This is a genomic window from Duganella dendranthematis (assembly GCF_012849375.1).
GTDB classification, from domain to species: Bacteria; Pseudomonadota; Gammaproteobacteria; order Burkholderiales; family Burkholderiaceae_D; genus Rugamonas; species Rugamonas dendranthematis.
The window spans coordinates 5,427,541-5,542,883 of record NZ_CP051684.1 but is presented as its reverse complement, the minus strand read 5'-3'; the positions used below and the strand labels follow the sequence as shown (position 1 = coordinate 5,542,883).

General features: G+C 61.9%; 94 protein-coding genes, 4 tRNA genes and 3 pseudogenes (2 of these 101 only partly in view). 50 read left to right on the top strand and 51 right to left on the bottom strand.

Annotation, left to right across the window (positions count from 1 at the left end; genetic code table 11):
* On the bottom strand, positions 1 to 564 hold the start of the coding sequence (locus tag HH213_RS25360; protein ID WP_169114093.1) for a 3-hydroxyacyl-CoA dehydrogenase NAD-binding domain-containing protein. Its footprint begins 1,518 nt before the window's first position; 564 of the gene's 2,082 nt are visible here — the first part of the coding sequence; the start codon lies at positions 562 to 564; its stop codon lies beyond the left edge, outside the window.
* 324 nt (positions 565 to 888) lie between these two features.
* On the opposite strand from HH213_RS25360, the gene HH213_RS25355 reads away from it, so the two are divergent.
* The 8 genes and pseudogenes from HH213_RS25355 (at position 889) to HH213_RS25325 (ending at position 8,196) form a co-directional block, all read left to right on the top strand.
* A complete protein-coding gene (locus HH213_RS25355) occupies positions 889 to 2,586 on the top strand; it encodes a methyl-accepting chemotaxis protein (protein WP_169114092.1) in 1,698 nt (565 codons plus the stop codon).
* 2 nt (positions 2,587 to 2,588) lie between these two features.
* Entirely contained in the window at positions 2,589 to 3,404 is an 816-nt protein-coding gene (locus tag HH213_RS25350; RefSeq protein ID WP_169114091.1) for a CheR family methyltransferase, read from the top strand.
* Between the two features lie 9 nt (positions 3,405 to 3,413).
* Complete coding sequence (locus HH213_RS25345) at positions 3,414 to 3,983, top strand: chemotaxis protein CheD (protein ID WP_229263151.1); 570 nt, start codon at positions 3,414 to 3,416, stop codon at positions 3,981 to 3,983.
* A pseudogene (locus HH213_RS30720) lies at positions 3,976 to 4,863 on the top strand (chemotaxis protein CheW); the annotation flags it as partial. The gene HH213_RS25345 and the pseudogene HH213_RS30720, both read left to right, overlap by 8 nt.
* A gap of 201 nt (positions 4,864 to 5,064) precedes the next feature.
* A complete protein-coding gene (locus tag HH213_RS30715; protein WP_371875719.1) occupies positions 5,065 to 5,499 on the top strand; it encodes a chemotaxis protein CheW in 435 nt (144 codons plus the stop codon).
* Between the two features lie 50 nt (positions 5,500 to 5,549).
* Positions 5,550 to 6,242 carry a DUF4197 domain-containing protein gene (locus HH213_RS25335; RefSeq protein WP_110847837.1) on the top strand — a complete coding sequence of 231 codons (693 nt, stop codon included), beginning with the start codon at positions 5,550 to 5,552 and terminating at the stop codon, positions 6,240 to 6,242.
* A gap of 103 nt (positions 6,243 to 6,345) precedes the next feature.
* Positions 6,346 to 6,789 carry a MarR family winged helix-turn-helix transcriptional regulator gene (locus tag HH213_RS25330; protein WP_169114089.1) on the top strand — a complete coding sequence of 148 codons (444 nt, stop codon included), beginning with the start codon at positions 6,346 to 6,348 and terminating at the stop codon, positions 6,787 to 6,789.
* Positions 6,790 to 8,196 (top strand): MDR family MFS transporter, encoded by a 1,407-nt coding sequence (locus HH213_RS25325; protein ID WP_169114088.1) that lies wholly within the window; start codon positions 6,790 to 6,792, stop codon positions 8,194 to 8,196.
* A 69-nt stretch (positions 8,197 to 8,265) separates the two neighbouring features.
* Here HH213_RS25325 and HH213_RS30600 read toward each other — a convergent pair whose 3' ends face one another.
* Both HH213_RS30600 and HH213_RS25315 read right to left on the bottom strand, forming a co-directional pair.
* Positions 8,266 to 9,879 (bottom strand): methyl-accepting chemotaxis protein, encoded by a 1,614-nt coding sequence (locus HH213_RS30600; protein WP_169114087.1) that lies wholly within the window; start codon positions 9,877 to 9,879, stop codon positions 8,266 to 8,268.
* Between the two features lie 201 nt (positions 9,880 to 10,080).
* Positions 10,081 to 11,727, bottom strand: a complete 1,647-nt coding sequence (locus HH213_RS25315) for a 3-(methylthio)propionyl-CoA ligase (protein ID WP_169114086.1) — start codon at positions 11,725 to 11,727, stop codon at positions 10,081 to 10,083.
* Positions 11,728 to 11,842: 115 nt separating this feature from the next.
* Between HH213_RS25315 and HH213_RS25310 the strand changes: the two are divergent.
* The 8 genes and pseudogenes from HH213_RS25310 to HH213_RS30315 all read left to right on the top strand — a co-directional run bounded on the left by HH213_RS25310 (position 11,843) and on the right by HH213_RS30315 (position 16,874).
* Positions 11,843 to 13,313: pseudogene (locus HH213_RS25310) on the top strand (protein adenylyltransferase SelO).
* A 14-nt stretch (positions 13,314 to 13,327) separates the two neighbouring features.
* Positions 13,328 to 13,726 (top strand): peptide-methionine (R)-S-oxide reductase MsrB, encoded by a 399-nt coding sequence (gene msrB, locus HH213_RS25305; protein ID WP_110847832.1) that lies wholly within the window; start codon positions 13,328 to 13,330, stop codon positions 13,724 to 13,726.
* Positions 13,727 to 13,735: 9 nt separating this feature from the next.
* Entirely contained in the window at positions 13,736 to 14,365 is a 630-nt protein-coding gene (locus HH213_RS25300; protein ID WP_169114085.1) for a septation protein A, read from the top strand.
* Positions 14,362 to 14,643, top strand: coding sequence for a BolA family protein (locus HH213_RS25295; RefSeq protein WP_110847830.1), 282 nt, complete (start codon positions 14,362 to 14,364; stop codon positions 14,641 to 14,643). Before HH213_RS25300 ends, HH213_RS25295 begins: the two co-directional genes overlap by 4 nt.
* 73 nt (positions 14,644 to 14,716) lie before the next feature.
* The gene (locus HH213_RS25290; RefSeq protein ID WP_169114084.1) at positions 14,717 to 15,493 is read left to right on the top strand and encodes a peptidylprolyl isomerase; all 777 of its coding nucleotides are present in this window, start codon (positions 14,717 to 14,719) and stop codon (positions 15,491 to 15,493) included.
* Between the two features lie 92 nt (positions 15,494 to 15,585).
* Positions 15,586 to 16,362: a foldase protein PrsA gene (locus HH213_RS25285; protein WP_161053356.1), complete on the top strand. Its 777-nt coding sequence runs from the start codon at positions 15,586 to 15,588 to the stop codon at positions 16,360 to 16,362.
* A gap of 92 nt (positions 16,363 to 16,454) precedes the next feature.
* The gene (locus HH213_RS30320; protein ID WP_308494514.1) at positions 16,455 to 16,703 is read left to right on the top strand and encodes a DNA alkylation repair protein; all 249 of its coding nucleotides are present in this window, start codon (positions 16,455 to 16,457) and stop codon (positions 16,701 to 16,703) included.
* An 18-nt stretch (positions 16,704 to 16,721) separates the two neighbouring features.
* Positions 16,722 to 16,874, top strand: coding sequence for a DNA alkylation repair protein (locus HH213_RS30315; protein ID WP_229263150.1), 153 nt, complete (start codon positions 16,722 to 16,724; stop codon positions 16,872 to 16,874).
* A 4-nt stretch (positions 16,875 to 16,878) separates the two neighbouring features.
* On the opposite strand, the gene purL is transcribed toward HH213_RS30315, so the two are convergent.
* The gene (gene purL, locus HH213_RS25275; RefSeq protein ID WP_169114083.1) at positions 16,879 to 20,946 is read right to left on the bottom strand and encodes a phosphoribosylformylglycinamidine synthase; all 4,068 of its coding nucleotides are present in this window, start codon (positions 20,944 to 20,946) and stop codon (positions 16,879 to 16,881) included.
* Positions 20,947 to 21,172: 226 nt separating this feature from the next.
* On the opposite strand from purL, the gene HH213_RS25270 reads away from it, so the two are divergent.
* Positions 21,173 to 22,813: a tetratricopeptide repeat-containing response regulator gene (locus HH213_RS25270; protein ID WP_169114082.1), complete on the top strand. Its 1,641-nt coding sequence runs from the start codon at positions 21,173 to 21,175 to the stop codon at positions 22,811 to 22,813.
* 36 nt (positions 22,814 to 22,849) lie between these two features.
* Here the strand turns inward: HH213_RS25270 and HH213_RS25265 are convergent, their stop codons facing one another.
* Entirely contained in the window at positions 22,850 to 23,857 is a 1,008-nt protein-coding gene (locus HH213_RS25265) for a TraB/GumN family protein (RefSeq protein WP_169114081.1), read from the bottom strand.
* Positions 23,858 to 24,107: 250 nt separating this feature from the next.
* Positions 24,108 to 27,719 carry a hydantoinase B/oxoprolinase family protein gene (locus tag HH213_RS25260; protein WP_169114080.1) on the bottom strand — a complete coding sequence of 1,204 codons (3,612 nt, stop codon included), beginning with the start codon at positions 27,717 to 27,719 and terminating at the stop codon, positions 24,108 to 24,110.
* An 85-nt stretch (positions 27,720 to 27,804) separates the two neighbouring features.
* On the opposite strand from HH213_RS25260, the gene HH213_RS25255 reads away from it, so the two are divergent.
* Positions 27,805 to 29,316 carry an NAD(P)H-hydrate dehydratase gene (locus HH213_RS25255; protein WP_169114079.1) on the top strand — a complete coding sequence of 504 codons (1,512 nt, stop codon included), beginning with the start codon at positions 27,805 to 27,807 and terminating at the stop codon, positions 29,314 to 29,316.
* Here the strand turns inward: HH213_RS25255 and HH213_RS25250 are convergent.
* Both HH213_RS25250 and HH213_RS25245 read right to left on the bottom strand, forming a co-directional pair.
* Positions 29,313 to 30,797, bottom strand: coding sequence for a S41 family peptidase (locus HH213_RS25250; protein WP_169114078.1), 1,485 nt, complete (start codon positions 30,795 to 30,797; stop codon positions 29,313 to 29,315). The genes HH213_RS25255 and HH213_RS25250 overlap by 4 nt on opposite strands.
* The gene (locus tag HH213_RS25245) at positions 30,797 to 31,510 is read right to left on the bottom strand and encodes an ABC transporter ATP-binding protein (RefSeq protein ID WP_110847821.1); all 714 of its coding nucleotides are present in this window, start codon (positions 31,508 to 31,510) and stop codon (positions 30,797 to 30,799) included. The genes HH213_RS25250 and HH213_RS25245 overlap by 1 nt, the downstream gene beginning before the upstream one ends.
* A 145-nt stretch (positions 31,511 to 31,655) precedes the next feature.
* Between HH213_RS25245 and HH213_RS25240 the strand changes: the two genes are divergently transcribed.
* Both HH213_RS25240 and mnmH read left to right on the top strand, forming a co-directional pair.
* Positions 31,656 to 32,180, top strand: coding sequence for an arylesterase (locus HH213_RS25240; RefSeq protein ID WP_229257985.1), 525 nt, complete (start codon positions 31,656 to 31,658; stop codon positions 32,178 to 32,180).
* On the top strand, positions 32,177 to 33,238 hold the full coding sequence (gene mnmH, locus HH213_RS25235) for a tRNA 2-selenouridine(34) synthase MnmH (protein ID WP_169114077.1): 1,062 nt from the start codon (positions 32,177 to 32,179) through the stop codon (positions 33,236 to 33,238). Before HH213_RS25240 ends, mnmH begins: the two co-directional genes overlap by 4 nt.
* Here the strand turns inward: mnmH and yddG are convergent.
* The 3 genes from yddG to HH213_RS25225 are packed head-to-tail and all read right to left on the bottom strand — an operon-like array spanning position 33,225 to position 36,139.
* Positions 33,225 to 34,055, bottom strand: a complete 831-nt coding sequence (yddG, locus tag HH213_RS25230) for an aromatic amino acid DMT transporter YddG (RefSeq protein WP_229263149.1) — start codon at positions 34,053 to 34,055, stop codon at positions 33,225 to 33,227. The genes mnmH and yddG overlap by 14 nt on opposite strands.
* Positions 34,055 to 34,192, bottom strand: a complete 138-nt coding sequence (locus HH213_RS30310; protein ID WP_229263148.1) for a hypothetical protein — start codon at positions 34,190 to 34,192, stop codon at positions 34,055 to 34,057. Before HH213_RS30310 ends, yddG begins: the two co-directional genes overlap by 1 nt.
* A gap of 36 nt (positions 34,193 to 34,228) precedes the next feature.
* Positions 34,229 to 36,139 (bottom strand): SurA N-terminal domain-containing protein, encoded by a 1,911-nt coding sequence (locus HH213_RS25225; RefSeq protein ID WP_169114076.1) that lies wholly within the window; start codon positions 36,137 to 36,139, stop codon positions 34,229 to 34,231.
* 267 nt (positions 36,140 to 36,406) lie between these two features.
* Between HH213_RS25225 and HH213_RS25220 the strand changes: the two genes are divergently transcribed.
* A complete protein-coding gene (locus tag HH213_RS25220; protein WP_169114075.1) occupies positions 36,407 to 37,345 on the top strand; it encodes a hypothetical protein in 939 nt (312 codons plus the stop codon).
* 13 nt (positions 37,346 to 37,358) lie between these two features.
* On the opposite strand, the gene HH213_RS25215 is transcribed toward HH213_RS25220, so the two are convergent.
* The 12 genes from HH213_RS25215 to HH213_RS25160 all read right to left on the bottom strand — a co-directional run bounded on the left by HH213_RS25215 (position 37,359) and on the right by HH213_RS25160 (position 49,542).
* Positions 37,359 to 37,967, bottom strand: coding sequence for a hypothetical protein (locus tag HH213_RS25215; protein WP_169114074.1), 609 nt, complete (start codon positions 37,965 to 37,967; stop codon positions 37,359 to 37,361).
* A 156-nt stretch (positions 37,968 to 38,123) separates the two neighbouring features.
* A tRNA-Asp gene (locus HH213_RS25210) sits at positions 38,124 to 38,200 on the bottom strand.
* Positions 38,201 to 38,230: 30 nt separating this feature from the next.
* Positions 38,231 to 38,307: transfer RNA gene (locus HH213_RS25205), tRNA-Asp, on the bottom strand.
* A 70-nt stretch (positions 38,308 to 38,377) separates the two neighbouring features.
* Positions 38,378 to 38,453: transfer RNA gene (locus HH213_RS25200), tRNA-Val, on the bottom strand.
* Positions 38,454 to 38,502: 49 nt separating this feature from the next.
* Positions 38,503 to 38,775: a non-specific DNA-binding protein Hbs gene (hbs, locus tag HH213_RS25195; protein ID WP_070266615.1), complete on the bottom strand. Its 273-nt coding sequence runs from the start codon at positions 38,773 to 38,775 to the stop codon at positions 38,503 to 38,505.
* Positions 38,776 to 38,955: 180 nt separating this feature from the next.
* Positions 38,956 to 41,367, bottom strand: coding sequence for an endopeptidase La (gene lon, locus HH213_RS25190; protein WP_110847815.1), 2,412 nt, complete (start codon positions 41,365 to 41,367; stop codon positions 38,956 to 38,958).
* A 263-nt stretch (positions 41,368 to 41,630) separates the two neighbouring features.
* A complete protein-coding gene (clpX, locus tag HH213_RS25185; protein ID WP_110847814.1) occupies positions 41,631 to 42,899 on the bottom strand; it encodes an ATP-dependent Clp protease ATP-binding subunit ClpX in 1,269 nt (422 codons plus the stop codon).
* Positions 42,900 to 43,059: 160 nt separating this feature from the next.
* Entirely contained in the window at positions 43,060 to 43,677 is a 618-nt protein-coding gene (gene clpP, locus HH213_RS25180) for an ATP-dependent Clp endopeptidase proteolytic subunit ClpP (protein WP_371875684.1), read from the bottom strand.
* 76 nt (positions 43,678 to 43,753) lie between these two features.
* Entirely contained in the window at positions 43,754 to 45,094 is a 1,341-nt protein-coding gene (gene tig / locus HH213_RS25175; protein ID WP_110848084.1) for a trigger factor, read from the bottom strand.
* A gap of 32 nt (positions 45,095 to 45,126) precedes the next feature.
* A tRNA-Leu gene (locus tag HH213_RS25170) sits at positions 45,127 to 45,213 on the bottom strand.
* Between the two features lie 160 nt (positions 45,214 to 45,373).
* On the bottom strand, positions 45,374 to 48,475 hold the full coding sequence (locus tag HH213_RS25165; RefSeq protein WP_169114073.1) for an efflux RND transporter permease subunit: 3,102 nt from the start codon (positions 48,473 to 48,475) through the stop codon (positions 45,374 to 45,376).
* Positions 48,472 to 49,542: an efflux RND transporter periplasmic adaptor subunit gene (locus tag HH213_RS25160; protein WP_169115387.1), complete on the bottom strand. Its 1,071-nt coding sequence runs from the start codon at positions 49,540 to 49,542 to the stop codon at positions 48,472 to 48,474. Before HH213_RS25160 ends, HH213_RS25165 begins: the two co-directional genes overlap by 4 nt.
* 184 nt (positions 49,543 to 49,726) lie before the next feature.
* Between HH213_RS25160 and hpnC the strand changes: the two genes are divergently transcribed.
* Complete coding sequence (gene hpnC, locus HH213_RS25155) at positions 49,727 to 50,569, top strand: squalene synthase HpnC (RefSeq protein WP_169114072.1); 843 nt, start codon at positions 49,727 to 49,729, stop codon at positions 50,567 to 50,569.
* Between the two features lie 66 nt (positions 50,570 to 50,635).
* On the opposite strand, the gene HH213_RS25150 is transcribed toward hpnC, so the two are convergent.
* Positions 50,636 to 50,962 carry a hypothetical protein gene (locus HH213_RS25150; RefSeq protein ID WP_110847810.1) on the bottom strand — a complete coding sequence of 109 codons (327 nt, stop codon included), beginning with the start codon at positions 50,960 to 50,962 and terminating at the stop codon, positions 50,636 to 50,638.
* A gap of 203 nt (positions 50,963 to 51,165) precedes the next feature.
* On the opposite strand from HH213_RS25150, the gene hpnD reads away from it, so the two are divergent.
* The 4 genes from hpnD (at position 51,166) to HH213_RS25130 (ending at position 55,195) form a co-directional block, all read left to right on the top strand.
* Complete coding sequence (gene hpnD, locus HH213_RS25145; protein WP_110847809.1) at positions 51,166 to 51,999, top strand: presqualene diphosphate synthase HpnD; 834 nt, start codon at positions 51,166 to 51,168, stop codon at positions 51,997 to 51,999.
* Positions 51,986 to 53,443: a hydroxysqualene dehydroxylase HpnE gene (hpnE, locus tag HH213_RS25140; protein WP_371875718.1), complete on the top strand. Its 1,458-nt coding sequence runs from the start codon at positions 51,986 to 51,988 to the stop codon at positions 53,441 to 53,443. Before hpnD ends, hpnE begins: the two co-directional genes overlap by 14 nt.
* A gap of 140 nt (positions 53,444 to 53,583) precedes the next feature.
* Complete coding sequence (locus HH213_RS25135) at positions 53,584 to 54,378, top strand: DUF1700 domain-containing protein (RefSeq protein ID WP_169114071.1); 795 nt, start codon at positions 53,584 to 53,586, stop codon at positions 54,376 to 54,378.
* Positions 54,379 to 54,388: 10 nt separating this feature from the next.
* Complete coding sequence (locus HH213_RS25130) at positions 54,389 to 55,195, top strand: head GIN domain-containing protein (RefSeq protein ID WP_110847807.1); 807 nt, start codon at positions 54,389 to 54,391, stop codon at positions 55,193 to 55,195.
* Here HH213_RS25130 and HH213_RS25125 read toward each other — a convergent pair.
* Positions 55,182 to 56,450: a TIGR03862 family flavoprotein gene (locus HH213_RS25125; protein ID WP_169114070.1), complete on the bottom strand. Its 1,269-nt coding sequence runs from the start codon at positions 56,448 to 56,450 to the stop codon at positions 55,182 to 55,184. The genes HH213_RS25130 and HH213_RS25125 overlap by 14 nt on opposite strands.
* Before the next feature lie 32 nt (positions 56,451 to 56,482).
* On the opposite strand from HH213_RS25125, the gene HH213_RS25120 reads away from it, so the two are divergent.
* Positions 56,483 to 56,725, top strand: a complete 243-nt coding sequence (locus HH213_RS25120; protein ID WP_110847805.1) for a hypothetical protein — start codon at positions 56,483 to 56,485, stop codon at positions 56,723 to 56,725.
* On the opposite strand, the gene moaD is transcribed toward HH213_RS25120, so the two are convergent.
* From moaD to thrC, 3 genes are read right to left on the bottom strand one after another with little or no spacing between them, the layout of a single operon-like run.
* Positions 56,722 to 56,976 carry a molybdopterin converting factor subunit 1 gene (gene moaD, locus HH213_RS25115; protein ID WP_110847804.1) on the bottom strand — a complete coding sequence of 85 codons (255 nt, stop codon included), beginning with the start codon at positions 56,974 to 56,976 and terminating at the stop codon, positions 56,722 to 56,724. The two genes, HH213_RS25120 and moaD, sit on opposite strands and share 4 nt — an antisense overlap.
* A gap of 8 nt (positions 56,977 to 56,984) precedes the next feature.
* Positions 56,985 to 58,202, bottom strand: coding sequence for a molybdopterin molybdotransferase MoeA (locus HH213_RS25110; RefSeq protein WP_169114069.1), 1,218 nt, complete (start codon positions 58,200 to 58,202; stop codon positions 56,985 to 56,987).
* Positions 58,202 to 59,680, bottom strand: a complete 1,479-nt coding sequence (gene thrC / locus HH213_RS25105) for a threonine synthase (RefSeq protein ID WP_110847802.1) — start codon at positions 59,678 to 59,680, stop codon at positions 58,202 to 58,204. Before thrC ends, HH213_RS25110 begins: the two co-directional genes overlap by 1 nt.
* A gap of 181 nt (positions 59,681 to 59,861) precedes the next feature.
* Here thrC and HH213_RS25100 point away from each other — a divergent pair, with 181 nt between their 5' ends.
* The gene (locus HH213_RS25100; protein ID WP_169114068.1) at positions 59,862 to 62,591 is read left to right on the top strand and encodes a putative bifunctional diguanylate cyclase/phosphodiesterase; all 2,730 of its coding nucleotides are present in this window, start codon (positions 59,862 to 59,864) and stop codon (positions 62,589 to 62,591) included.
* On the opposite strand, the gene HH213_RS25095 is transcribed toward HH213_RS25100, so the two are convergent.
* On the bottom strand, positions 62,588 to 64,519 hold the full coding sequence (locus HH213_RS25095; protein ID WP_217363465.1) for a cytochrome c/FTR1 family iron permease: 1,932 nt from the start codon (positions 64,517 to 64,519) through the stop codon (positions 62,588 to 62,590). The two genes, HH213_RS25100 and HH213_RS25095, sit on opposite strands and share 4 nt — an antisense overlap.
* A gap of 98 nt (positions 64,520 to 64,617) precedes the next feature.
* Here HH213_RS25095 and HH213_RS25090 point away from each other — a divergent pair, with 98 nt between their 5' ends.
* Positions 64,618 to 64,998, top strand: a complete 381-nt coding sequence (locus HH213_RS25090) for a BlaI/MecI/CopY family transcriptional regulator (protein ID WP_217363464.1) — start codon at positions 64,618 to 64,620, stop codon at positions 64,996 to 64,998.
* Positions 64,988 to 66,199 carry a M56 family metallopeptidase gene (locus HH213_RS25085; RefSeq protein ID WP_169114067.1) on the top strand — a complete coding sequence of 404 codons (1,212 nt, stop codon included), beginning with the start codon at positions 64,988 to 64,990 and terminating at the stop codon, positions 66,197 to 66,199. Before HH213_RS25090 ends, HH213_RS25085 begins: the two co-directional genes overlap by 11 nt.
* Here HH213_RS25085 and HH213_RS25080 read toward each other — a convergent pair.
* Genes HH213_RS25080 through kbl form a run of 3 tightly spaced genes read right to left on the bottom strand, consistent with a single transcriptional unit; the run spans position 66,180 to position 69,749 of the window.
* Entirely contained in the window at positions 66,180 to 67,553 is a 1,374-nt protein-coding gene (locus tag HH213_RS25080) for an L-serine ammonia-lyase (protein ID WP_169114066.1), read from the bottom strand. The two genes, HH213_RS25085 and HH213_RS25080, sit on opposite strands and share 20 nt — an antisense overlap.
* Positions 67,553 to 68,521, bottom strand: coding sequence for an NAD-dependent epimerase/dehydratase family protein (locus tag HH213_RS25075; protein WP_169114065.1), 969 nt, complete (start codon positions 68,519 to 68,521; stop codon positions 67,553 to 67,555). The genes HH213_RS25080 and HH213_RS25075 overlap by 1 nt, the downstream gene beginning before the upstream one ends.
* A 25-nt stretch (positions 68,522 to 68,546) precedes the next feature.
* Entirely contained in the window at positions 68,547 to 69,749 is a 1,203-nt protein-coding gene (gene kbl / locus HH213_RS25070; protein WP_169114064.1) for a glycine C-acetyltransferase, read from the bottom strand.
* A gap of 115 nt (positions 69,750 to 69,864) precedes the next feature.
* Here kbl and HH213_RS25065 point away from each other — a divergent pair, with 115 nt between their 5' ends.
* Positions 69,865 to 70,440, top strand: a complete 576-nt coding sequence (locus tag HH213_RS25065; RefSeq protein WP_110847796.1) for a helix-turn-helix domain-containing protein — start codon at positions 69,865 to 69,867, stop codon at positions 70,438 to 70,440.
* Positions 70,441 to 70,443: 3 nt separating this feature from the next.
* On the opposite strand, the gene HH213_RS25060 is transcribed toward HH213_RS25065, so the two are convergent.
* The 5 genes from HH213_RS25060 to HH213_RS25040 form a co-directional block, all read right to left on the bottom strand.
* Positions 70,444 to 71,646, bottom strand: coding sequence for an ammonium transporter (locus tag HH213_RS25060; protein ID WP_169114063.1), 1,203 nt, complete (start codon positions 71,644 to 71,646; stop codon positions 70,444 to 70,446).
* 174 nt (positions 71,647 to 71,820) lie between these two features.
* Positions 71,821 to 73,986 carry a prolyl oligopeptidase family serine peptidase gene (locus HH213_RS25055; RefSeq protein ID WP_174864432.1) on the bottom strand — a complete coding sequence of 722 codons (2,166 nt, stop codon included), beginning with the start codon at positions 73,984 to 73,986 and terminating at the stop codon, positions 71,821 to 71,823.
* Positions 73,987 to 74,033: 47 nt separating this feature from the next.
* Positions 74,034 to 75,107, bottom strand: a complete 1,074-nt coding sequence (locus tag HH213_RS25050; protein WP_169114062.1) for a DUF5694 domain-containing protein — start codon at positions 75,105 to 75,107, stop codon at positions 74,034 to 74,036.
* A 103-nt stretch (positions 75,108 to 75,210) separates the two neighbouring features.
* A complete protein-coding gene (locus HH213_RS25045) occupies positions 75,211 to 77,631 on the bottom strand; it encodes a putative bifunctional diguanylate cyclase/phosphodiesterase (RefSeq protein ID WP_110847793.1) in 2,421 nt (806 codons plus the stop codon).
* A 16-nt stretch (positions 77,632 to 77,647) separates the two neighbouring features.
* The gene (locus HH213_RS25040; protein ID WP_169114061.1) at positions 77,648 to 78,265 is read right to left on the bottom strand and encodes a methylamine utilization protein; all 618 of its coding nucleotides are present in this window, start codon (positions 78,263 to 78,265) and stop codon (positions 77,648 to 77,650) included.
* A gap of 208 nt (positions 78,266 to 78,473) precedes the next feature.
* Between HH213_RS25040 and HH213_RS25035 the strand changes: the two are divergent.
* A pseudogene (locus HH213_RS25035) lies at positions 78,474 to 79,673 on the top strand (EAL domain-containing protein); the annotation flags it as partial.
* Between the two features lie 27 nt (positions 79,674 to 79,700).
* Here the strand turns inward: HH213_RS25035 and HH213_RS25030 are convergent.
* The 3 genes from HH213_RS25030 to HH213_RS25020 all read right to left on the bottom strand — a co-directional run bounded on the left by HH213_RS25030 (position 79,701) and on the right by HH213_RS25020 (position 83,060).
* The gene (locus HH213_RS25030; protein WP_169114060.1) at positions 79,701 to 81,104 is read right to left on the bottom strand and encodes a tetratricopeptide repeat protein; all 1,404 of its coding nucleotides are present in this window, start codon (positions 81,102 to 81,104) and stop codon (positions 79,701 to 79,703) included.
* Between the two features lie 75 nt (positions 81,105 to 81,179).
* Positions 81,180 to 81,803 (bottom strand): 3'-5' exonuclease, encoded by a 624-nt coding sequence (locus tag HH213_RS25025; RefSeq protein ID WP_169114059.1) that lies wholly within the window; start codon positions 81,801 to 81,803, stop codon positions 81,180 to 81,182.
* Positions 81,804 to 81,806: 3 nt separating this feature from the next.
* A complete protein-coding gene (locus HH213_RS25020; RefSeq protein WP_169114058.1) occupies positions 81,807 to 83,060 on the bottom strand; it encodes an Hsp70 family protein in 1,254 nt (417 codons plus the stop codon).
* Positions 83,061 to 83,250: 190 nt separating this feature from the next.
* Between HH213_RS25020 and HH213_RS25015 the strand changes: the two genes are divergently transcribed.
* From HH213_RS25015 to HH213_RS24990, 6 genes are all read left to right on the top strand, one after another.
* Positions 83,251 to 84,384, top strand: coding sequence for a LacI family DNA-binding transcriptional regulator (locus HH213_RS25015; RefSeq protein ID WP_110847788.1), 1,134 nt, complete (start codon positions 83,251 to 83,253; stop codon positions 84,382 to 84,384).
* A gap of 3 nt (positions 84,385 to 84,387) precedes the next feature.
* Complete coding sequence (locus tag HH213_RS25010; protein WP_169114057.1) at positions 84,388 to 86,562, top strand: ATP-dependent helicase; 2,175 nt, start codon at positions 84,388 to 84,390, stop codon at positions 86,560 to 86,562.
* A 121-nt stretch (positions 86,563 to 86,683) separates the two neighbouring features.
* A complete protein-coding gene (locus tag HH213_RS25005) occupies positions 86,684 to 87,214 on the top strand; it encodes an OmpA family protein (RefSeq protein ID WP_169114056.1) in 531 nt (176 codons plus the stop codon).
* Positions 87,215 to 87,345: 131 nt separating this feature from the next.
* Complete coding sequence (locus tag HH213_RS25000; protein ID WP_169114055.1) at positions 87,346 to 88,785, top strand: catalase; 1,440 nt, start codon at positions 87,346 to 87,348, stop codon at positions 88,783 to 88,785.
* Between the two features lie 73 nt (positions 88,786 to 88,858).
* Positions 88,859 to 89,521 (top strand): DUF3142 domain-containing protein, encoded by a 663-nt coding sequence (locus tag HH213_RS24995; protein ID WP_229263147.1) that lies wholly within the window; start codon positions 88,859 to 88,861, stop codon positions 89,519 to 89,521.
* On the top strand, positions 89,518 to 91,860 hold the full coding sequence (locus tag HH213_RS24990; RefSeq protein ID WP_169114053.1) for a hypothetical protein: 2,343 nt from the start codon (positions 89,518 to 89,520) through the stop codon (positions 91,858 to 91,860). The genes HH213_RS24995 and HH213_RS24990 overlap by 4 nt, the downstream gene beginning before the upstream one ends.
* Positions 91,861 to 91,863: 3 nt before the next feature.
* Here the strand turns inward: HH213_RS24990 and HH213_RS24985 are convergent, their stop codons facing one another.
* Complete coding sequence (locus HH213_RS24985) at positions 91,864 to 93,300, bottom strand: SulP family inorganic anion transporter (RefSeq protein ID WP_169114052.1); 1,437 nt, start codon at positions 93,298 to 93,300, stop codon at positions 91,864 to 91,866.
* A gap of 126 nt (positions 93,301 to 93,426) precedes the next feature.
* On the opposite strand from HH213_RS24985, the gene HH213_RS24980 reads away from it, so the two are divergent.
* Positions 93,427 to 93,696 carry a hypothetical protein gene (locus HH213_RS24980; protein WP_229263146.1) on the top strand — a complete coding sequence of 90 codons (270 nt, stop codon included), beginning with the start codon at positions 93,427 to 93,429 and terminating at the stop codon, positions 93,694 to 93,696.
* A 12-nt stretch (positions 93,697 to 93,708) separates the two neighbouring features.
* Here HH213_RS24980 and HH213_RS24975 read toward each other — a convergent pair whose 3' ends face one another.
* Positions 93,709 to 94,458 (bottom strand): Crp/Fnr family transcriptional regulator, encoded by a 750-nt coding sequence (locus HH213_RS24975; RefSeq protein ID WP_110847780.1) that lies wholly within the window; start codon positions 94,456 to 94,458, stop codon positions 93,709 to 93,711.
* A gap of 253 nt (positions 94,459 to 94,711) precedes the next feature.
* Positions 94,712 to 96,790 (bottom strand): TonB-dependent receptor family protein, encoded by a 2,079-nt coding sequence (locus HH213_RS24970; protein ID WP_169114051.1) that lies wholly within the window; start codon positions 96,788 to 96,790, stop codon positions 94,712 to 94,714.
* 92 nt (positions 96,791 to 96,882) lie between these two features.
* Here HH213_RS24970 and HH213_RS24965 point away from each other — a divergent pair, with 92 nt between their 5' ends.
* The 6 genes from HH213_RS24965 (at position 96,883) to HH213_RS24940 (ending at position 103,657) form a co-directional block, all read left to right on the top strand.
* Positions 96,883 to 97,242 carry a DUF2946 domain-containing protein gene (locus HH213_RS24965; RefSeq protein ID WP_169114050.1) on the top strand — a complete coding sequence of 120 codons (360 nt, stop codon included), beginning with the start codon at positions 96,883 to 96,885 and terminating at the stop codon, positions 97,240 to 97,242.
* 76 nt (positions 97,243 to 97,318) lie between these two features.
* Positions 97,319 to 99,595, top strand: coding sequence for a TonB-dependent receptor (locus tag HH213_RS24960; protein ID WP_169114049.1), 2,277 nt, complete (start codon positions 97,319 to 97,321; stop codon positions 99,593 to 99,595).
* Between the two features lie 103 nt (positions 99,596 to 99,698).
* Entirely contained in the window at positions 99,699 to 100,880 is a 1,182-nt protein-coding gene (gene hmpA, locus HH213_RS24955) for an NO-inducible flavohemoprotein (RefSeq protein WP_169114048.1), read from the top strand.
* Positions 100,881 to 100,974: 94 nt separating this feature from the next.
* Positions 100,975 to 101,961 carry an aliphatic sulfonate ABC transporter substrate-binding protein gene (locus HH213_RS24950; protein ID WP_169114047.1) on the top strand — a complete coding sequence of 329 codons (987 nt, stop codon included), beginning with the start codon at positions 100,975 to 100,977 and terminating at the stop codon, positions 101,959 to 101,961.
* Positions 101,962 to 101,972: 11 nt separating this feature from the next.
* A complete protein-coding gene (locus HH213_RS24945) occupies positions 101,973 to 102,953 on the top strand; it encodes an ABC transporter permease (RefSeq protein ID WP_169114046.1) in 981 nt (326 codons plus the stop codon).
* Positions 102,950 to 103,657, top strand: coding sequence for an ABC transporter ATP-binding protein (locus HH213_RS24940; protein ID WP_169114045.1), 708 nt, complete (start codon positions 102,950 to 102,952; stop codon positions 103,655 to 103,657). The genes HH213_RS24945 and HH213_RS24940 overlap by 4 nt, the downstream gene beginning before the upstream one ends.
* Positions 103,658 to 103,661: 4 nt before the next feature.
* On the opposite strand, the gene HH213_RS24935 is transcribed toward HH213_RS24940, so the two are convergent.
* Entirely contained in the window at positions 103,662 to 105,638 is a 1,977-nt protein-coding gene (locus tag HH213_RS24935; RefSeq protein WP_169114044.1) for a TonB-dependent receptor, read from the bottom strand.
* A 99-nt stretch (positions 105,639 to 105,737) separates the two neighbouring features.
* The gene (locus tag HH213_RS24930) at positions 105,738 to 106,079 is read right to left on the bottom strand and encodes a hypothetical protein (protein ID WP_169114043.1); all 342 of its coding nucleotides are present in this window, start codon (positions 106,077 to 106,079) and stop codon (positions 105,738 to 105,740) included.
* A gap of 44 nt (positions 106,080 to 106,123) precedes the next feature.
* Here HH213_RS24930 and HH213_RS24925 point away from each other — a divergent pair, with 44 nt between their 5' ends.
* From HH213_RS24925 to HH213_RS24915, 3 genes are all read left to right on the top strand, one after another.
* Positions 106,124 to 106,552 carry a Fur family transcriptional regulator gene (locus tag HH213_RS24925; RefSeq protein WP_169114042.1) on the top strand — a complete coding sequence of 143 codons (429 nt, stop codon included), beginning with the start codon at positions 106,124 to 106,126 and terminating at the stop codon, positions 106,550 to 106,552.
* 89 nt (positions 106,553 to 106,641) lie between these two features.
* Complete coding sequence (locus HH213_RS24920) at positions 106,642 to 107,790, top strand: GTP-binding protein (RefSeq protein WP_169114041.1); 1,149 nt, start codon at positions 106,642 to 106,644, stop codon at positions 107,788 to 107,790.
* 17 nt (positions 107,791 to 107,807) lie between these two features.
* Entirely contained in the window at positions 107,808 to 108,938 is a 1,131-nt protein-coding gene (locus HH213_RS24915; protein ID WP_169114040.1) for an esterase-like activity of phytase family protein, read from the top strand.
* Here the strand turns inward: HH213_RS24915 and HH213_RS24910 are convergent.
* Complete coding sequence (locus HH213_RS24910) at positions 108,843 to 110,177, bottom strand: RecQ family ATP-dependent DNA helicase (protein ID WP_169114039.1); 1,335 nt, start codon at positions 110,175 to 110,177, stop codon at positions 108,843 to 108,845. The two genes, HH213_RS24915 and HH213_RS24910, sit on opposite strands and share 96 nt — an antisense overlap.
* 143 nt (positions 110,178 to 110,320) lie before the next feature.
* Between HH213_RS24910 and HH213_RS24905 the strand changes: the two genes are divergently transcribed.
* Positions 110,321 to 110,593, top strand: a complete 273-nt coding sequence (locus HH213_RS24905; RefSeq protein ID WP_229263145.1) for a PilZ domain-containing protein — start codon at positions 110,321 to 110,323, stop codon at positions 110,591 to 110,593.
* On the opposite strand, the gene HH213_RS24900 is transcribed toward HH213_RS24905, so the two are convergent.
* From HH213_RS24900 to HH213_RS24880, 5 genes are all read right to left on the bottom strand, one after another.
* On the bottom strand, positions 110,594 to 111,997 hold the full coding sequence (locus tag HH213_RS24900; RefSeq protein ID WP_169114038.1) for a PA domain-containing protein: 1,404 nt from the start codon (positions 111,995 to 111,997) through the stop codon (positions 110,594 to 110,596).
* On the bottom strand, positions 111,994 to 113,037 hold the full coding sequence (locus tag HH213_RS24895; RefSeq protein WP_169114037.1) for a choice-of-anchor J family PEP-CTERM protein: 1,044 nt from the start codon (positions 113,035 to 113,037) through the stop codon (positions 111,994 to 111,996). Before HH213_RS24895 ends, HH213_RS24900 begins: the two co-directional genes overlap by 4 nt.
* Before the next feature lie 96 nt (positions 113,038 to 113,133).
* Complete coding sequence (locus HH213_RS24890; RefSeq protein ID WP_146235939.1) at positions 113,134 to 113,511, bottom strand: hypothetical protein; 378 nt, start codon at positions 113,509 to 113,511, stop codon at positions 113,134 to 113,136.
* Positions 113,483 to 114,091: a DUF6036 family nucleotidyltransferase gene (locus HH213_RS24885; protein ID WP_110847762.1), complete on the bottom strand. Its 609-nt coding sequence runs from the start codon at positions 114,089 to 114,091 to the stop codon at positions 113,483 to 113,485. The genes HH213_RS24890 and HH213_RS24885 overlap by 29 nt, the downstream gene beginning before the upstream one ends.
* Positions 114,092 to 114,173: 82 nt before the next feature.
* On the bottom strand, positions 114,174 to 114,563 hold the full coding sequence (locus HH213_RS24880; protein ID WP_169114036.1) for an OsmC family protein: 390 nt from the start codon (positions 114,561 to 114,563) through the stop codon (positions 114,174 to 114,176).
* Positions 114,564 to 114,680: 117 nt separating this feature from the next.
* On the opposite strand from HH213_RS24880, the gene HH213_RS24875 reads away from it, so the two are divergent.
* Positions 114,681 to 115,343, top strand: partial view of an outer membrane beta-barrel family protein gene (locus tag HH213_RS24875; RefSeq protein WP_169114035.1) — the 5' end (the start) only. Its footprint extends 1,605 nt past the window's final position; the window shows 663 of its 2,268 coding nt (coding positions 1-663); the start codon lies at positions 114,681 to 114,683; its stop codon lies off the right edge, out of view.

Here is a 115,343-nt window from a genome sequence, read left to right as displayed (position 1 = left end):
TTTTTCGGCAAACGCCACGGCCGAGGTCAAGAGGTCGGCATCGGCGGCGAAGATTTCGTCGAACAGCGCCGGCAGTTTTTCCGACAGCACCGGGTTGCCGGAGACGATCATGTTCAGTGCCGGCTCCAGGCCGAGCACGCGCGGCAGGCGCTGGGTGCCGCCGGCGCCCGGCAGCAGGCCCAGCTTCACTTCCGGCAGCGCGATCTGCGCGCCGGGCAACGCCACGCGGTAGTGGCAGCCGAGCGAGAGCTCCAGGCCGCCACCCATGCAGACGGTGTGGATGGCCGCCACCACCGGCTTGGTCGAGCTTTCGGCGGTGGCGATAAAAGTGTGCAGACTCGGTTCGGCCAGCGCTTGCGGCGTGTTGAACTCCTTGATGTCGGCGCCGCCCGAGAAGGCCTTGCCGGCGCCGGTGATGACGATCGCCTTGACCGCATCATCGGCCAGCGCGCGCTGGATGCCGTTGACGGCGGCGGTGCGGGTCACCAGGCCCATGCCGTTGACCGGCGGATTGTTCAGCGTAATGACGGCCACTGCGCCGTGCACTTGGTATTCAGCAGTCATGTCTCTTCCTTATGATTTTAGTAGGGTGGGCTACCTGATAACTATACCGCATAAAAAGAACGACCGTATTATTATTTTCAGGGGTTTTGCATGCGTAGAGGAAACTTTGTAACGCAGTGAAGCGGCCCCGTCTTTGTTGCTTCAAAGGGACAATTTACCCTGCTTATCCAGTGCTCAGCTTGCTTCGATTTTAATTAGACGAAATAATAAACCAAAGCCGCATATTCCCCGCCCCCGAATATCATATTAATTCTCACCAAATATCACGATTAATAATACCAATGATATTTGGGCATTTATTTTATATATTGGATAGGGATTTCCATGAACGCACCGAGCCAGATCATCAACGTCCAGGATATTGAATTGCAAGCTATTCACGCGGCACTGAACCGGGTGCAGGCGGTGATTGAATTCGACCTGGAAGGCAAGATCCTGCACGCCAACGACAACTTCCTGCGCGTGCTCGGCTACTCGCTGGACGAGGTCCAGGGTCGCCATCACTCGATGTTCTGCGAACCGGACTTTGCCGCCAGCCCTGTCTACAAACAGTTCTGGGCCAAGCTCGGCGCCGGCGAATACGAACACGGCGAATACAAGCGCCTGGCCAAGGGCGGCCGTGAAATCTGGATCAACGCCTCGTACAATCCGATCATGGACGCCGACGGCAAGCCGTACAAAGTGATCAAGTTCGCAACCGACATCACCGACAACCGCATGCGCAACGCCGAGTACGAAGGCAAGGTCAGCGCCATCGGCAAGGCGCAGGCGGTAATCGAGTTCGACATGAGCGGCCATGTGCTGGCCGCCAACGAAAACTTCCTCGACGTCATGGGTTACTTCCTTGATGATATTAAGGGCGAGCATCACCGGATGTTCTGCGATCCCGAATATGCGGCGAGTGCCGAATATAAGCGCTTCTGGCAAAAACTGAATCGTGGCGAGTTTGACAGTGGTCGCTATAAACGAATTGGCAATAATAAGAAAACGGTATGGATTCAGGCCACCTATAATCCGATTCTGGATTTAAATGGCAAGCCATACAAAATAGTTAAATATGCAAGCGATATCACCACCCAGGTCGCGCTGGAGGAATCTGTCGCCGCCAAGGCCAAGTCGGACGGCGAGAAAATCGCCCGCCTGCTGGACTCGGTCGAGCATGCGGCCAACGGCGACCTGACCAGCAAAGTGCTGGTGGAAGGCGACGAACCGCTGGACCTGCTGGCCGGCGGCATCAGCAAGATGATCGCCGACTTGCGTAAAGTCATCAGTGATGTGGTGATGTCGGCCAGCGGCCTGGCCGACGCATCCACCACCATTTCGGAGCGCAGCAATGGCGTGGCGGTCGGCACCCAGGCGCTGGGCGCCACCGTGGAGGAAATGAACGCCTCCATCGACGGTCTGACCAGTTCGATCAACATCATCGCCGGCAACACCACCGACGCCGACACCATGGCCAAGCAGACGCAGCACGAGGCGGAAATCGGCGCCAAGGCAGTGGCCAAGTCGATCGAGGCGATGGACCTGATCAACCGCTCGTCGGAAGACATCGGCGAAATCGTCAAAGTCATCAGCGACATCGCCAACCAGACCAATATGCTGGCCTTCAACGCCGCCATCGAGGCGGCGCGCGCGGGCGAACATGGCCTGGGCTTCTCCGTGGTGGCCGACGAGGTGCGCAAGCTGGCCGAGCGCTCATCGCAGGCGACCAAGGAAATTTCCAAGCTGATTAACGAGTCGGTCAAGCGGGTCTCGGCCGGCAGCGAGATTTCGCGCCAGGCCAGCGACGCCTTCGACAAGATCCTCAGCGGGGTGCACCGCACCACCGAGGCGATTTCCGACATTTCCAAGGCCACCAACGAGCAGCTGCTGACCGCGCGCGAAGTCAGCACCGCGGTGCAGTACATCGCCGAGGAGGCCGAGAAATCGGCCGCCGCCTGCGACAGCATCGCCCGCTCGACGGAAGGCTTGAACCAGCGCGCAGGCGATCTGAATAAAACGGTTTCCGGCTTCCTGGTGTAACCATGGAAGCCACCGGCTTTAGCCCTGCGACGCTGAGCGCGCTGATCGCGCTGGTGCGCAAGCACACCGGCATCGCCATGACCGAGCGCAAGAGCGTGCTGCTGGAGCGGCGCCTGCGCCCGCGCGTGCAGGCGCTTAACCTGGGCAGTTACCAGGCGTATCTGGACAAGGTGGAACAGGACCGCGCCGAGGTACCGCACTTTATCGATCTGGTGACCACCAACGACACGCTGTTCTTCCGCACGCCGCAAGTGTGGGATTACGTCGAGAAGGAATTCCTGCCGCAGTGGTGGGCCGCGCATCCGGGCAAGCGCCTGAAGGTGTGGTCCGCAGCCTCGTCCAGCGGCGAGGAACTGTATTCGATGGCGATTCTGTGCGAGGAATTCGCCGCGGCCAATGCCGGCTTCGGTTACCAGATCCATGCGACCGATATTTCGCAGCAGATTCTGGCGCTGGCGCGCGACGGCCAGTACACCGGCCGCTCGGTCGAGCGCATCCAGTCCACCCATCCGGACTGGGTCAAAAAGTATTTCCGCCCAAGCGCCAACGGCTTGCGGGTAGTCGATGCACTGAAAAAAAACGTGGAGTTGGCCCAACATAACCTGCTGACTCCTTTGAAGCCCGCCAAACAGTTTGACTTGGTGTTCCTGCGCAATGTCCTGATTTATTTCGATCAGGAACAGCAGCAGACCATCCTCCAGCAAGCGCGTTTGAGTATGGCATCCCACGCAATCATGATTGTGGGCGAATCCGAATCGATCACTGGCCTCAACACCGCCTACCAGTTCGACCGGCCGATGATTTATCGAATGGAATAGGCGGTCAACATGCAAGCACTCTTCAACACTCCCGTACAACGGCCTGCGGCTGGCGCCGCGATGCCGTGGGCGATTCCGGAACGGGCAGACGACGGCCGGCGCGCACCGCTGCAAGTGGCCATGGGCCAATTGAAACTGGGCGCCCGCACCGATCAGTTGCAAGCGCTGCTGGGTTCCTGCGTTGGCATCGCGCTGATCTGGAAGAAACGCGGCCAGTGCGCGCTGGCGCACTGCCTGCTGCCGGAATGCCCGCAGATGGCCGACGAGTTTGGCGCGCGCTACGTCAACCAGGCCGTGCCATCGCTGCTGCGCCTGCTGGGCGCCAGCGAGGAGGACTTCGCCGATATCGAAGTGGTGATCGCCGGCGGCGCCACCATGCTGAACAGCTGCTCCAGCCGCTTGCAGATCGGCCAGCAAAACGCCGATGCGGCGCGCAAGCATCTGCGCAAGTTTGGATTGAACGTCAGCTATTGCCGCATCGGCGGCAAGTGCGGCCGCACGCTGACCATCGATTGCGCCACCTGCACCTACGCCGTGCAGGAAATCGTCACCAATTGCTCCGGAGCCACGCATGCCTGATGCCTCGGCGGTTACCTGTACTGAATTGTTTGGCTCCTTCGTGCTTGGCGGCGATGAGTTCGCCCTGCCCGCCAGTTGCTTCCGCGAGGTGGTCAACTACCCGGACAAGGTGTCGGCGCTGCCGCTGTCGCCGAAATTCCTGGAAGGTGTGTTCACCTTGCGCGGCAGCGTGATCCCGGTGGTCAACCTGGGCCGGGTGTTCGATCCAAGCGCGCGTGGTGCGCTGCCGACCGACAAGATCGCCATCCTCGATTACGAAGGCGTATTAATCGGCATCCTGTTCGACGCCACCGGCGAAATCCTGCGCGTGCGGCCAGAACAGCGCAGCCGGCTGGCTTACACCGATGGCGAACAGCACGGCGTGGTGGCTGGCACCATCCTGCTCGACCACGGTGCGCGGCTGGTGCAGATCCTCGATCCCGATACGCTGATCCACATCGAAAACGTGCCGCAGGTGCGCGCCATCCAGTGCGCCGACAAGGAAACCCGGCGCCACCACGGCGAACGGCGCCAGTGCGTCAGCTTCCGCGCCGGCCCGTCGTCGTTTGCGTTCGAGATGGCGGCCATCCAGGAAATTATCCGTGTGCCGGAATTGCAGGCGTCGGTGCTGAACAGCGCGCTGTGTCTGGGCCGCATCAACTTCCGTGGCGCGCCGGTGGCGGTGGTGGATTTCGCCACGCTGCTGAATGCCGCGCCGACCCGCGCGCAGGCCGACGCCGCGGCCGCCACCACTGACCAGCGCATCATCGTGGCCCGCATCGACGACGCCACCATCGGCTTCCTGGTCGACTCGGTCGACAACATCATCAATTTCTACAGCGAAGAAGTGATGCCGATTCCGCTGCTGAGCAAGGCGCGCGCCGGCATGTTCGGCGGCTGCCTGTCGCGGCCGCAGCTGGGCGATATCTTCTTCCTCGATCACCGGCAGATTTTCTCCAGCAACGAGATCAAGGAGATGCGCACCGGCCACGCCAACCTGTATCCCAAGGATGAGGAGTTGCTGGCCAAGAACGACCGGCGGGATGCGCGCCGCAGCCAGCGTCAGGTCTACATCACCTTTGCGCTGGAAAACAGCTACGCGGTGGAAATCAAGCAGGTGCGCGAGATTATCGACCTCAGCGTGGGTGAGCTGACCCGGCCGCCCGGCCTGCCCGGCTTTATGCGCGGCATGCTGAACCTGCGGCAGCAGATGGTCAGCGTGATCGACCTGCGCAGCCTGTACCAGATGGCGCCGCTGGAAGACAGTGGGCTGGCGAAGATCCTGGTGGTGGAGCGCGGCGACGAATGTTACGGCCTGATGGTGGACGCGGTGGAAAACATCATGACCATCGAGGACAGCCACCGTTTCGGCGCCCCCAAGATGATGCGCAACGCCAGCGCGCAAGGCGATCCGCGTAGCGAAATGGACGAAGTGATCGACATCGGCGAAGGCGATGCGCGCCGCACGCTGAGCGTGTTCCAGTGCGACCGTCTGCTGGAACGGCTGGCGCGCGAAATCCCGGCGCTGGCGGCGTGAGTGCTGGAGGAGTACAGTAGCAGTATTGCCAACTCACAGCGTTACTGACCATGTGTATATCCCGCCGTACGATCGCCCTGTTGATTCCGATGAGCCTGCTGGCCGCCAGCGCGTATGCGATCTCGCTGTCCGACCTCAGCAACCAGGATGCATCCAGCGGCCTGAAGGCGGCGCTGGAGACCGGCTCGAACGCCGCCGTCAGCAAGCTGGGCGCGGAAGGTGGCTTCCTCGACAACGCCAAGGTGCGCATCCCGCTGCCCAAGATCCTGGAGCAGGCGCGGCCGATCCTGAAGATGACCGGCAAGGGCCAGCAACTGGACGACCTGGTGGTGCAGATGAACCGCGCTGCCGAATCCGCCGTGCCGATGGCCAAGCCGCTGCTGATCGACGCCGTCAAGTCGATGTCCATCAGCGACGCCAAGAACATCCTGACCGGCGGCGACACTTCCGTTACCGATTTCTTCCGCGCCAAGACGCAGGACAAGCTGGCGGTGCAATTTCTGCCGGTGGTGAAGAAAGTCACCGACCGCTCCGGCGTCGCCACCAAGTACAACGCCGCCATGAGCCTGGCGCCGAAGATGGGCATGCTGGCCAAGGACCAGGCCACCGTCGAGGGCTACGTCACCCAGCGCGCGCTGGATGGCCTGTACACCATGATCGCTGAGGAAGAAAAAGCCATCCGCGCCGACCCGCTCGGCACCGGCAGCAAGCTGATCGGCAAAGTGTTCGGCGCCCTCAAGTAAGTTGCCTCCTCCCCTCAGCCCGGTTACCCGGGCTTTTTTTTCGCCTTGAATTTGCCGGCGGCTCGGACTAACATAGATAGGTAGCCTACCTATCTATTTAACCATGAGCCCAGACCTGTCCCCGCAAGCAATCGCCCTGGCCGACGAGTTGCGCACCGCCCTGCACCACGTATTCCGCCGCTTGCGCCAGGAGAGCGACAACGATCCGTCCGGGCTGACCTTGCAGCAGAAAATGCTGATTTCCACCATCAGCCGCCAGCCGGGCATCGGCGTGGCCGAGCTGGCGCGGCAGGAAAAGCTGCGCGGGCCGACCATGAGTGGCCACATCAAGGCGCTGGAAGCGCTCAACCTGGTCAGGCGCGACGCCCCGGATCCGGACGATCGCCGCCGCAGCGGCCTGCTGCTGACCGAGCACGGCACGGCGTTGTTGACGGAAATCCGCGCCCGGCGGCTCGACTGGCTGGCGCGGCGGCTGTCGCAGCTGCCGCCGGAAGGCGCGGCCGCACTGCGCAATGCCCTGGTGTACCTGAATGAAATCGGCGAATAAATGAATACCTCCATCCGTAAAATCTATTTCGGCCTGGTCACCATGATCAGCCTGGCGGCGCTCGACCAGAGCATCGTCGCCACCGCGCTGCCGCGCATCGTGTCCGAGCTGGGTGGCGTGGCCCACCTGTCGTGGGTGGTCACCGCCTACGTGCTGGCATCCACCGCCACCATGCCGCTGTACGGCAAGCTGAGCGACCAATATGGCCGCAGGCCGCTGCTGTACACCGCCATCATTACCTTCCTGGTCGGCTCGGCGCTGTGCGGGCTGGCGCAGAACATGGCCGAACTGATCGCCTTCCGCGCCATTCAGGGTCTGGGCGCGGGCGGCTTCATGCCGCTGGCGCAGATCGTCATCGGCGACCTGGTGCCGCCGGCCGAGCGCGGCAAGCGCCAGGGCAGCATCGCCGCCGTGTATGCGCTGACCAGCGTGCTGGGTCCGGTGCTGGGCGGGCTGCTGACCGACTGGCTGTCGTGGCATTGGATTTTCTACGTCAACCTGCCGATTGGCGCGGTGGCGCTGTACCTGATCGCCAAATCGATGCCGCACGATAAGCCGCACAATGCACACAAGATCGATTATCTCGGCTCCGTACTGCTGACCGGCGCTATTACGGCGGCGCTGCTGGTGCTGGCGCTGGGCGGCACAGAATGGCCGTGGAAAGGCCAGCAGGTCCGCTGGCTGGGTGCGCTCGCGGTGCTGCTGGCCGTGGTGTTGGTGTGGCATGTGCGGCGCGTGCCGGAGCCGGTGCTGCCGCCGGACCTGTTCGACAATCGGGTGTTCAACGTCGCCAGCGTGGTGCTGGCGCTGACCTTCGTCGGCATGATGGGTTCCAGCGTGTTCTTTCCGCTGCTGTTCCAGTTGGTGATGGGAGTGTCGCCGGCCAGCTCGGGTCTGCTGACCATGCCGATGATGGTGGGTCTTGTGATCTCGTCCGCGCTGGGCGGCCGCGTGCTGGCCAAGTCCGGCCGCTACAAACCGGCGCAGGTGGTCGGCCTGACGCTGGCCACGCTGTCGTTCGGCGTGCTGGCCTGGGGTATTGCCGCCTCGGCGGGCTACGCGGTCCTGGAGCCGGCTATCTTCGTGCTGGGCATGGGCCTCGGCCTGGTGATGCCGAATATGACAATGGCGGTGCAGAACGCCCTGCCCGCTGCGCGACGCGGTGTCGGCACGGCGATGCTGGGCTTTTTCCGCTCGTTGGGCGGGTTGATCGGCGTAACGGGTTCCGGCGCGATCCTGGCGCAGCAGCTGCACGGCCAGGCGGCCAATGCGGCCAACGCCGCGCTCTACCGTCACGCCATCGGCCAGATCTTCGGCGTCGGCACCGTGATGGTGGGATTAGGACTGCTGATGCTCGCCTTCCTGCCGGAAGTACCGCTGGCGACGACGACCACCGTCAAGCGCTAGCATGTCGCTCCCGCGCACGCGGGAGTCCGTGCCGAATATGGGCTCCCGCCTGCGCGGGAGCGACGTATGTTACTGGCCCAGCGCCAGTGCCGGACTGCGCAAGGCCGGACGGTTGCCGCCGCCGAGACGCTGCGTGGTGTTGGTGTCCAGCTTGAAGGTGCTGACCATCTCTTCCAGCTGCGCCGCCTGCTCCTGCATCGCGTTGGCTGCTGCTGCCGCCTCTTCCACCAGCGCCGCATTCTGCTGCGTCACTTCGTCCATCGACACGATGGCCTGGTTGATCTGGTTGATGCCTTCGCTTTGCTCTTCGCCGGCGACCATGATCTCGGTCATGATGCTGGTCACGCGCTCCACGCTGCTGACGATGTCATTCATCGTGGCGCCGGCCCTATCGACCAGCTGATTACCAGCATCAACCTGCGACACCGACTCCGTAATCAGTTCCTTGATTTCCTTGGCTGCCGCAGCCGAACGCTGCGCCAGATTACGCACTTCAGTCGCCACCACTGCGAAACCACGGCCTTGTTCGCCGGCACGGGCCGCTTCCACCGCTGCATTCAGCGCCAGGATGTTGGTCTGGAAGGCGATGCCATCGATCACGCCAATAATGTCGGCAATCTTACGCGACGAGGTGTTGATGTTGCCCATGGTGTCCACCACCTGCGACACCAACTGGCCGCCCTTGCCTGCCACGTCCTGCGCGCTCAGCGCCAGTTGATTGGCTTGACGGGCGTTGTCGGCGTTCTGACGCACGGTCGAGGTCAGTTCTTCCAGCGACGATGCGGTTTCTTCCAGTGCGGCGGCCTGGTTCTCGGTGCGGCGCGACAGGTCCAGATTGCCCGAAGCGATTTCCGCGCTGGCGGTGGCAATCGCGCTGCTGCCGGTGCGGATGCTGCTGACGGTGCTGGACATCTGGTCCTGCATTTTGGTCAGGCCCTTCATCAGCTTGCCCATTTCATCGTTACGCGAGACGTCGATCTGGTTCGACAAATTGCCGGCGGCGATCTGGTCGAAGTGGCCCAGTGCGTGTTCCAGCGGACGCAGGATGGCGCTCAGCAGGCGGATGGCCGAGAAGATGATCAGCGCCGCGCCGAATACCAGCGCCACGGTGTAGCCCTTGGTAAAGGTCGAGAAGAAGGACTGGCTGTCGTCATAGTGGTGCTTGGCCGAAGTCAGCTGGTAGTCTTCCAGCTTGACTGAGGCGGCATCAAAAATGCCGAACTGGGCCGAAAGGGTTTTCATCGACAGATTTTCGATTTTGTCGGCGTCCTTGGCGCGCAGCGCGGTGATCAGGGCGACCAGTTCGGCGCGGTACAGCGTGCGCTTGGCGTTCAGGTCGTTGGCCAGCACTTTCTCTTCATCGCCCAACGGCAGCGCCAGATAGCCTTTCCACGATTTGTCAGAATCGTTGAGGAAGCCCTCGGCGCGCGACAGGGTTTTTTCGAGGTCCGGCGCCTCCGGATGGAACACGCCGCGATCGATGACAAAACGCGAGCGGTTGAGGAAATTCTTGGCGTTGCCCAGTGCGATGGTCGAAGCCATCTGATTCGAATACACGTCCTTCAGGGCGAAGTTGACGGTATTCATGCCGAAGATGCTGAGGACACCGAGCACCAGCATCAAGATACCGATGACGGACATGGTCGCGATCAGGCGCGTGCGAATGGTTATGCTATTGAACATATCGTTTTCTCGTCTGTAGAATGGACCGGGAGCGTGTCGAATAGATAACCTATCGCCTGCGGAGTGCTGTGCTGGAGTGCGCGCCTGGGTTGGCCGGGGCGGCCTTAAAAGTGCCGTAGGGCAATAATGTAATAGCTTTGACCGTTAGGAGTCAAACTATTTATTTATGAACTTAACCCAGTTTCATGCACGCAAGCAGATTCAGGAGGTCGGTAGCCGATAATCTCGGAATTGTTCGCGCAGCTTGTTCTTCTGGATTTTGCCGGTCCCGCCGACTGGCAAGGCGTCGGCAAAGACCACATCATCCGGCAGCCACCACTTGGCCACCTTGCCATCGAAATGGGCCAGCAGCTGCTCGCGGCTCACTTCCTGCCCCGGCCGCCGCACCACCACCAGCAGCGGCCGCTCGTCCCATTTTGGATGGAATACGCCGATGCAGGCAGCCTGCATCACCGCCGGGTGCGACATGGCGATGTTTTCCAGGTCGATCGTGCCGATCCACTCGCCGCCGGACTTGATGACGTCCTTGGCGCGGTCGGTGATCTGCATGAAGCCGTCCGGGTCGATGGTGGCGACATCGCCGGTCGGGAACCAGCCGTCTTGCAGCACATCGCCGCCTTCGTGCTTGAAATAGCTGGCGATGATCCACGGCCCTTTCACCAGCAAGTCGCCGGCGCTGACGCCGTCCCATGGCAATTCCGCGCCCAGCTCGTCGACAATTTTCATGTCGACGCCGTAGATGGCGTGGCCCTGCTTCTGCAGGATCTTGCGTTGCTCCTCTTTCGGCAGCGCCATGTGCCTGGACAGCAGCCCGCCGGTCGTGCCCAGCGGCGACATCTCGGTCATGCCCCAGCCGTGGATGACTTCCACGCCAAACTCGTCGATCAGCGTATTCATCATGGCCGGCGGACAGGCCGAGCCGCCGATCACGGTGCGGCGGAAGGTGGAAAACTTCAGCTGATGCTGCAGGCAATAGTTGATCAGGCCCAGCCAGACGGTCGGCACGCCGGCCGAGAACGTCACCTTTTCGCTTTCCATCAACTCATAGACGGATTTGCCGTCCAGCGCCGGGCCGGGGAACACCATTTTCGCGCCCGACAGCGGCACCGAATACGGCAGGCCCCAGGCGTTGACGTGGAACATCGGCACCACCGGCATTACCGCGTCGCGCGACGACACGTTGAGCACGTTCGGCAAGGCCGAGGCGTAGGCGTGCAGCACGGTCGAGCGGTGCGAATACAGCGCACCTTTCGGATTGCCGGTGGTGCCGGAGGTGTAGCACAGCGTCGCGGCGGCGTTTTCGTCGAACACCGGCCAGCTGTAGTCGCCGGATTGCGCGGCCAGCAGGTCTTCGTAGCACAGCAGGTTGGGAATCTTGCTCTCGTCCGGCATGCGGTCGGCCGCACCCAGCAAAATCCAGCCCTTGACGGTCTTGCAGTGCGGCGCGATGGCCTCGACCAGCGGCAGGAAGCAGAAATCGAACAGCAGGTACTGGTCTTCCGCGTGGTTGCAGATGTAGGCCAGCTGTTCCGGATGCAGGCGCGGGTTGATGGTGTGCAGCACGGCGCCGCTGCCGGACACGGCGTAGTACGCTTCCAGGTGACGGTAGCCGTTCCACGCCAGCGTCGCCACGCGCTCGCCCATGCGCACGCCCAGGTGTTGCAGCGCCTGCGCCAGTTGCTTGGCGCGCCGCTGGCAGTCGCGGAATGTGTAGCGGTGCAGGTCGCCTTCGACGCGCTGCGAGACGATTTCGCTATTGGCGTAGTGGCGGGCGGCAAAGTCGATGATGGTGGAAATCAGCAACGGCTGGTCCATCATCTGTCCCATCAGAGGTACTTGTGATTGCATGCATGTCTCCTATATATGAGAAAGAGTGTCGAATGCGCGCCTGAACAGCGTCAACGGTTTTCGATGCTGCACTGCCGCATTCGCTCGCTGCGGTAAAATCCGAAGCTTAGTCAAACTGGAGCACATCATTACTGCCTCTACCCTGCCGCTGGACAATTCTTTTGCGTCTTTGCCGCCTGCTTTTTACACCCGCTTGATGCCGACCCCGCTGCCTTCCCTTACCTGGTGGGCGTCAGCGCGCCGGCCGCGCAGCTGCTCGGCCTGACGCCGGCCGAAGTGGCCGACAGCGTCGAGGTTCTGATCGGTAATAGCGTGCCGGACCGTGCGCTGCCGCTGGCGGCCGTGTATTCCGGCCACCAGTTCGGCGTCTGGGCCGGTCAGCTGGGTGACGGCCGCGCCATCCTGTTCGGCGACGTCGCCACTGCGCAAGGTCCGATGGAGTTGCAATGGAAAGGCGCCGGCCTGACGCCCTACTCGCGCATGGGCGACGGCCGTGCCGTGCTGCGTTCGTCGATCCGCGAATTCCTGTGCTCGGAAGCCATGCATGCGCTGGGCATTCCCACCTCGCGCGCGCTGGCGGTGGCCGGTTCGGATCAGGGCGTGATGCGCGAAGCCGCCGAAACCTCGGCCGTGGTGGTGCGCATGGCGCCGTCGTTCGTGCGCTTCGGCTCGTTCGAGCACTGGTACTACCGCAAGAAAAACGATGAGCTGAAAGTGCTGGCCAATTATGTGATCGACCGCTTTTATCCGGCGTTGCGCGCGGAAGCCAATCCTTATCGCGCATTGCTGGAAGAAGTCACGCGCCGCACCGCCCACATGATCGCTCACTGGCAAGCGGTCGGCTTCATGCATGGCGTGATGAACACCGACAATATGTCGATCCTCGGCCTGACGCTGGATTACGGCCCGTTCGGCTTTATGGAAGCGTTCGACGCCAACCACATCTGCAATCACACCGACCAGCAAGGCCGCTATTCCTACGCCAACCAGCCGCAGGTGGGCCACTGGAATTGCTACGCGCTGGCACAAGCGCTGCTGCCGCTGATCGGCGAAGTGGAAGAAACGCAAGCGGCGCTGGACGTCTACCAGCCGGAGTTCGCCGCCAAGCTGGATGAACTGCTGCACGCCAAGCTGGGGTTGTCCGTACTGGATGAGCACTTCGATACCGACCGCGTACTGCTGGACGATATGTTCGCGATGCTGGAAGGCGTGGATTTCACGCTGTTCTTCCGCCGCCTGAGCGGCGTGCGCGCGGCCGACGCCAGCGGCGACGAACCGTTGCGCGACCTGTTCATCGACCGTGCCGCTTTCGACGCCTGGGCCGAGCGCTACCGTTCCCGCCTGCGCGCCGAACAGAGTGACGACCAGGCGCGCACGCTTGCGATGAATCAAGTCAACCCCAAATACGTGCTGCGAAACTATCTGGCCCAAGTGGCCATTGAAAAGGCGCAAAATAAGGACTTTTCCGAGGTGGAGCGCTTGCTGGCGGTATTGCAGCGTCCCTACGACGAACAGCCCGAGCACGAGCATTACGCCGCCTTGCCCCGGACTGGGCAAGTCACCTGGAAGTCAGCTGTTCTTCTTAAGCGAGAAATAAGCCATGAGCAATAAAGTTGTCAAACCCGACGCCGAATGGCGCGACCAGCTGGACCCGATGGAGTACCAAGTCACGCGTCACGCCGCCACCGAACGTGCTTTTACCGGCAAATTCTGGGATCATCATGAGCACGGCACTTACACCTGCGTCTGCTGCAACACGCCGCTGTTCCGTTCCGACGCCAAGTTTGATTCCGGCTGCGGCTGGCCGAGCTACTTTGAACCGATCGATCCGGCCAATGTGATCGAGAAGGTTGACCGTACGCATGGTATGCTGCGCACCGAAATCATTTGCGCCGTATGCGATGCCCACCTTGGCCACGTGTTCCCGGACGGTCCGCCGCCAACCGGGCTGCGCTATTGCATCAACTCGGCGTCCTTGCGCTTTGACCCACAAGACTAATAAGACACCATGAAATTCCTGTTCGACCTGATCCCCGTCCTGCTGTTCTTCGGCTCCTATAAGCTGGCTGGCTGGAACGCCGAAGCGACGCAGCACTTCATCAACACCCACATGAGCGGCATGATTTCCGGCGGTTCCGTCACCGCCGAGCAGTCGCCCATCGTCATCGCCACGCTAGTCGGCATTCTGGCGACGATGGCGCAGATTGCCTGGATCAAGCTGCGCGGGCGCAAGGTCGACGGGATTTTATGGCTGTCGCTGGGTATGTTCGTCGTCTTCGGCGGCCTGACCATTTATTTGCACGACGAAGACTTCATTAAATGGAAGCTCAGTATTGTGTACTGGCTGTTTGCCGGCGCGCTGCTGGTCAGCGACCTGGTATTCAAAAAGAACCTGATGCGCAAGTCGATGGGCGAAATCATCGAATTGCCGGAGCAGATCTGGACCCGCTTGAATCTGGCCTGGATCGCCTTCTTCACCTTTATGGGTGTATTGAACTGGTATCTGGCGTTTGTGCTGTTCAAAGGCGATACCGATTCCTGGGTCAGTTTTAAAGCATTCGGCGCCACCGCCATCATGTTTGTGTTTATCGTGGCACAAACCGTTTATTTGTCGCGTCACATGAAAGACCAGGCATGAATCAGATTCAAGATACCCGTCTGGCCCGCATCCGCGCGGCGCTGGAAGCCAGGCTGGAACCAGTCGAACTGGTGGTCGACGACGACTCGGCAGCCCATGCCGGCCATGCCGGCGCGGCCTCTGGCGGCGGTCACTACAACGTCAGAATTGTTTCGTTACAATTCGAAGGGCTGAAACTCGTCACAAGACATCGACTCGTGTATGATTCCGTGCACGATATGATGCATAAAGAAATTCATGCATTGGCCATTACCGCGCTGGCGCCGTCTGAAGTATGATTTTGTGCCGCGTCCGGGAATGATTGCCGTCGGGCTTTTAAAATAACACTTTTTCCAAATACAGGAATTAATAATGACCTTTAAGCCAGCCAAGTTGCTGATTGCACTTCTCGTTGTCGCCGTACCAGCTTTTGCGCAAAACGTTGCCGTCGTAAATGGCAAGGCGATCCCGACCTCGCGCGTGGACGCGGTGGTTAAGCAAGTCGTGGCCCAGGGCCAGCAGCCGGATTCGCCGCAGCTGCGCGATCTGATCAAGAAAGACCTGATCGGCCGCGAAGTGATGATGCAGGAAGCGGAAAAGCAAGGTTATGGCAAGAAAGACGACGTCAAGACCGCGATAGAAAACGCGCGTCAGGCCATCATCATCAACGCCATGATCGCTGACTACGTCAAGAAAAATCCGGTATCGGACGCCGACATCAAGGCTGAGTACGACAAATTCGTTGCCCAGGCTGGCGACAAGGAATACCACGTGCGCCACATCCTGCTGGGCACCGAAGCGGAAGCCAACGACGTGATCGCCAAGATCAAGGGCGGCGCCAAGTTTGAAGAGCTGGCCAAGCTGTCGAAAGACACTGGCTCGGCTGCCAATGGCGGCGACCTGGACTGGGCCTCGCCTTCGTCGTTCCCACCAGTATTCTCGCAAGCGTTCGTCGCACTGGGCAAAGGCCAAGTGACCGAGAAGCCGGTGCAGACCCCGAACGGCTTCCACGTGATCAAAGTGGACGACATCCGTCCAGCCAAGCTGCCGACCCTGGAAGAAGTCAAACCGCAAATCGCGGAAGCGCTGACTCAGAAGAAACTGCAGGCGTATCAGGAAGAACTGGTAAAGAAAGCAAAAGTGCAGTAATGTTATGAAAGGCGGCGCCCTGCGGGGCGCCGTTTTTAATTCCGCGTTGGTATGATGCACCTTCAGAGTGTAATTTTTTAAGGATTTAGATAATGATGTTGAAGCCAGCCCGTCTGATGTTAGCCCTGATCGCCATGGTTGCCGTCCCAGCGTTCGCGCAAAATGCCGCGACCGTGAATGGCAAGGCGATTCCTGCCGCCCGCGTCGATCAAATGGTCAAGCAAGTGGTAGCCCAGGGTCAGCAGCCTGATTCGCCGCAACTGCGCGACATGGTCAAGAAAGAACTGATCGGCCGCGAAGTACTGCTGCAGGAAGCCGATAAACAGGGTTATGGCAAGAAGCCTGATGTAACCGCTGCGATCGACAACGCCCGTCAAAGCATTATTATCAATGCGATGCTGGCTGATTACGTAAAGAAAAATCCGGTATCGGATGCGGAAATCAAAGCTGAATACGACAAATATAAAGCAGCCATGGGCGGCACCGAATATCACTCGCGTCATATTCTGGTTGCAACCGAACAGGAAGCCAAAGATATTATCGCCAAGCTGAAAGGCGGCGCTAAATTCGAAGAACTGGCCAAAGTATCGAAAGACGGTTCGGCTGCCAATGGCGGCGATCTGGGCTGGATGACGCCAGGCAAATTGGTGAAACCATTCGCTGACGCCATGGTCGCACTGAAAAACGGTGAAATCACCCAGACCCCAGTGAAAACCGAATTCGGCTATCACGTAATCAAAATGGAAGAATCCCGTCCTGTAAAACTGCCTTCGCTGGAAGAAGTCAAACCGCAAGTCGCCGAAGCGCTGCAACAGCGCAAGATCGTCGCCTACCGCGAAGAGCTGGTGAAGAAAGCCAAAGTCCAGTAAGCTGGATTGCTCCGCAAGAAGCGCCTGCATGCAGGCGCTTTTTTTACGTCCTCTGCAAGCCGGAAAATGGCGCATTCGCGCCAACAACCAGCATGAAACCAGACTTCCTTCCCACAGTAAGGGGTGCCCTCGCCTCTACCGCCGACACCAGCCGCGCGCCCGCCATGCGCGCTTACGTGCGCGATCAATTCGATTTCATTGGCGTCGGCACACTACAACGGCGCTCCGCCTGCAAACCGCTGCTGGCCGTTTTAAATTACAAAACCAGCACGATGACACGGATGTCGCACTGCGCGACGATATTATGTGGGTACGCCGCATCGCCTTGTTGCAGCAATTAGACTGACGCGATAAAACCGATGCGCAACCGCTATTCAATCATTCAGAAAGCCATCGGCTGGGCATTGAGAGATTATGCCCGCCACGCGCATGACGCTGTACGCATATTCACGCACAAAGAAAAAGAGCGGGTTGCGCCGCTCCTTTTTCGTGAGGTTAATAAATACCTGTAATTAATTACCCGACGAATTTACGGGCATTGCGGAACATGCGCATCCATGGCGATTCCTCACCCCACGCTTCCGGCGCCCACGAGTGCTGGACGGTGCGGAATACGCGCTCGGCGTGGGGCATCATGACGGTGAAGCGGCCATCCGCCGTGGTGACCGAGGTCAGGCCTTGCGGCGAGCCGTTCGGGTTGTACGGGTAGGCTTCGGTCGCGGCGCCACGGTTGTCAACGAAACGCATGGCGGCCACAGCTTCGCTGATGTTGCCGGTTTGCGAGAAATCGGCATAACCTTCGCCGTGCGCGATGGCGATCGGCGTCTGGGTGCCGGCCATGCCGCTGAAGAAGATCGACGGCGAGTCCAGCACTTCCACCATCGCAAAGCGCGCTTCGAATTTCTCCGATTTGTTGGTGGTGAACTTCGGCCACGCGTGCGCGCCAGGAATCAGCGGCTTCAGGTTGCTCATCATCTGGCAGCCGTTGCAGACGCCCAGGCCGAAGGTGTCCTTGCGCGCAAAGAACGTGGCGAACTGATCCGACAACGCATCGTTGAACAGAATCGTCTTGGCCCAGCCTTCGCCGGCGCCCAGCACGTCGCCGTACGAGAAGCCGCCGACGGCGATGATGCCCTGGAAGTCGGCCAGCTTGGCGCGGCCAGAGATCAGGTCGCTCATGTGGACGTCGATCGCCGCAAAGCCGGCCTGATGCATGACATAGGCGGTCTCGATGTGCGAATTGACGCCCTGCTCGCGCAGGATGGCCACGCGTGGACGCACGCCGGTCGCCAGGAACGGCGCAGCGACGTTGTCGCTCAGGTCGAAGGTGATCTTCGGCGTGATGCCTGGATCTTGTTCGTCCAGCAGACGGTCGTATTCGGCATCGGCGCAGGCTGGATTGTCACGCAGACGGGCAATACGCCAGCTGGTTTCGCTCCACAGGCGGTGCAGTTCGGCACGCGACTTGTTGTAGATAATCTTGGCGTCGCGGGTGAATTCGATCACGCCACGGTCATTCGGCTTGCCGATGATATGGCTGCAGGCGCCCAGGTTGAACGAACGCAGCACATCCATCACCAGCGATTTCTCGTCGGCGCGCACCTGGATCACAGCGCCCAGCTCTTCCGAGAACAGTGCGCGCAGCGTTTGCTCGTTGCGGCGCTCGGCGATCTGCGTCGCCCAGTTCTTGGCGTCGCCCTGGTCGGCGCCATGGCCCTCTTCCAGCGTCAGGATGTCGAGGTTGATCGACAGGCCGGCGCGGCCGGCGAAGGCCATTTCGGTCAGCGTGCCGTACAGGCCGCCGTCCGAACGGTCGTGGTAAGCCAGCAGCTTGCCATCGGCGTTCAGTTGCTGGATGGCGGCGAAGAAGCCCTTGACGTCTTCCGCGCTATCCACGTCCGGCACCGAATTGCCCAGCTGGCCCATGACTTGCGCCAGCGCCGAGGCACCGAGGCGGTTCTTGCCGCGACCCAGGTCGATCAGGATGATGGCGGTGTCGCCGGCATCCATGCGGATTTGCGGGGTCAGCGATTTGCGCACGTCATACACCGGCGCGAACGACGACACGATCAGCGAGACCGGCGACAGCACCGCCTTGGCCACATCGCCCTCTTTCCCGCTTTCTTTCCACGTCGTGCGCATCGACAGCGAATCCTTGCCGACCGGGATAGAAATACCCAGCGCCGGGCACAGTTCCATACCGACAGCCTTGACGGTGTCGTACAGTGCAGCGTCCTGGCCGGGCTGGCCGCAAGCCGCCATCCAGTTGGCCGACAGCTTGATGTCTTCGATCGAGCGGATCGGCGCGGCGGCGATGTTCAATACCGCCTCAGCCACAGCCATGCGGCCCGAGGCGGCAGCGTTGATCACGGCCAGCGGCGTGCGTTCGCCCATCGCCATCGCTTCGCCCTTGTAGCCTTCGAAGCTCATCGCCGTCACGGCACAGTCAGCCACCGGCACCTGCCATGGGCCAACCATCTGGTCGCGCACGGACATGCCGCCCACGGTACGGTCGCCGATGGTGATCAGGAACGATTTGTCGCCGACGGTCGGCAGCAGCAGCACGCGCTCGGCGGCGTCGGCCAGATCGACACCGGTCAGGTCGATGGCGGGGAAATCGTTTTGCACGTGATGCACGTCGCGCTGCATTTTGGGCGGTTTGCCCAGCAGTACGTCCATCGGCATATCGACCGGCTCGTTGCCCAGTTCCGGATCGATCAGCTTCAGCTGACGTTCTTCGGTGGCGGTGCCGACCACTGCAAACAGGCTGCGCTCACGCTCGCAAATCGCCTGGAACAGCGGCAGGTCGCTCGGCGCAATCGCCAGCACATAACGCTCTTGCGATTCGTTGGACCAGATTTCTTTCGGCGCCATGCCGCTTTCTTCCAGCGGAATCTTGCGCAGGTCGAAGATCGCGCCGCGCTTGGCGTCGTTGGTGATTTCCGGGAAGGCATTCGACAGGCCACCAGCGCCGACGTCGTGGATCGAGATGATCGGATTCTTGTCGCCCAGCTGCCAGCAAGCGTTGATCACTTCCTGCGCGCGGCGTTCCATTTCCGGGTTGCCGCGCTGGACCGAGTCGAAGTCCAGATCGGCGGTGTTGGTGCCGGTCGCCATCGACGAGGCGGCCGAGCCGCCCATGCCGATGCGCATGCCCGGACCGCCCAGCTGCACCAGCAAGCTGCCGACCGGGATATCGTTCTTGTGCGTATGCTGCGACGAGATGTTGCCGATGCCGCCGGCAATCATGATCGGCTTGTGATAGCCGAACACGGTGTCGTGTGCGCCGGCGAACTGCTTACCGATGTTCTGTTCGTAGGTACGGAAGTAACCGCCCAGCACCGGACGGCCAAATTCATTGCTGAAGGCAGCGCCGCCCAGCGGGCCGTCGATCATGATCTGCAGCGGCGAAGCGATGCGCTCCGGTTTGCCGTACGGGTTGCCGGTGTCGCGGTAGTCGCCGTCCTTGATCGGTGCGGTGACGACGGCATCGCTTTCCCACGGACGCACGGCGCCCGGCAGCAGCAGGTTGGACACGGTAAAGCCAGCCAGGCCAGCCTTCGGCTTGGCACCGCGGCCGGTTGCGCCTTCGTCACGGATTTCACCGCCGGCGCCGGTCGAGGCGCCTGGGAACGGCGAGATCGCGGTCGGGTGATTGTGGGTTTCCACCTTCATCAGCGTGTGGGTCAGCTCGGTCATCGGCGCATACTGCTGGCCTTCGCCTTGCGGGAAGAAGCGCATCACTTCCGCGCCTTCCATGATCGACGAGTTGTCGCTGTAGGCAACCACGGTGCCCTTCGGCTGCAACTGGTGGGTGTTCTTGATCATGCCGAACAGCGACTTCGGCTGGGCGACGCCGTCGATGGTCCAGTCGGCGTTGAAGATCTTGTGACGGCAGTGCTCGGAGTTCGCCTGCGCGAACATCATCAGCTCAACGTCGGTCGGATTGCGACCGGCCTTGGTGAAGGCGGCGTCCAGATACTCGACTTCATCGTCCGACATGGCCAGGCCGAGGTCGGTATTCGCCTTGTCCAGCGCCGCTTTGCCACAGCCGATCACGTCTACCGATTCCAGCGGCCGGGCTTGCAGTTCGCGGAACAGGCCGGCAGCGTCGTCCGGCGAGCGCAGCACCGATTCGGTCATGCGGTCGTGCAGCAGCGCGGCCACGGCCTGCAATTCCTTATCGCTGAGCTTTTTGGTCGCGCCCAGCGCGGTGCCCAGGATGCCGGTCTTCAGGTTGATGCGATACGCCACGCCGCGCTCGACGCGCTTGATGTGCACCATGCCGCAGTTGTGGACGATGTCGGTGGCCTTGGAGGCCCACGGCGAAATCGTGCCGAAGCGCGGAATCACGAAGAATTCTTCAGCGTGGCCTTCAGTGTTGTCGGCGTGCGCCGGTTCACCGTAGGTCAGCAAGCCTTGCAGGCGCTGGGTGTCGTCGGCCGACAAGGGTGCGCCGGCATCGATGAAGTGGACATAGCGCGCCTGAACGGCGGCAACGGAAGGCAGCACCGCTTGCAGTTGGTTCAACAGGCGTTGGCTACGGAATGCGGACAGGGCGTTAGAGCCCGGCAGAATCAGCATGATTGGAAGAGAGTTGATGCAGCTGGGCTGCGGTTTAAAGGGAGATGGGGCACTAGATACTGTGTTGCGAGATTTTCCTTTGCGCGCATTATACCCGCTATCAGCGTTGCCATATAGTGCCACTGCCGTGCAAAAGCTGCCACAGAAGCAACATTTTGCGCCGAAAATCATCTATTTTCACTTGCCTTGGAGTATGCTGGACGAAACTTAGCTTGGATGTAGAAGAATGGCAGAATATAGCGACTTGTCAGTGCTGATCGTCGATCCCAATCCGGGGATGCGCGGCAACCTGCACAATATGCTCAGCCAGGCATCGATTACCAAGATCGATTACGCGGTCAGTTCGGGCACGGCGATTCGCCAGCTCACGAAAAAACCGTTCGACATCATCTTGTGCGAATACGACCTCGGCAACGGCAGCGGCGAAGCGAACGGCCAGGATGGCCAGCAGCTGCTGGAAGATTTACGTCATCATAAACTGATCACGCCGTGGACGATTTTCATCATGCTGACCTCGGAAGGCGAGTACGGCAAGGTGATCGGCGCGGCCGAACTGACGCCCACCGACTACGTGCTCAAGCCGTTCACCGTGGACGCCCTGCTCCAGCGCCTGCAACGCGCAGTCGACCGCCGCACCTCATTCTTGCCGATCTATCAACTGGTTGAAATGGGCAATGTGCGCCGGGCGATTAACGAGGCCAAGGCCGCCGAGGAAAAAACCCCTCGCTACGCCGTCGACTTTGCCCGCCTGCGCGCCGAGCTGCTGTTTTCGATCGACGAACTGGCAGAAGCGGAAACTGCCTACCTGTGGATATTGATGACGCGGCCGGTGGCCTGGGCCCACCTGGGCCTGGCGCGCTGCCGCTTCGGCTTGCAGAAATACCTGGAAGCGCAGGAAACCCTGTCGCTGCTGCTGGAACAAAATCCGCGCTACATGGCCGCCTACGATCTGCTGGCGCGGTGCCACCAGGCGCTTGGCCAGCAAGAGGCCGCCAAGAAGATCCTGGAAGATGCGGTGGCGATTTCGCCGCACATGGTGCGCCGCCTGCGCCATCTGGGTGATGTCGCCTTTGAGACCGGCGACGTCGGCGTGGCCGAGAAGGCCTTCAAGCAGGTGGTGGCCAAGGCCAAGTATTCCGAATTCCGCGACCCCGAGGATCACGTCAAGCTGGTCAAGACGCTGGTCAAGAAAGGCGACGCCCACCAGGCCAGCGGCGTGATCCGCGACATGGAGCGCTCGCTGCGCAGCGGCCCGAATGTGGACGTGTGCCGCGCCATCGCCGCCGGCCTGTTGCAGGAAATGAGCGGTAACCTCACTGCCGCCGCCACCGAGCTGACCAACGCGGTCAACGCCGTGGCCGGCAGCCGTGGCCTGTCGACCGGCCTCAAGGTGGGGCTGGTGCACAGCTGCCTGGCCGTCAAGCTGGACCAGCAGGCGTCCGATTTGATGCTGAACCTGATGAACGATACCGAAAGCGGCGTCTCGATGGACGACGCGGTGCAGGTGTTTGAAAAAGCCGGCCGCCACGATCTGGCCCAGGGCATGGGCGAACAGATCAAGATTCAGGTGGACGAGCTTATCGCGCACGCCAGCGAGCAGCGTTCGCACGGCGACCTGCGGGCGGCGGTCGATACGCTGAGCGCCGGCCTGCGCAAAGCGCCCGGCAATATGGCGCTATTGCCGGCGGCCGCCTCGGCCATTCTCAAGCAGCTGGACGACCTGGGCTGGGAAGCGCCGCTGGCCGAACACTGCCAGTTCCTGCTGGAGCGCATGCGCCGCCTCGATCCGGCGCACCCGTCACTGGAGACGCTGACGGCGCAGTATCACTACACCCAGCGCAAATACGGTATATCGGCGGTGGCCTGAGCCACCGTCATTCCCGCGCAAGCGGGAAAGACCGCGTCAGTCGGGGCTGACCACTTCGTAGCCTTTGGCTTTCAGCGCGGTCAGATAACTGTCCGGGCCGACGATGTCGGACAGGCGCAGCATGGCAAAACTGGTGGTGTTGGCCTCCAGCGCTTTGTCGACGGCGGTCAGCCACGCATTCTGCACGCGCTGCTGGACGTTCTGCCAGTTTTTCTGGTTCTTGACGAAATCGGCGTTGCGCAAGGCGTCACGGCACTCCGCTTCCTGGTCGGCATAACTGAGTTTCTGGATCGCTTCCAGATCACCCTTGGCCCAGGCGTTGGCGCGCACCCGCATGGCGTCAAGATCGCTTTCCAGACGGGTCAGCGTCTTGTCGAAGCATGCGGTGTCGGCCAATGACGACTTCTTGAATTCCTTGACCATCTTCGAGGCGTCGTCCATTTCCAGCGCGATGCTCGTGTCGGTCTTCTTGATCTTGCGTTCCTTGACGATGGCGTTGATTTTATTACTGACATCGTAGCCCTTGCCCAAGCCCGACTGCTTCAGCGCCGCATCGTACAGCGCATCCGCCACGAAGATCGGCCGTTCGCGCTCGATGCTGTCGTCCTTGCCCAGGTATTTGGTCTTGAGCGGCTGCCAGCGCGCATACACGTCAGCAGGCAGCACATCCTTCAGCGTTGCCCCGTCCGGATTCTTCTTAATGCCGATTAGGCTAGGCAGCAAGGTCAGGCCGCGGAAGAAGCCGACATGGCCATGCGCGCCGGGCGGGCCCAGATACTCTTGTGATTGCGCCAGAATCGACTCCACCTGCTGCGAGCGCCACTCCATCTTCAGCGGCAGCGGCGAATAACTGCCGAACACCCACAGCACATGATCGCCTTTGCTGACCTTCCACAAACCCGGACCGGGACGCTGGCCAACCAGCAGAATGGTTTCGGTTTCCGGCGCGGCCTCCTCGGTGGGGGCCGGTGGAGTGGCTTCTTGCGCCAGCGCGGCGGTCAGGGGCATGAGCAGGCAGATCGTGGGCAGCAGGCGTTTGAGCATAGGTCCGGTTCAGAAAGCGATGAGGCCGTTGGCGAGGCAGTGGCTGATGAAGTACCAAGAGACAAAATACAAACCGCACAGCAGGAAGGCGGACACAATCGCGGCACGCGGTGAACTGCGGGATTGAAAAATCCTCAATAAAGTGCGCACGATGTCCTCCCAACCTGTCTAAAGTTCAACTGTACGTCGCAGGCAACAGTCAAACAAGACCCGATTGGGAGGTGGCGCCATCCGATCCCAGGGGTATCGCCTAATCGGCTGATGGCGGCAAGGGCGTGCCAAAACCACCACCACCCGGCGTTTCAATAATGAACACATCGCCCGGCTGCATATCGGTCTTGCCAATGTGGCCCAGCACGTCCACGCTGCCGTCCGCGCGCTGCACGCTGTTGCGGCCCAGCGCGCCCGGCCGGCCGCCAGCCATGCCGAATGGCGCATAGATGCGGTTGTTGGACAGGATGGCCGCCGTCATCGGTTCCAGGAAGCGCACCTTGCGCACGCCACCGTTGCCGCCGTGCCAGTGCCCTGCTCCACCGCTGCCGGCGCGGATTTCATAGCTGTCCAGCCGCACCGGAAAGCGGAACTCCAGGATTTCGGGATCGGTCAGGCGCGAATTGGTCATATTGGTCTGCACCACCGACGTGCCATCGAAGCCGTTGCCAGCGCCGGAGCCGCCGCTGATGGTCTCGTAATACTGGTACTTGGCATTGCCGAAAGTGAAGTTGTTCATGGTGCCCTGCGCCGCCGCCATCACGCCCAGTGCGCCGTACAGCGCATTGGTGATACAGGTGGAGGTCTCCACGTTGCCGGAGACGACCGACGCCGGATAGTGCGGATTCAGCATCGAGCCGTTTGGAATCAGCACCTTCAGCGGCTTGAGGCAGCCGGCGTTGAGCGGAATCTCATCATCCACCAGTGTGCGGAACACGTACAGCACCGCCGCCATGCACACCGCCGACGGCGCGTTGAAGTTGTTCTCCAGCTGCGGCGACGTGCCGGTAAAGTCGATTTCCGCGCTACGCGCCTCCTGGTCCACGCGCACCGCCACCTGGATCTGCGCACCGTTATCGAGCGGCAGCGTGAAGGCGCCATCCTTCAAGGCACTGATGACGCGCCGCACGGCTTCCTCGGCGTTGTCCTGCACATGGCCCATATAGGCCTGCACCACATCAAGGCCAAAATGCGCCACCATCTTGTGCAGCTCGTCGACGCCTTTCTGGTTGGCGGCGACTTGCGCGCGCAGGTCGGCCAGGTTCTGGTCCGGATTGCGTGCCGGGTACTGCGCGCCGGCCAGCAAGGTGCGCGTTTCGGCTTCGCGCAACTGGCCGCCATCCACCAGCTTGAAGTTATTGATTAACACGCCCTCTTCTTCGATCACGCGCGAATCCGGCGGCATCGATCCCGGCGTGGTGCCGCCGATGTCCGCATGGTGGCCACGCGAGCCGACGTAGAACAGGATGCGCGCACCGGTGGCGTCGAACACCGGCGTAATTACCGTGACGTCCGGCAGGTGCGTGCCACCGTTATACGGGTCGTTCAACATGAAGACGTCGCCGGCGCGCATGCGGCCGGCGTTTTCGCGCATTACGGTCTTGATGCTCTCGCCCATCGAACCCAGGTGCACCGGCATATGCGGCGCGTTGGCAATCAGGTTGCCATCGGCGTCGAAGATGGCGCAGCTGAAGTCCAGCCGCTCCTTGATGTTGACCGAATACGCGGTGTTCTGCAGGCGCAGCCCCATTTGCTCGGCGATCGACATGAACAGGTTATTGAAAATCTCCAGCATCACCGGATCGGCCGTGGTGCCGATGGCGCGCCGCTCGGGCAGCGCCGCCACGCGCTTCAGCACCAGATGGTCGTGCAGCGTGACTTCGGCCTGCCAGCCCGTTTCCACAATGGTGGTCGCGTTGGCTTCGGCGATGATCGCCGGGCCTTTGATGACGTCACCAATGCGCGTGGCGCCGCGCTGGTACAAGCTGGTTTGGCGCCATTTGCCGCCGGTGTACATCGGCACCACCGCATGCGGCATCAGGCCGGAGACGCGGCGCGCCGCCGGCTCCACCGTCTCTTGCGGCGCATCGGACTTGCCGACCGCCTCCACCGACACCGCCTCAACGATCAGCGCGCGCGATTGCATCAGGAACGAATAGCGCTTGCGGTAGGCCGCTTCAAATTGCTGCTGCATCGACGCCACCGTATCGAACAGCACGATCAGCGCGGTGTCAGTGCCTTCGTAGCGCAGGTGTACGCGGCGAATCAGCGTAATGCGGTCATCGTCCACCTGCTGGTGATGCAGGTCCGCGCGCGCGTGCCGGCCCAGCGCATGCAGGCGTGCTTGCAGTTCTGCGTGCGCCTCTTCGCTTAAATGCGTTTCGATGGCCGCCTCTCGCATCGCCGTCTGGTCGGCCAGACCCATGCCGTAGGCCGACATCACGCCGGCCAGCGAGTGCACGAACACCGTTTTCATGCCCAGCGCATCGGCCACCAGACAGGCGTGCTGGCCGCCGGCGCCGCCGAAACTGGTCAGCGCGTATTCGGTCACGTCATGCCCGCGCTGGACGGAAATCTGCTTGATGGCGTTGGCCATATTGCCGACCGCGATGTCGAGAAAGCCTTCCGCCACCTGCTCCGCCGTGGTCGGCGTGCCGGTGGCAGCGGCGATGTCCTTGGCCATGTCGCCGAAGCGTTCACGCACCGTGGCGGCGTCCAGCGCCTGCTTGCCGTCGGCGCCGAACAGCTGCGGGAAGTGATGCGGCTGGATTTTGCCCAGCATGACGTTACAGTCGGTGACCGCCAGCGGTCCGCCGCGCCGATAGCTGGCCGGGCCGGGATTGGCGCCGGCGCTGTCCGGCCCCACGCGATAGCGGCTGCCATCGAAATGCAGCACCGAGCCGCCGCCGGCAGCCACAGTATGAATGCTCATCATCGGTGCGCGCATGCGCACGCCGGCCACCTGGGTCTCGAACACGCGCTCGAATTCGCCCGAGTAGTGCGACACGTCGGTCGACGTGCCGCCCATGTCGAAGCCGATCACCTTGTCAAAGCCCGCCAGCCTGGACGCGCGCACCATGCCGACGATGCCGCCGGCCGGACCGCTCAGGATCGAGTCCTTGCCCTGGAACGCGCGGGCGTCGGTCAGGCCGCCGTTGGATTGCATGAATTGCAGGTTCACGCCCGGCAGTTCGTTGGACACTTGCTCCACATAGCGGCGCAAGATCGGTGACAGATAGGCATCAACCACGGTGGTATCGCCGCGCGCCACCAGCTTCATCATCGGGCTGATGTCGTGCGATACCGATACCTGCGTGAAGCCGATCTCGCGCGCGATACTGGCCACGCGGCTTTCGTGCGCGTGATAGCGGTAGCCGTGCATGAACACCACCGCCAGCGAACGCAGGCCGGTCGCATACGTTTGCTCCAGACCTGCGCGCGTGGAGTCCAGGTCCAGTGCAGTCACCATTTCACCGTGCGCGCCGATGCGCTCATCGATTTCGATTACATGGCTGTACAGCAGTTCCGGCAGCAGGATGCGGCGGTCGAACAGGCGCGGACGATTTTGATAGGCGATTCGCAGCGCATCGCGGAAGCCACGCGTGATGGCCAGCGCAGTGGGTTCGCCCTTGCGCTCCAACAGCGCGTTGGTGGCCACCGTGGTGCCCATCTTGACGGCGCCGATCTGCTCTACCGGAATCGGCTTGCCCTTGGCCACGCCCATCAGCTGGCGGATGCCGGCGATGGCCGCATCCATGTAGTGCTCGGGATTCTCCGACAGCAGCTTGAGCGTGCGCAACCGGCCATCTGGCGCGCGCGCCACGATGTCGGTGAACGTACCGCCACGGTCGATCCAGAATTCCCAATCCATGCGTGCCTCGCTAAGTTGTGAAGCGTGTATTGTAGTGCCGACGCAGTGGACGCGCCCACACAAATATCGATGCTAAAATGACACGATGAATCCACTCTACACCGTTGCCGAAATCCGCGCTATCGAGCGCGCTGCCACCGCTACCCTGCCGCAGGGCGCCCTGATGCAGCGCGCCGGCCAGGCGAGCGCCAACGCCGCGCTGGATCTGCTGCCCCTGACCACCAATCAGGCCAGGGTGCTGGTGCTGGCCGGTCCCGGCGACAATGGCGGCGACGCGCTGGAAGCGGCGGCGCACCTGTCGTACACCGGCGCGCAAGTCACGCTAATCCATTTCGGCCCGGCAGACCACAGCCGGTCCTCGGCCGAACGCCAGGCCGCGCTGCAACGCGCCAAGGCCAGCGACGCCCGCTTCCGCGCGGTGGAAGACGCCAACATCGCCGGCACCGAATGGCATCTGGTGGTGGATGGCCTGTTCGGCATCGGTTTGAAACGGCCGCTCAGCGGCGCGCTGCGGGCGCTGGTGGAGACGGTCAACCAGCTGCGTTGCAGCGTGCTGGCGCTGGACGTGCCGAGCGGTCTGGATGCCGACACCGGCGGCGTGGTGGGGCCGGACGGCGTGGCGCTGCACGCGACCCACACCATCACGTTCATAGGCAACAAGCCTGGACTGCACACTTGCGATGGCCGCGACTATGCGGGACTGGTCGACATCTCGCGGCTGGAAATCGATGCCAGCCACTTTGCGCCGGCTGCGCTGCACCTGAACGAGGTTAAGTTTTTCGCCCGCCATCTGAAGGCGAGGCGGCACAACTCGCACAAAGGCAGCTACGGCAATGTGGCGGTGATCGGCGGCGCGCGCGGCATGAGCGGCGCGCCGATTTTGGCCGCGCGCACGGCGCTCAACAGCGGCGCCGGCCGCGTCTACGCTTTGTTCGTGGAAGACGCGCTGCCATGCGATCCCGGCCAGCCGGAACTGATGTGTCGACTCGCCGGTGATTACGACCTGGATCAGGCCACGCTGGTGATCGGCCCCGGACTGGGCGCCTCGACCGCCGCGCAAGCCCTGCTCGCAAGCGCCATCGCCAGCGGCAGCCCGCTGCTGGCCGACGCCGACGCGCTCAATCTGCTGGCCGCCGACACCGCAATGCAAACCGTGCTTGCCCAGCGCAGCAAGCCGACGGTGCTGACGCCGCATCCGCTGGAAGCCGCGCGCCTCCTGGGTAGCAATATCGGCGCCGTGCAGGCCGACCGTCTGGCGTCAGCCCGCACGCTGGCCGCGCGCCTCAACGCAGTGGTGGTCTTGAAAGGATCAGGCACGGTCATCGCCGCGCCGGACGGCAAGGCCGTCATCAACACCACCGGCAATCCAGCGCTGGCCACGGCCGGTACCGGCGACGTGCTGGCAGGCCTGTGCGGCGCGCTGCTGGCGCAAGGTTGGCCACATTGGGAAGCCGCGCTGGCGGCAGTCTGGCTGCATGGCATCGCGGCGGATGTGCTGGTTAGCGAAGGCCGCGGCCCGATTGGCCTGACCGCCGCCGAACTGATCCCCGCCATCCGCGCGGCGCTCAACCGCATGGTGCAGCATCACGGCCGCTAGCGTTTCAGGTCGGCCTGAATGATGTTCAGGAAGTTTTCAGTCGACCATTCCAGATCGCGCACCACGATCTGCGGCGTGTAGAACTGCCCCGCCGCACGCGGACGGCCCACGTAGACCTTGTTTGGAATGACAGCTTTCGCAGCGCCGGAGACCAGCGACTGGTAGCGCACTTCCATGTAATTGCTGTCAGCCGAACTCGGCGCGCCGATCAGTTTGGTATTCGGGAACATGGTGAAGTAGTCCACCGCATCCAGACAAGCACTGGCACACTGGCCGGGCACAATGACGTACACAGGGCGGTTGAAGGCGGGAGGCCCGGCTTCATTGGGTCGCTTGGCGGCGGATGCGGACGTTGCGCCGGCTGCGGCCGCTGCGCCGGCGCCGGTGACATAGAACTTTTCGCCGCGCTCCAACGCTTCCTGCATGACGTTGGCGAGCGCATTGATGCCTTCCGCCACCTCGGCATTGCCCTGCTCTTTCAGGATGCCGACCATCCACCGAACATGCGCCACATTGCCGGGCGAGACGCGCCACCAGACTTGCTGCTTGCCCATGCGCTGCTGGTCGCGCCGCGCCATCTCGGCATCGCCCCACAAGGCACCGGCAAAGTCCAGGCTCCACAGCGACGATCCACCGTGATTGCCGCGCAGGTCGATCACCACGGCATCCGCCTGCTGATAACGCTGCGGATGCGCGCGCAGTTCCGCCGACATTGCGCGATAGGCCGTGCGTTGCGCTTCGTCCGGCTGGAATTCCGGCATGGCGGCCCAATACAGGCGCGGACGCGGCTCGCTCAGGCCGACCGGCAGCGTGGTGCCATTGTAGCTTTGCTGGCGCCATTGCAGCATCTCGTTGGTGTACTGACTCCACGCCAGCGTCATTGAAAACTGTTTGCCATCCAGCGTGAAGGTGCACACCTGCGGCCGCTTGATAAACGGATTGCCCTTGTCGACAAACACGTCGGGCGCTTCGATCCACCAGTTGCCCGGCTCATCGCTGCGCCCCTGGAACGCAAACACATTGGTTTGCGCCAGGGTAACAATCGACTCGCCATCGCAGGCGTTAATCCGGCTGCCGGCGGCCGGCCCGCCTGGCACGGTGGCATAGACGTACATGCTGTCGCCGCGCCAGGCGGCGACAAAGCCGGGCCAGCGCCATTCCACCGCAGGCGGCATGGTGAACGCCACTCCCGCGTGGCCGTCGTGGATCACCGTATTAAAACGCAGCAGCGCGGCCTGATAACCGGCGCCATCGCGCACTTGCGCTGCCAATTGCAAGCCCGCCTTGCGCGCCTCGCCTAGACGGGCGGCAAAGCCTGGATTGGCCGGATCATAGGTGCCGGGATGGTTGTCCAGCGTGATCTGATAAGCAGCTTCGATGTCGGCGATGGCAGCGCGCTGCCACTGTTCCGCCGTCTGCGGCAGGTCGCCAGCAGTGACGGCGCCTGCCGCCAGCAGCCAAGCCGCAACAAGGCCGCGCATCAAACCAGGCGACCGGCTGCAATGGTAATGGTGCGGCCGCAGCGGGCGGCCATGGCCTGGTCGTGGGTGACCAGCACCAAAGTCGAACCATGCTGGCGATTCAACTCGAACATCAGCTGGATGACGGCTTCGCCAGTGGCGGCGTCCAGGCTGCCGGTCGGTTCGTCGGCAAACAGCAGCGGCGGTTCGCTGACGAAGGCGCGCGCCAACGCCACGCGCTGTTGTTCGCCGCCGGACAGATATTTCGGATAATGCTTGAGCCGGCTGGACAGGCCAACCCGCGCCAGCATCGCCTCGGCCTTCTCGCGGGCGCCAGCCACGCCGGCCAGTTCCAGGGGCAGCATGACGTTTTCCACCGCCGTCAAATGCGCCAGCAGCTGGAAGGACTGGAACACAAAGCCCAGCTTTTCCTTGCGCAAGGCGGCGCGGCCATCTTCATCCATTGCATAAATATCTACGCCGTCGAGCACCACCGTACCGGCGCTGGGGGTGTCCAGGCCGGCCAGCAAACCCAGCAAAGTGGACTTGCCGGAACCGGAAGCGCCAACGATGGCCAACGTCTCAGCCTTTTGCACGGTAAAATCTACCTCGTGCAGGATCGTCAGTTCGCCAGCGGCGTCGGCGACCCGCTTGGCCAGGCCTTTGACGGCAATGGCCGGCTGCACGCCAGACGCCGTCACAGGCGACGACGCCAGGGCCGGGCCTTCCGGCATGAAATGAGTTGACGCATTAGGGAAATCGGGCATGCTGAATATGTTTAAACGTTTATCTGGAAAATCACTGGCCGCCCTGCTCCTGCTGTCGGCAGCGGCGAGCGCCTATTCTGCACCAAAAACCGTGCTTGTGCTCGGTGATAGTTTGTCAGCCGAATACGGCTTGTCGCGCGGCACGGGCTGGGTCGCGCTGGCGGAGCAGAAACTCAAGCAGAATAACATCGATGCGGTAGTCGTCAACGCCAGTGTTAGCGGCGAGACCACCAGCGGCGGCCGTTCGCGCCTGCCGGCCCTGCTGACCAAGTACAAACCGGACCTGGTAGTGATCGAACTGGGCGCCAACGACGGCTTGCGCGGCCTGCCGGTGCCGGCCGCCGAAGCCAATCTGCGCGCCATGAGCGACGCCGCCAGCAAGGCAGACGCCAAGGTGATGCTGATCGGCATGCGCATGCCGCCTAACTACGGCCGCGACTACGCCGACAAATTCTTCGCCATGTACGGCGCGCTGAGCAAGGATATCAAGGCGCCGCTGGTGCCGTTCATGCTTGATGGCGTGGCCGACAAGCCGCAGCTGTTCCAGGCGGACCGGCTGCATCCACTGGCAGAAGCCCATCCAACCATTCTGGCCAATATCTGGCCGACGCTGCAAAAAACCATTAAGGCCAAATGAAGTATCCCGAAGTATTAAGCATCGACCAGGTGCTGGACCAGCTCGATTCCTTCGACGCCATCATCGACGCCCGCAGTCCGAGCGAATTTGCACTCGACCACCTGCCCGGCGCCATCAACACGCCGGTGCTGGACGACGAGCAGCGCATCCGCGTCGGCACCATGTACAAGCAGGTGGGGTCGTTTGAAGCAAAGAAGCTCGGCGCCGCGCTGGTGGCGAAAAACATCGCGCAGCATATTGAAGAACGATGGATCGACCAGCCGCGCGAGTGGCGGCCGCTGGTGTATTGCTGGCGCGGCGGCAACCGTAGCGGCTCGATGGCACATATCCTGGCCAAGATCGGCTGGCCGGTGGTGCAGCTGGATGGCGGCTACAAGGCGTTTCGCCAGGAAGTGAATGCGGCGCTGGAACACGCGCCGTCCTTGCGTTTCAAGGTGGTGTGCGGCACTACGGGCAGCGGCAAGAGCCGCTTGCTGGAAGTGTTGGATGCGCAAGGCGCGCAGGTGCTGGATCTGGAGCAGCTGGCCATGCATCGCGGTTCGGTGCTGGGGCATCTGCCTAGCCAGCCGCAGCCGAGCCAGAAGGCGTTTGAGACGCGCGTGTGGCAGGTGCTGCGCCGCTTCGATCCGTCGCGGCCGGTGTTTGTGGAGGCGGAAAGCAAGAAGGTAGGCAATTTGCGTGTGCCGGCGGCGTTGATGGACACCATGCGCGCGGCCGATTGCATCGCGCTGACTTTGTCGCGCGCGAACCGGGTGCGCTTGCTGATGGAGGATTATCAGCATTTCCTGGCCGATCCATCGTCGCTCAACGGCCAGCTGGAACATCTGACGCAGCTGCACGGCCGCGAAAAGATCGCCCGCTGGCAGGCCATGTCGGATGCCGGACAGATGCCGGAGTTGGTCGAGCAACTGCTGGCCGATCATTACGATCCGGCGTATCTGCGCTCGATCGACCGCAATTTCAGCCGCTATGGCCAGGCGATGCCGCTCAACCTGGAGGACATCGATGAAGAGGCGTTCGCCGCTGCGGCGCGCCAGTTGATCGCTACTTGCGTGTAGCCCACCAGCAGCACAGCGAACCTGCCGTCACCAGTGCGGCGCCCTGCCAGAAGCTGGCGGTCAGCGCGCTGCGCAGGATGGCGGCGCTGAAGGCGGATGACAGCACCGGCGTGGCATAAGACACGGCGGCCAGCAAGGCCAGGTTGCCATGCGTCAGGGCGCGGTTCCAGCTGGCATAGCCCAACGCCATCACCGCAGCCGCCGCGCAAAGCAAGACGGCGGCGGGCCAGAGCGAGGCCAGGCCGCCGATCGAACCCAAGACGCTAGTTGCGCCGCCTCCGAGTATGCCCGCGTGCGCTGCCGCAGCCGCATGCGCCTCGCTGAGCGCGGTCAGCGCCGTGCCGCTCAGGGCAAACTTCAGCCACAACACCACACTGGTCAACACAAAGAACGGCACAATCGCGTCCGTGCCCTGCGACAGCGGCTTGGCGGCGCAGCAGTACGTGGCCCATAGCAACGCACCGCCGGCGGCCAGCCCGTAGCTCACCGGATTGCGCGCAGCATTGGCGACGATGTGCTCTGGCGACAAGCTTTCGCCGCCACTCAGAATCCACGCGACACCCAGCAACGACAGCAGCAGCCCCGGCGCCAGCCACACGGTCGCGCGCTGGCGGCCGCTAAACACCATCAACGCCACTGTCAGGCACGGCCACAGATAATTCAGCAGCCCGACTTCAATCGCCTGCGTGCGGTCCTGCGCGTAGCCGAGCGGCAATGCCAGCGCCACTTCATAGCCGGCGAATAGCGCACCACCAATCAGCAGATAGCGGCGCGGATACTGGCGCAGCGGCGTCCAGCCGCGCATCGCCACCAGCATCACGAGGCCAACGTATAAATCATTGCCGCCCCGGCCACCGCGCCCGCCGTTTCGCTGAACAAGCGTATCAGCGACGGCGCCGTGCTCCACAAGCCGATGGCCGCCAGGCCGAGCAACGTTCCTTTTGTCTGCGTCATATGTAGAAAGGGCCGCTATTCGCGGCCCTTGCAGGATTACTTCACTTCAGTCACGGTGGTCTTCGTGATCGGCTTCAGGATTTTCACCTTGGCCTTTTGCTTCAGGAACTCGATGTACTGCGCCATCTCCTGCTGCGCAATCACGTTGCCGATCTGTTCGGCTTGTGATTTGCGCTCGGCCTCGTCGGCCGCCGCAGGCTGCTGCACCTTGTCGATGCGGTACAGGCCATAACCCATACCTGGCAGGTCCACGCCAACATAGGCTGGCAGCTTGCTGGTGTCGGCCTTCATGATCGACTGCATCGCCAGACCGTTGATGCCTTCAGGCTTCTGACGCGACACCAGCTTGGCAGCGCCAAAACCGGTCGCATCACCCGACTTCTTGAAGGCAGCCAATTTTTCTTCGCCGGCTTTGAAGGCCAGCTTGGCGGCTTCTTCCATGGTCACGCGCTGACGGATCTGCGCATCAACTTCAGCCAGCGGACGCTTGCTTGCCGGTTTGAATTCAACGATGCGTCCCGAGACCAGGGTGCTCGGCGCGGTTTCAACCGCTTCGGTATTGCGCTTGCTGCTGATCGAATCGTTCGAGAACAGCGCGGTCAGGAACTTGGCGTTGTTGTACGCCGGTGCGCCAGGCGCCGGCGATGGATTGCGCGACACATTGCTTGCGGTTTCGATCTTCAGGCCCAGCTTGTCAGCCACTGGCTTCAGGCTGTCAGACTGTTCGTAGACGGTATTGGTGAAGGCTTCGGCCATTTCCGAATACTTCTTGGCGGCCTTCTGCTTCTTCAGCAGATCGGTCACGTCGGCTTTGACCACGTCCAGCGGCTTGACCACGGCTGGCTTCAGCTCGGTCACGGTCAACACGTGGAAGCCGAAGTCCGACTGCACCGGATCGCTGATTTCGCCCAGCTTCAGCTTGCCGATAGCGTTTTCGACCGGCGCTACCAGCACGCCTTTTTCGATCACGCCCAGATCGCCGCCCTGCTCTGCCGAGCCTGGATCTTCCGACTTGGCCTTGGCCACTTTGGCGAAATCGCCCGGGGTCTTGCGCAGTTCGGCCACGATGGCTTCGGCCTTGGCCTTGGCGGCGGCGGTGTCAGCCGCGCTGGCACCCTTTTTCAGGGTGATGAGGATGTGGCTGGCACGACGGGTTTCGGGCGTGGTGAACTGGGCCACATTCTTGGTGTAGTAGTCCGATACTTCGGCATCGGTCACGCTGACTTGCGCGGCGACGGCGTCGTTGTTCAGCACCACGTATTCGATCTTGGCTTGTTCCGGCACTTCGAAGAACTTGCTGTTCTTGTCGTAGAAGGCCTTGACCATTTCATCGGTCACTTTAACCTGCGGCACGAAATCAGCCACCGGCAGCAGCAGCTCCTGCACGTCGCGCTCCTGGGCGGCGATGTCGGACAGGGTCTTGGCCACGGTGCGTGGAGCAAAGCCGGTGCCTTCGACGGCGATCGCCAGTTGTTGCAGCGCCAGTTCCTGACGCATGCGGGCGTCGTTCTGCTCCGGACGCAGGCCTTGTGCGGCCAGGATGGCGATGTAGCGCTCCTTGTCGAAGTTTACTGGGCCGCCGAACATGTCTATGATGGCTTTTTGCAGCTGGGCGTCGCCGATGCTCAGATGGCTGTGGCCGACTTCAGCAGCGATGGCGCGTTGCGCGATCAGCTGGTCCAGCACGTTTTGCTTGAACTCGGGCGTGTCGAACATTTTCTGATCGAACTGCGCGCCCATGCGCTGGCGGTAGTTGTCCAGCTGGTTGCGCACGGCGTTGTCGAACTCTTGCTGCGTCAGCGGCTTGCCATCGATTTTGGCGATGGTGCTGGCGTCATCGCCGAAGCTCTTGTAGCTGCCGATGCCGACAAAGGCAAACGATGGCACGATGATGATGGCCAGGAAGATTTGCATCAAACGCTGGTGGGTACGAATAAATTCAAACATGGTCTGCCAATTCGGATGGTGATTACTTGCACATACAAAAATGGCGAACTCGCGTTCGCCAATTCTCTTTTTAATTCAATGACTTGCACTGCACAGTGAAGCCGGAGTATGCCGAAAAATTCAGTATCGCACGATTCTACAGAAGCACCGTAGGCTTAGCAAGCATTCGCTTGTCAGTTTGATAGCGCACGATTGCACCGCTGTCCTGTTTTGGTAATGCCAAGGTTACAATCTCGGCAATCATTCCACGTCATCAAAGGGATTGCCGTGCGCACCGCGTTATTATTACTGCTTGCTATCACCCTGCCCGCCAGCGCGGCCGATCCGGCTGGCACCTGGCGATACGATAAAGGCGCGGAATACTTCGGCCAGCTCAAGCCGCTGCCGCCGCCGAGATCCCAGACCCTGCAGATCAGCAATGGCCAACTGATATTGTCGACCAGGTGCATTGTCCCGCTGACGCCCCAGTCCTACGCTTATGACGTGCTGTTCCAGTCCCTGCTCAAGGAAGATGTTGATGAGGCCAAGCTAACGCCATATCTGAGCAAGCAATTCGCTATCACGCTCACCGGTGTTAAAACGTTTTACGAGGCCGAGCGGCACGCAAGCCATTGCAACCTGCATTTGACTGATTTCATCGTCACCGACGATGCGCTGCTGGTGCCATTCGCGGGCTCGGCGTTCTACCGCTTTGTACGCGGCGCAGACACTCCCCAACTTTACGGACGCAAGACCAGCCAACTGCCCTTCAACAGCGCGGCATATTCCAGCACTTGTCTTGGTCGTTTGCCGATAAGCAAAGGCGTGCCGCAGGCCACCACGAAATGCGGCCCGGTGTATATGCCGTACGTGGCCGCCGCCAATGGCGATGCACTATCTCAATTGATCGGAACGCATGACTACCAGAAAGGCGGCGCCCGCTACGCAGACGACTATGCCAATCCGTTCGCCAACAAGTTGCATCCCGTCTTCGTTGTGCTGCCGCCGATGAAAGACCTGTTGCTGGTGCGCGTGGACGACATGGAACCTGGTCCCAACGAGCAGCGCGACGTCATGTCGGGCGTGTTCCTGGCGATCAAGGACGGCAAGGTAACCGATCAACTCAACCAAGGCTGCCTGATCACCAGCGACTACGCCTGCGTTGATGAAGATGGCAAGCGCCAGTATCAACTACTGGAGAGCGGCAAGTTTCAGAAGCTGAAATAATCGCCGACGGCCGTCAATAGTCTTTTATGGAAACCAATTTGGCGCCGCGTTCCCCATTACCACGGAAGATTTCAGCAATATCCTGGTGACACACAAACCACGCAGCCAACGTATCCCCCATCTTAAACAGCAGTCGCTGATGCAAGGGGATTTTGTCGAGCACCGCAGCATCCAGAGAGTAGCTATAGACGCTATAGAGTGTGAAACCACCCAGTTCCAATGGCTCATCCTCAAATTCAGACAATTGGCGATCCCAGCAGCTAAGGCGTTCCGGAATCGCCACAAACCAGTAATCGTCATGCCGTCTATCATAGGCATCAACAAATACTGCTGGATGCATGTACACGCCAGGTAAATCCAGCCCAATTAGCAGATCGCGTATGTGCTTTCGGACGACCAAATCTGTGCCGGCGAACAAAATGTCAGGAATGTCCGTGCCAGGCACGATGCCCAACTTCCGGGCGTACTCACAAGCGCCATCAGAAAACATGAACGGTGCAGCCCCATACGGCTGCGGTTCGAACGAATAGTGGCGATCTACCGTGTTTTCGTCCGGCGTCAGGGACGGCAAGGTATCGTCATCTTTCTTCTGAATGAAAAAGTACTCTTGATCAGCAGCCATAACGCTGAATTATTAACAATAACGCAAGCACTATCCTGAGTCATCCGTCAACATGGGCGCGGGTTCGTTTAATCCGACAGAAGTGATAGATTACTTTTCAGGCGAGGAAAAAGAAAAACCCCGCAGCTCAAATATAAGCTGCGGGGTATCTTGATCTGGCGGAGCGGACGGGACTCGAACCCGCGACCCCCGGCGTGACAGGCCGGTATTCTAACCAACTGAACTACCGCTCCTAAACGGTATTACTATTGTCTGTATTTTGTTGGCGGAGCGGACGGGACTCGAACCCGCGACCCCCGGCGTGACAGGCCGGTATTCTAACCAACTGAACTACCGCTCCAGCAAAATACAAGGTGCTACATTTTACTCTAACTTTTACTACCTGGCAAATGTGATTGATAAACAATCTTTGGTGGGCGGTGAGAGGCTCGAACTCCCGACCTAAGCCTTGTAAGGGCTCCGCTCTACCAACTGAGCTAACCGCCCATTTGCCGCAGTGAACAGCTGTTTAACCGCTGCTGCTCACTGAAGTCCGTTAGTTTACAGCATCTTTCAAAGCTTTACCAGCTTTAAATTTAGGAACTTTAGCTGCTTCAATGGTGATCTCTTCTTTGGTGCGTGGGTTGCGGCCGGTACGGGCTGCGCGCTCGCTTACCGAGAAGGTACCAAAGCCAACCAGGGTCACGCTGTCGTTCTTTTGCAGGGTGGTGGTCACGCCGTCAATCACTGCATCCAGTGCGCGAGCAGCAGCCGCTTTAGAAATATCAGCGGTAGTGGCAATATGGTCGATCAATTCAGTCTTATTCAAAGCAATTCCCCGTCACAAAGGTTATATCTGTTCCCGCTTAAAATACGGCAACGCAAAAAACTCAGGCCGTATTAAACAAGCCAGCCCACTATCGTGTCAAGGCTACACAATAGAAAAATAAGTAAAAATAAAAAACAGGCGCTATATAAGCGCCTGTTTTATGGGTATTGCAGCTAAACGTTAGTGTTTTACCACTTCAGCCTGACCGTCAACTTTGGTGGCGGCGGCCGCGACGGCTTCCACCGGAGCAGTTTCCACCAGCGGCTCCGGCTGGCGTTCGAGGGCGATTTCCAGCACTTTGTCGATCCAACGCACCGGCACGATCTCCAGCTTGTTTTTGACATTGTCCGGAATGTCGGCCAGATCCTTGACGTTCTGCTCAGGGATCAGCACGGTTTTGATGCCACCGCGCTGCGCTGCCAACAGTTTTTCCTTCAAGCCGCCGATCGGCAAGACTTCTCCGCGCAGCGTGATCTCGCCGGTCATCGCCACATCGGCGCGCACCGGAATGCCGGTGAAGACCGATACCATCGCCACCGTCATGGCAGCGCCGGCGGACGGACCGTCTTTCGGCGTTGCACCTTCCGGCACATGAATGTGGATGTCCGCTTTTTCGAACACTTCATTCTTGATGCCCAGACGCTGCGCGCGGCTGCGCACCACGGTGCGGGCGGCTTCGATCGATTCCTTCATGACGTCGCCCAGCGTACCGGTACGGATGACGTTGCCCTTGCCCGGCATTTGCACGGCTTCGATGGTCAGCAGATCGCCGCCCACTTCGGTCCATGCCAGACCAACGACCTGGCCGACCTGATTCTCTTTCTCGGCCACGCCAAAGTCGTAGCGACGCACGCCCAGGAACTTGTCCAGGTTTTTCGGCGTGACGATCACTTTCTTCTCCGACTTTTTCAGCAGCAGCATCTTGACCACCTTGCGGCAGATCTTCGACACTTCGCGTTCCAGCGAACGCACGCCGGCTTCCCGGGTGTAATAGCGCACGATGTCGCGGATGGCGGCGTCGCTGACCGAGATCTCGTCCTCTTTCAGGCCGTTGTTCTTGATCTGCTTCGGCAGCAGGTAGCGCTGCGCGATGCTGGCTTTTTCGTCCTCGGTGTAACCCGACAGGCGGATCACTTCCATCCGGTCCAGCAGCGCTGGCGGGATGTTGAACGAGTTCGAGGTCGCCACGAACATCACATCCGACAGGTCGAAATCGACCTCGATGTAGTGGTCCGAGAAAGTGTGGTTCTGTTCAGGATCCAACACCTCCAGCAGCGCCGACGATGGATCGCCGCGGAAGTCCGCACCCATCTTGTCGATCTCGTCCAGCAGGAACAGCGGGTTGCGCACGCCGACTTTCGCCAGCGATTGCAGCACCTTGCCAGGCATCGAGCCAATGTAGGTACGACGGTGACCGCGAATCTCGGCCTCGTCGCGCACGCCACCCAGCGCCATGCGCACGAACTTGCGGTTCGTGGCGCGGGCGATCGACTGGCCCAGCGAGGTTTTACCCACGCCTGGCGGACCGACGAAGCACAGGATCGGTGCTTTCAGCTTGTCGACACGTTGTTGCACCGCGAGGTATTCCAGGATGCGCTCTTTAACCTTGTCCAGGCCGTAGTGGTCGCCTTCCAGCACTTTTTCAGCGTTGGTCAGATCATTGTTGACCTTGGATTTTTTCTTCCAGGGCAGGCTGACCAGCGTGTCGATGTAGTTGCGCACCACGGTGGCTTCGGCCGACATCGGCGACATCAGCTTGAGTTTCTTCAGCTCGGCGGTGGCCTTGTCCAGCGCCTCTTTCGGCATCTTGGCCAGCGCGACTTTTTTCTCCAGCTCGTCCAGGTCGGCGCCGTCTTCGCCCTCGCCCAGTTCTTTCTGGATGGCTTTGACTTGTTCGTTCAGGTAGTACTCGCGCTGCGACTTCTCCATCTGGCGCTTGACGCGGCCACGGATGCGTTTCTCGACTTGCAGGATGTCCAGCTCGCCTTCCAGCTGGCCCAGCAGATGCTCCAGGCGCTTGGCGACGCTGAAGATCTCCAGGATCACCTGTTTCTGCTCGAGCTTAAGCGGCAGATGGGCCGCCACGGTGTCGGCCAGGCGGCCGGCGTCGTCGATGCCCGACAGCGATGCCAGGATCTCCGGTGGAATTTTCTTGTTCAGTTTGACGTACTGGTCGAACTGCTGAACGATGGCGCGGCGCATCGCTTCGATTTCCGAATCGTCGCCCAGCTCGGAATCGAGCGGCGTCAGATCGGCCACGAAGTGCGTCGGCGTATCGGTAATTTTGTTAATGCGGGCGCGCTGGGCACCTTCGACCAGCACCTTGACGGTGCCGTCCGGCAGTTTCAGCATTTGCAGAATGTTGGCCACGCAGCCGATTTCATAAATATCGGAAGCAGAAGGTTCGTCCTTGGCAGCGGCTTTTTGGGCGGCAAGCATGATGCTCTTGCCTTGCTCCATCGCGGCTTCCAGCGCCTTGATCGATTTTGGGCGTCCTACGAACAGCGGTATCACCATATGCGGAAATACGACGACGTCCCGCAGCGGCAATAACGGCAGTTGAGTTTGCTCAGTTAATTTGGAAGTTGTCATGGCGTACCTTATGTGAAAGCGTGATGATGAAATGGCGCTATTCCGCCAAATCACAAGACCGATCTGCAAGAAATATTCCTTATTTAAAAGAATATTTTCTGCACTCTAAAAGAATCGCTAATAAAAAAAGCCACGCGCGACCGCAGTCACGAGTGGCTTTCCGACTGAAGCCTGTATTCTTTTATTGATTTTGATTGTACCGCCTTGCCCCACGGATGCGAAATGAATTTTGCTGTCGCGTGGGGCAAGTGTGCACTCGTTATTTAATTCTCACCAGAAGCCTTAGGCTGCTCCTGATAAATTAACAAAGGTTTCGCGCCACTGGTAATGGTATTCTCATCAATAACCACTTTAGTCACGTTGGTTTCATTTGGCAGCTCATACATGGTATCGAGCAGCGCGTGTTCCAGGATCGAACGCAGACCACGGGCGCCGGTTTTGCGCGCCAAGGCTTTCTTGGCGATCGCGTGCAGCGCAGCCGGACGAATCTCCAGTTCCGCACCTTCCATTTCCAGCAGCTTCGAATACTGCTTGATCAGCGCATTCTTCGGCTCGACCAGAATCTGGATCAGCGCTTCTTCGGTCAGCTCAGCCAGGGTCGCCACCACCGGCAGACGGCCCACCAGTTCAGGGATCAGGCCGAACTTGATCAGATCTTCCGGTTCCGCTTCCATCAGCACGTCGCTGACGTTGCGCTCGGACTTGCTCTTGACCGAGGCGCCGAAACCGATGCCGGATTTCTCCGAACGGTTTTCAATCACCTTGGCCAGGCCGTCAAACGCGCCGCCGCAAATGAACATGATGTTGGTGGTGTCGATCTGCACGAAGTCCTGGTTAGGGTGCTTGCGGCCGCCTTGTGGCGGCACCGAGGCCATGGTGCCCTCGATCAGTTTCAACAGCGCCTGCTGCACGCCCTCGCCCGACACGTCGCGGGTGATCGACGGGTTGTCCGACTTACGGGAGATCTTGTCGATCTCATCGATATAGACGATGCCGCGTTGCGCCTTGTCCACATCGTAGTTGCAGCTTTGCAACAGTTTCTGGATGATATTCTCGACGTCTTCACCCACGTAGCCGGCTTCGGTCAGCGTGGTGGCGTCGGCGATCACGAACGGCACGTTCAGCATGCGCGCCAGGGTCTGCGCCAGCAGGGTTTTACCCGAGCCGGTCGGACCGACCAGCAGGATGTTGGACTTGGCCAGTTCGACCTCGTCTTTTTTACCCAGGTGCTTGAGGCGCTTGTAGTGGTTGTACACCGCCACCGACAGGATGCGCTTGGCGGTTTGCTGGCCAATCACGTACTGGTCCAGCAAGTCCTTGATTTCGTGCGGGGTCGGCAGGTCCGATTTGGCGCCCGAAACCGACTCGATGGCCGAGGTTTCGTCGCGGATGATGTCATTGCACAGATCGATACACTCGTCGCAGATGAACACCGACGGGCCGGCGATGAGCTTCTTCACCTCGTGCTGGCTTTTGCCGCAGAACGAGCAGTACAGAAGTTTTTCGCCGCTGGAGGATTTTTTGTCTGACATGGGCAGTTTTCTTTGGTTACAGAATGGCTTGGCCATTGCCGGCTAGCAAGTTTGAAGACTGGAAAAAATCCGCCTACACCACATGCTACCCGAAATAAAAACGAAACGCCCGAACGATTAATCGTCCGGGCGTCTTTTTAGCAATGCTGCGGGGAAAGCATTAAGCCCGGTTGGTCAACACTTTGTCGATCAGACCGTACTCTACCGCCTCTTCCGCCGACATGAAGCGGTCGCGATCGGTGTCTTTGGCGATCTGTTCGACGTTTTGGCCGGTGCGTTCCGCCATGATCGAGTTCAGACGGTGGCGCAGGTACAGGATTTCCTTGGCCTGGATCTCGATGTCCGACGCCATGCCCTGCGAGCCGCCGGACGGCTGGTGAATCATGATGCGCGAGTTCGGCAGCGAGAAGCGCTTGCCTTTGGCGCCAGCGGCCAGCAGGAAGGCGCCCATCGAAGCGGCGATCCCGGTGCACAGCGTCGATACGTCAGGCTTGATGAACTGCATCGTATCGAAGATCGCCAGGCCGGCCGAAACCGAACCACCAGGCGAATTGATGTACAGCGAGATGTCCTTGTCCGGATTTTCGCTCTCCAGGAACAGCAGCTGGGCGACCACCAGATTGGCCATCTGGTCGTTGACCGGACCGACCATGAAGATAATACGTTCCTTCAGCAGACGCGAGTAGATGTCATAAGAGCGCTCGCCGCGACCGCTTTGTTCCACCACCATCGGCACCAGGCCGAGCATTTCGGTGTCCAGCGCCGGATTTCGGTTCATACCAGTCATTCTATTTCCTTGTGAAGCAGCTTAAAGGGCCGGTATGTAAATAATACATCATCCGGCCCAAACTGAATTACGCTTGTGCGTTGCTTCCCATCAGTTCGTCAAAGGCGATGGCCTTGGACGACGTCTTCGACAGGCCCAGGACGTAGTTGACGACGTTTTCTTCCAATACAAGGGCTTCGACTTCTGCCAGACGACGACGGTCGCTATAGTAGTACTTCAGCACTTCGCGTGGATCTTCGTAGCTTTGGGCGAAGTCTTCGATCTGGGCTTTAACTTGCTCAGGCTGGGCTTGCAGGTTGTTCTCGGTCACCAGTTGCGACAGGATCAGGCCCAGGCGTACGCGACGCTCGGCTTTTTCTGCGAACAGTTCTGGTGGGAATGGCACGTCCTTGACGTTCATGCCACGCTGCGCCATGTCCTGGCGGGTGATTTCGGCCAGACGCTCGGTGTCCTGAGCGATCAGCGATTTCGGTACGTCCAGGGTGGCGGTCTTGACCAGGGTGTCCATCACGGCTTCTTTGTTGCGTGCTTTCACGCGGCCAGCGACTTCACGCTCCAGGTTGACTTTGATGTCTTCGCGCATTTTAGCAACGTCGCCATCGGCCACGCCCAGCGACTTGGCGAATTCGCCGTCAACTTCCGGCAGGTGCGCCCATTCCAGTTTTTTCAGGGTGATGGTGAACGAAGCGGTTTTGCCGGCCACGTCTTTACCATGGTAGTCCTCCGGGAAGGCCAGTGGGAAGGTCTTGGCTTCGCCGACTTTCAGGCCGACCGTGGCGGCTTCGAACTCTGGCAGCATGCGGCCTTCGCCCAGCACGAACGGGTAATCTTCCGCTTTGCCGCCTGGGAATTCCACGCCGTCGATCGAACCAACGAAGTCCACGGTCACGCGGTCGCCGTTAGCGGCAACCGCTTCGCCGCCGTCGCCGTGTTCGCCGGCTTCGCCTTTGGTGTGGAAGTGCACGCGCTGTTTGCGCAGGATGTCGATGGTCTTGTCGATTTCAGCTTCGCTGACTTCGGCTTTGACGGTTTCGATTTCTACTTTGGTCAGGTCGCCGATTTCGACTTCCGGGTAGATTTCGAAGGTAGCGTCGAAGGCCAGCACGCCGGCTGGCGATTCGGCCTTCGGCTCAATGTTCGGGAAACCAGCAACGCGCAGCTGGTTTTCGTTTGCGGCGTCGTTGAAAGCACGGCCAACTTTATCGTTCAGCACTTCGGTCTCGATCTGATAACCGTATTGTGCTGCGACCATTTTCAGAGGAACTTTACCCGGACGGAAGCCTGGTGCCTTAGCCGTTTTGGCTTGCACTTTCAGGCGCTTCTCAACTTCAGCGCGGACTTCGGTCAGCGGGAAGGAGATCGTGATACGACGTTCGAGTTTGCCCAAGGTTTCGACTGCAGTTGCCATGTAAAAATCGTCCAAAAAATAAAAAGTACAGTTGGTGCGAGGAGGGGGACTCGAACCCCCACACCATTGCTGGCGTCAGGACCTAAACCTGGTGCGTCTACCAATTTCGCCATCCTCGCGGCATGTGTGCACAAAAGCAAAGGGCGATCCGTAAGTGAAAACGGTCGCCCTATTCCCGCTCTTTGATGCAGGAGCTTTCAACTTCAACGCGGTATTTTAACGGGTTTTTCGCGGAATGGTGACGATTTTTAGTATGTCGCCAACATTCCGCGCAAATTTCTAATTATTTGCCTGTTTTAGAGGCTTTTTAACTCTAAACCAGGCCGCATACAGCGCCGGAAGGAACAATAAAGTCAGCGCCGTCGCCAAAATAAGCCCGCCCATAATCGCCACCGCCATTGGTCCCCAGAAGACGGAACGCGATAGAGGGATCATCGCCAGCGCGGCAGCGGCGGCCGTCAGGATAATCGGACGGCAGCGGCGCACCGCCGATTCCACGATCGCGGTCCACGGATCGTGGCCGGCCTTGATGTCCTGCTCGATCTGGTCGACCAGGATCACCGAATTACGGATGATCATTCCAAACAGCGCGATGATGCCCAGGTTGGCCACGAAGCCCAGCGGCCGTCCCAGCAACAGCAGCGCCATCGCCGCCCCCGCCACGCCCAGCGGCCCGGTCAGGAACACCAGCAGTGCCCGCGAGAAGCTATGCAGTTGCAACATCAGCAGCGTGAAGATCAGGAAGATCGCCAGCGGCAGGTTGGCCGCAATCGACGCTTCCGCCGCGCCACTATCCGAGGCCGCGCCTTTCACGGTGATCGCGTAGCCGGCCGGCAGCGCATCGCGCAGCGCCTTCAGCTGCGGCTCGATCTGGCCCGAGACGGTTGGCCCCTGGATATGGTCGCCCACGTCCGACTGCACGGTAATCGCCCAGTCGCGCCCTTCCCGCCACACCACGCCCGGCTCCCACACGAAGTGCGCGCGCGCCAGCTGGCTGATCGGCACCGACTTGCCGCTGGCAGTCGGGATATTGGTGTCGTTCAGCACCGAAATGGTCGAGCGCTCATCGAGTGGCTGGCGGATCTGGATGTCGATCAGCTGGATGCCTTCACGGAACTGGCCGATCTTGGTGCCGGACAGGATGGTGTTAGCAGCGCGCATCACCGTTTGCGACGTCACGCTCAGCGCCCGCATCTTGTCCTGATCCAGGTCCAGCCGCAGTACCTTGATCGATTCATTCCAGTTGTCGTTGACACCGATCGTATTCGGATTGGCGCGCATGATGTCCTTGACCTGGTCGGCAATCGCCCGCACCTTAGCCACCTCGGTGCCGGTGACGCGGAACTGCACCGGATACGGCACCGGCGGCCCGTTCGGCAGCAGCTTGACGCGGCCGCGCACTTCCGGGAAATCATGCTTGAAGACGTCGACGATCTTGTCGCGCAATTCAGCGCGCGCCTTTAGGTCTTTCGGCAGCACCACGATCTGCGACACGTTGGTCTGCGGGAAAATCTGGTCCAGCGGCAGGTAGAAACGCGGCGAACCGGTGCCGACATAGCTGGTCACGCTGACCACGCCGTCCTGCTTGCGGATGAAGGCTTCAAATTTCTTCACCTGCGCCTCGTTGGCGGTAAAGGTCGTGCCTTCCGGCGTCCACAGCTCCACCATCAGCTCGGGACGGCTGGAGTCCGGGAAGAATTGCTTCTCGATGAATTTGAAACCGTACACGCCCAGCGCAAACACCGCCAGAGTTGCGGCAATGGTGATCCAGCGGTACTCCACGCACCAGTTGACCAGCGCGCGGAACTTGCGGAAGCCCGGCGTATCGAACAGCTCGTGCTCCCCGCCGCCTTCTGCGTGCGGCTTCACCTTCAGCAGCACGTAGCCGAGGTAAGGCGTGAACGTCACCGCCACCACCCACGAAATCACCAGTGCCAGCGCGTTGACCGAGAACAGCGAGAAGGTGTACTCCCCGGCGGCCGATTTAGCCAGGCCGATAGGCAGGAAGCCCGCCACCGTGATCAAGGTGCCGGTCAGCATAGGAATCGCCGTGGATTTATAGGCGAAAGTGGCGGCGTCGAAGCGCGACATGCCCTCCTCCATCTTGCGCACCATCATTTCGACGGCGATGATGGCGTCGTCCACCAGCAGGCCCAGCGCGATGATCAGCGCCCCCAGCGAAATCTTGTGCAGGTCAATGTCCAGCACCCGCATGAACAGGAAAGTGACCGATAGCACCAGCGGAATACTCAGCGCCACCACCAGGCCGGGACGCACGTCCAGCCGCAGTTTCGGCTTGCTATGCAGGCCCAGCGCGACAAAGCTGACGCCCAGCACGATCAGCACCGCTTCGATCAGCGTGTGGACGAATTCGCCTACGGAAGCCTTGACCGCCTCCGGCTGGTCCGACACGCGCTCCAGCTCGATGCCAACCGGCAGCTTGGCCTTCAGCATGCGCACGGTTTTCTCCATGTGCTTGCCCAGCTCGATGATGTTGCCGCCCTTCTCCATCGACACGCCCAGGCCGATCACTTCCTTGCCATTAAAACGCATCTTGTTGCCCGGCGGGTCCTGGTATTCACGCTTGATGGTGGCAAAGTCGCCCAGACGGAAAGTCGTGCCGTTGGCGCGCAACTCAAGGTCCGCCAGGTCCTTGACAGTCTTTAGCGCACCGGTCACGCGCACTTGCAGGTTGTCGGTCGGCGTCACCAGCACGCCGGTCGCCTCCACCGAGTTCTGCGTGGCGATCTGGTTGGCGATGGTTTCGATCGGAATGCCCAGCTGGGCAAACTTCTGGTGCGAGAATTCGATGTTGATCTTTTCATCCTGCACGCCAAACAATTCCACCTTGGACACCAGCGGCACACCCAGCATTTGCTGGCGCACGAAATCCGCGTAATCCTTCATTTCGGCATAGGTAAAGCCGTCGCCGGAAAGCGCGAAAATCGAACCGTAGGTATCGCCGAATTCATCGTTGAAGAACGGTCCCTGCACGCCGGAAGGCAGCGTCAACTGGATATCGCTGATCTTCTTGCGCACCTGATACCAGGCATCCGCCACGCTCTTGGGCGGCGTCGATTCGCGCAGCTTGAGGATGATGGTGGTCTCGCCTGGCTTGGAATAGCTGGAGATCTCATCAATGCCCGGCGTTTCCTGCAGCTTCTTTTCCAGCTTGTCGGTAACCTGCTCGGCCATCTGCAAGGCGGTCGCGCCTGGCCAGTTGGCGCGCACCACCATCGCGCGGAAGGTGAACGGCGGATCTTCATCCTGGCCGAGATTGCTGTAGCTGAGGAAGCCGCCAATCAGCAATACCGCAATCAGGTAACGCGTCAGCGGGATGTGCTCCAGTGCCCAGCGTGAGAGGTTGAATCCTTCCTTCATTTGGCCGCCTTTGGCAGGTCATTGCCGAGGATGGTCACTTTCTGGCCCGGCTTCAGCAGGTTGACGCCGGCTGTTACCACGGTCTGGCCCGGCTTGACGCCGCTGGCCAGCACGATATCGTTGCCGGCCACGCCGCCAATGCTCACCGGCACCAGCTTGACGGCGCCCTGCTCCACCAGCCAGACAGAAGTCTGCGATTTTTCGTGGAACAGCGCCGTCAGCGGCACCTTGATCTGTGGCGTCGGCGTCTTGGAGGCAAACTGCACCACGGCGGTCATGCCCAGCTTGGCCTCGGCCAGCGAATCGGGAATCGACACTTTGACGGTGTAGGTGCGGGTCGAGGGATCGGCCACCGGCGAAATTTCGCGGATCTTGCCGGGCACGGTGTTTTTCGGATCGGCCCACAGACGCACCTGCACGTCCGCCACGCGGCGCAGCACGTCGACCTTGTCCTCTGGCAAACCGATGACGATTTCCTTCTCGCCCGCCTTGGCCACCCGCACCACCGGCGTGCCGGCCGCCACCACCTGGCCGATTTCGGCGTCGACTTCCGTCACCACGCCGTCAACATCCGACACCAATGCCGCGTAGGCCGCTTGGTTGGACTGGCCGCGATACGCCGCCTGCGATGCATCCACATTGGCCTGCGCCGCCTTGAAGGTCGAGTCTTTGCCATCCAGAACGGATTGGCTGACGAAACTCTTGCTGACCAGTTCCTGGTAGCGTTTGAGATCGGCCTTGGCCAAGTCGCGGTTGGTTTCAGCGGCGCGCAGATTGGCCAGCGCCTGGGCTTGCGACAACTGCAAGTCCTGCGGGTCAAGCTGCATCAGCACCTGGCCTTTTTTCACCAGCGTGCCAACGTCCACCTTGCGGTTGACGATCTTGCCACCGACGCGGAAGCCGAGGCGCGATTCCACCCGCGCCCGCACTTCGCCGGAAAACTCGGCATTCACGTCAATGTCGCTGCTTGCGAGCAGCATGGCGCGCACCGGGCGGATGTCTTCGGTTTTCTCCTCGTGCTTTGAGCAGGCCCCAAGCAGCACCAGCGCCGAGGTGGCGACCAGCATATTCTTCAAAGTGAACACAGCGGCTTCCTTTTAATGACTATCAAGTTATTTATAAATTATAAGCCGAATAACTTCGTTTGCAAATGACCGGGGCGTCATTAATTTTGACCTTGCTCTTATTTCATGATGGCACTACCATTACGCGCTGGAAACCCTACCCGGCAACTGCCGCTCGCTCCGCTCTATGCCGGTTGATCACTACGAAAACTTCCCTGTCGCCTCGATTTTGTTGCCCAAGCGTTTGCGCCCGGCGGTGGAAGCCATCTATGCCTTCGCCCGTAGCGCCGACGACCTGGCCGACGAGGGCGATGCCGCGCCCGAAGAACGGCTAGCGGCGCTGACCGCCTACGAAGACGCGCTGGCCCGCATTGAGCAAGGCGGTACCGATCATCAACCGATGTTCGAGCGTCTGGCGCAGGTGGTGCGGGAATTCGAATTGCCGCTCAAGCCTATGTACGATTTGCTGTCGGCCTTCAAGCAAGATGTATTGGTATCGCGCTATCAGACCTATGACGCGCTGCTGGATTATTGCGCCCGTTCGGCCAATCCGGTCGGCGTGCTGATGCTGCACCTGTACGGCGCGGCTGATGAGGAAAATGTGCGGGATTCGGATGCGATCTGCACCGCCTTACAGCTAATCAATTTCCTGCAGGATGTGGCGATTGATCTGCACAAGGAGCGCATTTATATTCCGCTGGAAGATCTGAACCGCTATGCGATTTCGCCGGCGGCGCTCGATCATGCCAGTGCGCGTCCACGCTGGCGCTCGCTGATGCGGTTCGAAGTGGACCGGGCGCGCCAGCTGCTGCTGAGTGGCGCACCGCTGGCCTTGCGCCTGCCGGGCCGCATCGGCTTCGAGCTGCGCATGGTGGTGCAAGGCGGCCTGCGTATCCTGGACGCGATCGAGGCGGCCGAGTATGACGTCTTCCTGCACCGCCCCAAGCTGAGCAAGCGTGACTGGATGGGCATTTTGTGGGCCTCGCTGCGTATGAAGAAACGCCTGAAAGCCGTGCTCCGCACCGCTTGACACCCCTCAATTGACGCCGCTGGCGAGACGCTTATGATGAGCGGACAGAAGCGGAACGCGACAGCGTCAAACGGGAGCTAGCGTCCGGGACGAGCTGATTTTCTGGTCGTTACGATCGCGCAAGGACGGCACAGCGGAGGATGGCGGGGCCGACACCTTGGGCGTTGCTACCGGCACCGACGGCTTGGATTGCTTCAACACCAACTCGCGCACCGACGCCGCTTCCGACACCGACAACGCCGTCTGGCAATTCACGCCCTCATTGGAAATCTGCCATTCCTGGTAATCGCCGGCGCTCAGCGTGCTCAGTTTCTGCTGATCCAGCAACTTGCAGCGGCCCGCCACTTCGCGCGCCTCCGCCAAATTCTGCATGTAATAAGTGGCCGATTTCATGGGCGCCGTATCGTCCGCAGACGAGCCCTGGCACCCAGCAAGGGCTGGAATGACGAACAAGGCTGCAACAATCTGGTGTTTCATACGTAAGCAACTCCGACAAAGGTAACATATTGTATCCGCAAAACGCCTTAAGTTGCAGACCACGCTGTTGCCCCTTCCTATAGAATAGCGGCTTCGAACAGCTTCTTGCTTTTTTATCCATGTCTCCCGACGACTACTGCCAGCAAAAGACCGCCCAAAGCGGCTCCAGTTTTTACTACAGCTTCCTGTTCCTGCCGCCGGAGCGTCGCCGCGCCATTACCGCCCTGTACGCGTTCTGCCGCGAAGTCGACGATACGGTGGATGAATGCACCGACGAATCGATCGCCCGCATCAAGCTGGCCTGGTGGCGCAAGGAAATCGGCGACATGTATGCCGGCACCCAGTCGCACCCGGTCACGCAGGCGCTTGCGCCGCACTTGCAGCCGTACGACCTGAAGCAGGAGCACTTCCAGGCCATCATCGACGGCATGGAGATGGACCTGAACCAGACCCGCTACCTCGACTTCCCGGCGCTCAATAAATACTGCTGGCATGTGGCCAGCGTGGTCGGCATCCTGTCGGCCAGCATCTTCGGCGTGACCAATCCGCAAACGCTGCAATTCGCCGAGAAACTCGGCCTGGCCTTCCAGCTGACCAACATCATCCGCGACGTCGGCGAAGACGCGCGCAAGGGCCGCATCTACCTGCCGATCAACGAGCTGCAGCAATTCAACGTCACCGCCGCCGACATCATCAACGCCAAGCACAGCGACAAGTTTGAAAAGCTGATGGCGTTCCAGATCGCCCGCGCGCAAACCGTCTACGACGAAGCCTTCGCGCTGCTGCCGAAAGAAGACCGCCGCGCCCAGCGCCCCGGCCTGATGATGGCGGCCATCTACCGCACCCTGCTGACCGAAGTGGAAGACGACGGCTATCACGTGCTGCAACACCGCATCTCGCTGACGCCGCTGCGAAAGCTGTGGCTGGCATGGAAAACGTATATCCGTGGTTGATCCGGACATCGCCGCTATCGCCGGTTCCCCGGCAGACAAGCGCGGCCAGGCAGAACCGTGTCAGACCGCCCGCTCGGTGGCCGTCATCGGCGCGGGCTGGGCTGGCTGCGCGGCGGCCATCGAACTGGCCCAGGCCGGCTACAAGGTCACCCTGCTGGAAGCGGCCCGCACACTGGGCGGCCGTGCCCGCCGTGTCGACACCGACCGTGCCCACCTCGACAACGGCCAGCACATCCTGCTGGGCGCCTACAGCGAAACCTTGCGCCTGATGAAGCTGGCCGGCGTCGAACGCGACCAGTCCCTGCTGACGCTGCCGCTGCAAATGCGCTATCCGCCCGGCACCGGCGGCATGGACTTCGCCGCGCCGTCACTGCCGCTACCGGCCCCGCTGCACCTGGCCACCGCGCTATTCAAGGCCCAGGGACTGACGCCGCAGGACAAGCTCAGCCTGGCCCGCTTCTCGACCACCGCGCGCTGGATGGGCTGGCAGCTGGACACCGATTGCAGCGTCAGCGAACTGCTGGAACGCTTCGACCAGACCCCGCGTCTGACCAAACTGATGTGGCGCCCGCTGTGCCTTGCCGCGCTCAACACGCCGCCGGAGCGCGCCTCCGCGCAGATCTTCCTCAACGTGCTGCGCGACAGCCTGGGCGCGCGCCGCCGCGCCTCCGACATGCTGCTGCCGCGCACCGACCTGAGCAAGCTGCTGCCGGAAGCCGCAGCCGCGTTTATCGAAGCGCGCGGCGGTACGGTCCGCAGCGGCGCCAAGGTGCAGGGTGTCCACTCGATCGAAGGCCGCCTGTGGCAGCTGGACATCAGCGGCGCCGCCGTCGGCGGCACCTGGAGCACCTATTTCGGCGGCGTAGTGCTGGCCACCGGCGCGGCCCAAGCCGCCGCCCTGCTGCATGATATTCCGGAACACGATACCGCCGCCCTGTGCAGCCAGCTGACAGCGTTCGAGCCGGAAGCCATCACCACCGTCTACCTGCAATACGACGCCGCCACCCGACTGGAGCAGCCGTTCTACGCCCTGCTTGACGAGCCGTACAACCACCACTACGGCCAGTTCGTATTCGACCGCGGCCAGCTGGACGCCAGCCAGGCCGGCCTGCTGGCGGTGGTCATCAGCGCTTCCGGTCCGGCCGCCGCCCAGCCGCAGGAATTGCTGGCGGAAGCAGTGGCGGTACAGCTGGCGGTCGACTTCCAGCGCCCGGAGCTGGGCCGTCCCGACTGGTTCAAAGTGATCACCGAAAAACGCGCCACCTACGCCTGCGCTCCCGGCCTGCGCCGTCCCAGCAACGACAGCGGCCTGCCCGGCCTGGTGCTGGCCGGCGACTACACCGCCGCCGCCAATCCCGCCCAAACCTACCCGGCCACGCTGGAAGCGGCCGTGCGCAGCGGTGTCGCCGCTGCCGCCCTGCTCAAGAGGAGCGCCGTCCAGTAGCCCTTTTTGGTCGCCTGTGCCGCCGATTTTGCAGCCTGTCACATGCCGATGGCGTGTAGACGGGCCTGTGCGTACAGTCACATCATCGGCAAAAGCCGTATATTGCGATGGACTTAGAGAATTATTGGAAAACCGACATCATGACCAAGCAGGCATACCTCGACGCGCTCAGGCAAGCGATGCAGGGTCTGCCACCGGAAACGGTGGCCAAGACCCTGGCCTACTACGAGCAACGCTTCATCGACGGCCTGGTGGCCGGCCGGAGTGAGGCCGAGGTCTATCAGGAACTGGACGAGCCGCGCAAGATCGCCATGACCTTGCGCGCCAACGCGCACCTGAGCGAATTCGGCCAGCACAAAACCCCATTCAACCTGGCACGGGCGATGGTGTCGTTGGTCGGCCTGTCGATCTTCAACCTGTTCATGGTGATCCCGGCGCTGGTATATGCCAGCCTGCTGGGGGCGATTTACGTATCGGCGTTCGCGTTCTACATCGGTGGCGTGGCGCTGACCGCCAGCGGCCTGTCGGGTCAGAACGAACTGGCGCTGGAAGGCCCGCTGCGCCATCTGATGGAATTCACCAACTCGCGCTTCGACACCCCGCAAGAGGAAGAGGACGCCCAAGGCTGGCGCGTGTCGATCGACCGCATGGGCGTGCAACTCAACAAGGACGAAGCGGAAGCCGCGCCGGCCGACGAAGAAGGCTTGAGCCGCAGCGGCCGACTGCTGAACCGCGCCGAAGCGGTGGCCACCGGCGACCTGCGCATTACCACCGATTTCGACAACGGCGCCCGCACCACGCAATCGCTGATCGGGCTCGGACTGGTGCTGGGCGGGATCGGCCTGTGCCTGATCAGCATCGTGTTGACGCGCTACACGGTAATCGGCCTGAAACGCTATGCGGCGATGAATATGTCGCTGCTGCGCGGCCGTTAAGGAGGACCAGATGCGAGCTTTAATGAAAATCGGCGTCAGCCTGCTGTTACTGGCCTTTGTGCTGATCGGTATCAGCTACAGCATGCTCAAAGCCTATGGCAGCAGCAGCCCGACCAGCACCGCCGGCCGTTCGCTCGGCAGCGAGACGCGCAAGATCGACGCCATGGCCACCTCGGTGGAATTGAGCGGCCCGATCGACCTGATTCTGACCCAAGGCCAGAATGCCTCGCTGCGCGTGCGCGGCGAACAGCGCTCGCTGGCCAATATCGAGACGCTCCAGGATGGCCGCGACCTGCACATCGGCACCAAGGGCATGCTGCTCAATCCCCGTCACCGGTTGCAGGTGGAACTGGTGCTGCCGTCGCTGGAAGAACTAATGGTGAGCAGCAGCGGCGACACCAAGGTATCCGGCTTTAACGGCGAGCGGCTGGAATTGCAGCTGCACGGCTCGGGCAATGTAAATTTCAATGGACGTTATCGTTCACTGGCGGCGGGCGCGCACGGCAGCGGCAACCTGAATCTGAACGCCGGCAGCAGTGAGCGCGTGGAGCTGGAGATGGTCGGCTCGGGCCAGATTACCGCGTCCGGCAGCTGCCAGACGCTGGAAGCGCAACTGACCGGTTCCGGCGATCTTGATGCGCGCCACCTGGCGGCCGAGAAGGTCACCGTGAATTTGAAAGGCTCGGGTACCACTCACGTCTTCGCCAAGCAGTCGGCCGATTTGACGTTGCGCGGCAGCGGCGATATCCGCGTACTCGGTAATCCGGATCAGCGCAACGTCAGCCGCACCGGATCGGGCGACGTTAGCTGGGAGTGAACGCGGCTGCGCGCCAGGCCAGCGCATCGCGCGCGGCGGCAACGCCGCCCGCAAAACACGCGGTGAGCAGGTAGCCGCCGGTCGGCGCTTCCCAGTCCACCATCTCACCGGCCACGAACACGCCCGGCAGCGCCGTCAACATCGTTCCTTGCAAGGCATCCCAGCGCACCCCGCCAGCGGTGCTGATCGCCTCATCGATGGGACGTGGCCGCAGCAGCCGCACCGGCAGACGCTTGATCGCCGCCGCCAGTTGCGCTTCGTCGCTGAACTGTTCCTTGCTCAAACACTCGCGCAGCAGCCCCGCCTTGACGCCCTTGATACCCAAACGGCTTTGCAGATGGCTGGCCATCGAGCGCGCGCCCCGTGGACGCGACACTTCGTCCAGCACGCGTTGCGGGGCCCAATCCGGCATCAGGTCCAGCCAGATGGTCGTGTGGCCCTCGGCCGCGATCTGATCGCGCAGCGGCGCGGACAGCGCATAAATCAGACTGCCTTCCACACCGCCCTGCGTCACCACGAACTGTCCCTGGCGGCGTATTTCCTGTCCAAGCGCATCGCGCGCGATCACGGCCACTGTCATCAACGGTTCGCCAGCATGGCGGGCACTGAAATGCTCACTCCACGCCACATCGAAGCCGCAATTGGCCGGCGCCAGCGGCGCCACCTCAACGCCGCGTGACGCCAGCAATGGCATCCACGCGCCATCCGAACCAAGCCGCGCCCAGCTACCGCCGCCGAGGGCCAGGACCACCGCGTCCGGCGTCACCAGCACCTCGCGTGCGCCGGCCACGCCCGCGTCGTCCGGCGCCGCGAAGCGCAGCGCGTCATCCTGCCAGCCAAGCCAGCGATGCCGCATGTGGAAGCGTATCCCGCTCTCGCGCAACTGATGCAGCCACGCTCGCAGCAGCGGCGCCGCCTTCATATCGGTCGGGAACACGCGGCCCGAGGTGCCGACAAACGTCTGCAGCCCCAGGCCCTGCACGAAATCGCGCACATCCTGCGGGCCAAACGCATCCAGCATCGGCCGCAGGGCCTGCGCGCTTGCGCCGTAACGCGTTACGAAATCCGCATACGGCTCGGCATGCGTAATATTCATGCCGCTGCGACCCGCCAGCAAAAACTTGCGGCCGACCGAAGCCATGGCATCATAGACGTCCACCTGCGCCCCGCCCTGCGCCAGCGTTTGCGCGGCTATCAGGCCGGCGGGGCCGCCGCCGATGACGGCAACGCGAAAAGATGTCAAACTAGACTGCATGCATTCGATCCGATAAAAACGAGGGAGATAATATGGGTGCGCTATTCTGGATTAAACGCTTTTTGCTGGCGGCGGTGCCGCTGGCTGCGCTGCTGGCAGCCGTCGAATGGTTCAAAGGCTCGACCGCCAGGGAAGACTACCTGAGCGCCGGCGCATGGGCCTTGATCGCAGCCGCTATCTTCACCTACTCCGCTTGGCGGCGCCATCGCCACGCCAAGGCCTGCGGCATGTGCGACGACTTGGCCGCCGCGCGCAAGGCAAAAAAGACGACCTAGCCGCCGGTAACCGGCGGGAAGAACGCCACTTCGGCGCCGTCGGCAATCGCCGTATCGGCGTCGCACATCACTTGGTTGCAGGCCATGCGCAGCGCCGGATGACTCAAAGCCTGCTGCCACTGCTCACCGCGCGCCGCCAGATGCTCGCGTAGCGCGCCTACCGTCGCCACGCCAGCCGGCAACGCCATCGACTCCGACGACGCCCCCACTGCCTCGCGTACGCTGGCAAAAAATTTTACGGTAATAACCATCTTTACAATCAGTACAGTAACTCGTTAAACGGTATAAATCGAACCAGATCGCCGGCGGCGATGGTCTGGCCGGGTGGATTGTCGATCACGCCATCGCCCCACACGGTCGATGTCAGCACCCCGGAACTCTGATTGCGGAACAGCTCCACGCCACCCACATCATTGATGCGCGCGCGCAGGAACTCGTTGCGCTTGTCGGCCTTCGGCCAGTCGAAATCTGCGCGCATCTGGAACGCGCGCGGCGCAATCGCCCCCTCCACACCTTGCAGGCGCAGCACGAACGGCCGCACGAACATCATGAAGGTAATGAAACTGGACACCGGATTGCCCGGCAGGCCAATGAAGAACGCCTGCCGCACCTCGCCAAACGCCAGCGGTTTGCCCGGTTTGACGGCGATCTGCCACATATTCAGTTTGCCCTCGGCTTCCACCGCCGGCTTGATGTGATCTTCCTCGCCGACCGACACGCCGCCGGAAGTGATGATCAAGTCATGCCCCTGCGCCGACTCGCGCAGCACCGCGCGCGTCGCCTCCAGCGAATCCGGCACGATGCCGAAATCGGTGATTTCGCAGCCCAGATTCTCCAGCAGCGCGCGCAGTGTAAAGCGGTTGGAATTGTAGATTGCGCCGGGAGCCAACGGCTCGCCCGGCATAGTCAGCTCGTCACCGGTGAAGAACACCGCCACCTTCAGCTTGCGCTTGACCGGCAGTTCCGCCAGCCCCACCGATGCGGCCAGACCCAGCTCCTGGCTGCGCAAGCGCGCGCCGGCAGGCAGCACCACGCTGCCGCTGGTGATGTCCTCGCCGGCGCGGCGTATCCACTCGCCAGACTTGGGCGCATGCTTGATGGTGACCACATTGCCAGCCAGTTCGCACTGCTCCTGCATGACCACAGCATCCGCGCCTTCGGGAATCATGGCGCCGGTGAAGATGCGCGCCGCGGTCCCCGGCAGCAAAGGCTGGCCCACATGGCCAGCCGGAATCCGCTGCGACACCGTCAGCGACGCATTGCCGCTGAGGCAATCGGCGGCGCGCACCGCGTAGCCGTCCATCTGCGTGTTGTCGGCGCCCGGCACATTCATACCGGAGACCTGCGCCTTGGCCAGCACACGGCCATTGGCGGCCAGCGTCGGGATGACTTCCTCATCCGCCACCGGACGCGCGGCGGCCAGCATCTGCGCCAGCGCCTCGCTGACCGACAGCATCGGCTTACGCGGTTCGTTCATTACAGCCCCGTGTTGGCGGCGATGTAGGCCTTCATGGCCGCGACATCCGGTTTCATGACCACGAACTTCTGCGGCAGCTCTTCGATATTCTCGAAGCCTTCCGGACGTTCGGCGTCCTCGCCCAGCGCTTCCAGGATGGTTTCGTTGAATTTGGCCGCCAGCGCGGTTTCCAGCACGATCATGGTCACGCCAGGCTCCAGGTTTTCCTTGGCGACCTTGATGCCGTCGGCGGTGTGGGTGTCGATCACAATGCCGTAATCGTCCGCTACGTCGCGGATCGTGTTCACACGGTCGTCGTGGGTCGACCTGCCGGACTTGAAGCCGTAATTGGCCACCAGCTTGAATTCGTCGCCGTCGCTGCCAGGCTTGCCGGACAGGTCGAAGCCGCCGTGCGTATCCACCTTCTGGAACAGCGCGCGGGTGCGGTCACCGTCGCGGCCCACCAGCTCATACACGAAGCGCTCGAAGTTGGACGCCTTGGAGATGTCCATCGACGGGCTGCTGGTGTGGTAGGTCTCGGCCGACTTGCGCACGCGGTACACGCCGGTGCGGAAGAATTCATCCAGCACGTCGTTTTCGTTGGTGGCCGCCACCAGCTTGTCGATCGGGAGGCCCATCATGCGGGCGATATGGCCGGCGCAGATATTGCCGAAGTTCCCCGAGGGGACGGTGAACGAAACTTTCTGGTCGTTCGAAGTGGTCGCCGCCAGGTAGCCGCGGAAGTAGTAGACCACCTGGGCCACCACGCGTGCCCAGTTGATCGAGTTGACGGTGCCGATCTTGTATTTGGCCTTGAATTCCAGGTCGTTGGATACGGCTTTGACCATATCCTGCGCATCATCGAATACGCCTTCGATGGCGATGTTGAAGATGTTCGCATCTTGGAGGCTGAACATCTGGGCGGTCTGGAAGGCGCTCATCTTCTTGTGCGGCGACAGCATGAAGACACGGATGCCCTGCTTGCCGCGCATCGCGTATTCGGCGGCGCTGCCGGTGTCGCCCGAGGTGGCGCCGAAAATATTCAGTTCCGCGTTCTGCTTGGCCAGCGCGTATTCAAACAGGTTACCCAGCAGCTGCATGGCCATGTCCTTGAAGGCCAGCGTCGGGCCGTTGGACAGCGCTTGCAGTACCAGCTTGGTGCCGTTTTCGCCCTCTTCCAGCACGCGCAACGGCGTAATCTGAGAAGCCTTCTCGCCCTCGCGAACGTTTTTATATACCTCTTTGGTATAGGTCTTGGCGGTCAGCGCGCGCAGGTCCGCTTCCGGAATATCGGTCGCAAACTTCTTCAGGATCTCAAACGCCAGGTCGGCGTACGATAGCTGGCGCCATGCGTCCAGCTCCGCGCCCGTCACTTGCGGGTAGGAGGCAGGCAGGAACAAGCCGCCATCGGTGGCCAGGCCACCGAGAAGAATATCGGAAAATTGTTGAGGAGACGAGGCGGCGGCCGACTGGGCGGCGCGAGTAGACACGTATTGCATAAATAAGAAGAGATTCCAGTTGAGCTGCAGGACGGTACAAAGCGAGGGACTATTATAGTGTGCCTTGCCGCCTCCCGTGAAATTCACGTTGTTTTATGGTCATGCCCTTGACCTGCGGTGCTGGCTGGTGACGAGGCCAGGCCATATACTGTCGAACTCCAGTCGATCTCCGCAGAACCCCATGAAGTCCCACGCCCATCCACCGCAGCCCCAATTCGTCAGTTATCTGTGGGCTTGCTTTGTCACGCTCTTGCTCGTGGCGGCGGCGTTCATGTTTTACGTGTGGACCGAAAAGCGCATCGACGAAGCCAACGACCTGCGCTACGCGTCGCACAACCTGGTCGAGGAACTTCGCCAGTCCTCCGATGACTTGACGCGCATGGCGCGCACTTATGTCGCCACCGGCGAAGCGCATTACCGTAAACACTACAACGAAATCGTCGACATCCGCGACGGCCGCGCGCCGCGCCCGTACAACTACGAGAACGTGTATTGGGATCTGGTGCAGGCCAACGGCCAGCGTCCGCGCGCCGGCGACGCCGCCGTGCCGCTGATGCAGTTGATGCGCGAGTCCGACTTCGCGCCGGAAGAACTGGCGCTGCTGGCCGCCGCCAAGAACGAATCGGACAAACTGGTTGGACTGGAGGTCGCCGCCATGGACCTGCGCGCGGCTGGTGGCGATGTCGCCCAGGCCACCGCCAGGCTGTACGACGCCGCCTATCACCGCGCCAAGGCCGACATCATGCGTCCCATCGGCGCCGTCAACGACAGCGTCGATCGCCGCACCCGCCGGCTGGTCGAGGAGACCGCGCGCGACGCCAACCTGGCCCGCTGCGCCTTCATGTTCAGCGCCGTGGTGCTGGTGCTGCTGGTGTGGCGGGCCAAGCAGCGGCTGGACGCCTCGCTCGGCTGCTCGGTCGACCAGCTCCAGGCCAGCATGGAAAAGCTGGGACGCGGCGACTTCTCCGATCCGCTGACCGTCAGCGACAGCGCCCGCGACAGCGTGTGGGGCTGGCTGGCCCACACCCAGCAAGGCCTGGCGCGGCTGGACGCCGAGCGCAATGAAGCGGTCGAACGCATCCAGCGCATCAGCCGCCTGTACTCGGCGCTGAGCCAGTGTAACCAGGCGATTGTGCGCAGCCACAGCGAAGCGGAACTGTTCGAGCGCATCTGCCGCGATGTGGTCAGCTACGGCGGCATGGCGATGGCGTGGATCGGCATCATCGACAAGGAACATGGCCGCATCGACGTCGCAGCGTCCTTTGGCGGCGGCATCGAATACCTTGAGCAGCTCGAAGTCTCGCTCGACCCGAACACGCCGGAAGGACGCGGTCCAATCGGCCTGTCCTACCACAGCGGCCAGCCTTACTGGTGCCAGGACTACCAGCACGCGCCGGAGACGGCTTACTGGCACGCCCACGGCGCCCGATATGGTTGGGCCGCGTCGGCGGCCATTCCGCTGCGCCGCGACGGCGAGATCATCGGCTTCTTCGCGCCCTACTCTAGCACCGTCAACGCCTTCGACCAGGACGTGCGCGAGCTGCTGCTGGAAATGACGCTGGATATCGAATTCGCCTTGAAGAACTTCGACCGCGAGGCGGTGCGCCAGCAGGCCGACCAGCGTGTGCAGTACCTGGCCCATTACGATGTGCTGACCGGCCTGCCGAACCGCTCCCAGTTGCACGAGCGCGCGCGCCACCTGCTGGAACATGCGCGCAACAGCCGCACCTCGATGGCGCTGATGATGCTGGACCTGGATCACTTCAAGGACATCAACGATTCGCTGGGCCACACGGTGGGCGACGCACTGCTGTCCGAACTGGCGCTGCGCCTGACCAGCTGCCTGCGCGACACCGACCTGGTGGCGCGTCTCGGCGGCGACGAATTTATCTTCGTGCTGCCGAACGCCGGCAGCGGCGAAGCCAGCGACGTCGCCCGCAAGCTGCTCGACCTGACTGGCCAGGCCTACACGGTGGGTACGCACGACCTCAAGGTGTCGGCCTCAATCGGCATCGCCATGTACCCGGACGACGGGATGGATGTCGAGACGCTATTGCAGCGCGCCGACGCCGCCATGTACCAGGTCAAACGCGCCGGCCGCCACGACTTCCGCTTCTTCACCGCGGCCATGCAGCAGCGCGCCGCGCGCCACCTGCAGGTGGTGAACGCGCTGCGCTATGCGCTGGAGCGCGACCAGATGCACGTGGTATATCAGCCGCAGGTATCGCTGAAGACCGGCCGCATTGTCGGCGCCGAAGCACTGCTGCGCTGGAGCACACCGGAGCTGGGCATGGTGTCGCCGGCCGAATTCATCCCCGCCGCCGAGGAAAGCGGCCTGATTGTGTCGATTGGCGACTGGGTGCTGCGCCAGGCCGTGCGTCAGGCGCGCCAGTGGCTGGACGCCGGCCTGCCGCCGCTGGTGATGGCGGTGAATTTGTCGGCCATCCAGTTCCGCACCACCGACCTGCCTTCGCACGTGGCGCAAGTGCTATACGAAGAAGGCCTGCCGCCGGAATACCTGGAACTGGAATTGACCGAAGGCGTGGCGGTGCAGGATCCGCAAGGCGCCATCGCCACCATGAACCAGTTGCACGACCGCGGCATCCGCATGTCGATCGACGATTTCGGCACCGGTTTCTCGTCGCTCAGCCACCTGAAGAAGTTCAAGGTCTACAAACTGAAGATCGACCAGTCCTTCGTGCGTGACATCAGCACCGACAGCGAGGACAAGGCCATCGTCAGCGCCATCATCAACATGGCGCGCAGCCTTGGGCTGACCACCATCGCCGAAGGCGTGGAGACCACGGCGCAGCTGGACTTCCTGCGCGAGCAGGACTGCGATGAGATGCAGGGCTACCACTTCAGCAAGCCATTGCTACCGGACGCCTTCCGCGCCCTGCTGGAAGCTTAAGCTTTCACGCGCCGCGCCGCAGAGATCCGGTTGTAGCCAAAGCCGGCCAGCAGAATCGCCAGGATCAACGCCTGAGAGCCCAGCGTTTCGGCGGTCGGTAGCACGCCAAGCATGTCGATGCGCGGGAAACTGACCGGCGTAACGCCAACCCAGCCTGCTTCCTGCAACGCCGCCACGCCTTTGCCGATCAGGATTACTGCCAGCACCGCGACAAAGCCGGAGGTGAAAGAGAAGAACTTCCCGATCGGCATACGCGCGCTGGAACGCAGCAGTACCCAGCCGATGATCGCCAGCAGCACCACTGCCGCGATGAAACCGCCCAGCAGCGCGCCGCCGTTGCCGTCGGCCGCCAGCGCGGAGTAGAACAGCACCGTCTCGAACACCTCGCGGTACACGGCGATGAAGGACAGTGCGAACAGGCTCCATGCGGTCTTGCGGGTCATCGCCGCCGACAGCTTCTCGCTCAAATATTCTTGCCAACGTCCGGCGCTGCTCTTCTGGTGCATCCACAGGCCAACGCTCAACAACACCAATGCAGCGAACACCGAGCCGACGCCTTCGCTGACTTCGCGACTGGCGCCGCTGATCGTCACCAGGTAGGTCGCCGCCACCCAGGTCAGCACACCCGCCACCAGTGCGCCTATCCAGCCGGTGTGCACGTACGGCAGGACGTCCTTGCGCTGCGCCTTGCGCAGGAAGGCGACGATGCCGATCACGATCAGCAGCGCCTCGACGCCTTCGCGCAGCAGGATGGTGAGCGCGCCGACAAAGGTCGTCATCGGGTCGGCCTTGGCGTCACCGAGTTCCGCTTCCACCAATGTGAATAGCTGCGTGAGTTCCTTGCCGACCGCGTCGGCCTTGGCGACATCGCCGTTGGCGACGGCGGAGCGATACGCCAGCATGGCGCTTTCGACGGCTGCCAGCAGCGACTTGTTACGCGCGCCGACCACCGGTTCGATCGGTTCGAAGCCATCCAGATAGGCGGACAGGCCAAGTTTGGTGGCTGCGGCACGGTCGCCCGCATGCAAGGCGGCCAGACTTTCCGCCAGGCGGGCGCGCGACAGCGCGAGGCCGGATGGCTTTTGTCCTTCAGCCTGCGCCGGTTGGCTGCGGATATAAGCGGTCAAATCACGCGCCGTCTGCATGCCGGTTTTGGCGGCGATAGCTTCCTGCGTCAGCGTGGTGACTGCGGCCAGATCGGGGAATTGGGCTCGCAGCGCCGGATCGTCTTTCCACAATTTTTCGCCGCGCGCGCGGCCGGCAGCGTCGAACGACAGGCCGCCGATGAAGAACGCCAGATCCCAGCGGTCCGCTTCCGGCAAAGCTGCGAAACTGGCCATCGACGTCCCGGCCACGCCTTGCGACACCACTTGGTACAGCGCCAAAAGGCTGCGCGATTGCGCGCGTTCAGCGTCAGAAAAAGCGATCGGCTTGGGATCGAGCGTGGCGGCAAGCGTGCCATCGCCGTGACCCGTAGCGCCATGGCAGGCGGCGCACTGCGCGGCGTACAGCGAAGCGCCGCGCGTCAGATTTGGCAAGGCTTTGGGCGCCACCGGAATCGGATAGGCGGCGATCAGCAATGCGTTGGCGCGGTGCGCAAGATTCTTGACCTCGGCCGCATCGGCCTTGCGCATGACAGCGGCGCGCAGGTCGGCAACCGCTGCCGACACCGCGGCCTGCGACGCATGCGGCGGCAAGCCGGCCGCCTGCTTGACCGCGTTGTCGGTGAAGTCCAGCATTTCCGCATATTCGGACTCACTGGCGACTACGCCATGTTCCACCGCGCCGCCGTAATCGACGGCAACGTAATCAATCAGCTGCCATAACTGCTTTGCCCCTGCGTTTGGATCGTTCGGCTGCGCATGCACGGCGCCATTCAGGCAGAAGGCAAACAGCACTATCGACCAGATTCTCATCGCAATCAACATGATTCTTATTCTCATTGTTATCCAAGTCGGCGACTATATGCCAATTTCGAGTTTTCTGCAGGTTGACATCATCGATTACATGTGTAATCGTTAACCGCATGAATAAACCTATCCAAATCAGCGACGCTGAATCGCAAGTCATGGAAGTGCTGTGGAGCGGCAGCCCGCGCACGGCAGAAGACGTGGTGGCGGCGCTCAGCGATCAACAGGCGTGGCAGGTCGCCACCATCAAGACGCTGCTCAATCGCCTGCTCAAGAAAGGCGCGGTGCGCGCCGCAAAGGACGGCCGGCGCTTTCTCTACTCGCCGCTGCTGACACGCGACCAGTGGTTGGTAACGGAAAGCGGCGGCATGGTGCAGCGCCTGTTCGGCGGCCGCATCGCGCCGCTGGTGGCGCACTTCGGACGACATGGCAAGCTGAGTGCCGACGATCTGGAAGACCTGAAGCGATTAGTCAAAGAGCTTAGCGATGGCAAATGACCTCCTGCATGCGCTGCTCGCCGCCAGCTTGATTGCCGGCGCCGTCATCTTGCTGCTGTGCGTCGTGCGCGTGCCACTGCGACGGGCGTTCGGTGCGCGAATGGCCTACATGGCGTGGGCCGCAATGCCGACCGCACTGGCGGCGACAGCGCTAGCCGTGCTGTCCGCCGTGCGCATGCCGGCACAGGTGCAACAGGTGGTGGCGCCGTTGCGCCATCTCGCCAGCGCCGGCCTGCCCGCCGCCAGCATCGTCGGCATGCCATGGCAGCAGTGGCAGATGTGGGTAGCGGCAGTCTGGCTGGCGGTCGCAATGGCGATGCTGGCATGGTATGGCGTCGCGCACCGTCGCTACCGCAAGCAGCTTGGCCCTCTCAGCCGCGACGGCAGCATCTATCACAGCATGCGCACCGACGAAGGGCCGGCGGTGGTTGGTCTGTGGCGGCCGGTGATCGTGGTGCCGGCCGATTTCGCCGCGCGCTACACGCCACAAGAGCAGCAACTGATCCTCGCCCACGAAACAGTGCATCTGCGGCGCCGCGATCCCTTGATGAACGCCCAGTGCGCACTGCTGCAATGTGCCCTGTGGTTCCATCCGCTGGTGCACCTGGCCGCGCGCCGCTTCCGGCTGGATCAGGAACTGGCGTGCGACGCCGCCGTCATGCACGCGCATCCTGGCCTGAAACGCAGCTACGCCGACGCCATGCTCAAAACGCAGATGTCCACCCAGGCAGCACTGATACATTGCCACTGGCAGTCCACTCACCCATTGAAGGAGCGCGTCATGCAGTTGCAGCAAACGCCACCCACCAAGCTTCGCCGCGTGTTCGGCCGCATCACCATCACTGCGCTCGTCGCCGCCTGCGACTACGGCGCCATGGCCGCCAACGCCGGCGTGGAAAGCCCGGACAAATACATGGTCAATATGAAGTTGGTCGCCGGCGGCGAGTCGTCCTCGCCGGCACTACTGGTGCAGGAAGGCGTGCAGGCGGCAGTGGCCAGCACGGGGAAAGACGGTGTATGGCGCACGGAGCTGGTGCTGACCAAGGCCGGCGCCAGTTCCGTGTTTGTGAAAGCGGTCATCAAGCACGACGACCGCGTGATCAGCAGCCCAGGCTTGCTGGTGCCGATCGGCGAAACCGCAACCGTCGGCGTGGACGATCAGTTCAAACTACAACTGGCCGTCAGCAAGCCGCGTGATTGACGGTGATGACGTGAATCGCCAGGCCGCCCAGCGAAGTCTCCTTGTACTTCGCCTGCATGTCGGCGCCGGTCTGGCGCATGGTCTCGATCACTTCATCGAGGCTGACGAAGTGCGTGCCATCGCCCTTTAGAGCAAGCGAGGCGGCCGTGATAGCCTTGACGGCGCCCATGCCGTTACGCTCGATGCAGGGAATTTGGACCAGCCCTCCGATCGGATCGCAGGTCATGCCCAGATGGTGTTCGATGCCGATTTCGGCGGCGTTCTCGATCTGGCCATTGCTGCCGCCCAGCGCAGCGACCAGGCCCGCAGCGGCCATCGCGCAAGCGACGCCCACCTCGCCCTGGCAGCCGATTTCCGCGCCGGAGATCGACGCATTCCGCTTGCACAGCATGCCGATGGCCGCAGCCGTCAGCATGAAGTCGCGCACGCCGGTGACCGGGTCGCTCGGCTTGCAGTCTTCCGCGTAGTAGCGCAGCACCGCCGGAATGATGCCGGCCGCGCCGTTGGTCGGCGCGGTGACCACCCGTCCGCCGGCGGCGTTTTCTTCGTTAACCGCCATCGCATACAGGCTGACCAGATGCATGGCGTCGTGCGGCAGGCTGTCCGCCGGACTGCTGGTGCTGGCCTGCTTCCACAGGCCGGCGGCGCGGCGCTTGACGTTCAAGCCGCCCGGCAGCTGGCCCGGCGTGTCGAGGCCATGGGCGATACAGTCACGCATCACCTTCCAGATTTTATCCAGTCCGGCGTTCAGCTCATCGTCGCTGACGCGCACGCGCTCATTCGCGCGCAGCATTTGCGGAATGGTCAGGCCACTGCGCACGCCATGCGCCAACAGTTCGTCCATGGTGCCGAACGGGTAAGGCATGACCACAGACGCCGCCAGCGCCGCTTCTTCGCCCTCTTCGCGAATAAAGCCGCCGCCGACCGAGTAGTAGACTCTGGAGATGCTGCTGCCGTCCTTGCGGGTCAGCGTGAAGCGCATGCCGTTCGGGTGTTCCGGCAGGGATTCGGCCATATGGAATACCAGATGCGTGCCGCGCTTGAACGGCACCACTTGCTTGCCGAGCAGCGCGAGCTGACCCGCCGCTTCGGCTTCCGCCAGTTGCGCATCCACGCGCGTCGGCACCACGTCCTGCGGCGTTTCACCCATCAGGCCAAGCAGCACGGCTTTATCGGTGGCGTGACCGATGCCGGTCAGGGCCAGCGAGCCATATAGCTCGGCCTTGACTTCGGTCACGTCCTCCAGCGGAGCGTTATCCAGCAGGAAGCGGCGCGCCGCCACCATCGGGCCCACGGTGTGCGAGCTCGATGGACCGATGCCGATCTTGAATAGATCGAAGACACTCATGTCCATCAGGCGGCCTTGCCCAGGCTGACGTCAATGTTCGCCAGCATGCTGTCGACCATTTCATCGACACCGATGCGGGCTTTCCAGCCCCAGTCCGCAGTGGCGGTAGCGTCGTCCAGGCTTTGCGGCCAGGAATCGGCGATAGCCTGGCGGCTGTCCGGCTGGTAGGCGATTTTAAAGTCCGGCAGCTTGCGGGTAATCGCAGCAGCCAGCTGTTCCGGGTTGAACGATACGCCGGCCACGTTGTACGAGGAACGCACTTTCACCAGCTCCGCCGGCGCATCCATCAACTCGATGGTGGCGCGGATCGCGTCGGGCATGTAGATCATTGGCAGCGTGGTTTGCGGGCCGAGGAAGCATTCATAACGCTCGCCGCGCAGCGCCGAATGGAAGATCGCAATCGCGTAATCGGTGGTGCCGCCGCCCGGTGGCGACTTGTAGCTGATGATGCCTGGGTAGCGGATCGAACGCACGTCCACGCCGTACTTCAGGAAATAGTATTCGCACAGGCGCTCGCCGGCCAGCTTGCTGATGCCGTAGATGGTGGTTGGGTCCATCACCGTCAGTTGTGGCGTATCGGTTTGCGGCGTGTTCGGGCCGAAGGCGGCGATCGACGACGGCCAGAACACCTTCAGCGGCTTGCCGATGGCGCCGCGTTCGCGCGCCACTTCCAGGATATTCAGCAGGCCGTCCATGTTCAGCGTCCATGCCTTCAGCGGCGCCGCTTCGCCGGTGGCCGACAGCATCGCCGCCAGCTGGTACACCTGGGTGATGCCTTCGTCGGTGATCAATGCGGCCAGCGAGACTTTATCCAGCACGTTGAGCGTGGTGTAGCGCGCCGCCTGATACAGGTTGGTCGGGCTGACATCGCTGGCGATGACGTTCTGTGCACCGTGCTGCTTGGCCAGTGCTTCCACCAGTTCACTGCCGATCTGGCCATTGGCGCCGATGACGAGAATTTTTTGTTGTTCCATTTCTGTGTTCCTGACGATTTTCATATTAGTTCTTCAGCAGGCCCAATTCGCGGCCGGCCTGTTCGAATGCTTTGAGTACGGTGTCCAGCTGTTCGCGGGTATGCGCGGCAGACAGTTGGACGCGCACACGCGCCTGGCCCATCGGGACCACCGGGTAGAAGAAGCCGCTGAGCAGCACGCCCAGTTCATACATTCGCGCGGCGAACTTCTGCGCCACCGGCGCTTCGAACAACATCACAGGAACCACAGGGTGGGTGCCCGGCTTGATGGTGAAGCCGAGCGCTTCGATCTCTTTACGGAAGTACGCGGTGTTCTCGTGCAGGCGGTCGCGCAGCTCGGTCGATTGCGACAGCTGCTGCAGCACGGCCAGCGACGCGCCGGCAATCGATGGCGCCAGCGTGTTCGAGAACAGGTAAGGACGCGATTTCTGGCGCAGCATCTCGATCACTTCCTTGCGGCCGGAGGTGAAGCCGCCCATGGCGCCGCCCAGCGCCTTGCCCAGCGTGCCGGTGATGATGTCGATCTTGCCGACCACGTTGTGGTGCTCATGCGTGCCGCGGCCGGTCTTGCCCATGAAGCCGGAGGCGTGGCATTCGTCGATCATCACCAGCGCGCCGTATTTGTCGGCCAGCTCGACGATCTTGTCCAGCTGGGCGATGGTGCCGTCCATCGAGAACACGCCGTCGGTGACGATGACTTTATGGCGCTTGTCTGCGGCCGCTTGCAGCTGCTTTTCCAGATCGGCCATATCGTTGTGGGCGTAGCGGAAGCGCGCGGCCTTGCACAGGCGGATGCCGTCGATGATCGAAGCGTGGTTGAGCGCGTCGGAGATGATGGCGTCGTTTTCGTCGAACAGCGGCTCGAACACGCCGCCGTTGGCGTCGAAGGCCGCCGCGTACAGGATGGTGTCTTCGGTGCCGAGGAACTTGGAGATGGCATGCTCCAGTTGCTTGTGCACGGTCTGGGTGCCGCAGATAAAGCGCACCGACGACAGGCCGTAGCCATATTTTTCGGTGGCGTCGATGGACGCCTGCGCCACCCACTCCTCGCCCGACAGGCCGAGGTAGTTGTTGGCGCACATATTAATCAGCATTCGACCATCCTCACTCATCACTTCCGAGCCCTGGCGGGAAGCCAGTACGCGCTCTGGCTTGTACAGGCCCTGTTCGCGCAATTGATCCAGATTTTGCTGGAGGCTGCTATAGAAAGTATTTTGTGGATTGCTCATGATGGTCCTCAGGTCTGTGATACGATTCCGCCATCTTATGCGAAATTCGTTATGTCGAATTCAAATTCGATATATTGAATTTTATAGAGAACCAGTGAACTCCGCAACCACTATAATGAACACACTCGTTTCGTCCAATGCCCCACCTGAAGTCGGCGCCGCCCTGCAGCGCCTGCGCCTGGCCCGCGGCCTGACGCTGGAAGACCTGTCGCGCATCGCCGGCGTATCGAAGTCAATGTTGTCGCAAATTGAACGCGAAAAGGCCAACCCCACCATCGCCATCACCTGGCGGCTGGCCAACGCGCTGGGCGTGCAGATCGGCGAACTGCTGGCCACCGCCGAGCGCGAGACCGAGACCATCCGCGTGATCGACGCCCACGAGACGCCCACCCTGCCCGGCCTGCACGCCGGCTACGTGCTGCGCATCCTGGGGCCGCTGGAACTGGCTAGTAAATATGAGTGGTATGAACTGACATTGTCGCCGGGCGGCGAGCTGGCCTCGCAAGGCCACGATCCGGGCGCGCAGGAGCATCTGACCCTGCTGCACGGCTCAGTCGAGGTGGAAGTCGGTAACGACAAGAAGAAGGTCAAACTGGGCAGCACGGCGCGCTACCCGGGCGACCAGCAGCACATCATCCGCAACGTTGGCAAGACGGAGGCGAAGGCGCTGCTGGTGGTGATCCACCGCTAATTATTACCAGTTGGCTTCGCGCTCCGGCGTAGAGCTGATGCGGTGGATCGACAGGTCGGCGCCCTGGAACTCCTCTTCCGGGTCCAGGCGCAGGCCCAGTGTGGCTTTCAGCACGCCGTACACCGCGTAGCCGCCGATCAGCGCCACCGCCACACCCATCAAAGTGCCCACCAGCTGCGACAGCAGCGATACGCCGCCGATACCGCCCAAGGCTTTCTGCCCAAAGATGCCGGCCGCGATGCCGCCCCAGGCGCCGCACAGGCCGTGCAGCGGCCATACGCCCAGCACGTCGTCGATCTTCCATTTGTTCTGCGCCAGCGTGAACATCCAGACAAACACCGCGCCGGCAATACCGCCGGTGACCAATGCGCCGAGCGGATGCATCAGGTCCGAGCCGGCGCACACCGCCACCAGGCCGGCCAGCGGGCCGTTGTAGGCGAAGCCGGGATCGTTCTTGCCCATCATGAGGGCGACCAGCGTGCCGCCCACCATGGCCATCAGCGAGTTGACGGCGACCAGGCCGTTCATCTTGTCCAGCGACTGCGCGCTCATGACGTTAAAGCCAAACCAGCCGACCGTCAGAATCCACGCGCCCAGCGCCAGGAACGGAATCGACGACGGCGGATGGGCGGCGATGGCGCCGTTTTTCATGTAACGGCCACGGCGCGCGCCCAGCAGCAGCACCGCCGGCAGCGCGATCCAGCCGCCCACCGCATGCACCACCACCGAACCGGCGAAGTCGTGGAAGGTGGCGCCAAAGGTATGCGTCAGCCAGTCCTGCACGCCAAAGCGGTTGTTCCAGGCGATGCCTTCAAAGAATGGGTAGATCAGGCCGACCAGCAAGGCGGTGGCGATAGTCTGCGGATGAAAACGCGCGCGCTCGGCAATGCCGCCGGAGATAATCGCTGGAATGGCAGCGGCAAACGTCAGCAAGAAGAAGAATTTGACCAGCTCGTAGCCGTTTTTGGCGGCGAGCACCTCGGCCGATGAAAAGAAATTGATGCCGTAGGCAATGCTGTAGCCGACGAAGAAATACGCGATGGTCGATACGGCAAAATCGACCAGGATTTTCACCAGCGCGTTGACCTGGTTTTTCTTGCGCACCGTGCCCAGCTCAAGGAAAGCAAAGCCCGCGTGCATGGCCAGAATCATGATAGCGCCGAGCAAAATGAATAAAGCATTGGCGCCGTCTTTGTGTGCATCCATCAACAATCACTCCCCAAAACAATGCGAAAATTAAAAAAGTTTCATGCTCAAAGCAATAATCGTTCCAATTTGGTGCAAATTTTAAGTGACTGATTTCAATGGTTTTTCAAATGGTGCAAAAGTGCGCACCGACCCGGTGCGCACTAAAACAAGGCGTTATTTTGGTGCGGCGGCTTACTGCCCGGCCGCCTTGACCTCGCCGCCGTCCATGTGCAGCGCACGGGTCAGGAAGCCCCAGCGGTCCACCACTTCGTCGATTTGCTTGGTGGTCGGCTTGCCGGCGCCATGGCCCGCCTTGCTCTCGATGCGGATCAGGATAGGCGCGCCGCCCGCAGCCTGGTCGGCCTGCGCGGTGGCGGCAAACTTGAAGCTGTGGGCCGGTACTACGCGGTCGTCATGATCGGCGGTGGTGATCATAGTGGCCGGGTAGCAAGTACCCTTTTTCAGGTTATGCAGTGGCGAATACTTCAGCAGCGCCTTGAATTCATCGGCATTGTCGGACGAGCCGTAGTCCGATGTCCACGCCCAGCCGATGGTGAATTTATGGAAGCGCAGCATATCCAGCACGCCCACTTGCGGAATCGCCGCCGCAAACAGGTCCGGACGCTGCGTCATCGCCGCGCCGACCAGCAGGCCGCCGTTGCTGCCGCCGCCGATGGACAGCTTGGCCGGCGACGTCACCTTGTGCGCCACCAGCCATTCTGCCGCGCCGATAAAGTCATCGAATACGTTCTGCTTTTGCAGCTTGGTGCCAGCCGCGTGCCACGATTCGCCGTACTCGCCGCCGCCGCGGAGGTTGGCCATCACGTAGACGCCGCCCATTTCCAGCCACGCCAGGTTGGCCACCGAGAAGCTCGGCGTCAGCGAGATATTGAAACCACCGTAGCCGTACAGGTAGGTCGGATTGCTGCCATCCAGCTTCAGGCCTTTTTTCGACACGATGAACATTGGCACCTTGGTGCCATCGCGCGAGGTGAAGAACTCCTGGCGTGTTTCAAACGCGCTCGGATCGAAATCGACTTTCGGCTGGCGGTACATGCTGCTCTTGTTGGCCTTCAGGTCGTAGCGGTAGATGGTGCTCGGCGTGGTGAAGCTGGTGTACGAGTAGAACGTCTCGGTGTCGCCGCGCTTGCCGCTAAAGCCACCGGCGGTGCCCAGGCCTGGCAGTTCGACGTCATGCAGCGCCTTGCCTTTCAGGTCGTAGACCCTGACCAGACTATGCGCGTCGCTCAGGTAATCGACCAGCAGCTGGTTATTGACCAACGAGGCGGACACCATGGTGTTGCTGCTCTCCGGGACGATCTGCTTCCAGTTCAACACGCCCGGCTTGCGGGTGTCGATGCTGACGATGCGGCCGCGCGGCGCATTGCGCTCGGTGCGGAACAAAAAGACCGGACCATCATTGCCGACGAAGTCATAGGCCGCATCGAAGTCTTCCAGCAGGCCGACCACTTTCGCGTCCTTCTTGCTCAAGTCCTTGTAGAACACGCGGTTCTTGTTCTCCGTGCCTTGCGAGGCATTGATGACCAGGAAGCGGCCATCTTCGGTGACTTCGGCGCCGAAGCCCCAGTCCTTGTGATCCGGACGTTCGTACACCAGCACGTCCGCGCTTTGCTGCGTGCCCAGTTTGTGGAAGTACAGCTTCTGGAAGTAATTGACATCGGCGAGTTTGGTGGCTTCCTTCGGCTCGTCGTAGCGGCTGTAGAAGAAGCCGGAACCATCGTGCAGCCAGGCGGTGCGCGAGAACTTGACCCACTTGACGTGGTCTTCGACATCCTTGCCGCTGTCGATGTCGCGCACCTTGATCTCGTTCCAGTCGGAACCGGAAGCGGCGGTGCTGTAGGCCAGGTATTTACCATCCGGGCTGACGGCCAGGCCGGCCAGCGCCACGGTGCCGTCGGCGGCCAGTGTGTTCGGATCGAGCAGCAGGCGTGGCACATCGGCCAGCGTCCTGGCGGTGTACAGCACCGCCTGATTTTGCAGGCCGTCGTTACGGCTGTAGAAATAGCGGCCGCCTTCCTTGAACGGCACGCTGAAGCGCTCGAAGTTCCACAGCTTGGTCAGGCGTTCCTTGAGCGCGTCGCGGCCGGGAATCTGCGACAGATAACTTTGCGTCAGCTGGTTCTGCGCCACTACCCAGTCCTTGGTCTCGGCGCTGTTGGCGTCTTCCAGCCAGCGGTACGGATCGGCGATGACGGTGCCATGGTAGTTGTCTTGCTGGTCCACTGTGTGCGTGACCGGATAGGTCAGGCCGTCGCCGGCGACGTTGCAGGTTTGCGCCATGGCGCCTTGCGCCACCAGGACTGCGGCAGCCATGGCTGCGTGTTTCAATTGCTTCATTCGAGGGTCCATGTAGTCAAAGAAGTGCTGTGGATCATAGCGGGTTTTTATTCGGCGCGTAACAGCGCCTCGGCGTTGACGATGCGGACGTCGTGCATCTGGTTCAGGTACGCATCCAGGTAGCCTTTGTGCGAAGCGCCGACGATCACCAGCATGCGGCTGCCGGGTAGCGTGATCATGACCTCGCGGATGTTGGACGCCATGCGCAGGTTGCGGGTCTCCCACGAGCCGGTGTAGTTGCGGCCATAATGCTGCGGCGAGGGTTCTTCCAGCGCCGCGCCGAAATCGCTGTGGAAAGCCTGCTCCGGCGCGCCGGGCGCGTTATAGGCGCGGTACATGGCCAGCACGCCGGCCGGCGTGTCGAGATGCGATTGCAAGATGTCGGAAGCCTGCTTGCGTTCCGCAGTGTAGCGATTGTCCCAGGCTTTCATCACGGCGGCGCCGTAGGCTTTTTCGTCCCCTGCCGAAGCATCCGAGGTGTGGTCGTCCATCGGATAGACGCGTTCATGGCCGCCGCGTACCGCCAGTGGCACGGCGATCAGATAGTCTTCGTTGCGCACCTGGCGCAGCTTCTCCAGGCTGTCGACCAGGCCTTGGTCCAGACCATCGCCGGCGTGGCGTTCTTCCGCCGGCAGGCGCAACCACTGCACCGTCGCCGATGCAGGTTCGCCGCCAGCCAGGAACAGCGACGCCAGCTTGCGGCGCTGGGCCGGCGCTGGCGTGGCAGGCCACGCAGCCAGCATGCGCTCTGCCTGCGCGGTGGCCGCCGGCACATCGAGGCCAGTGGCGCTACGTGCCGGCGCGGTGTTGAAGCAATAGGTCTTGACGGTGTCGGCGTAACGTTCGGGATACTGGAGCAGGTAGGCGCATTGAGGACCGGACAAGGCTTCGATGGCGATGGCCTTGGGCTGCCAGTTGGCCAGCAGTTCCAGCAGCGCGCTCAGATTGGCGGGGTCGAATGACTTGGGCAGCTGTGACAGGTGCGCGGTGCCGAGGACCAGCAGCTGGTTCGGCTGGCCGTTCTGCAGCTTGAACGCACCGGGGGAAAAATCGTTGAATTCAGCAGCGGATACCTGGCTGGCAAAGGCTGCGGCGATCAAAGCGGCAAACAGACGGCTCATGCATTCTCCCGGAACAATTACGATGCCGCCAGCTTACTGCGGCTATGCGCGCGTGCGCGCATCAAATGCGACGTAATGCAGTTTTCGTGGGATGGAATGCAAATTAACTATCGACAGCCACCGCGCTGTCGTCGGTTTGCGCGATGGCGATCGGCGCCTGCCACTTCTCCAGCCAAGGGATCATCTGGTCGCCCGGAATCGGACGGCTCATGAAATAGCCTTGCCCCTGGTCGCAGCCCAGTTCCGCCAGCAGCCGCCATACGGCTTCGCTCTCGATGCCCTCCGCCACCACGCGCAGGCCCATGTTGTGGCCAAGGTCGATGGTGGAGCGCACGATCTTGGTGTCGCCCTCGTCGTTCTCCATATTCAGCACGAAGGACTTGTCGATCTTCAGTTCATTCACCGGCAGGCGTTTGAGGTAGGCCAGCGACGAGTAGCCGGTGCCGAAATCGTCGATCGACAAATCGAGGCCCATGGCGCTCAGGCGCTCCAGCGTCAGCTGCGCGCGCACCGGATCGTCCATGATGGCGCTCTCGGTGATCTCCAGGCAGAACGAGCCAGGCGTCAGCTTGTGGCGCGCCAGCAGGTCGGCAAACTTGGCAGGCAAATCCTGGTCCAGCAAATCGCGGGTGGACAGGTTGACCGACACTTTGAGCGGATGGCCCTTGAGCGCCAGTTCGCGGCACAACTCGGCCGAACGCTCCATCACCCAGCGCGTCAGCACGCGGATAAAGCCGGTCTGCTCGGCGAACGGAATAAACTCGTCGGGGAACACATTGCCGCGCTCCGGATGGACCCAGCGCACCAGCGCCTCCATGCCCACCACTTTACCGGTTTGCAGCGAGATCTTCGGCTGCACGTGCAGGCGGAACTCATTACGCTCGGCGGCGTTGCGCAGCTCCGTCAGCAGCGACAGGCTCTTGGCGCTGGATTTGTCCATCGCGGCGTCATACACCACGGCGCCATCGTTGCGCTGCTTGGCGGCGTACATCGCCACTTCGGCCATGCTCAACAAGGTCTCGCCATCGTCTGCATGTTCCGGATAGGCGGCGATGCCGAGGCCAGCGCCAATGTCCACCATCTGGTCTTCCAGCGACAGCGGGGTCTCCAGCGCCTGCAGAATCTCGGCCGCCATCAGCAGTGCTGCGTCGATGTTCGCGGCGGGCAGCAGCACGGCAAATTCATCGCCGCCCAGGCGCGCCACCTGCGCCGACAACTGGCGCCGATTCGCGAGCAGCAATTGCAGGCGACCCGCCACCTGTTGCAGCAGCGCGTCGCCAAAGCTGTGGCCCATGACGTCATTGACGTGCTTGAAGCGGTCCAGGTCCATCATCAGCACGAATAAAGCCTCTTCGCGACGGCGCGCGTCCTGCAGCGCGTCGTTCAGCTGCACCACGAACTGCGCGCGGTTCGGCAGATTGGTCAGCGTATCCCAATACGCCAGCCGGCGGATTTCCTGTTCGCGCTTGGCGATCCCCTCGCGCATGGAATCGAAGGCGTGCGCCAGCTGGCCGATTTCATCTTCGCGCGTGCTGTCGATCGATACTTTGTAGTCGCCGCCTTCCAGCCGCTTAGCGGTGGTCACCAGTTCGCTGATCGGCTGGGCGATACGCTTGGCGGTGAACACGATGGCCAGCGCAGAGATGAAGATGCCGGCCAGCGTCAGGCCGATCAGCCAGCGCTCCAGCCGGCGGTATTCGGCGGTGGCTTCGTCGATCGAGCGCGCCAGCAGGACGCTGGCGGTCTGGCCGCTGTCCTCGCCGATCGACAGCAGGCGCGTGCTGTACTTCGCGGTTTCCACCGTGATGTCGAATGGCCCGGCCGGCGGCTTGCCGCCTAGCGCCTGCAATTGATCGACCACTTCCTGCGCCGAAGGTCCGACAAAGGTGGAACCGGCCGACAGCCATTTGCCTTGCGGGTCGCGGGTCAGCACCGTGGTGTGCAGCGAACTGACTTCGCGCATGTCGTTAGCCAGCTGACGGTCGATCGGGAAGGTCATCACAATCCAGCCGATGGTGATCGGCGCCTTGACCGGCATGGCAACGATCTGGAACGGCCGGTGGTCGACGATGGCGATGCCGATCGCGCCGTCGCCCGCTTCGGCCGCGTCCAGCATCGACAGCGCGATTTTCTCTAGCCCCGCCGCCTGCGGCGGATTGGTGGAGACGCTGATCTTGCGGTCATCGCCGATCAGCATGGTCAGCGAAGCCTTGATGCGCCGGCCACTGTTGACCAGCGCCGATTCAATCGTGGCGCGGTCGCTTTCATCGTTGTTGCCGATGGCAGCCACGAAGGCCGTATCGCGCGCCAGCAGCCGCGCGCCAAAGCGCAGGTTTTGCGCATTCTGTTCCAGCAGCCGCTGGAACACCTTGGTGCCGTTGGTCAGCTCACCACTAATGGCCAACCGCGCGTTGTTGTCGATGCCGCGCTGGATCACCAGCAGCCCCACCACCTGCACGGCCACGATCAGCACCAGGAACAAGGTGACAATACGGCTTTCGAGGCTGCGGAAACGCAAGTGCATGCTGGGACTATCCTATTTAAAGCGCGGCGTCGTCGGCCGCGATGGGTTTCATCGGCAGTTTAAAAACGGCGGTGGCGAGTTCGCCCGCCTTCACCGTCAACACCTGTTCCGGCGTGGCGCCGCCCACGGTATTGTAATGCCATGCCTTGACCACGTACTTGCCGGCAGTTGGCAGATCGATGCGCACCGCGCCGGCGCCATCGGTCTTGGCGAAATACGGCGTGTCGACGATCTTCACGTAGGCGATCATTTTGTCATGAATATTGCAGCCCAGGACCACCGTGCCGGCCTTGTCGAATACCTGCGGCGACGCCGTCTGGCCGGAGTAAAGCTTCTGGTCGAATTTGTGCGCCGGCGAGAACGAATAAATGTGGTGACGGACCTTGTCGTTGTTCGGGAAGTTGATGGTGGCGCCGGTCTGTACCACGGTCACCAGCGGCAGGAATTTCAAGCCCTTCTGCTCAATCAATGCGGTGCCCGGCTTGCCGCCGCCACCGCCCTCCGCCTCGATATACACCACCGTATCAGGTAGCACCTTGCCAGCGGCATCCTGTACCTGTACTGCAATGCCGGTGGCGCCGGCGTGGGCCGCGCCCATCAGGCCCAGGCAAAAAGCGAAATGACGATGCTGCATAAGTTCCCTGTTCTCTCCGTCGACGGCATCAGTGTAGCGCATGTCCAGGACAATCTGTTTCCCAAATTCATCATCCAGTCATAAATTGACTCTATGATCGTACAGTTAAACCGACAATTGGCAAACGATTCATCGTGAATTCCGCACTCCAGCCATCCGGTGGCGCCACACCTACCTGACACCTCGCGAAGACGACGAGGAAGCGGTGCTGCGCGCGCATTTATACGACATCCTCGCGCGTAAGCAGCTGAGTGCGCTTTTTCAACCGATTGTACACATGCAGAGCGGCGAAATCATCGCCTATGAAGGATTGATACGCGGACCGTCGGATAGTCCACTGCATGCGCCGATGAATCTGTTCAAGACGGCGCGCGCCAACGGCTTGACGGTACAGCTGGAACACCTGTGCCGCCGGGTGGTGCTGGAGCGCTTTGCCGAGCTGGAGCTGCCGGGCAAGCTATTCCTCAACGTCAGCCCGGAATGCCTGCTGCAACGCGACGCCCGCCACGGCGAGACGCTGGAAGTGATCCACCAGATCGGCATCAACCCCGAGCGCGTGATCATCGAGCTGACCGAAAACCAGCCCACCTACGACTACGACCTGATGCGCGAAGCGGTGCTGCATTACCGCAATATGGGCTTTCAGATCGCTATCGACGACCTCGGCGAGGGCTTCTCCAGCCTGCGCCTGTGGTCGGAATTGCGGCCGGAATACGTCAAGATCGATATGCATTTCATCCAGGGCATCAACCACGATCCGCTGAAGTTGCAGTTTGTCCGTTCGATCCAGGAGATCGCCGAAAAATCCAACACCCGCGTGATTGCCGAGGGCATCGAGACCCAGGCCGAACTGCTGGTGCTGCGCGATGTCGGCGTCGCTTATGGCCAGGGCTACCATCTGGGGCGGCCGCATCCAATGCCGGCCCGCACCGCACCGGCCGAGGTGATCAAGGCGCTGGCGCGCCACGGCGTGGCGGTGTATCCGCAGCGCACGGCGGACCAGCATGCCAGTCGCATCCACAAGCTGCTGCATGAAGTGCCGGCCGTGTCGCCGAGCATGAACAACAACGACGTCTACGCGATGTTCCAGAAAAATCCCCAGCTGATGATTATCCCGGTGGTGGATGACGGCCAGCCGCTGGGGCTGATCAACCGCTTCGACATGATCGAACATTTCGCCCGGCCCTACGAGCGCGAGCTGTACGGCAAGAAGTCGTGCAAGCAGTTCATGGACCGCCAGCCGCTGATCGCCGACCGCAATACCAGCTTGCAGGAACTGAGCTGTCGCATGGCCGAGGCCGAGGCGCGCCACCTGTTCAACGGCTTCATGATCACCGAACAGGGCCGCTATCTGGGCATGGGCACCGGCCACGACCTGATGCGCGAAATCACGCGGATGCACAGTAATCCGCCGCCACCGGCGCTAGGCTGAAGCTCAGTCCACCGCGCGGTTGTGCGGCACGTAGAACGTTGGCGGATGAGCGTCGCGCCATTTGCGCACCAGTTGCTGGGCGGCGGCGATGGTTTGCGGCGTCATCACCAGCGCCATGCGGCGACGATTGCTGACCGCCGCCACGTCACCCGCCTGCGCCGCCAACGTCAGCCACATGAAGGACTGCGCCGGATCGCGCTCCACGCCGCGGCCGCTGCCATACATGCCACCCAGGTTGAACTGCGCCAGCGCGTGGCCCTGCTCGGCCGCCTTGCCATACCAGTCGACCGCCTGCAGATCGTCGCGATCGACGCCGACGCCGTTGGCGTACATCACGCCCAGATTGTTCTGCGCGCTGGCGTCACCCTGCTCGGCGGCGCTGCGGTACCAGACGGCCGCCAGTACGTCGTCCTTGGCCACGCCGTGGCCGTTGGCGTACATCACCGCCACATTGAATTGCGCATGCGGCATGCCCTGCTCAGCCGCGCGCCGGTACCATTCCAGCGCCATCCGTTCGTCGCGGGCGACGCCCCGGCCGCGCGCGTACAAGCCGCCGAGGTTGTATTGGGCCAGCGCATGGCCGGCCTCGGCAGCGCGGTGATACCAGGTAAAGGCCAGCTCGTCATCCTGCTCGACGCCATTGCCGGTGGCCAGCATCACACCCAGGTTGAACTGGGCGTCGGCGTCTTCCTGCTCGGCGGCGCGCAGCAACCAGGCGTAAGCGCGACGCGGATCGCGCTGCACGCCCAGCCCTTCGGCGTAAGCCACGCCCACCAGCCGCTGCGCTACCGGATCTTCCTGCGCCGCCGCCTGCCGGAACCAGGCCACAGCTTGGGCCTCGTTGCGCGCCACGCCAAGCGCGTGCTTGTACATCAGGCCGAGACGAAGCTGGGCGTTGGCGTCGTTTTGCAGCGCGGCCTTGCGGAACCATGCCAGCGCCATCGGATAATTGCGCGCCACGCCGTAGCCATTGCAGTAGGCCTCGCCAACCAGCGTCTGCGCGCTGGGCAGACCTTGCTCGGCGGCGCGGCAGAAACAGGCCAGCGCCACCTCGTCGCTCTGCGGCACGCCACGTCCCTTCTTGTACATTTGTCCGAGATTTTGCTGGGCGGAGGCGTCACCCTGGCGGGCGGCGCGGCGGAACCAGCAGGTGGCCAGATCATCGCTGTGGTCGACACCACGGCCGTAGTAGTACATCACGCCCAGCTGATTCTGGGCGTAAGCCAGTCCCTGGACGGCAGCCTTGCTCATCCAGTCAAACGCCTGGGATTCGTCGCGCGCTACGCCGTCGCCGCTTTTATACATGCGGCCGAGATTGAACTGGGCGTAGGGATTGCCACGCTCAGCAGCGTCGAGGAACCAGCGGTAGACGTCGTACCCTTCCTTGGCCGTGCATGGTTTTTTCACGATACACCTCTGACCAACATGACAACACTGTTGATGAAAGTGTAAAACGCGTCCCCGGAAGGGATTTGACGACGCTCAAACGGGCTGGCCGCGCTTTTGCAGGAATTGCGGCACTTTGGCGGCCGCCAGTTTGTTGACCGACACCAGCAGGTCGGTATCGACCTGGCGGATGCCGTAGGTTGCGCGCAGATGCTGGCCGATATGGATCAACAGCTTGGCGGCGACTTCCGCATCGGCTTCGGCACGGTGGGCAGCGCTGCGGAACTGGATGCCCAGCGCGCCGGACAGCTGACCCAGTTTGTAGCTGCCCAGCGTCGGAAACACGCGGCGCGACAGCTTGAGCGAACACACCAGCGACGCATGGCGCGGCGCCAGCGTCAGCCGTTCGGCCTCGGCGCGCAAAAACTTTTCGTCGAAACTGGCGTTGTGGGCCGACAGCGGATCGCTGCCGATGAAGTCCAGCAGCTGCGGCACCACCTGGTCCACTGGCGGCGCGGTGTCCACCATGGACTGGGTGATGCCGGTCAGGCCGGTGATGAAGGATGGAATGCGCACGCCGCAATTAATCAGCGACACATAGCGCTCGACCACCTCGCCGCCGACGATGCGCAAGGCCGCCACTTCGGTAATGCGGTCGCCCATGGCGGGCGACAGGCCGGTGGTCTCGAAGTCGAGCATGACGATAGGTTGGTCGAGCATGGTTTATCCGCCAAATTTGCGTACGGCGTCCAGCGCCAGGCCGGCGCCGATGCTGCCGAACAGGTCACCTTCCACCTTGCGCGCGGCCGGCAGCACGGCGCCGATACGCTCGCGCAGCTTGCGCACGCCGCTGGAACCGCCGGTGAAGAATACCGTGTCGACCTCTTCCGGTTTGACGCCGGCGTCGCGCAGCAAATTCTGTACCGTGGTTTCCACCGAGCCGACCAGGTGGTCGATGGCGCCGTCGAACAGCTCGCGGCGCAGCTCCAGCGTGACAGGCGGCGCCAGGCGGTCCAGCTCCAGCTGCACCACGGCGTCGGCCGACAGCGCAATCTTGCCCTCTTCCGCCTTCATCGCCAGCCAGTGGCCGGCGCGCTCGTCGATCAGGCGCTGCAGGCGGCCGAGCTTTTCCTGCTCGGCCGAATCGCGGATCAGGTCGGACAACTGGGTCCACATCTTCTTGGTGTAGACCTGGTTGATGGTGTGCCAGGTGGCCAGGTTGAAGAAGTAACTGGACGGCACTTCGCTGTTGTTGCGCAGGCGGCTGCCGTAACCCAGCAGCGGCATGATGGACGACAGGCTCAGGTATTTATCGAAGTCGGTACCGCCGATGTGGACGCCGCCGTTGGCCAGGATGTCATCGCGCCGCTCGGCCTTTTTGGCGCGTTCGGGCGACAGGCGCACCAGCGAAAAGTCGGAAGTACCGCCACCGATGTCGGCGATCAGCACCAGCTCCTCGCGGTCGATCTGCGACTCGTAGTCGAACGCGGCAGCAATCGGCTCGAACTGGAAAGCGATGTCCTTGAAGCCGACGGAACGCGCCACTTCGGCCAGCGTATCCTCGGCCAGCTTGTCGTTGTCCTTGCTGTCGTCGATGAAATACACCGGACGGCCAAACACCGCCGAGGTGAATTCCCGCCCGGCCGCGCGTTCGGAACGCTTCTTCAGTTCGCCGATGAACTGCGCCAGCAGCATGCGGAACGGCAGCGCGCGGCCGCCGACCTCGGTCTGGCCGTCGATCAGGCTGGTGCCCAGCAAACTCTTCATGGAGCGCATCAAACGCCCCTCGTAGCCGGCCAGGTAATCGGCCAGCGCCGCACGCCCATAGGTGACTTCGTCGTCGTCCGCATTAAAGAAGACGACCGACGGCAAGGTGGTCTTACCCTCCTCCAGTCCCAGCATCACCGGATGGCCGGGACGCACCCAGCCAACGGTGGAATTGGACGTACCAAAATCAACGCCGCAAGCAATGGCCATCTTGCCCTTTCCGTTCAGCTAAAGGGGCGGGAGTTTATCAGATAAAGCCGCATCGCAGCAAACATTGCGCCCTAGCCACAAGAAAGAAGATATTTCTTTGCAGAAATGCGATAGTTGTTGCCATCGGGTAAGTTTTTAATTATGCTCGTTTCACTATTAAAAGAATAATCAAATGGGCCTGCTTTCCACGATGAGCAAAACGAATTCGACCGTAGAGGATAGCGCAACCACGCTGAAAGCGATGATCGCCGGCGAAAACCGCCGCGTAACGTCGTATGACGTGGCGCAGCTGGCCGGCGTGTCACAATCGGCGGTGTCGCGCTGCTTCAAGCCCGGCGCCAGCGTTTCCAAGGCGACCTACGCGCTGGTGATGAAGGCCGCTGCCCTGCTCGATTATATTCCCAACGCTGCCGCCCGCAGCCTGATCACCCGCCGCTCCAATATGGTCGCGCTGATCATCACTAACCAGGCCAATCTGTATTACCCGGAACTGCTGGCCGAACTGAGCCAGCAGCTGACGGCGCGCGGCCAGCGCGTGCTGTTGTTCACGTTGCAACATGAAGGCGACGTCGACCGCGTGCTGGCCGACGTCTGGCAATACCAGGTCGACGGCGTGATCGCCGCCGCCCGCCTGACGCCCGAACACGTGGCCGAATTCGAGCGCCGCCGCATGCCGCTGGTGCTGTTCAACCGCAAGCTGCGCGACCAGTCGGTCAACACCGTCACCTGCGACCATGTGGAATCCGGCCGCATGCTGGCCTCGCGGCTGGCGGCCGCCGGCCACCGCCAATTCGGAATCATCGCCGGCAACGATCCGTACAGCGTGGCCACTGAACGCCAGCGCGGCGCCTGCGAACGCATCGCCGAACTGGGTTTGCCGGCGCCGGTGGTGGTGCCGGGCGCTTACGATTACCGCAGCGGCGCGCTGGGCCTGAAAGCCATCATCGCCCAACTGGGCAGCCTGCCGGACGCCATCATCTGCGGCAGCGACGTCATGGCCATCGGCTGTCTGGACTTTGCCCGCCACGAACTGGGACTGGACGTGCCGGGCCAGCTGTCGGTAGCCGGCTTCGACGCCGTCGAGCCGTCCAACTGGATCAGCTACAACCTGACCACGCTGCGCCAGCCATTGCCGAAAATGGCCGCCGCCGCCGCTGATCTCCTGTGTTCACGCATCGACCGCCACGAAACCGACACCGAACGGCGTGTGTTCAGCGCCCAATTCATCGAAGGCGCCACCGCGCGCCTGACGCCGGTCGCGACCTCGATGACGCCGCCGGCGATGGCGACGCCCAGTTTGCGGCTGCCGATCGCTATAATGTAGCGGATGAACCAGCCCAATCCTTCCAATACACCCCGCTTCACCCCGCAAGGCCTGATCCCCACCGCAGAGCAGACCGCCATCCAGCTGGCCCAGAACAAGGTGGTGCTGGTGGACGCCAACGCCGGCGCCGCCAAGACCACCACGCTGGCGCTGCGCATTGGCGAGGCGCTGGCGCGCAAACTGGCGCCCGAACAGATCCTGGCGCTGACCTTCACGCCGGAAGCACGCGAAGTGCTGCGCCGCCGCCTGCAGGAGGTGGGCGTGCCGTCGGCGCTGGCGGAGCGCGTGGCGGTGCTGAGTTTCGAGGATTTCGCGGCCTGGATGATGGACCTGGCCGACAACGACGATGTGCGCCAGTGCCGCGACCTGCGCGCGCTGAAAGAACCCGCGCTGCGCGCCATCGACCGCACCGCCGACCGTTACGCCGGCAGCGTCGACGGCCTGGAGTTGCACACCCACAGCGTGGCGCTGAGCCAGTTCCTCGAAGTTCAGCAAAGCCTGAAAGCCACCATGGCGCTCGACAGCGACGTCGAATTCATGGGCCACGAGGAAGCCGCCGAGCAGCTGGGCATACCGCTGAGCGATTACCTGGCCACGCTGGAATACGAAGCCATGCGGCTGGACGGCGGCGCCGGCGCGGTGTTCCGCGGCCCGTTCGACGCCAGTTACGACCTGGCCTGCAATCTGCATGAGGGCGCCCGCCTGGCCGAGCAGTTCCCCGACTACCGGCTGGTGCTGTGTGACGAACTGCACGACTTGAACGAAGCCTCGTTCCGCATCCTGGAGGCGCTGATCGACCGACCGCAAGCCTTCTTCGTCGGCGCCGGCGACAAAGACCAGGTGATCCACGCCAAGCTGGGCGCCAGCGACGAATACCTGAAACGCCGCTTCAGCGAGCGTTTTCCCAAGCTGGCGCGCTATCCGCTGACGCAAACCTGGCGCCACGGCCCGCACTTGGCCTACGCCATGGCCGAATTCAAGCAAAAGCGGGTGGAATCGGCCCTGCCGCTGCGCACCGAGATCCTGCACGCGCATTATGCCGACGCGGCCGAATGCGCGCAGCGCGTGGTGGCGGCCGTGCGCCAGTGGAAAGCCGACGGCAACGCCTACGACGGCTGCGCCATTCTGATCCGCGACCGCCATCAATCGATGGCCATCGAAAACGCGCTGATCGAGGCCGACATCGACTACCGCACGCCGCCCATGGCCGGCTATCTGCAACGCGACGAGATCCTGTTCCTGCGCGGCCTGCTGGGCATCGCGCTCAAGGATTTTTCCGCAGTCAAGTCGGAACAGGTGCGCGTGGCCGTGGTTGAAGCGCTGGTGGCATTCAGCGAAATGAAGTTTTCCATCCACAGCATGGACAATTTCAAGCAGCAGATCATGAAAAGCCCGGACCTGCTGGGTGAACTGTTCATGATCGAGGACGAGCGCCGCGACGGCGTCGAGCCGGACTACCGCGACGTCGCCAGCGCCGGCACCAAACGCGCCGTGATCGCCGCGCTGGCCTGGCTGTCGACGGTGGACCCGACCGCGCCAGCCGCCGCCGTGCTGACTGAATTGTGCGAACGCGTGCAACTGGCCGCCACCGCCCGCCGCATCTTCGTGCGCGCCTATGACGCCAGCGTCATCACCAAATCCATCGCCAGCCTGCTGGCGGCGGCAGCGGCCTCCGGCCAGAGCCTGCGCGAGTTCTGGAACGCGGTCAACGCGCGCGAAGCCTTTATCCGCCGCAAGCGGGACCGCAAGTCGGTATTGATCGAATGCGCCGGCAACGCTAAGGGCAAGGAGTTCGAGCACGTGATTCTGCCATTCCTGGAGGAAGGCGAATTCCCCCATCCGTCGAAGCCGCGGCGCGAGGAAGAAAACCTGTTCTACGTGGCCGCCACCCGCGCCCGCGCGCGCCTGACGCTGCTCGCGCCGTCCGATGCCGCCACCCGCAGCAGCTTCATCGCGCAGATGCGCTTGCCTAAATCTTCAGCAGCCGCCGAGACCGCTTTGGAGCGCAACCAGCGCGCGCCAGTTGCCACGCCACCTACGCGTTGTTACTTAACCGCCGGTTTCCAGGACAAGGATCACGTCAAGGCGCTGGGCGCCAAATTCGATATCGCCCGCCGCGCGTGGTATGTCGAAAGCGGGACCGACCTCACGCCATTTTTAGCCTGGATGAAAAAATAATGCAGGGGACCAATCTTTCCAAGGGAAACCCTTATATAATACCGGTCGCGGGCTGCGGAACAGCCTCACACCTAGCGTGTACACCATGTCCCTCCAACAAAATCAATTCGGGAGTATTTCGATGAAAGCTAAAACCAATATCCTGCTGGCAGCCTGCACCATCGCTCTGCTGAGCGCTTGCTCGACCCCAGCTCCGGCCCCTGCACCAGCAGCACCGGCGCCAGCGCCAGTTGCAGCTCCAGCACCAGCGCCAGTAGCTGCACCAGTGCCAGCACCAGTTGCTGCACCACTGCCAGCTTACCTGGACCCAAACAGCTCGATCTACAAAAATCGTAGCGTCTACTTCGACTTCGACAAGTACACCGTCAAGCCAGAATTCGATGCACTGGTTGCTGATCACGCCAAGTTCCTGTCGGCTAATCCAAACGTCTCGATCAAAGTCGAAGGCAACACCGATGACCGCGGCGGCGCAGAATACAATCTGGCCCTGGGTCAGAAACGTGCTCAAGCCCTGATCACCGCCCTGAAAGTACAAGGCGTGAAAGACGGCCAACTGGAAGCCGTCAGCTACGGTAAAGAAAAAACCACCGGTACCGACGATGCAGCGCGCGCACATGATCGCCGCGACGACATCATCTACCCAAGCAAGTAATTCAGTCGTATCGAACGCCCGGCACCGCCGGGCGTTTTTCATTGCGGCTCTGACTTTTGAGAGCGGCGAAAATCACTGGTAGTAGTTATGCTGGAAGTTTCCATTCATCCCATTCAGGCGAAGGAAGTTTCATGAAGAACCTCACTACTGCGGCCGGCGCACCGGTCGTCGATAATCAGAACACCCAGACCGCAGGCCCACGCGGCCCGGTACTGCTCCAGGATGTCTGGCATCTGGAAAAGCTGGCCCACTTCGCGCGCGAAGTGATCCCCGAGCGCCGCATGCACGCCAAGGGCTCCGGCGCTTTCGGCACCTTCACCGTCACCCACGACATCAGCCAGTACACGCGCGCCGCGCTGTTCTCGGAAGTCGGCAAGAAAACCGATATCTTCATGCGTTTTTCGACCGTGGCCGGTGAACGCGGCGCGGCCGATGCCGAACGCGATATCCGCGGCTTCGCCGTCAAGTTCTACACCGAGCAAGGCAACTGGGATGTCGTCGGCAATAACACGCCGGTGTTCTTCTTCCGCGACCCGCTCAAATTCCCGGACCTGAACCACGTCGTCAAGCGCGATCCGAAGACCAATCTGCGCAGCGCCGAAAACAACTGGGACTTCTGGACCCTGCTGCCGGAAGCACTGCACCAGGTTACCATCGTCATGAGCGACCGCGGTATTCCAAAGGGCTACCGCCACATGCACGGTTTCGGCAGCCACACCTACAGCTTTATCAGCCCTGCCAATGAGCGCTTCTGGGTCAAGTTCCACTTCGTCTCGCAGCAGGGCATCGAGAACCTGAGCGACGCCGAAGCGACCGCGCTGGTAGGCGTGGACCGCGAAAGCTCGCAGCGCGACCTGTATGACGCCATCGAGAACAAGGACTTCCCGCGCTGGAAACTGGCGGTGCAGATCATGCCGGAAGCCGATGCCTCCAAAGTGCCGTACCACCCGTTCGACCTGACCAAGGTCTGGCCGCACGGCGACTATCCGCTGATCGACGTCGGCGTGCTGGAACTGAACCGCAATGCGGAGAACTACTTCGCCGACGTGGAGCAGGCAGCCTTCTCGCCGGCCAACGTGGTGCCAGGCGTGAGCTTCTCGCCGGACAAGATGCTGCAATCGCGCCTGTTCTCGTACGGCGACGCGGCGCGCTATCGCCTGGGCGTGAACCATCACCAGATTCCGGTGAATGCGCCGAAATGCCCGTTCCACAGCTACCATCGCGACGGCGCCATGCGCATCGGCGCCAGCGGCGGCGAACACACGCCGTATGAGCCGAACAGCCGTGGCGAATGGCAGGAGAGCCCGCAGTTCAAGGAACCGCCGCTGTCGCTGGAAGGCGCAGCCGATCACTGGAACCACCGCGTGGACACCGACTACTACTCGCAGCCGGGCAATCTGTTCCGCCTGCTGACCGCCGAGAAGAAGCAACTGCTGTTTGAAAACACCGCGCGCGCCATCTACGGCGTTTCCAAGCCGGTGCAGGAACGTCACATCTACAACTGCACCCAGGCCGATCCGGCCTACGGCGCCGGCGTGGCCGCCGCCATCGCCGCGCTGGAAGGCAAGTAATACCGGTACAATGAGGCGGCCCTATTGACCGCCTCATTGACCGATGCCCTTCGTCTTTTTACTGATTGCGTTGTTGCTTCCCGCTACGGCCTGCGCGCAGCAAGTCGCCTGGCTGTGGGACGGCGCCGCGCTTCCTGCGTGGTCCCAGCAGGAAGCCGCAGTCCTGCAACGCCATATTCTCCTGAGCGGCGACAACGCCCTCACCCGCCCCCGTTCCGGCTGGCCGCCCGCATCGCGCATTACGCCGGTGGTGCATGTGGAAGTCAGCACCGTCAATCCACCCATCGATATCGAACGCCGGCGCTCCATGATCGTGCGCGCGATGCATGAAGCAGCGGACGCCAGCACATCCGGCTGGGTGCAACTGGACATGGAAGCCAAACCATCGCAGCGCGTTTTCTATCGCTCACTGGTGCGCCAGCTGCGCAGCGAACTGCCGCCGCACATCAAACTGAGTGTGACCGCGCTGGCCTGGTGGTGCCGCTCACCCGCATGGCTGGACGACCTGGGTGCCGACGAAGTGGTGCCGATGTTCTTCCGCATGGGGAAAGACGGCGCGCGGCTGCGCGACCTCGTCGAGCACTCGCCGGCCGCGCTGCACGCCAGTTGCCGCGACGTCGCCGGCTTTTCGCCACAAGAGGCGTTCGCACCGCAGGTCACGGCGCGCTATCGCAAAACATACTGGTTCGACCGCTACGCGTGGAAGCGTGGCGCCAACATTGGGAGCACTCCATGATTCGTCGTTTCAAAGCGGGCGTACTTGCCTCCGCCCTGCTGACCATCGCCACCGCCGGCGCCAGCGGCGACACGCCTTACGACCGCTTCGCCAGCCGCTACGCGCCGGACATCGCGTCGGGTCGCTACCAGGGTGGTGAACTGGGCGTGGTGCTGCCGACCTATGCGCGTCCCTATCTCTACGCCGCTTGGCGCGATGTGATGTTGGGCACGCGCGACCTGAAAGCGTCGCCGGGCATGGAAGGTGGTCTGGACGTGACGGTGCAAGGGCGCGTGGGCGGCTATGGCGACTGGCGCCAGAACGCACCGAACGACTTGTACGAAGCCTGGCGCCAGGCGGTCAGCGCGGCGCTGAAGCGTGAGATCCTGCCGGCGCGTGAGAACGACAATGTCGCCGCTACCTATCGCGCCTGTCCGGACACCAGCTACTTCTTCGCGGCGCAAACACTCAACGATCTGGCCAAGCGCAGCGACGCCACGCCGGCGCGGTTGCAGGCGTGGGTTGCGACACAGCGGCAGGTGTTCCGCATCTGCGGCGACGATCCCGAGGTGCGTCATCCCGGCTATGGCCAGGCCAAGGTGGTGGTGGCGCAGCCGGCCGCGCTACCGGCATCGGAAGCGCTGTATTGGCGGCAGATGCAGGAGTATCAGTTGGCGTCAGCCGCGTTTTACGCCGAGGACTACACGGCCAGCGGCAAGCTTTTTGCCCGCATCGGCGCTACCGACGAACATCCGCTGCGGCATTGGGGTGAATATCTGAGCCTGCGTTCGCTGGCGCGCGCGGCGACCTACGTGCCGCCATCGGTATCGCAGCAAGAGCGCTGGAAGCAGCGCCAAGCCATGGCTGCCGAAAGTCCAGAAGCGGCAGCGGCGCGGCAAGCCGCCCAGCAAAAGAAAGTGGACGCCATCCAGGCCAGCATCGACCATATCGTCGCCGATCCCGCGCTGAAGGACTTGCACGAAGACGCCCGCGCCATCGGCCGCGCAATGCGCTCCACGCTGACGCCTGAAGTGCGCTTCGCAGAACTGAGCAAGGCACTCGACAACCCGCGCATCGATCCCTACGCCGATGACCAGTTGGGTGACTGGCGTCTGCTGGCGAATCACTTGATGTCGGCGGTATCGCTGCGCAAATCGGTGGACTTCATCGACTGGATACAAACCATCCAGGCTTGTTATGACTACAAGCCACAAGCCAGCTGCGAACAGGAACGCGATCACGCGCTGGAGCAATGGCGCCGCTACGTCAAGGAGGCCAACAAGCCGCAGGCGCGCGTTTGGCTGATGGCCGCCGCGATGCGTGGCGAGACGATGCCGCAGGATCTGGAGAAAGCCAGCCTGCAAGTAGCGGCCGATGCGCCGGAATACCTGACGGTGCGCTATGCGCTGGCGCGTCACTATCGCGTCAGCAAGCAGGCCGACAAGGCTCGGGCACTGGAAGATGCCGTACTGGCCAGCGCGCAGCTCCGCGCAGCGGCATCGCCAAGCGCGCGCAATCTGTTCCTGCAGGAGCGGCTGGCGATGGCCACCACTCCGGCGGAAGCGGCGCCATATCTACTGCGCGAGCAGGTTGACGGCCATGATGGCGACACTGGCGAAAAAGCCGACGCCAAACCGGTTAACCTGCAATTGGCGTCCGACGGCCAGCGCTGGCTGAATAGCGGCCTGTCCAACGCCGATCTGTATGCGTTGAGCGCCGACACGCGCCTGCCGGCAGCACTGCGCACGCGTATCGCTATCGCCGCATGGATGCGTTTCGATCTGCTGGGACAGGACAGCGACGCCGTCGCAGCCGCCAAGCGCATCGAACAAGGTACGCCCGCGCTGGCTGCGGACATGCGTAAATATCAAACACAGGCCAACCTGCAGGAGCGGCGTCACATCATGCTGGTCACCGCGATGAAGTGGCAACTGACGCCGACGCTGAACGCATACATGGCGACGCGCGACGACTTCCCCTCCCCCAACCTGGATGACGTCACGGCTAGCATGTGGTGCAAGCTGCCCGCCAAGGCCGGCGTCAGCATCGACGAAGACACCGGCATCGAAAACGCGCCGCCGTCGCCAGACACCGGCAACACCGCTATCCGCGACAAGGAGCTGGCACAACTGGGCAGCCTGAAAACCGCTACCGGCTTCGTCGGCGACCACGTACTGCGTCGCGCAGCAGCGGTGCCGAAAGATCCGGAGCTGCCATGGCTGTTGTACGTGGTGGTGCAATCCACGCGCGGGGGCTGCCTAGATGCAGATGCCAAAACGCTGTCGAAGAACGCCTTCACCCTGCTGGGTAAGCGCTACGGCAACACCGAATGGTCGCGCAAGACACCTTACTACTATTGATCTTTAAGCCGTCACCATCACGCCCGAGCGCTGCAAAAGCAGTTCACAGCGCTTGGACAGGTGCAGCACCTGCAGCGTTTTGCCAGTCTTGGCGTAACGTTCGCTCAGCGTAGCGACCGCCACCACCGCCGAGTGATCCGCCAGACGCAGATGGCGGCAATCCAGCGCCACCTGCTGCGGATCGGCTTGCGGATCGAACAGCTCATTGAAATGCGCGATCGAAGCGAAGAACAGCGTGCCATGTGGCGTGTATGTTTTAACGCCATCAGCCTCTGTCACGTCGGCGCGAATTTCGCGCGCGTGGCGCCAGGCGAAGCTCAACGCCGCAATCACAATCCCGCACAGCACGGCGACCGCCAGGTCGGTGGCAACGGTAATCGCCGTCACCGCCACAATCAGCAGCGCGTCATGACGCGGCACCTTGCCCAGCACCTGCAAGGAGCTCCACGCAAACGTCTGCTGCGCCACCACGAACATCACCCCCACCAGCGCCGCCAGCGGAATGCGCTCGATCAACGGCGATAAAAACAGTATAAACAATAAAATCATGATGCCGCTGACCGCGCCGGACACCCGCGTGCGGCCACCGGAACTCAGGTTGATCATGGTCTGGCCGATCATCGCGCAGCCGCCCATGCCGCCGAACAGGCCGGAGGCAACATTCGCCACGCCAAGCGCCACGCATTCGCGATTCGGCAAACCGCGCGTCTCGGTAATTTCATCGGTCAGGTTAAAGGTCAGCAGCGTTTCCAGCAGACCGACCACCGCCATCAGCAGCGCGTATGGGAAGACGATGCGCAGCGTGTCCATCGTCATCGGCACCTCCGGCAGCGCAAACACGGGCAGGCCGCCGGCGATATGCGCCATGTCGCCCAGCGTGCGCACCGGCAGACCCAGCGTCGCGGACAACACGCCGATACCGACAATCGCCACCAGCGCCGGCGGCAGCGCCTTGGTCAGACGCGGAAGCAGATAGACAATCAGCATGGTCAGCACCACCAGGCCGCACATCCACAACAGCGACGCGCCATGCAGCCATGCGCCATCCGCCTTGAAGTGTTGCAATTGCGACCATGCGATCACGATCGCCAGTCCGTTGACGAAGCCTAGCATCACCGGATGCGGCACCATGGTCACCAGCTTGCCCAGTCGCAGCACGCCGAACAGCAGCATGATTGCGCCGCTCAGCACCACTGTCGCTAGGAAATATTGCAGGCCGTGCTGGGCCACCAGCGCCACGATCACCACCGCCATCGAGCCAGCGGCACCGGAAATCATGCCCGGACGGCCACCGAAAATCGCGGTAATCGTACAAATAAAGAAGGCGCCATACAACCCGGTGAGCGGATTGAGATGCGCAACCAGCGCAAAAGCGATGCATTCAGGAACCAACGCGAAGGACGTGGTCAGCCCTGCAAGGGCATTTTTTGAAAAATTCATGAGGGGAAAAGCCGGAATAACGGCGATGCGAAAGGGCAACAGTCGCGTATTTTACACGGGCTGTGCGCAGTACTCATCGTTATGGGTGAAGTGGCGCACATTCAAAACGGGGGTGGCGCGGGCACAATGGCAACACTTATTCAATCAACCAGCCAGTCAACCAACGCCATGACTACTCTGATCTCAGCTACCTACGCCCTGCAACGTCAAAAAATCGCCGTGGAAAGAACGCTGTATGCGCGGTCTGCGGAAGAATCCCAGCTGGCGGCCCGTTGGGCGAGCGCCTGGCACAAGCTGGTGCAGCGAAAACTGGATCAGGATCTGGCGGCACGTATGCCGGCGCGGGCGGATTTCGGCGGTTTCCTGATCAATCCGCCGTCCCGCGTCCTGCATTAATTCCCTACTCTATCAAGCTGCGTAGCGTTGCTGTGCCGGTGCCGTGTTGCTGACGCGGCTCTGGTAGCAGCTGCCTGCGCGGCGTTCCATACCATCCCGATCCAGCACCGTGACCAGACCGCGGCGGTAGATGATCAGACCTTCCTGAGCCAGTTTGCCCGCCGCGCCGGTGATGCTTTCGCGACGCACACCCAGCATATTGGCGATCATTTCCTGCGTGACTTTCAATTCATTGGACAGCGAGCGGTCCAGACGTTCCAGCAACCAGCGGCACAGTTTCTGCTCAATGCTGCTATGACGGCTGCCGGCCACGCTTTGCGCCAGTTGGGCAAACATCGAACTGGTGTAACGCATCAGTTGCTGGGCCAGAGGGCCACCGGTGTAGAACACATCGCGCAGCACGGAGGTTTTCAGGCGGTAGCCATAGCCGGCGGTTTGCACCACTGCCGAGTAGCTGGCACGCTCAGTTGGATGCAGTGCAACACCGACCACACCTTCACGGCCAACCACGGCGATTTCGGTCGTGGCGCCGTCTTCCATCACGTATTGCAGCGAGATGATGGCATTGGTTGGGAAGTAGGTGTACTCGACAGTGGCGCCGAAATCGAACAGGTGCTTACCCTCAGGCAACGTCACCAACTCCAGATCGCCGAACAGGGCGAGCAGATCATCGCGCGACAGCGCGCGCAGCAAATCGTTCTGCTGAGCGCCGATCAGGCTAACTTGTGGAGCAGCGACTGGAGCGGTGTGGATTGCGTTCATGGTAAGCCTCTTGATAGTGTGTCTGCGTTGTTGATGTAGACACTATATCGAGCAGCCTGGTTCTGCGGTATAGGAGGACCTTGTAGTCCAATGTAGGCAGCGAACATTGCAAAATGTCATCTTAGTCCTACGTGGCGCGCTTGAACCGTCCTGACGCGCCCTCTGCGCCCCGATTCACACGGCGAATGCCACTTTACCGCAAGGATGCCAACCGCTTGGTGTGGCCGCAAACACTCGGCGAGTGTTCGCGCTTTTAATAGATGAGACGAAGCTGGACATAAGCGGTGCGCGGCGCGCCGACCATGCGGCCGGCGTTGCCGTCGACGTTGCGAGTGTAGTAGCGCTTGTCGGCGATGTTGTTGACGCCGGCTGCGACTTCGTAGGCGCGCTGTTTCCACGAGACGTTGGCATTCCACAGGCGGAAGCCGGGGATCTGGCCGGCCGCGCCGTTGGCCGACTCCGCCACCGTGTTGGCGGTGTCGGAATACTGCTTGGTCTGGTGGGTGGTGGACAGGTTGCCGGTCCACGCGCCGACGCGGTAGCGCGCGCCGATGGTGTCGGTGGTGCGCGAGTAGAACGGCACGTCCAGCCCCGCCGTCGCGCCCGATTCCTGCAGCGCTTTGGTGTAGGTGTAGTTGGCGTAGACGTTCAGGCCGGCCAGCGCGCTGGCGTCGTCAAACGTGTAGTCGGCCGCCGTTTCAATACCGTCGTGGTTGGTCGCGCCGATGTTCTGGAACGTCGCCGGCGTGATGCCCGGCACTTGCACGATCTGGTTGTCGAACTTGAGCTTGAACAGGGTCGCCTCCGCGCTCACGGCGCCGCTCTTCCAGCGCGCACCCAGTTCGGCGGTCTTGGCCAGTTCCGGCTTCAGCGGGTTGTTGGGCGTTTGCGAATTGAGCTGGGTGTTCTGCACCGGTCCAAACGAAGTGGTGTAATTGGCGAACACTGTCAGCGCCGGATTCAGCAGGTAGGCCACGTTCAGCGACGGCAGCGCCTTGGTGTTGTCGGTTTCAAAGGTCGACTTGGCGGCGAGGTCGTTGCGGGTTGACGAGATCTGCTCATAGCGCACACCCGGCGTGATGCGCCACTGGCCCAGTGCGATGCGGTCGTCGATGTAGGCGGCGTGCGCGTCGGTGCTGTTGACGAAGGTGCCGATCGCGCCATTCGCGCCGGTCGCCACGGTTTGCAGGTAGCTGTTGTCGTCGCCGCGTTCGCGCAGGTAGCGGTAGCCGACGGTCACGTCATGCACCATGCCGCTGGCGTTGAAGCGCTGCGTGTAGCGCGGTTCGATGCCCAGCACTTCGTAGTTACGCGGCTGCCAGGTGATCTGGGTCTTGGCCGCGTTGATCAGCGCGCTCTGGCGGAAGCTTTCGTTGTAGTACGCCTTGATCTCGAATTCCTGCGTGGTCGAGATGGTATTGAGGTAGCCGACGTCGACGCCGTGGCGGTCGCCGCTCCAGAAATCGGTCGGACGGGTATTCTGGAACGGGTCAGCCTTGTATTGCGCCACGGTCAGGCCGCCCGGCGTGCGCGACAGTACGTCGTAATAGGAGACCTTGCCGTACACCTCGCTATGATTGTCCAGCGGATAGCGGAACTTGATGGCGACGTCGTTGACGCGCTCGTCGCTGCCCTGGCGCCATTCCGATCCTTCCATGCCCGAATACATCAGCGCCACGCCAAGGCCGTTGCTGGCGGTGCCGCCGACAAACGCGCTGTACTGGCGGTTGCCGTCGCCTTCGCTGAAGTGGTTGTAGCGCACGCTGGCGTCGCCGCTGATGCCCTCGCCTTCCGGGATCGAACGGCTGCGGAAGTTGATGATGCCGCCGACGTTCTGCGGGCCGTAGCGCACCGCGCCGCCACCGCGCACGACGTCGATCGATTCGATATTGTTCAGGCTCACCGGCGCGAACGACAGCTGCGGCTGGCCATATGGCGCCACCGCCAGCGGAATACCGTCCAGCAGCACGGTCGAGCGCGGCGAGTAACGGCCGGTCAGGCCGCGAATGCCGATGTTGAGCGAGATGGCGCTACCGGCCGTGCCCGAGTTGTCGGTCGATTGCACGCCGGGGATGCGGCGCAGCACGTCGCCGATGTTGACGGCGCCGGTCTCGTCGATCTCTTCCTTGTTGACCAGGGTACGCGCGCCGGCGAAGTTCTTGACACTATTCTGCAGGCCGGAACCTAGCCAGCTGCCCGACACTTGAATCGTTTCCATTGGCGCGTCATCGGTTTGCTGGGCGTGCAGCGCGAGCGGCGTCGTCAACAGGGCTACCGCGGCGGCCAGCGCGGTCAATTTAAATGGCGCAACGTTCAAGGACAATTCAGGCATGTGAAGAATAGTTGTTATTGAAAAACAGCCTGAATGATAACAGTTCTCATTATCGATTACTAGCATTTCGCTGCTTCGTTTATAATTGTCCAATGCTCTATTCCGCCAAACGCCAAGTGCTGCATATCTGGATCGCCATGCTGGCCGTCCTGTTTGCCGCGCTTGCGCCGACGGTGTCGCATGCGCTGGCCTCGACCACTACGGCGGCGCTGGCGGAAATGTGTACGGTGGACAGTGGCGCCAAGAAGGCGCCGACCAATATCATGCATGGCATGGAGCACTGCGCTTACTGTGCCATGCAGGCGTCGACACCGGCGCCGCCGCCGTCGCCCGTCAATGGGTTCGCCATCATCGGCGGCCATGATGTATATCCGCCGCTGTTCTATACCGCGCCGCAGCCGCTGCAAACGTGGCGCGCCGCCAGTCCGCGCGGGCCGCCCGCCATTTCCTGATCGTTAGCCTATGTTTCCGCTGTCCTTAGTGTGTTGACAAGGATGGCGGCCATCTGTCCGCATCATCAGGAATACCATGCATACCAATCTGTCTCCATTGGCGCTGGCGCTGCTTGCCGCCTTTGCCACGCACGTCCACGCGGACGAAGACGTCCCGCTGCATCAACTGGGCACGGTCACCGTTACCGGCAACCGCCCCACTTCGCTGCCGACGCAGATCCCGACCACCATCGAGGGAATCACCAAAGAAGAAATCGAACGCGATATCAACGCCACCGATGCCGAGGACGCGCTCAAATACCTGCCCAGCCTTCTGGTGCGCAAGCGCTACATTGGCGATTACAACCATGCGGTGCTGTCGACGCGCGCCTCCGGCACCGGCAACAGCGCGCGCTCGATGGTGTACGCGGACGGCATCCTGCTGTCCAATTACCTCGGCAACGGCGCCACCTTCGCGCCACGCTGGGGCATGGTCAGCCCGGAGGAAATCGAACGGGTCGATGTGCTGTATGGCCCTTTCTCCGCCGCGTATGGTGGCAATTCGGTCGGTGCGGTGGTCGATTACGTCACACGCATGCCAACCAGGTTTGAAGCGCACGCCAAGCTGACGCTGACACATCAGCCGTTTAAACTCTACGGCACCAACGATAGCTACGACGGCAAGCAAGGCAGCTTTGAGCTGGGCGACCGTCAAGGCGCGTGGTCGTGGTGGCTGGCGTTGAGCCGCACCGACAGCGAAGGCCAGCCGCTGACCTTCCCTACCCGCTCGGCCAACACACCGCTCAGCAGCGCCGGCACGCCGGTCACCGGTGCCGTGGCGGGACTGGATCGCACCAACAATCCCTGGTATTTGCTCGGCACTGCCACGCAATACCACACGGTGCAGGATCAGTTGAAGGCCAAGCTGGCTTACGATTTTTCGCCGACCATGCGCGCCACCTACACCTTCGGCTTGTGGCGCAATGATTCCGAAGGCCGTCCGAGCACGTATCTGCGCGATGCGGCCGGCCAGCCGGTCTACACCGGCACGGTCAATGTGAACGGTCACGCCTACACACTGGCGCCGACCGATTTCAATCTGTCCAACGAAGACCTGCAGCACTTCATGCATGGTCTGACGGTAAAGACCAATACCAAGGGCGTTTTCGACTGGGAAGTCGCCGCCAGCCTGTATGACTACAATAAGGATCAATTGCGCGCGGCCACCACGGTCGCCATGCCGGCCGCGCTGTCCGGCGGCGCGGGTCGGCTGGTGAATCAGGGCGGCACCGGCTGGAATACCTTTGCAGCCAAAGGCGTATGGCGTCCCAACGCCGAACATGTGGCGGAATTCGGCTATCAGCGTGAGGCCTACAAGTTAAGCAGCACCGAAACGCCTACCACGGAATGGATCGACGGCGCAGCCAGCGGCAATCCTACTTCGCGCTTCGGCGGCAAGTCGGAAATCAACAGCCTGTATGCGCAGAATACGTGGAAGTTCGCGCCGCAGTGGAAGACGGTGCTGGGTGCCCGCTTCGAGCGCTGGCATGCACATGATGGCGTGATCGCAAATGCCACCAAGGCGGCATCGTACGCGGAGCGCACCGAAAATTATGTCTCGCCGAAAGCCGCGTTGGCATATCAGGCCAGCGAGGACTGGGTCTTGAAGGCGTCGCTGGGCCGCGCGGTGCGCATGCCGACGGTGTCCGAGCTGTATCAAGGCGGCGTCAATGCCGCCGGCCAGTTGACCAACAACGATCCGAATCTCAAGCCCGAGAAGTCGTGGACCACGGAGCTGAGTGGTGAGCGCAAGCTGACCAACGGTTATCTGCGCCTGACCGCATTCGGCGAACGCACCGCCGATGCGCTGTACTCGCAGACCAATGTGCTGGTCACGCCGATGGTCACGAATATCCAGAACGTGGATCTGATCCGCACCAAGGGACTGGAGGTGTCGTACGGCGCCAATGACGTGCTGCTGCGCGGCCTCGATGTGAGTTCCAGCCTGACGTGGACCGATTCGAAGATCATCCGCAACGACAAGGCGCCGAGCAGCATCGGTAAATGGCAACCGCGCATTCCCGAGTGGCGCGCGACCGGCGTGGCCTCTTACGCCGTCAACGATCAGCTGTCGATGACGCTGGCTGGGCGTTACAGCGGCAAGCAGTATTCAACGCTGGATAATTCGGATGTCAACGGCTTCGCCTATCAGGGCTCCAGCAAATACTTCACCGCCGATGCGCGTGTGCGCTATCGCTTTAACGCGCAGTGGTGTATGGCGCTCGGGATCGACAACCTGAATAACTACCAGTACTGGAACTTCCACCCTTATCCGCAACGTACTTACGTCGCTGAGCTGAAGTTCGATCTCTAACCCTCGCAGGCGCCACCGGATTTTTCGGTGGTTCCTCGTGCGCATTTAAACATTCATATGATATACTTGTTTACGTCAAAACTTCATTAAGACAGAGATCATCATGCTGAGCACCGAACATAAAGCCATCATCACCGCCACCGTTCCTATTCTGGAAGAAGGCGGCGAAGCCCTGACCCGTCACTTCTATCAATCGCTGTTCCGCGACTACCCGCACGTTAAGCCCATGTTCAATCAGGCCAACCAGCAAGACGGCAACCAGCAGCGCGCGCTGGCCAATGCGGTGCTGATGTATGCGAAGAATATCGAGAAGCTGGAAAAACTCGGGCCGCTGGTCGGTACCATCGTGAACAAGCACGTGTCGCTGCAAATCCAGCCGGAGCACTATCCCATCGTCGGCGCCGCGCTGCTGAAGGCGATCCGCGAAGTGCTGGGTGACCAGGTGGCGACGGATGCGGTGATTGAAGCCTGGGGCGCGGCCTACGGCCAGTTGGCGGATATCCTGATCGGCGCCGAGGAAAACGTCTACAGGGAAAACGAGCAGGCCGAAGGCGGTTGGCGCGGTGCGCGCGCCTTCAAGGTGACTGCCAAGACGGTGGAAAGCGATGAGATTACCTCCTTCGTGTTGACGCCTGCGGATGGCGGCAAGGTGGTGGCGCACAAGCCTGGCCAGTACATCGGCGTGCTGGTGACGGTGAATGGCGCGGAGCAGCGTCGCCAGTATTCGCTGTCCGCGACTGCCAATGGCGAGAGCTATCGCATCAGCGTGAAGCGCGAGCCGGGTGGCGTGGTATCCAACTTCCTGCATGATGGCGTGCAGGTTGGCGACAGCATCGACCTGTTCCCGCCGTCGGGCGACTTTGTGATGGCCGACAGCGACAAGCCGCTGGTGCTGATTAGCGGTGGTGTCGGCATCACGCCAACGCTGGCGATGCTGACGGCGGCGCTGACCACCGATCGCCCGGTGCACTTCATTCACGCGGCGCGGCACGCCGGCGTGCACGCCTTCCGCGATCATATCGACGCGCTGGCCGCCCAGCATCCGCAGTTGCAGCGCTTTTACTGCTACGAGTTGGCCGATGCCGGTGCGGTGCAGCCGCATGCCACCGGCTATATCAATCCGCAGCAGCTGGCCGCGTGGCTGCCGGAGACGCGCGATGTGGATGCCTACTTCCTCGGCCCGACGCCGTTCATGAAAGCGATCAAGTCGCATCTGGCGGAACTGGGCGTGCCGGCGTCGCAGACGCATTACGAGTTCTTTGGTCCGGCGGAAGCTTTGGCTTGATGCGCTTTTCAACTATGTAAAGCCGGATTTCTTCGTGTACCTGCTTAGGTGTGGATGTAATACTTTACACATCCTCGCCTAACCTTGGGAAAACATGAAGCGCAGAACCCTGTTGAAGCTGGCGGCCGGCAGTGCCGCCTTGTCTGGTTTGTCTCCTGTATCGCTGGTGGTTGCCGCTCCGCTGAAGGAGCTGCGGCTGGACTACGCCTACTACTCCCCTGTCAGTCTGGTGCTGCGGCGCTTTGGCTGGCTGGAGGAAGAATTCAAGGCGGACGGCGTGCAGGTGCGCTGGGTGCTGAGCGCGGGCAGCAATCGCGCGCTGGAGTATCTGAACGCGAACAGCATCGATATCGGCTCGTCTGCGGGCCTGGCGGCGTTGCTGGCCAAGGCGAATGGCAATCCGATCAAGACGCCGTACATTTTCTCCCGTCCGGAGTGGACGGCGCTGGTGGTGCGCAAGGATTCGCCGATTCGTTCGGTGGCGGATTTGAAGGGCAAGAAGGTTGCGGCCACCAAGGGTACCGACCCGTATCTGTTCCTGCTGCGGTCTTTGCAGACTGCAGGCTTGAAACGCAGCGATATCGAGCATGTGAGCTTGCAGCATGCGGATGGCCGTGCGGCGCTGGAGCAAGGTAAGGTGGATGCGTGGGCGGGACTTGATCCGCACATGGCGGCCAGCGAACTGGAAGCCGGCTCCAAGCTGATTTACCGGAATGTGGCGTTTAATACCTACGGTTTTTTGAATGTGCGCGAGGAGTTCCTGGCGACGCGGCCGGCGGAAGTTGCGCGCGTGATCAAGGCGTATGAACGCGCACGCGCCTGGGTCATCGCCAATCCGAGCGAGGCGGCCAAGATTTTGTCTGAAGAGGCCAAGGTGACGTTGCCGGTGGCGCTGTTGCAGGTGAAGCTGCGTAGTGATTTCAGCAATCCGCAGCCGGGCAGCGAGCATGTGAAGGCCTTGCAGGTGGCCGCGCCGATCCTCAAGGCCGAGGCGCTGGTCAAGAGCGATACGGACTTGAACCGCGCCATCGCGGAACTGGTCGATACCCGCTTCGCACAGCCTTACATCACGAAAGCATAGGAGCAGTCAGTATGAGCGCCCAACTGGCCGCATCGCCCACAGACGCCGCCACCGCGCACCAGGACGCAACACGCGACGCCACGCCTGCGCGCGACCGCGGCTCGGCGGCGGCAGGATTCGCGGCGGCAGCCGATGCAGGCGCCGTTGCCGTTGCGTCACCCGACGCAACCTCCGGCGTCGGCGTCGGCGTCGGCGTCGGTGCGCATGGTGCGCGTGGTGCGCGTGGTGCGGCCGGTGGGCGTTGGCGGCGGGTTGTGCTTGGTTTGCTTCTGCCGGTGTCCGTGCTGGTGGCGGTCGAGCTGGCGGTGCGTGGCGGACTGATTCCGGCCAATATGCTGCCTGCGCCATCGCGGATTCTGGATACATTGCGTGACCTTGGCGCGCAAGGTTTGGCAGGACACATCGTCGCCAGCACGCTGCGCGTGATCGCCGGCTTCACGGCAGGCGCCGTGCTGGCAGTGCTGCTGGGCGCCGCCGTAGGCCTGAGCCGCCACGCCGAAGCGCTCCTCGACCCAAGCTTCCAGGCCCTGCGCGCGATTCCGTCGCTGGCCTGGGTGCCATTGCTGCTGCTCTGGCTCGGCATCGACGAAGCACCGAAAATCGTCCTGATCGCCATCGGCGCCTTCTTCCCCGTCAACATGGGCGTGGCCTCCGGCATCCGCGGCGTAGACCGCAAACTGATTGAAGTCGCGCGTCTGTACCGATTGTCCAACGTCGCGCTAACGCGGCGCGTGCTACTGCCCGCCGCCCTGCCGGCCATCCTCACCGGCTTGCGCAACGGTCTCAGTCTGGCGTGGATGTTCATGGTCGCCGCAGAACTGATCGCCGCCAGCAAAGGTCTCGGCTACCTGCTCTCCGACGGGCGCGAGACCAGCCGCGCCGATATCGTCCTCGCGGCCATCTTCCTGCTGGCCATCCTCGGCAAAATCAGCGACAGCCTGATGGCCGCCATCGAAAAACGCAGCCTTGCATGGCGCGACAGCTACGCATGACCATCGCTCTCGACATCCACATCGCCGAAAAGCGCTACAGCACGCGCACCGTGCTGCGCGACGTCCGCCTGCAGCTACAAGCAGGAGAAGTGGTCAGCCTGATCGGCGCCAGTGGCTGCGGCAAAAGCAGCCTGCTATCGATCGCCTCCGGCCTCGATCGGGATTTCAACGGCGAGATCAAACTCGATGGCAACGCGCTGCACGGCGTCAGCCGCGACATCGGCTTCATCTTCCAGGAACCACGCCTGTTCCCATGGCTGACCGTGTCCCAAAACGTCGCCTTCGACAGCAACAATGCGCTGTCCTCGCAACGGCTGGTCACGCGCCTGCTGGCGGAAGTCGGCCTGCAAGACCATGCGGAAGCGCTGCCGAAACAGCTGTCTGGCGGCCAGGCCCAACGCGCCGCCATCGCGCGCGGCCTGTTCACCCAGCCGCGCGTGCTGCTGCTGGACGAACCCTTCTCCGCCGTTGACGCTTTCACCCGCATGAAACTGCAAGACCTGCTGTTGAAGGTCGCCGACCAGCACAAACTTACCGTGCTACTGGTCACGCACGACATCGACGAAGCGCTCTACCTGAGCGACCGCGTGGTCCTGCTGGACGGCGGCCTGACCGAGTTCCATCCCGGTCCCGCACCGCGCAAGCGCGGCGACGCCGATGCCGCCCACCTGAAGGCCGCCATTCTCGACAGCCTTCACGTCTGACGCATCAGAACTTGGCGCGCACGCCAAACACCACATTACGGCCTGGCAGCGGCGCGATATCCTTCAGCACCGAGGTCGAAACGCGGATCTCGTCGTTGGTCAGGTTCTTCGCCAGAAGGAACCAGGTCAGGTCGGCGCCATCTACTTTTTGCGTGTACGAGAGATTGGCGTTCAACTGGTTGTAGCTTGGCGTATCGCTGGTTTCGAACGATGCCAAACGGTCCTGCGATTGCGCATGCACCAGCGACAGGCCGGCGCGCCAGGCGCCCATCTTGTACGCGGTGCTGACGCCGATACGATTCGCCGGTTGCAGCGGCAGGCTGCCACCGCGTTTCAGTTTGCCGCGCGAGGTGTCGGCGAACACGCGGCCGGACCAGCCGGCGCCGGTCGGGTTGTATTCCAGTTCTGCTTCCGCGCCCTGGATGGTGGCGTCGGCCTGTTCGAAGATGCGCTCGCGCAGTTCGTCGCCTGGATTGCCGTCTTCGTCCAGCAGGTTGCCAGTGATGTGGCCGTAGATGAAGTCACTGACCTTGTTGCGGAAGACGTTGGCCTTCCAGCGCACCAGGCCCGTGGTCTTCTGCACATTCAGTTCGATATTGCGCGAGGTCTCCTTCTTGAAATCGGCGTCGCCGATATCGAAGGTGACGGTGGCATCGTGCGGGCCACTGGAATACAGTTCCTCGGTAGATGGCGCGCGCTGTGCGTACGACAGCGTGGCGCCGATCGCGTAACCCGGCACGAACGGCCACAGGCCGCCCACCGACGCCGATTGCAGGTTGAACGAGCGCTCCACGCCCGTCACCGGCTCACGCTTGACGCGCTCCACGCGGCCGCCGGCGTTGAACTTGACCGGGCCGAAATCCGTTTCCTCAACCACGAAGACGGCGTTGGAGGTCGAATGCGTGACCGGCACGGTATCCGGGCCGCCTTCCGCGCTCAATGCCGAGAAGTTGGTGTTCTCGGTTTGCAGGCCAAACGTGCCATGCCAGCCAGCGACCGGTTTGTGCGTCAGTTCCACGCGGGTTTCGGTCGCACGGTTCTTGAACAGCACTTCCGGCGCACCGTCTTCGCCGATTTCGGCGTGTTTGTAGTCGGTGTAGCCGGCCTTGAACTTGAAGGTCTCGAAGCCTTCAAACGGCGCTTTTACCAGGCTATCGATGTCGTAGCGGGTCTGCTTCTGGTCGATCTTCGAGCCCTCGTCGCTCGGGATGCCGTACACATTCGACAGGCGCGATGCCGACACGCCGACAAAGCCCCAGCTATCCACCCACGAACCGCCAATGCCCCCGGTGCGTGCACGCGTGTCCGAATGCGGCAGATGGCCGGACGCCGAATCAGGATCGCCCTGCACGCGGTTACCCGGGATTTTGTAGTCGTCGGCATTGCGGAAGTTACCGTCGATATGCCATGCCATCTTGTCGACCGAACCGTCGATGGTGCCGGACAGATTGCGGCCGCTATCGACCGTGCTGCCGCGCGCTTCCAGCTGGCCGGTGAGCTTGGGCTCCAGCGCAGTCGGGATGCGTTCGTTGACGACGTTGACCAGGCCACCGATGGCGCCCGAGCCGTACAGCAGCGCCGCCGGGCCGCGCAGGATTTCGATCTGCTGCGCCACCGCGCCTTCCGCCGCCACCGCGTGGTCGTTGGACAGGCCGGAGACGTCGGAGACGGCCATGCCGTTTTCCAGCATCTTGACGCGCGCACCTTCCAGGCCGCGGATAATCGGACGTGAAGCGCCGGCGCCGAACGCCGACGCCGACACGCCCAGTTCCTGCGACAGCGTTTCGCCCAGCGAGCTGCCGGTCTTGTCGCGCAGTTCGTCGCCGGCCAGCACTTTGGCCGGGGTCAGGATCTGGTCACTGGCGGCATTGCTGAACGGTGATGCGGTAACCATCACCTGCGGAACGGCGGCCTGGCCGAAAGCCAGCGTGGAATAGGCAGACAGGATCGCGCCGGCCAGCAGCGTGCGTTGAATCTTCATGGTAAAACCTCTAGCGATGTAATTGACGGTCGCGCGCAACGTACCCTTGCGGGCCGCAGCGGCGCAAAAAACTCAAAATGTAAAAACGGATTTTGGGTGTCAGGCCAGAGGTGGTGCGCGGGACTGGAAGACGCAGGTGGTACGTTCGCACGCCGGCAGCGTGGTCGGCACGGTGACCGGGCCGGTGCTGAGGGTGGAAATGGCCAGTGTCAGCGGCGAACTGGTGATGGCAACCGACATCTGCGCCACCGACACGCATTCCGCGCAGACCTTGTGGACGGCGACGCGTTTGCGGTGTTCGGCGTGGTCCTCGTCGCTCAGCTGGACGTTCTGCTGCTCAATGCCATCCCAGTGCGAATAGATGTGCGTTACCCCGACCTGTTGCGTAAGCAGCAGCAGGAGCGCGAGGAACAGATGAACAAACGGGCGGCGGGACTTCATGGCCGGTATTCTAACCGCAATACGCGCCGTGTTACCATAGCAGGATGCACACAGATATCGCCGAATCACAAATCCGCGCTACCGGCGCCCGCGTCACCCGCCAGCGCGTCCTGGTCCTGGACTTTTTACTGGGCCAGAAAAAATCGCTGACCCATCACGAGATTCAAGCCCACCTGGCCAAGACCACGCGTGAGGAACTCGACTCGGTTACGCTGTACCGCGTGCTGGAATGGCTGACCGAAAATGAGCTGATCCACCGCATCGCCGGCGCCGATCAGGTATGGCGCTTCAGCGCCGGCGCCGGCCAGCACGCGCACGAGCATGCGCACTTCCAGTGCACCAAGTGCGAACAGGTCACCTGCTTCACCGACGTGGCGCTGCCGCGCAAGATCAAGTTGCCGGACGGCTTCCAGACCCAGGAAGTCGACTTCCTCATCAAGGGCACCTGCGCCAGCTGCAACCGCAAGAAATAATTTAACGCCAAACTAACGCAACCCTGTTGCGTTAACGATTGAATCCGCTTAATATGCAACTCGATTGCATTTATTAAGTGAGATTCAGCATGCCTGTTCCAGACCCACGCCTCCCCGTCACCGTGCTTTCCGGCTTCCTCGGCGCCGGCAAGACCACCCTGCTCAACCACATCCTGGCCAACCGCGATGGCCTGCGCGTGGCCGTCATCGTCAACGACATGAGCGAGGTGAATATCGACGCCAGCCTGCTGCGCGACGGTAGCGCCAATGCCGGCGCCGAACTGTCGCGCACCGAAGAGAAAATGGTCGAGATGAGCAACGGCTGCATCTGCTGCACGCTGCGCGAAGACCTGCTGCTGGAAGTGCGCAAGCTAGCCGCCGAGGGCCGCTTCGACTATCTGCTGATCGAATCGACCGGCGTGGGCGAGCCGATGCCGGTGGCGGCCACCTTCGATTTCGAGGATGAAGATGGCCATTCCCTCAACCAGGTGGCGCGCATCGACACCATGGTGACTGTAGTCGACGCCCTCAACCTGCTGGCCGATTACAACAGCACCGATTTCCTGGCGCAGCGCGGCGAAACCGCCGGTGAAGGCGACGACCGCTCGCTGGCCGGCCTGCTGTCCGAGCAGATCGAGTTTGCCGATGTGGTGGTGGTCAGCAAAACCGACCTGGTCTCGCTGGAGCATCTGGGCGAGGTCCGCGCCGTGATCAAGGCGCTCAATCCTGGCGCGACGATTACTTATGCAGAACGCGGCCGCGTGCCGCTGCATAAAATTCTGGGCACCGGCAAGTTCGATCTGGAGAAAGCCAGCGAAATGGCCGGCTGGGCGCGTGAACTGGCTGGCGAGCACACGCCGGAAACCGAGGAGTACGGCATCTCCAGCTTTGTGCTGCGCGAGCCACGCGCATTGCATCCGCAGCGCTTCAACCGTTTTCTCGACCAGGCTTTCCACGGCCTGATACGGGCCAAGGGTTATCTGTGGCTGGCCACGCGGCCGGAATGGGCGGTGACCTATTCGCGCGCTGGCAAGATCGCGTCGGTGGAACCGGTGGGCCGCTGGGCCGAGCCGTATGACGACCGCTTTAACGAAGTGGTGTTCATCGGCCAGAAGCTCGACCGCGCCGCGATTGAGGAAGCGTTCTCCTACTGCGTGCTGACGGATGCGGAAGCCGCCGCCGGCGAAGCGGTCTGGCAGCACTATCCGGATCCGTTCCCGCAATGGTTTATCGAGTGATGCTATGATGCGCCTCCATGAAAAAGACCATCGCCACTCTTATCAGCGCGCTAATGCTTGCAGCCTGCGCGCAGCTGCCGATTCAGCAACCTGAAACTATCTCCAGCCTGCGCTTCATCGGCGAACAGCGCCTGCCTTACCGCATGCAGTACGAAGGCACGATGGTGGGCGGCCTGTCCGGCATCGACTACGATGCCGCCAATGACGAATGGTTGATGATCAGCGACGACCGTTCGCAGCACAATCCGGCGCGCTACTACCGCGCCAAGCTGGCGTTCGACGAACACGCGTTCAAATCAGCGCAGCTGACCGGCGTATCGCTTCTGTTGCAGCCGGACGGCAGCGTCTATCCATCCAAGGAAGCCTACAAGGCAGGCGTCGGCGTGGTGCCGGACCTGGAAACCATGCGCGTCGATCCGCAGGACGGCAGCATCTGGTACGCCAGCGAAGGTGACGTCAAGCTGGGCCTCGATCCGTTTGTGCGTCATGCGCGCCGCGATGGTAGTTTTATCTCCGAACTGCCGCTGCCGCCGCTGTTTACGGTATCCAAGGAGCGCAAGGTCGGCCCGCGCGACAATCAGGCGTTTGAAGGCTTGAGCTTTGCGCCGGACGGCCGCACGCTGTGGGTGTCGCTGGAAGGCCCGATGTACCAGGATGGTCCGGCGCCTGACCCGATGCACGGCGCGGTCAACCGCATCACCCACTTTACCCGTGACGGCAAGGTACTGGGCCAGTATGCCTATCCGCTCGACGCGATTCCGGCCACGCCCGGCAAGGGCAAGGAAGCCGATAACGGCATCTCGGAGATGCTGGCCCTGAGCGATACCCGCATGCTGACGCTGGAACGCTCGGGCGTGCAGGCCGACGACAACAGCTACAAGACCTATGTGCGCATCTACGAAATCGATACCACCGGCGCCACCGACATCCAGCACCTGCCGACGCTACCAGGCGCAACGTTCACGCAAGTGAAGAAGCGCCTGGTGCTGGACCTGGCCAGCGTCGGCCTGCCGATCATCGATAACCTGGAAGGGATTTCGTTCGGCCCGCGCCTAGCCAACGGCCACGCCAGCCTGGTGCTGATCTCGGACGATAACTTCAGCAAGACCCAGGTGACCCAGTTCCTGCTGTTCGAGGTTATCCCCTAACGCGGAAATGACCGGCGGCGCCAGGCAGTTGTCGCAGCGGCAGCAGTGCTCGAAGCCCGGCACCGGATCGCCAAAGTAATCCAGCAGAAGCTTCCAGCGGCAAAAGCCGCTTTGCGCGTAGCCGATCATGCGTTCCAGCTTTTCGCGGTCCAGCTCATGCTTCTCGTCGGGCGCCTTGCTCTTCATGAGGAAGAACTTCTGTAGCCGCGTATCGTCGTGGTAGTACAGCAGCGTGCATTCGGCATCCTCGCCATCGCGGCCGGCGCGGCCGGATTCCTGATAATAGGCTTCCAGGTTGCCCGGCACTTGCAAATGGATGACGAAGCGGGTGTCGGTTTTGTCGATGCCCATGCCGAAGGCGTTGGTCGCCACCATCACGCGCCGCTCGCCGTTCATGAACAGGTTCTGGTTCTCGCTACGCTCCGCCGCTTTCAGACGGCCGTGATAGAGCGTGACGCTTTCGCCGGCGTCCAGCAGCAGCCGGTAGGTCTCGTTCACCGCCTTGACCGTGGCGGCGTAGATGATGCCGACGCCCGGCGTCTCGCGCACCAGGTCCAGCAGCATCTGGTTCTTTTCCTCCGGATTGGTCACCTGGCGCACGCGATATTGCAGGTTGGGCCGGTAAATTCCGGTATTCACCACGCGCATGCGCGGTCGGCCAAGCTGGCTGCGGATGTCGGCGATGACGTCATCGGTGGCGGTGGCGGTCAGGGCCAGTACCTGCGGCTTGCCCAGCGCTTCCAGCGCGGCGCCGATTTCCATGAACGCCGGCCTGAAATCGTGGCCCCATTGTGAAATGCAGTGCGCCTCGTCGATGACGACCAGCGCGATTTTCTTCTGCTTCAGCAGTTCCTGGAACTCGGCCGTGGCCAGCCGCTCGGGGGTGCAGAACACCACGTCCTTGCCGGCCTTTTCGATGCTCTCCAGCGCCTCCAGCTCGTCGGCGCGGGACAGGCTGCTGTTGACCTGCGTGGCGCTGGCGATGCCGGTCTCCTCCAGCCGCTCGGCCTGGTCCTTCATCAGCGAGATCAGCGGCGACACCACCAGCGTCATGCCATCCATCAGCCGCGCCGGTAGCTGGTAACACAGCGATTTTCCGCTGCCGGTGGGCATCACGGCCAGCGTGTCGCGGCCGGCCAGCACGCTGTCGATCACGCGGCGCTGGCCATCGCGCAGCGCCTCCATACCGAATACCTTGTGCAGCAGCCGGTCTATCTTCTTGTCGAGTGGTGTAGTCATGCACTCAGCGTATTAAAAAACATATCGCCGGTATGTACGCCGCCACACTATACTACTGGTTTTAGCGGCTATCCCAAAAAACGATGGACCCGAGACGAGAGCATGTACGGCGTTTGCTACAGGTAGACGCCTATCTCAGTGACATGCAAGGAAAACACGCACAACCGACGCAGATCATCGATATCTCGCGCATGGGCGTAGCATTTGTCAGCGACCACGCCATGCCGACTGATGAACAATTGCTACTGAATTTCTGCTTTCCCGGCAGCGCGATCCGCAACGAGATCACGCTGACCGTCGTCAATAGCAGCGCCGTAGGCTCCCACGGCCGCTTCCGCAACGGAGCCCGTTTCATTGCAATTTCCGAAGCCTGCGCCGACCGCATTGTCGATTACGTCACCACCGCCCCGGCCTGATCACCAGCCGATGTCCTTCAGCAGCGGATAAGTCAGGTCGAACGGCGGCTTGACTTCATGCCGCAGGTCGGCATTGATGGCCGGCTCCATCAGCTGGTTGGGCGTGGCGCTGGTATCGCAGTGCGACACCGACGAACCCGGCTGATTGGGCCGTGGCGCATACATCAGCACCCTCCCCAGCGGATCGGTGCCGGCCCGTATGCCCAGATTGACGCCGAGGTTGGCGTACATGCCGGAATGCGTGCGGGTGCGCCTGGCGATAGCCTGCTTCAGCGCCTGCCCGTCTTCCAGCGTAATGCGCACCACCGGGATCACAATGCCCGGATCGCTGCCGCCAATACCAGGCGGCGGCGCCCCGGCCACATTGTCGACCACGATCGTGCCGACGGCGCCCGCCTCCTGCACATTGCGAATCTTGACCACGAAAGTACACGTGCCCCGGTCGATCATCGCGATCTTGCCCCGCACCGCGCGCGTGTTGAGGTCCGACAGCGGCACGCACGCCAGGCCCAGATCCGGTGGCGTATCCACCACCGGCATCACCTCGCCGGTCACGCCGGGGCTACTCAACGGCGGCCCGAAGGCGGCAGTGCCTACCTGGTAGATGCCCGCCACTTCCGGTGGCGTCAACACGGTCAGGATCGGCGTACCAGCCTGCAAGACAACCTGCGCGGCATTGGTGACCTGCACGCCATTCCACACCAGCTTGCCAGACTTGATGGCCGACGCCACCCGTTCGGCGTTGTTCATATCCGTCCAAACTTTGCCGGTGGTCGTATCCAGCAGGAAGTAATCCCAGATGCTGGGAATGCCGGCCAGCAGCTCGCCGGTTTCGTCATCGGTGTAGGTCTGGAAGCCGAGGCCGTGCGCAAACTCGTGCAGCAGCACCGTCACCAGGTCGGTATTCGATCCATGGTTGTTGTCCAGCCCGAGATAGAACGGCGAACCGGTGAAGCAGCCGGGCTGCCCCAGGTTGACGTTGAAACGGGCGCGGATATCCGGCGTGTCCGGGTCGGCGTCGAAGCCGATCAATTTGTTGGTCTCGGCCTTGCCGAACCAGGCGTTGGCTTGCGGCGCGCCGGGGAAGTCGGAAAACACTTCCAGCGCGCCGGCGCTGCCCAGTACGGCGGCAGTGTCGGTGCACGGCAGCGCTTCCCAGGTGGCCAGCACGCGGATGGGGACGTTGCTATCCAGCGTTTCGCCCCATTTGCTGGCGGCGGCCTGGAACGCGTTCAAACGTTGCGCACCCAGCGTAATGCCGGTGTTGCCGCCCACCGGCGTCACCGGCGTCGGATCGTTGAAGCCGACGCCAGCGGGGTCGCCATTGACGATGGTGATGGTGGCGGCGGCCCAGCTGTTGGAGCACAGCAGCAGCGCCAGCAAGATGGTCAGCAGCATGTTCATTTTTGCTCTCCCGGCGCCGGCTCGCAGGATTGGGTGACGCTGCCATCAGCCGCCTTGCGGGCGACGGCGAAGCGGTCGTGGCGCTCGTCCAGCATCAGGCGCACGCCGCCGTGCTGCGCGCGCGCCACTTGCGGCGGCGCCTGCTTGGCCAGCGGGGCCGCCACGCGCAGCGCCGAAGTCAGCAAGGCGGCCTGTTCTGGATTTGGGCTGGTCAACTTGCCGGTGACCGGGTCTTTATAGGCCATGAACCCACCACCGGACGGGGCTGGCTGCGTGGCCGGCTGAGCTATGACCTGCACGTGCGGAAACCGCATCACGCCGTCTTGATCCGGCGAGGCCGCATGCGCCGCCAGCGTCAGGCTGGCCATGCCGCCGGCGAACAGCCAACGGCGGCACCAGCGCTGGCGGAAACGTAAGGCCATCGCGCCCAGGCACATCAGCGCCACGGTCGACGGTTCGGGAATGGCGTTGATGCTGACGCTGTCGAGGCCGATGTAGTTGCCGTTGAGACTGGTATCGTCGACCACGTAGCGGAAGCCGAAGCGGCCGCTGGCCGGCCCGGTCAGGCCGTCGACCAGCACGGCGCGTTGTCGCCAGCCGGTATCGAGATCCGCCTCAAACGCCGTCAGCAAAGAGAAACTGTTGCTGACGTCGGTGCTGGCGCCGCTGGTGCTGAAGTAGACTTCCACCCGGTCCAGCGCGCCCTCGCCCAGCAGACGCAGCGAGAAGTTCAGCGACTCGCCATTGTAGAGATTGACTTCCGGCGTCAGCAACCAGTTGCTGACTGCGCCGCCGAATGCGGCATTGTTGAAGTTAGCCGCGATGTAGGAATCGGCGGGCCCGGCGGCGGCCGGGAAGAATCCCGGATTGCCCTGGAACCAGCTGGTGCTGCCGGGCGGCGCACTGTTATTGATCAGCACCCAGCCGTTGGCGGGCAGCGCGCGGATGTCATCAAAGCCCTCGGACAGCAAGGGCACGGCAACGGCGGAGCAACTGGCGGCGGCCACCAGCAGCCCCACCAGATGGTTGATCGGCTTCATAGCACCTCCCGGGTAGGGTTATACGGCTCAACTTGCTGTGGTTTAGACCACAGGCCGCATGTCCAGGTTCCCGATGAGATGAAAATTTATTTACAATTACCAGCCCCAGCCGGAAGCGTAGTGGCGGGTTTGAAATGGCAGGATATCGCCCATGAACGGCATGATGTCGCAACTGGCGTTCCAGGCCCGTGCACGCGGATCGTGGCAAGCGGAATCCTCAGCCGGGGAGTTGGGTTTATACGGTTCTACCGCCGTAATCAGATCCAGTTTACGTTGCTTCGGCAGCACGTTGAATCGTGCCAAGCAATCGATCAGATAGCCAACATCGTTTCGAAATGGACCGGCTATCTGTCCCAAATCCGGTATCAAGTCGTAATACCAGACAGATTTCGCAATAAAAATAATATGCTCGCGATCGACACAATTTAAACCGTATTCAGCGAGTTCATTCAACATCTTCACTGCCGGAATCATGACCTGCCCTCCTTTGCCATTGCAACTTTATGTAGGCAATCGTGCCCGCCAGATTTCTGCCTACATAATATTGGGAAGCCTCGGTTGCCAACCGTTCGAACTCACTCCAACTGGCGGATGGTTCTTGAAGCAAGGTCAAAATGTCTTCAAGGTCCATCGGAGCCAGGCGGCCTAGCTTGGATATGGCCAAATCTACAGCGCTAGGCAGCCAAACTGTCAATGCTGAACGGCTATTGTCACAGCGCTCCAACTGAACGGCCCGATCTTGATAATCCACATGGAGCGGGCCAAGTGTGGTGCTGAATCGGGCATCAAAATGAAGAAGCGACGGGCCTGACGTTGGGCTAACGAAATCAACTGGTGGCAACTCATTAAGTACCAGCACAACGTCCTCGCGATGGATTAAATTATAGTCAAACTCCGCGTCAACATCTGTGCTGACACGATTCCGTGCGTACATGTGCACGCCACAACCGCCGAAAAGATAAGCGCGCACAGCCCCGTCTGGTAAGCCTCGTCCGATCAGCCGGTCGTTCAACTCCTCAAACAATCGCAGTATCGCTTCAGTGAATGATTGCATGCATCCTCCCGCCACGGCTGGGCGTGAGAGAGGATTGTCGGCCGGTGGCGCACCGGTGTTCTGATCCGGCGCAGAAGTGGCGTCAGGCCAGCGTGGTATCGATGCGCAGGCCCGCTTTCAACGTCAGCGTGACCGGCGTCTTCTCGGCGATTTCCGCCATGCGGGCTTGCTGTGCGGTGTCGATGTCGCCGCTGATGGTCAGCGTGCGGCGCACAAGCAGGCTGCCGTCTTCCGCATGGATCAGCTGCAGCGCGACGTCGACCGCCGTCACCGGCCACTGCTTGCGGTCGGCGTACATGCGTAGCGTGATGGTGGTGCAGGCGCCGAGGCTGGCCAGCAGGTAATCATATGGCGCCGGACCGGCGTCCTGGCCGCCATTGCGGGCCGGTTCGTCGGCTGTCAGCGCGTGTCCGCTGACCTCGATTTGGGTGGTGTAATGGTCCTTGCCGATGGAAGCTGTGCCGCGTGCCATACCCTATTTCCTCTCAATGTTAAGCCAAGGTAAAGAAGCGTAAATGCCGCTAATTCACGAATATGCAACTGGTATAATGGCAACTCTACCGTATAGAGACGTTGTGCCGTCCAGATTATGCAAAAGATCCTGCTTACCTGCTGCCTGACCGGCAGCGCGATTCTGCCAGCTTACGCCCAAACCGCCACTCCCGAAACGCCAGCCACCAAGCCAGCCAAGCCGACCACCGCCATCCTTCCTGCGCCCGCCAAGGCCAAGGAAGTGTTGCCGGAAGTGACCGTTTCCGCTGAGCGCCCGACCAACCGCATCGACCGCCAGGTCTACGATGTCAAGTCCGATATCTCCAGCACCAATGGCACCGCCGCCGATGCACTCAACAACGTGCCATCGGTCAACGTCGATCCCGACGGCACCGTCACGCTGCGGGGCAGCACCAACGTGCAGATCATGGTGGACGGCAAGCCATCGGCCATGCTGCAAGGCGATAACCGCGGCCCGGCACTGCAGGCGATGGCGGCCGACGACATCGAGTCGGTCGAGGTGATCAACAATCCCGGCGCGCAGTTCGGCAACGAAGCCGGCGGCGGTCCGATCCTGAATCTGGTGATGCGCCGCAACCGCAAGCCGGGCGGCATGGCCACCGTCAACGGTAACGCCGGCACGGCCGGCCGCTACAACAGCGCCGTCAACGGCAGCTACAACGAAGGCCCGTGGGGCTTCCAGGGCAGCGCCAACGTGCGCCATGACGGCCGCAACTCCACCGCCGACGTGGTGCGCGAC

Coding starts and splice junctions, on each gene's coding strand:
- HH213_RS30320 (WP_308494514.1), top strand. CDS start 16,455: ATGAAACCAGACTTCCTTCCCACAGTAAGGGGTGCCCTCGCCTCTACC.
- HH213_RS25295 (WP_110847830.1), top strand. CDS start 14,362: ATGAATCAGATTCAAGATACCCGTCTGGCCCGCATCCGCGCGGCGCTG.
- HH213_RS25005 (WP_169114056.1), top strand. CDS start 86,684: ATGAAAGCTAAAACCAATATCCTGCTGGCAGCCTGCACCATCGCTCTG.
- HH213_RS25225 (WP_169114076.1), bottom strand. CDS start 36,139: ATGTTTGAATTTATTCGTACCCACCAGCGTTTGATGCAAATCTTCCTG.
- HH213_RS25125 (WP_169114070.1), bottom strand. CDS start 56,450: ATGCAGTCTAGTTTGACATCTTTTCGCGTTGCCGTCATCGGCGGCGGC.
- HH213_RS25270 (WP_169114082.1), top strand. CDS start 21,173: ATGGCAGAATATAGCGACTTGTCAGTGCTGATCGTCGATCCCAATCCG.
- HH213_RS25065 (WP_110847796.1), top strand. CDS start 69,865: ATGAACACACTCGTTTCGTCCAATGCCCCACCTGAAGTCGGCGCCGCC.
- HH213_RS24950 (WP_169114047.1), top strand. CDS start 100,975: ATGAAGCGCAGAACCCTGTTGAAGCTGGCGGCCGGCAGTGCCGCCTTG.
- hpnC (WP_169114072.1), top strand. CDS start 49,727: ATGCCGGTTGATCACTACGAAAACTTCCCTGTCGCCTCGATTTTGTTG.
- HH213_RS25135 (WP_169114071.1), top strand. CDS start 53,584: ATGACCAAGCAGGCATACCTCGACGCGCTCAGGCAAGCGATGCAGGGT.
- HH213_RS24985 (WP_169114052.1), bottom strand. CDS start 93,300: ATGAATTTTTCAAAAAATGCCCTTGCAGGGCTGACCACGTCCTTCGCG.
- HH213_RS24945 (WP_169114046.1), top strand. CDS start 101,973: ATGAGCGCCCAACTGGCCGCATCGCCCACAGACGCCGCCACCGCGCAC.
- HH213_RS25160 (WP_169115387.1), bottom strand. CDS start 49,542: ATGCTGGTCGCCACCTCGGCGCTGGTGCTGCTTGGGGCCTGCTCAAAG.
- HH213_RS25330 (WP_169114089.1), top strand. CDS start 6,346: ATGAGCCCAGACCTGTCCCCGCAAGCAATCGCCCTGGCCGACGAGTTG.
- HH213_RS30600 (WP_169114087.1), bottom strand. CDS start 9,879: ATGTTCAATAGCATAACCATTCGCACGCGCCTGATCGCGACCATGTCC.
- HH213_RS25300 (WP_169114085.1), top strand. CDS start 13,736: ATGAAATTCCTGTTCGACCTGATCCCCGTCCTGCTGTTCTTCGGCTCC.
- HH213_RS25040 (WP_169114061.1), bottom strand. CDS start 78,265: ATGCAGCATCGTCATTTCGCTTTTTGCCTGGGCCTGATGGGCGCGGCC.
- HH213_RS25165 (WP_169114073.1), bottom strand. CDS start 48,475: ATGAAGGAAGGATTCAACCTCTCACGCTGGGCACTGGAGCACATCCCG.
- HH213_RS25285 (WP_161053356.1), top strand. CDS start 15,586: ATGATGTTGAAGCCAGCCCGTCTGATGTTAGCCCTGATCGCCATGGTT.
- HH213_RS30310 (WP_229263148.1), bottom strand. CDS start 34,192: ATGACGCAGACAAAAGGAACGTTGCTCGGCCTGGCGGCCATCGGCTTG.
- HH213_RS24880 (WP_169114036.1), bottom strand. CDS start 114,563: ATGGCACGCGGCACAGCTTCCATCGGCAAGGACCATTACACCACCCAA.
- HH213_RS25110 (WP_169114069.1), bottom strand. CDS start 58,202: ATGAACGAACCGCGTAAGCCGATGCTGTCGGTCAGCGAGGCGCTGGCG.
- HH213_RS25260 (WP_169114080.1), bottom strand. CDS start 27,719: ATGGATTGGGAATTCTGGATCGACCGTGGCGGTACGTTCACCGACATC.
- HH213_RS25025 (WP_169114059.1), bottom strand. CDS start 81,803: ATGCTCGACCAACCTATCGTCATGCTCGACTTCGAGACCACCGGCCTG.
- tig (WP_110848084.1), bottom strand. CDS start 45,094: ATGGCAACTGCAGTCGAAACCTTGGGCAAACTCGAACGTCGTATCACG.
- HH213_RS25335 (WP_110847837.1), top strand. CDS start 5,550: ATGTGTATATCCCGCCGTACGATCGCCCTGTTGATTCCGATGAGCCTG.
- HH213_RS25215 (WP_169114074.1), bottom strand. CDS start 37,967: ATGGCTGCTGATCAAGAGTACTTTTTCATTCAGAAGAAAGATGACGAT.
- HH213_RS24925 (WP_169114042.1), top strand. CDS start 106,124: ATGCACACAGATATCGCCGAATCACAAATCCGCGCTACCGGCGCCCGC.
- HH213_RS25290 (WP_169114084.1), top strand. CDS start 14,717: ATGACCTTTAAGCCAGCCAAGTTGCTGATTGCACTTCTCGTTGTCGCC.
- HH213_RS24900 (WP_169114038.1), bottom strand. CDS start 111,997: ATGAACATGCTGCTGACCATCTTGCTGGCGCTGCTGCTGTGCTCCAAC.
- HH213_RS24980 (WP_229263146.1), top strand. CDS start 93,427: ATGGCAACACTTATTCAATCAACCAGCCAGTCAACCAACGCCATGACT.
- HH213_RS25085 (WP_169114067.1), top strand. CDS start 64,988: ATGGCAAATGACCTCCTGCATGCGCTGCTCGCCGCCAGCTTGATTGCC.
- HH213_RS25130 (WP_110847807.1), top strand. CDS start 54,389: ATGCGAGCTTTAATGAAAATCGGCGTCAGCCTGCTGTTACTGGCCTTT.
- HH213_RS24940 (WP_169114045.1), top strand. CDS start 102,950: ATGACCATCGCTCTCGACATCCACATCGCCGAAAAGCGCTACAGCACG.
- HH213_RS25075 (WP_169114065.1), bottom strand. CDS start 68,521: ATGGAACAACAAAAAATTCTCGTCATCGGCGCCAATGGCCAGATCGGC.
- HH213_RS24975 (WP_110847780.1), bottom strand. CDS start 94,458: ATGAACGCAATCCACACCGCTCCAGTCGCTGCTCCACAAGTTAGCCTG.
- HH213_RS25315 (WP_169114086.1), bottom strand. CDS start 11,727: ATGCAATCACAAGTACCTCTGATGGGACAGATGATGGACCAGCCGTTG.
- yddG (WP_229263149.1), bottom strand. CDS start 34,055: ATGCTGGTGGCGATGCGCGGCTGGACGCCGCTGCGCCAGTATCCGCGC.
- HH213_RS24890 (WP_146235939.1), bottom strand. CDS start 113,511: ATGATTCCGGCAGTGAAGATGTTGAATGAACTCGCTGAATACGGTTTA.
- thrC (WP_110847802.1), bottom strand. CDS start 59,680: ATGCAATACGTGTCTACTCGCGCCGCCCAGTCGGCCGCCGCCTCGTCT.
- HH213_RS24885 (WP_110847762.1), bottom strand. CDS start 114,091: ATGCAATCATTCACTGAAGCGATACTGCGATTGTTTGAGGAGTTGAAC.
- HH213_RS24960 (WP_169114049.1), top strand. CDS start 97,319: ATGCATACCAATCTGTCTCCATTGGCGCTGGCGCTGCTTGCCGCCTTT.
- HH213_RS25345 (WP_229263151.1), top strand. CDS start 3,414: ATGCAAGCACTCTTCAACACTCCCGTACAACGGCCTGCGGCTGGCGCC.
- HH213_RS25055 (WP_174864432.1), bottom strand. CDS start 73,986: ATGAAGCAATTGAAACACGCAGCCATGGCTGCCGCAGTCCTGGTGGCG.
- mnmH (WP_169114077.1), top strand. CDS start 32,177: ATGAAGTATCCCGAAGTATTAAGCATCGACCAGGTGCTGGACCAGCTC.
- HH213_RS25020 (WP_169114058.1), bottom strand. CDS start 83,060: ATGGCCATTGCTTGCGGCGTTGATTTTGGTACGTCCAATTCCACCGTT.
- HH213_RS24970 (WP_169114051.1), bottom strand. CDS start 96,790: ATGCCTGAATTGTCCTTGAACGTTGCGCCATTTAAATTGACCGCGCTG.
- HH213_RS25045 (WP_110847793.1), bottom strand. CDS start 77,631: ATGCACTTGCGTTTCCGCAGCCTCGAAAGCCGTATTGTCACCTTGTTC.
- HH213_RS24990 (WP_169114053.1), top strand. CDS start 89,518: ATGATTCGTCGTTTCAAAGCGGGCGTACTTGCCTCCGCCCTGCTGACC.
- HH213_RS25355 (WP_169114092.1), top strand. CDS start 889: ATGAACGCACCGAGCCAGATCATCAACGTCCAGGATATTGAATTGCAA.
- HH213_RS25015 (WP_110847788.1), top strand. CDS start 83,251: ATGAGCAAAACGAATTCGACCGTAGAGGATAGCGCAACCACGCTGAAA.
- HH213_RS24965 (WP_169114050.1), top strand. CDS start 96,883: ATGCTCTATTCCGCCAAACGCCAAGTGCTGCATATCTGGATCGCCATG.
- clpP (WP_371875684.1), bottom strand. CDS start 43,677: ATGAACCGAAATCCGGCGCTGGACACCGAAATGCTCGGCCTGGTGCCG.
- HH213_RS24935 (WP_169114044.1), bottom strand. CDS start 105,638: ATGAAGATTCAACGCACGCTGCTGGCCGGCGCGATCCTGTCTGCCTAT.
- kbl (WP_169114064.1), bottom strand. CDS start 69,749: ATGAGCAATCCACAAAATACTTTCTATAGCAGCCTCCAGCAAAATCTG.
- HH213_RS25120 (WP_110847805.1), top strand. CDS start 56,483: ATGGGTGCGCTATTCTGGATTAAACGCTTTTTGCTGGCGGCGGTGCCG.
- HH213_RS25150 (WP_110847810.1), bottom strand. CDS start 50,962: ATGAAATCGGCCACTTATTACATGCAGAATTTGGCGGAGGCGCGCGAA.
- purL (WP_169114083.1), bottom strand. CDS start 20,946: ATGCTGATTCTGCCGGGCTCTAACGCCCTGTCCGCATTCCGTAGCCAA.
- HH213_RS24920 (WP_169114041.1), top strand. CDS start 106,642: ATGCCTGTTCCAGACCCACGCCTCCCCGTCACCGTGCTTTCCGGCTTC.
- HH213_RS25250 (WP_169114078.1), bottom strand. CDS start 30,797: ATGCGCGGCCTTGTTGCGGCTTGGCTGCTGGCGGCAGGCGCCGTCACT.
- HH213_RS25050 (WP_169114062.1), bottom strand. CDS start 75,107: ATGAGCCGTCTGTTTGCCGCTTTGATCGCCGCAGCCTTTGCCAGCCAG.
- moaD (WP_110847804.1), bottom strand. CDS start 56,976: ATGGTTATTACCGTAAAATTTTTTGCCAGCGTACGCGAGGCAGTGGGG.
- HH213_RS25060 (WP_169114063.1), bottom strand. CDS start 71,646: ATGGATGCACACAAAGACGGCGCCAATGCTTTATTCATTTTGCTCGGC.
- HH213_RS30315 (WP_229263150.1), top strand. CDS start 16,722: ATGCGCAACCGCTATTCAATCATTCAGAAAGCCATCGGCTGGGCATTG.
- HH213_RS25325 (WP_169114088.1), top strand. CDS start 6,790: ATGAATACCTCCATCCGTAAAATCTATTTCGGCCTGGTCACCATGATC.
- HH213_RS25090 (WP_217363464.1), top strand. CDS start 64,618: ATGAATAAACCTATCCAAATCAGCGACGCTGAATCGCAAGTCATGGAA.
- HH213_RS25265 (WP_169114081.1), bottom strand. CDS start 23,857: ATGCTCAAACGCCTGCTGCCCACGATCTGCCTGCTCATGCCCCTGACC.
- HH213_RS25000 (WP_169114055.1), top strand. CDS start 87,346: ATGAAGAACCTCACTACTGCGGCCGGCGCACCGGTCGTCGATAATCAG.
- HH213_RS25350 (WP_169114091.1), top strand. CDS start 2,589: ATGGAAGCCACCGGCTTTAGCCCTGCGACGCTGAGCGCGCTGATCGCG.
- hpnD (WP_110847809.1), top strand. CDS start 51,166: ATGTCTCCCGACGACTACTGCCAGCAAAAGACCGCCCAAAGCGGCTCC.
- HH213_RS25100 (WP_169114068.1), top strand. CDS start 59,862: ATGAAGTCCCACGCCCATCCACCGCAGCCCCAATTCGTCAGTTATCTG.
- HH213_RS25080 (WP_169114066.1), bottom strand. CDS start 67,553: ATGGACATGAGTGTCTTCGATCTATTCAAGATCGGCATCGGTCCATCG.
- HH213_RS24895 (WP_169114037.1), bottom strand. CDS start 113,037: ATGAAGCCGATCAACCATCTGGTGGGGCTGCTGGTGGCCGCCGCCAGT.
- HH213_RS24910 (WP_169114039.1), bottom strand. CDS start 110,177: ATGACTACACCACTCGACAAGAAGATAGACCGGCTGCTGCACAAGGTA.
- hmpA (WP_169114048.1), top strand. CDS start 99,699: ATGCTGAGCACCGAACATAAAGCCATCATCACCGCCACCGTTCCTATT.
- HH213_RS24905 (WP_229263145.1), top strand. CDS start 110,321: ATGCAAGGAAAACACGCACAACCGACGCAGATCATCGATATCTCGCGC.
- msrB (WP_110847832.1), top strand. CDS start 13,328: ATGAGCAATAAAGTTGTCAAACCCGACGCCGAATGGCGCGACCAGCTG.
- HH213_RS24930 (WP_169114043.1), bottom strand. CDS start 106,079: ATGAAGTCCCGCCGCCCGTTTGTTCATCTGTTCCTCGCGCTCCTGCTG.
- HH213_RS25010 (WP_169114057.1), top strand. CDS start 84,388: ATGAACCAGCCCAATCCTTCCAATACACCCCGCTTCACCCCGCAAGGC.
- HH213_RS24915 (WP_169114040.1), top strand. CDS start 107,808: ATGAAAAAGACCATCGCCACTCTTATCAGCGCGCTAATGCTTGCAGCC.
- HH213_RS25245 (WP_110847821.1), bottom strand. CDS start 31,510: ATGCCGGAAGGCCCGGCCCTGGCGTCGTCGCCTGTGACGGCGTCTGGC.
- clpX (WP_110847814.1), bottom strand. CDS start 42,899: ATGTCAGACAAAAAATCCTCCAGCGGCGAAAAACTTCTGTACTGCTCG.
- HH213_RS25255 (WP_169114079.1), top strand. CDS start 27,805: ATGAATCCACTCTACACCGTTGCCGAAATCCGCGCTATCGAGCGCGCT.
- HH213_RS25095 (WP_217363465.1), bottom strand. CDS start 64,519: ATGTTGATTGCGATGAGAATCTGGTCGATAGTGCTGTTTGCCTTCTGC.
- lon (WP_110847815.1), bottom strand. CDS start 41,367: ATGACAACTTCCAAATTAACTGAGCAAACTCAACTGCCGTTATTGCCG.